The 113,692-nt window shown below is 74.3% G+C and carries 106 protein-coding genes, 1 other RNA gene, 2 pseudogenes and 2 riboswitches (1 of these 111 cut by a window edge); of the genes and pseudogenes, 76 read left to right on the top strand and 33 right to left on the bottom strand.

The annotated features are described in order from the left end of the window. Positions 1-1,278, top strand: partial view of a PhoX family protein gene (locus SH587_RS09635; protein ID WP_320670384.1) — the 3' portion only. Its footprint begins 1,023 nt before the window's first position; only the last 1,278 of its 2,301 coding nucleotides appear in the window; its start codon lies beyond the left edge, outside the window; the stop codon is at positions 1,276-1,278. A gap of 74 nt (positions 1,279-1,352) precedes the next feature. Here SH587_RS09635 and SH587_RS09630 read toward each other — a convergent pair whose 3' ends face one another. After that, positions 1,353-2,912 carry a M17 family metallopeptidase gene (locus SH587_RS09630; RefSeq protein ID WP_320670383.1) on the bottom strand — a complete coding sequence of 520 codons (1,560 nt, stop codon included), beginning with the start codon at positions 2,910-2,912 and terminating at the stop codon, positions 1,353-1,355. A gap of 80 nt (positions 2,913-2,992) precedes the next feature. On the opposite strand from SH587_RS09630, the gene SH587_RS09625 reads away from it, so the two are divergent. The 7 genes from SH587_RS09625 (at position 2,993) to SH587_RS09595 (ending at position 9,787) form a co-directional block, all read left to right on the top strand. Further along, positions 2,993-4,168 (top strand): thiolase family protein, encoded by a 1,176-nt coding sequence (locus SH587_RS09625; protein ID WP_320670382.1) that lies wholly within the window; start codon positions 2,993-2,995, stop codon positions 4,166-4,168. 96 nt (positions 4,169-4,264) lie between these two features. Beyond that, a complete protein-coding gene (locus tag SH587_RS09620; protein WP_320670381.1) occupies positions 4,265-5,044 on the top strand; it encodes an HAD family hydrolase in 780 nt (259 codons plus the stop codon). Between the two features lie 51 nt (positions 5,045-5,095). Continuing rightward, a riboswitch (cyclic di-AMP (ydaO/yuaA leader) is annotated at positions 5,096-5,255 on the top strand. A 10-nt stretch (positions 5,256-5,265) separates the two neighbouring features. After that, positions 5,266-5,940: a transglycosylase family protein gene (locus SH587_RS09615; protein ID WP_320670380.1), complete on the top strand. Its 675-nt coding sequence runs from the start codon at positions 5,266-5,268 to the stop codon at positions 5,938-5,940. A gap of 192 nt (positions 5,941-6,132) precedes the next feature. Beyond that, complete coding sequence (locus SH587_RS09610) at positions 6,133-6,639, top strand: MarR family winged helix-turn-helix transcriptional regulator (protein WP_320670379.1); 507 nt, start codon at positions 6,133-6,135, stop codon at positions 6,637-6,639. A gap of 135 nt (positions 6,640-6,774) precedes the next feature. Beyond that, complete coding sequence (locus SH587_RS09605) at positions 6,775-8,484, top strand: acyl-CoA mutase large subunit family protein (protein ID WP_320670378.1); 1,710 nt, start codon at positions 6,775-6,777, stop codon at positions 8,482-8,484. Positions 8,485-8,513: 29 nt separating this feature from the next. Then, the gene (locus tag SH587_RS09600; protein ID WP_320670377.1) at positions 8,514-8,966 is read left to right on the top strand and encodes a cobalamin B12-binding domain-containing protein; all 453 of its coding nucleotides are present in this window, start codon (positions 8,514-8,516) and stop codon (positions 8,964-8,966) included. A gap of 209 nt (positions 8,967-9,175) precedes the next feature. Then, positions 9,176-9,787, top strand: a complete 612-nt coding sequence (locus SH587_RS09595; protein ID WP_320670376.1) for a biotin transporter BioY — start codon at positions 9,176-9,178, stop codon at positions 9,785-9,787. On the opposite strand, the gene SH587_RS09590 is transcribed toward SH587_RS09595, so the two are convergent. Continuing rightward, entirely contained in the window at positions 9,784-10,977 is a 1,194-nt protein-coding gene (locus SH587_RS09590) for a PucR family transcriptional regulator (protein ID WP_320670375.1), read from the bottom strand. The genes SH587_RS09595 and SH587_RS09590 overlap by 4 nt on opposite strands. A gap of 92 nt (positions 10,978-11,069) precedes the next feature. On the opposite strand from SH587_RS09590, the gene SH587_RS09585 reads away from it, so the two are divergent. Beyond that, complete coding sequence (locus SH587_RS09585) at positions 11,070-12,680, top strand: GMC family oxidoreductase (protein WP_320670374.1); 1,611 nt, start codon at positions 11,070-11,072, stop codon at positions 12,678-12,680. A gap of 23 nt (positions 12,681-12,703) precedes the next feature. On the opposite strand, the gene SH587_RS09580 is transcribed toward SH587_RS09585, so the two are convergent. After that, the gene (locus SH587_RS09580; RefSeq protein WP_320670373.1) at positions 12,704-14,404 is read right to left on the bottom strand and encodes a glycoside hydrolase 5 family protein; all 1,701 of its coding nucleotides are present in this window, start codon (positions 14,402-14,404) and stop codon (positions 12,704-12,706) included. A gap of 104 nt (positions 14,405-14,508) precedes the next feature. Here SH587_RS09580 and SH587_RS09575 point away from each other — a divergent pair, with 104 nt between their 5' ends. The 13 genes from SH587_RS09575 (at position 14,509) to SH587_RS09515 (ending at position 27,395) form a co-directional block, all read left to right on the top strand. Next, positions 14,509-14,928, top strand: coding sequence for a cobalamin B12-binding domain-containing protein (locus SH587_RS09575; RefSeq protein WP_320670372.1), 420 nt, complete (start codon positions 14,509-14,511; stop codon positions 14,926-14,928). Between the two features lie 157 nt (positions 14,929-15,085). Then, the gene (locus tag SH587_RS09570) at positions 15,086-15,859 is read left to right on the top strand and encodes an electron transfer flavoprotein subunit beta/FixA family protein (protein ID WP_320670371.1); all 774 of its coding nucleotides are present in this window, start codon (positions 15,086-15,088) and stop codon (positions 15,857-15,859) included. A gap of 2 nt (positions 15,860-15,861) precedes the next feature. Next, positions 15,862-16,833 (top strand): electron transfer flavoprotein subunit alpha/FixB family protein, encoded by a 972-nt coding sequence (locus tag SH587_RS09565; RefSeq protein ID WP_320670370.1) that lies wholly within the window; start codon positions 15,862-15,864, stop codon positions 16,831-16,833. 5 nt (positions 16,834-16,838) lie between these two features. After that, entirely contained in the window at positions 16,839-18,566 is a 1,728-nt protein-coding gene (locus SH587_RS09560; protein ID WP_320670369.1) for an electron transfer flavoprotein-ubiquinone oxidoreductase, read from the top strand. Between the two features lie 157 nt (positions 18,567-18,723). Further along, the gene (locus tag SH587_RS09555; protein WP_320670368.1) at positions 18,724-19,539 is read left to right on the top strand and encodes a hypothetical protein; all 816 of its coding nucleotides are present in this window, start codon (positions 18,724-18,726) and stop codon (positions 19,537-19,539) included. A gap of 64 nt (positions 19,540-19,603) precedes the next feature. Further along, the gene (locus SH587_RS09550) at positions 19,604-19,861 is read left to right on the top strand and encodes a type B 50S ribosomal protein L31 (protein WP_320670367.1); all 258 of its coding nucleotides are present in this window, start codon (positions 19,604-19,606) and stop codon (positions 19,859-19,861) included. A gap of 30 nt (positions 19,862-19,891) precedes the next feature. Further along, on the top strand, positions 19,892-20,932 hold the full coding sequence (locus SH587_RS09545; RefSeq protein WP_320670366.1) for a DUF1385 domain-containing protein: 1,041 nt from the start codon (positions 19,892-19,894) through the stop codon (positions 20,930-20,932). A 73-nt stretch (positions 20,933-21,005) separates the two neighbouring features. After that, entirely contained in the window at positions 21,006-21,467 is a 462-nt protein-coding gene (locus tag SH587_RS09540) for a carboxymuconolactone decarboxylase family protein (protein WP_320670365.1), read from the top strand. 63 nt (positions 21,468-21,530) lie between these two features. After that, a complete protein-coding gene (gene prfA / locus SH587_RS09535; RefSeq protein WP_320670364.1) occupies positions 21,531-22,586 on the top strand; it encodes a peptide chain release factor 1 in 1,056 nt (351 codons plus the stop codon). Continuing rightward, positions 22,583-24,097, top strand: a complete 1,515-nt coding sequence (gene prmC, locus SH587_RS09530; RefSeq protein ID WP_320670363.1) for a peptide chain release factor N(5)-glutamine methyltransferase — start codon at positions 22,583-22,585, stop codon at positions 24,095-24,097. The genes prfA and prmC overlap by 4 nt, the downstream gene beginning before the upstream one ends. Before the next feature lie 47 nt (positions 24,098-24,144). Then, complete coding sequence (gene rpiB, locus SH587_RS09525) at positions 24,145-24,612, top strand: ribose 5-phosphate isomerase B (RefSeq protein ID WP_320670362.1); 468 nt, start codon at positions 24,145-24,147, stop codon at positions 24,610-24,612. A 47-nt stretch (positions 24,613-24,659) separates the two neighbouring features. After that, positions 24,660-24,759: riboswitch (ZMP/ZTP riboswitch) on the top strand. A gap of 22 nt (positions 24,760-24,781) precedes the next feature. Further along, positions 24,782-26,065 (top strand): serine hydroxymethyltransferase, encoded by a 1,284-nt coding sequence (glyA, locus tag SH587_RS09520; protein ID WP_320670361.1) that lies wholly within the window; start codon positions 24,782-24,784, stop codon positions 26,063-26,065. A 49-nt stretch (positions 26,066-26,114) separates the two neighbouring features. After that, positions 26,115-27,395: a glycosyltransferase family 4 protein gene (locus SH587_RS09515; RefSeq protein WP_320670360.1), complete on the top strand. Its 1,281-nt coding sequence runs from the start codon at positions 26,115-26,117 to the stop codon at positions 27,393-27,395. On the opposite strand, the gene SH587_RS09510 is transcribed toward SH587_RS09515, so the two are convergent. Further along, positions 27,392-28,033 (bottom strand): TetR/AcrR family transcriptional regulator, encoded by a 642-nt coding sequence (locus tag SH587_RS09510; RefSeq protein ID WP_320670359.1) that lies wholly within the window; start codon positions 28,031-28,033, stop codon positions 27,392-27,394. The two genes, SH587_RS09515 and SH587_RS09510, sit on opposite strands and share 4 nt — an antisense overlap. Positions 28,034-28,109: 76 nt before the next feature. On the opposite strand from SH587_RS09510, the gene SH587_RS09505 reads away from it, so the two are divergent. After that, on the top strand, positions 28,110-29,888 hold the full coding sequence (locus SH587_RS09505) for a potassium/proton antiporter (protein WP_320670358.1): 1,779 nt from the start codon (positions 28,110-28,112) through the stop codon (positions 29,886-29,888). Here SH587_RS09505 and SH587_RS09500 read toward each other — a convergent pair. Further along, the gene (locus SH587_RS09500) at positions 29,885-31,111 is read right to left on the bottom strand and encodes a cation:proton antiporter (RefSeq protein ID WP_320670357.1); all 1,227 of its coding nucleotides are present in this window, start codon (positions 31,109-31,111) and stop codon (positions 29,885-29,887) included. The genes SH587_RS09505 and SH587_RS09500 overlap by 4 nt on opposite strands. Before the next feature lie 382 nt (positions 31,112-31,493). Between SH587_RS09500 and SH587_RS09495 the strand changes: the two genes are divergently transcribed. The 10 genes from SH587_RS09495 (at position 31,494) to atpC (ending at position 38,855) form a co-directional block, all read left to right on the top strand. Next, on the top strand, positions 31,494-31,646 hold the full coding sequence (locus SH587_RS09495) for a hypothetical protein (protein ID WP_320670356.1): 153 nt from the start codon (positions 31,494-31,496) through the stop codon (positions 31,644-31,646). A gap of 13 nt (positions 31,647-31,659) precedes the next feature. Next, positions 31,660-32,058 (top strand): hypothetical protein, encoded by a 399-nt coding sequence (locus SH587_RS09490; protein WP_320670355.1) that lies wholly within the window; start codon positions 31,660-31,662, stop codon positions 32,056-32,058. Next, positions 32,055-32,945 carry a F0F1 ATP synthase subunit A gene (atpB, locus tag SH587_RS09485; RefSeq protein ID WP_320670354.1) on the top strand — a complete coding sequence of 297 codons (891 nt, stop codon included), beginning with the start codon at positions 32,055-32,057 and terminating at the stop codon, positions 32,943-32,945. The genes SH587_RS09490 and atpB overlap by 4 nt, the downstream gene beginning before the upstream one ends. Before the next feature lie 22 nt (positions 32,946-32,967). Then, positions 32,968-33,243: an ATP synthase F0 subunit C gene (atpE, locus tag SH587_RS09480; protein ID WP_007573308.1), complete on the top strand. Its 276-nt coding sequence runs from the start codon at positions 32,968-32,970 to the stop codon at positions 33,241-33,243. Positions 33,244-33,286: 43 nt separating this feature from the next. Beyond that, entirely contained in the window at positions 33,287-33,868 is a 582-nt protein-coding gene (gene atpF, locus SH587_RS09475) for a F0F1 ATP synthase subunit B (protein WP_320670353.1), read from the top strand. Positions 33,869-33,872: 4 nt separating this feature from the next. Further along, the gene (gene atpH / locus SH587_RS09470; protein WP_320670352.1) at positions 33,873-34,403 is read left to right on the top strand and encodes an ATP synthase F1 subunit delta; all 531 of its coding nucleotides are present in this window, start codon (positions 33,873-33,875) and stop codon (positions 34,401-34,403) included. 45 nt (positions 34,404-34,448) lie between these two features. Next, positions 34,449-36,005: a F0F1 ATP synthase subunit alpha gene (gene atpA / locus SH587_RS09465; protein ID WP_320670351.1), complete on the top strand. Its 1,557-nt coding sequence runs from the start codon at positions 34,449-34,451 to the stop codon at positions 36,003-36,005. Positions 36,006-36,028: 23 nt separating this feature from the next. Further along, a complete protein-coding gene (gene atpG, locus SH587_RS09460; protein WP_320670350.1) occupies positions 36,029-36,940 on the top strand; it encodes an ATP synthase F1 subunit gamma in 912 nt (303 codons plus the stop codon). A gap of 83 nt (positions 36,941-37,023) precedes the next feature. Next, a complete protein-coding gene (atpD, locus tag SH587_RS09455) occupies positions 37,024-38,433 on the top strand; it encodes a F0F1 ATP synthase subunit beta (RefSeq protein WP_320670349.1) in 1,410 nt (469 codons plus the stop codon). 5 nt (positions 38,434-38,438) lie between these two features. Continuing rightward, complete coding sequence (gene atpC / locus SH587_RS09450) at positions 38,439-38,855, top strand: ATP synthase F1 subunit epsilon (protein WP_320670348.1); 417 nt, start codon at positions 38,439-38,441, stop codon at positions 38,853-38,855. 188 nt (positions 38,856-39,043) lie between these two features. Here atpC and SH587_RS09445 read toward each other — a convergent pair whose 3' ends face one another. Further along, complete coding sequence (locus tag SH587_RS09445; RefSeq protein ID WP_320670347.1) at positions 39,044-39,178, bottom strand: hypothetical protein; 135 nt, start codon at positions 39,176-39,178, stop codon at positions 39,044-39,046. A 182-nt stretch (positions 39,179-39,360) separates the two neighbouring features. On the opposite strand from SH587_RS09445, the pseudogene SH587_RS24625 reads away from it, so the two are divergent. From SH587_RS24625 to SH587_RS09405, 9 genes and pseudogenes are all read left to right on the top strand, one after another. After that, positions 39,361-39,480: pseudogene (locus SH587_RS24625) on the top strand (type IV toxin-antitoxin system AbiEi family antitoxin domain-containing protein); the annotation flags it as partial. A gap of 33 nt (positions 39,481-39,513) precedes the next feature. Next, positions 39,514-39,738 (top strand): hypothetical protein, encoded by a 225-nt coding sequence (locus tag SH587_RS09440; RefSeq protein WP_320670346.1) that lies wholly within the window; start codon positions 39,514-39,516, stop codon positions 39,736-39,738. Positions 39,739-39,773: 35 nt separating this feature from the next. Further along, positions 39,774-40,265: an endonuclease domain-containing protein gene (locus SH587_RS09435; protein WP_320670345.1), complete on the top strand. Its 492-nt coding sequence runs from the start codon at positions 39,774-39,776 to the stop codon at positions 40,263-40,265. Between the two features lie 77 nt (positions 40,266-40,342). Beyond that, positions 40,343-41,563: a M20 family metallopeptidase gene (locus tag SH587_RS09430; RefSeq protein ID WP_320670344.1), complete on the top strand. Its 1,221-nt coding sequence runs from the start codon at positions 40,343-40,345 to the stop codon at positions 41,561-41,563. Then, positions 41,560-43,071: an LCP family protein gene (locus SH587_RS09425; protein WP_320670343.1), complete on the top strand. Its 1,512-nt coding sequence runs from the start codon at positions 41,560-41,562 to the stop codon at positions 43,069-43,071. The genes SH587_RS09430 and SH587_RS09425 overlap by 4 nt, the downstream gene beginning before the upstream one ends. A gap of 51 nt (positions 43,072-43,122) precedes the next feature. Continuing rightward, positions 43,123-44,472: a UDP-glucose dehydrogenase family protein gene (locus SH587_RS09420; RefSeq protein ID WP_320670342.1), complete on the top strand. Its 1,350-nt coding sequence runs from the start codon at positions 43,123-43,125 to the stop codon at positions 44,470-44,472. Between the two features lie 14 nt (positions 44,473-44,486). Beyond that, complete coding sequence (locus SH587_RS09415; RefSeq protein ID WP_320670341.1) at positions 44,487-45,590, top strand: sugar phosphate nucleotidyltransferase; 1,104 nt, start codon at positions 44,487-44,489, stop codon at positions 45,588-45,590. 29 nt (positions 45,591-45,619) lie between these two features. Beyond that, positions 45,620-46,696, top strand: a complete 1,077-nt coding sequence (locus SH587_RS09410) for a bifunctional phosphoglucose/phosphomannose isomerase (protein WP_320670340.1) — start codon at positions 45,620-45,622, stop codon at positions 46,694-46,696. 89 nt (positions 46,697-46,785) lie between these two features. Continuing rightward, positions 46,786-47,799: a nucleotidyltransferase family protein gene (locus tag SH587_RS09405; protein WP_320670339.1), complete on the top strand. Its 1,014-nt coding sequence runs from the start codon at positions 46,786-46,788 to the stop codon at positions 47,797-47,799. An 18-nt stretch (positions 47,800-47,817) separates the two neighbouring features. Here SH587_RS09405 and SH587_RS09400 read toward each other — a convergent pair whose 3' ends face one another. Further along, positions 47,818-48,726 (bottom strand): cytochrome c oxidase assembly protein, encoded by a 909-nt coding sequence (locus SH587_RS09400; RefSeq protein WP_320670338.1) that lies wholly within the window; start codon positions 48,724-48,726, stop codon positions 47,818-47,820. 62 nt (positions 48,727-48,788) lie between these two features. On the opposite strand from SH587_RS09400, the gene SH587_RS09395 reads away from it, so the two are divergent. The 5 genes from SH587_RS09395 (at position 48,789) to SH587_RS09375 (ending at position 54,100) form a co-directional block, all read left to right on the top strand. Next, on the top strand, positions 48,789-49,469 hold the full coding sequence (locus SH587_RS09395) for a ComF family protein (RefSeq protein WP_320670337.1): 681 nt from the start codon (positions 48,789-48,791) through the stop codon (positions 49,467-49,469). A 102-nt stretch (positions 49,470-49,571) separates the two neighbouring features. Continuing rightward, entirely contained in the window at positions 49,572-49,895 is a 324-nt protein-coding gene (locus SH587_RS09390; protein WP_320670336.1) for a co-chaperone GroES, read from the top strand. Positions 49,896-50,053: 158 nt separating this feature from the next. Continuing rightward, positions 50,054-50,419 (top strand): ribosome hibernation-promoting factor, HPF/YfiA family, encoded by a 366-nt coding sequence (gene hpf, locus SH587_RS09385; RefSeq protein ID WP_320670335.1) that lies wholly within the window; start codon positions 50,054-50,056, stop codon positions 50,417-50,419. Between the two features lie 195 nt (positions 50,420-50,614). After that, positions 50,615-53,464 (top strand): preprotein translocase subunit SecA, encoded by a 2,850-nt coding sequence (secA, locus tag SH587_RS09380; RefSeq protein WP_320670334.1) that lies wholly within the window; start codon positions 50,615-50,617, stop codon positions 53,462-53,464. Positions 53,465-53,479: 15 nt separating this feature from the next. Then, the gene (locus tag SH587_RS09375; RefSeq protein ID WP_320670333.1) at positions 53,480-54,100 is read left to right on the top strand and encodes a GNAT family N-acetyltransferase; all 621 of its coding nucleotides are present in this window, start codon (positions 53,480-53,482) and stop codon (positions 54,098-54,100) included. On the opposite strand, the gene SH587_RS09370 is transcribed toward SH587_RS09375, so the two are convergent. Continuing rightward, positions 54,097-54,690: a hypothetical protein gene (locus SH587_RS09370; protein WP_320670332.1), complete on the bottom strand. Its 594-nt coding sequence runs from the start codon at positions 54,688-54,690 to the stop codon at positions 54,097-54,099. The two genes, SH587_RS09375 and SH587_RS09370, sit on opposite strands and share 4 nt — an antisense overlap. Positions 54,691-54,763: 73 nt before the next feature. On the opposite strand from SH587_RS09370, the gene prfB reads away from it, so the two are divergent. The 7 genes from prfB (at position 54,764) to nadA (ending at position 61,391) form a co-directional block, all read left to right on the top strand. Further along, positions 54,764-55,891, top strand: coding sequence for a peptide chain release factor 2 (gene prfB, locus SH587_RS09365; protein ID WP_320670331.1), 1,128 nt, complete (start codon positions 54,764-54,766; stop codon positions 55,889-55,891). 9 nt (positions 55,892-55,900) lie between these two features. Next, the gene (locus SH587_RS09360) at positions 55,901-56,569 is read left to right on the top strand and encodes a hypothetical protein (protein ID WP_320670330.1); all 669 of its coding nucleotides are present in this window, start codon (positions 55,901-55,903) and stop codon (positions 56,567-56,569) included. Positions 56,570-56,701: 132 nt separating this feature from the next. Further along, positions 56,702-57,865: an acyl-CoA dehydrogenase family protein gene (locus SH587_RS09355; protein WP_320670329.1), complete on the top strand. Its 1,164-nt coding sequence runs from the start codon at positions 56,702-56,704 to the stop codon at positions 57,863-57,865. 118 nt (positions 57,866-57,983) lie between these two features. Beyond that, complete coding sequence (locus tag SH587_RS09350; RefSeq protein WP_320670328.1) at positions 57,984-58,673, top strand: hypothetical protein; 690 nt, start codon at positions 57,984-57,986, stop codon at positions 58,671-58,673. Then, positions 58,664-59,371, top strand: a complete 708-nt coding sequence (locus tag SH587_RS09345; protein WP_320670327.1) for an HAD family hydrolase — start codon at positions 58,664-58,666, stop codon at positions 59,369-59,371. Before SH587_RS09350 ends, SH587_RS09345 begins: the two co-directional genes overlap by 10 nt. 50 nt (positions 59,372-59,421) lie before the next feature. Beyond that, positions 59,422-60,288 carry a carboxylating nicotinate-nucleotide diphosphorylase gene (gene nadC, locus SH587_RS09340; RefSeq protein WP_320670326.1) on the top strand — a complete coding sequence of 289 codons (867 nt, stop codon included), beginning with the start codon at positions 59,422-59,424 and terminating at the stop codon, positions 60,286-60,288. A 14-nt stretch (positions 60,289-60,302) separates the two neighbouring features. Continuing rightward, positions 60,303-61,391, top strand: coding sequence for a quinolinate synthase NadA (gene nadA / locus SH587_RS09335; RefSeq protein WP_375341748.1), 1,089 nt, complete (start codon positions 60,303-60,305; stop codon positions 61,389-61,391). Positions 61,392-61,400: 9 nt separating this feature from the next. On the opposite strand, the gene SH587_RS09330 is transcribed toward nadA, so the two are convergent. Next, the gene (locus SH587_RS09330) at positions 61,401-61,763 is read right to left on the bottom strand and encodes a hypothetical protein (protein WP_320670324.1); all 363 of its coding nucleotides are present in this window, start codon (positions 61,761-61,763) and stop codon (positions 61,401-61,403) included. A 181-nt stretch (positions 61,764-61,944) separates the two neighbouring features. Between SH587_RS09330 and SH587_RS09325 the strand changes: the two genes are divergently transcribed. Then, a complete protein-coding gene (locus SH587_RS09325; RefSeq protein ID WP_320670323.1) occupies positions 61,945-63,762 on the top strand; it encodes an acyltransferase family protein in 1,818 nt (605 codons plus the stop codon). Between the two features lie 531 nt (positions 63,763-64,293). Here the strand turns inward: SH587_RS09325 and SH587_RS09320 are convergent. Continuing rightward, positions 64,294-65,556 carry a M16 family metallopeptidase gene (locus tag SH587_RS09320; RefSeq protein ID WP_320670322.1) on the bottom strand — a complete coding sequence of 421 codons (1,263 nt, stop codon included), beginning with the start codon at positions 65,554-65,556 and terminating at the stop codon, positions 64,294-64,296. A gap of 85 nt (positions 65,557-65,641) precedes the next feature. Here SH587_RS09320 and SH587_RS09315 point away from each other — a divergent pair, with 85 nt between their 5' ends. Continuing rightward, entirely contained in the window at positions 65,642-66,553 is a 912-nt protein-coding gene (locus tag SH587_RS09315; RefSeq protein ID WP_320670321.1) for an oxygenase MpaB family protein, read from the top strand. Here the strand turns inward: SH587_RS09315 and SH587_RS09310 are convergent. Together SH587_RS09310 and SH587_RS09305 are read right to left on the bottom strand one after the other, a co-directional pair. After that, on the bottom strand, positions 66,550-67,785 hold the full coding sequence (locus tag SH587_RS09310; RefSeq protein ID WP_320670320.1) for a sensor histidine kinase: 1,236 nt from the start codon (positions 67,783-67,785) through the stop codon (positions 66,550-66,552). The genes SH587_RS09315 and SH587_RS09310 overlap by 4 nt on opposite strands. Continuing rightward, positions 67,782-68,537, bottom strand: a complete 756-nt coding sequence (locus tag SH587_RS09305) for a response regulator transcription factor (RefSeq protein ID WP_320670319.1) — start codon at positions 68,535-68,537, stop codon at positions 67,782-67,784. The genes SH587_RS09310 and SH587_RS09305 overlap by 4 nt, the downstream gene beginning before the upstream one ends. A 91-nt stretch (positions 68,538-68,628) precedes the next feature. On the opposite strand from SH587_RS09305, the gene SH587_RS09300 reads away from it, so the two are divergent. Beyond that, positions 68,629-70,374 (top strand): cytochrome c biogenesis protein DipZ, encoded by a 1,746-nt coding sequence (locus SH587_RS09300; protein ID WP_320670318.1) that lies wholly within the window; start codon positions 68,629-68,631, stop codon positions 70,372-70,374. Positions 70,375-70,378: 4 nt separating this feature from the next. On the opposite strand, the gene SH587_RS09295 is transcribed toward SH587_RS09300, so the two are convergent. After that, positions 70,379-71,728 (bottom strand): hypothetical protein, encoded by a 1,350-nt coding sequence (locus tag SH587_RS09295; RefSeq protein WP_320670317.1) that lies wholly within the window; start codon positions 71,726-71,728, stop codon positions 70,379-70,381. Here SH587_RS09295 and SH587_RS09290 point away from each other — a divergent pair. Further along, a complete protein-coding gene (locus SH587_RS09290; RefSeq protein WP_320670316.1) occupies positions 71,710-72,714 on the top strand; it encodes a hypothetical protein in 1,005 nt (334 codons plus the stop codon). The two genes, SH587_RS09295 and SH587_RS09290, sit on opposite strands and share 19 nt — an antisense overlap. A gap of 498 nt (positions 72,715-73,212) precedes the next feature. Here SH587_RS09290 and SH587_RS09285 read toward each other — a convergent pair whose 3' ends face one another. Genes SH587_RS09285 through SH587_RS09270 form a run of 4 tightly spaced genes read right to left on the bottom strand, consistent with a single transcriptional unit; the run spans position 73,213 to position 76,445 of the window. Further along, a complete protein-coding gene (locus tag SH587_RS09285; RefSeq protein ID WP_320670315.1) occupies positions 73,213-74,493 on the bottom strand; it encodes a molybdopterin-dependent oxidoreductase in 1,281 nt (426 codons plus the stop codon). 4 nt (positions 74,494-74,497) lie between these two features. Beyond that, on the bottom strand, positions 74,498-75,142 hold the full coding sequence (locus SH587_RS09280) for a methyltransferase domain-containing protein (RefSeq protein WP_320670314.1): 645 nt from the start codon (positions 75,140-75,142) through the stop codon (positions 74,498-74,500). Then, positions 75,136-75,804, bottom strand: coding sequence for a TIGR04282 family arsenosugar biosynthesis glycosyltransferase (locus SH587_RS09275; RefSeq protein WP_320670313.1), 669 nt, complete (start codon positions 75,802-75,804; stop codon positions 75,136-75,138). The genes SH587_RS09280 and SH587_RS09275 overlap by 7 nt, the downstream gene beginning before the upstream one ends. Then, positions 75,801-76,445, bottom strand: coding sequence for a glycosyltransferase family 2 protein (locus tag SH587_RS09270; protein WP_320670312.1), 645 nt, complete (start codon positions 76,443-76,445; stop codon positions 75,801-75,803). Before SH587_RS09270 ends, SH587_RS09275 begins: the two co-directional genes overlap by 4 nt. 92 nt (positions 76,446-76,537) lie before the next feature. Between SH587_RS09270 and SH587_RS09265 the strand changes: the two genes are divergently transcribed. The 6 genes and pseudogenes from SH587_RS09265 (at position 76,538) to SH587_RS09240 (ending at position 83,524) form a co-directional block, all read left to right on the top strand. Further along, complete coding sequence (locus SH587_RS09265) at positions 76,538-77,617, top strand: NAD-dependent epimerase/dehydratase family protein (RefSeq protein ID WP_320670311.1); 1,080 nt, start codon at positions 76,538-76,540, stop codon at positions 77,615-77,617. Positions 77,618-77,830: 213 nt separating this feature from the next. Further along, positions 77,831-78,502 (top strand): annotated as a pseudogene (ftsE, locus tag SH587_RS09260) (cell division ATP-binding protein FtsE); the annotation flags it as partial. 177 nt (positions 78,503-78,679) lie between these two features. Continuing rightward, entirely contained in the window at positions 78,680-79,579 is a 900-nt protein-coding gene (ftsX, locus tag SH587_RS09255; RefSeq protein WP_320670309.1) for a permease-like cell division protein FtsX, read from the top strand. 220 nt (positions 79,580-79,799) lie between these two features. Then, positions 79,800-81,029, top strand: a complete 1,230-nt coding sequence (locus SH587_RS09250; protein ID WP_320670308.1) for a S41 family peptidase — start codon at positions 79,800-79,802, stop codon at positions 81,027-81,029. 245 nt (positions 81,030-81,274) lie between these two features. Beyond that, the gene (locus SH587_RS09245) at positions 81,275-83,137 is read left to right on the top strand and encodes an RNB domain-containing ribonuclease (protein ID WP_320670307.1); all 1,863 of its coding nucleotides are present in this window, start codon (positions 81,275-81,277) and stop codon (positions 83,135-83,137) included. A 129-nt stretch (positions 83,138-83,266) separates the two neighbouring features. Then, entirely contained in the window at positions 83,267-83,524 is a 258-nt protein-coding gene (locus tag SH587_RS09240; protein ID WP_320670306.1) for a GlsB/YeaQ/YmgE family stress response membrane protein, read from the top strand. Positions 83,525-83,569: 45 nt separating this feature from the next. Here SH587_RS09240 and SH587_RS09235 read toward each other — a convergent pair whose 3' ends face one another. After that, positions 83,570-84,256: a hypothetical protein gene (locus SH587_RS09235; protein WP_320670305.1), complete on the bottom strand. Its 687-nt coding sequence runs from the start codon at positions 84,254-84,256 to the stop codon at positions 83,570-83,572. 100 nt (positions 84,257-84,356) lie between these two features. Between SH587_RS09235 and smpB the strand changes: the two genes are divergently transcribed. From smpB to SH587_RS09215, 4 genes are all read left to right on the top strand, one after another. Next, on the top strand, positions 84,357-84,833 hold the full coding sequence (gene smpB / locus SH587_RS09230) for an SsrA-binding protein SmpB (RefSeq protein WP_320670304.1): 477 nt from the start codon (positions 84,357-84,359) through the stop codon (positions 84,831-84,833). A 44-nt stretch (positions 84,834-84,877) separates the two neighbouring features. Continuing rightward, positions 84,878-86,698 carry a M3 family oligoendopeptidase gene (locus tag SH587_RS09225; protein WP_320670303.1) on the top strand — a complete coding sequence of 607 codons (1,821 nt, stop codon included), beginning with the start codon at positions 84,878-84,880 and terminating at the stop codon, positions 86,696-86,698. Between the two features lie 65 nt (positions 86,699-86,763). Continuing rightward, positions 86,764-87,366: a GNAT family N-acetyltransferase gene (locus SH587_RS09220; RefSeq protein ID WP_320670302.1), complete on the top strand. Its 603-nt coding sequence runs from the start codon at positions 86,764-86,766 to the stop codon at positions 87,364-87,366. 10 nt (positions 87,367-87,376) lie between these two features. Then, positions 87,377-88,510 carry an AI-2E family transporter gene (locus tag SH587_RS09215; RefSeq protein WP_320670301.1) on the top strand — a complete coding sequence of 378 codons (1,134 nt, stop codon included), beginning with the start codon at positions 87,377-87,379 and terminating at the stop codon, positions 88,508-88,510. A 7-nt stretch (positions 88,511-88,517) separates the two neighbouring features. Here SH587_RS09215 and SH587_RS09210 read toward each other — a convergent pair whose 3' ends face one another. Both SH587_RS09210 and SH587_RS09205 read right to left on the bottom strand, forming a co-directional pair. Beyond that, the gene (locus SH587_RS09210) at positions 88,518-89,222 is read right to left on the bottom strand and encodes a TetR/AcrR family transcriptional regulator (RefSeq protein ID WP_320670300.1); all 705 of its coding nucleotides are present in this window, start codon (positions 89,220-89,222) and stop codon (positions 88,518-88,520) included. Positions 89,223-89,255: 33 nt separating this feature from the next. Beyond that, positions 89,256-90,698 carry an MFS transporter gene (locus tag SH587_RS09205; RefSeq protein WP_320670299.1) on the bottom strand — a complete coding sequence of 481 codons (1,443 nt, stop codon included), beginning with the start codon at positions 90,696-90,698 and terminating at the stop codon, positions 89,256-89,258. Positions 90,699-90,896: 198 nt separating this feature from the next. Here SH587_RS09205 and SH587_RS09200 point away from each other — a divergent pair, with 198 nt between their 5' ends. Then, on the top strand, positions 90,897-92,711 hold the full coding sequence (locus SH587_RS09200; protein WP_320670298.1) for a hypothetical protein: 1,815 nt from the start codon (positions 90,897-90,899) through the stop codon (positions 92,709-92,711). Between the two features lie 46 nt (positions 92,712-92,757). Then, positions 92,758-93,122: a transfer-messenger RNA gene (gene ssrA / locus SH587_RS09195) on the top strand. A 74-nt stretch (positions 93,123-93,196) separates the two neighbouring features. Here the strand turns inward: ssrA and SH587_RS09190 are convergent. The 4 genes from SH587_RS09190 to SH587_RS09175 all read right to left on the bottom strand — a co-directional run bounded on the left by SH587_RS09190 (position 93,197) and on the right by SH587_RS09175 (position 96,544). After that, positions 93,197-93,640, bottom strand: a complete 444-nt coding sequence (locus SH587_RS09190; RefSeq protein ID WP_320670297.1) for a hypothetical protein — start codon at positions 93,638-93,640, stop codon at positions 93,197-93,199. A 121-nt stretch (positions 93,641-93,761) separates the two neighbouring features. Beyond that, the gene (locus SH587_RS09185; RefSeq protein ID WP_320670296.1) at positions 93,762-95,474 is read right to left on the bottom strand and encodes an NACHT domain-containing protein; all 1,713 of its coding nucleotides are present in this window, start codon (positions 95,472-95,474) and stop codon (positions 93,762-93,764) included. 42 nt (positions 95,475-95,516) lie between these two features. Then, positions 95,517-95,834: a hypothetical protein gene (locus tag SH587_RS09180; RefSeq protein ID WP_320670295.1), complete on the bottom strand. Its 318-nt coding sequence runs from the start codon at positions 95,832-95,834 to the stop codon at positions 95,517-95,519. Between the two features lie 137 nt (positions 95,835-95,971). Continuing rightward, positions 95,972-96,544, bottom strand: a complete 573-nt coding sequence (locus SH587_RS09175; RefSeq protein ID WP_320670294.1) for a hypothetical protein — start codon at positions 96,542-96,544, stop codon at positions 95,972-95,974. A gap of 208 nt (positions 96,545-96,752) precedes the next feature. Here SH587_RS09175 and SH587_RS09170 point away from each other — a divergent pair, with 208 nt between their 5' ends. The 3 genes from SH587_RS09170 (at position 96,753) to SH587_RS09160 (ending at position 99,128) form a co-directional block, all read left to right on the top strand. Further along, complete coding sequence (locus SH587_RS09170; RefSeq protein WP_320670293.1) at positions 96,753-97,055, top strand: helix-turn-helix domain-containing protein; 303 nt, start codon at positions 96,753-96,755, stop codon at positions 97,053-97,055. Between the two features lie 105 nt (positions 97,056-97,160). After that, complete coding sequence (locus SH587_RS09165) at positions 97,161-98,183, top strand: hypothetical protein (protein WP_320670292.1); 1,023 nt, start codon at positions 97,161-97,163, stop codon at positions 98,181-98,183. A 60-nt stretch (positions 98,184-98,243) separates the two neighbouring features. Then, on the top strand, positions 98,244-99,128 hold the full coding sequence (locus SH587_RS09160; protein ID WP_320670291.1) for an alpha/beta hydrolase: 885 nt from the start codon (positions 98,244-98,246) through the stop codon (positions 99,126-99,128). A 21-nt stretch (positions 99,129-99,149) separates the two neighbouring features. On the opposite strand, the gene SH587_RS09155 is transcribed toward SH587_RS09160, so the two are convergent. Then, entirely contained in the window at positions 99,150-100,298 is a 1,149-nt protein-coding gene (locus SH587_RS09155) for an acyl-CoA dehydrogenase family protein (RefSeq protein WP_320670290.1), read from the bottom strand. Between the two features lie 111 nt (positions 100,299-100,409). On the opposite strand from SH587_RS09155, the gene SH587_RS09150 reads away from it, so the two are divergent. Next, entirely contained in the window at positions 100,410-102,110 is a 1,701-nt protein-coding gene (locus tag SH587_RS09150) for a hypothetical protein (RefSeq protein ID WP_320670289.1), read from the top strand. Positions 102,111-103,143: 1,033 nt separating this feature from the next. Further along, positions 103,144-103,818: a hypothetical protein gene (locus SH587_RS09145; RefSeq protein WP_320670288.1), complete on the top strand. Its 675-nt coding sequence runs from the start codon at positions 103,144-103,146 to the stop codon at positions 103,816-103,818. Between the two features lie 107 nt (positions 103,819-103,925). Here the strand turns inward: SH587_RS09145 and SH587_RS09140 are convergent, their stop codons facing one another. The 6 genes from SH587_RS09140 to SH587_RS09115 are packed head-to-tail and all read right to left on the bottom strand — an operon-like array spanning position 103,926 to position 110,167. Beyond that, positions 103,926-105,416, bottom strand: a complete 1,491-nt coding sequence (locus SH587_RS09140) for an acetyl-CoA acetyltransferase (RefSeq protein ID WP_320670287.1) — start codon at positions 105,414-105,416, stop codon at positions 103,926-103,928. A gap of 35 nt (positions 105,417-105,451) precedes the next feature. Continuing rightward, the gene (locus SH587_RS09135) at positions 105,452-106,348 is read right to left on the bottom strand and encodes an alpha/beta hydrolase (protein ID WP_320670286.1); all 897 of its coding nucleotides are present in this window, start codon (positions 106,346-106,348) and stop codon (positions 105,452-105,454) included. Further along, on the bottom strand, positions 106,345-107,784 hold the full coding sequence (locus SH587_RS09130; protein ID WP_320670285.1) for a sensor histidine kinase: 1,440 nt from the start codon (positions 107,782-107,784) through the stop codon (positions 106,345-106,347). The genes SH587_RS09135 and SH587_RS09130 overlap by 4 nt, the downstream gene beginning before the upstream one ends. Positions 107,785-107,787: 3 nt before the next feature. Next, the gene (locus SH587_RS09125; protein ID WP_320670284.1) at positions 107,788-108,486 is read right to left on the bottom strand and encodes a response regulator; all 699 of its coding nucleotides are present in this window, start codon (positions 108,484-108,486) and stop codon (positions 107,788-107,790) included. A 5-nt stretch (positions 108,487-108,491) separates the two neighbouring features. Next, positions 108,492-109,385: a hypothetical protein gene (locus SH587_RS09120; protein ID WP_320670283.1), complete on the bottom strand. Its 894-nt coding sequence runs from the start codon at positions 109,383-109,385 to the stop codon at positions 108,492-108,494. Further along, positions 109,382-110,167: an alpha/beta hydrolase gene (locus SH587_RS09115; RefSeq protein ID WP_320670282.1), complete on the bottom strand. Its 786-nt coding sequence runs from the start codon at positions 110,165-110,167 to the stop codon at positions 109,382-109,384. Before SH587_RS09115 ends, SH587_RS09120 begins: the two co-directional genes overlap by 4 nt. 48 nt (positions 110,168-110,215) lie before the next feature. Between SH587_RS09115 and SH587_RS09110 the strand changes: the two genes are divergently transcribed. Beyond that, on the top strand, positions 110,216-110,746 hold the full coding sequence (locus SH587_RS09110; protein WP_320670281.1) for a hypothetical protein: 531 nt from the start codon (positions 110,216-110,218) through the stop codon (positions 110,744-110,746). Here the strand turns inward: SH587_RS09110 and SH587_RS09105 are convergent. Both SH587_RS09105 and SH587_RS09100 read right to left on the bottom strand, forming a co-directional pair. Further along, a complete protein-coding gene (locus SH587_RS09105) occupies positions 110,682-111,815 on the bottom strand; it encodes a phosphatidylglycerol lysyltransferase domain-containing protein (protein WP_320670280.1) in 1,134 nt (377 codons plus the stop codon). The two genes, SH587_RS09110 and SH587_RS09105, sit on opposite strands and share 65 nt — an antisense overlap. 66 nt (positions 111,816-111,881) lie before the next feature. After that, positions 111,882-113,495, bottom strand: a complete 1,614-nt coding sequence (locus tag SH587_RS09100) for a Na+/H+ antiporter (RefSeq protein WP_320670279.1) — start codon at positions 113,493-113,495, stop codon at positions 111,882-111,884. Positions 113,496-113,692 lie beyond the last annotated feature (197 nt).

Below are 113,692 nucleotides of genomic sequence, written 5' to 3'. Positions count from 1 at the left end.
GAGTTCCTGCCCGGCCGCCGCAGCCACAACCTGCGGATCCTGGAGCAGGGCACGCTCTACATCGCCAAGTGGTCGCCCGAGGGCCGCCGCCGCTTCGCCAGCCAGGACGCCGGCAAGGCGGGCGGCGCGCTCGTCACCCCCGAGTCGGGCAGCGGCGAGTGGGTGAAGGTCGAGCAGAACGAGCTGGTCGACACCGCGGCGCTGCTGCGGGCCCGGATCGGCAGCGCCCAGTACGACCTCCACTTCGCCACCAACCGGCCCGAGGACGTCGAGGTCGACGCCGACGGCACCGTCTACGTGTCGTTCACCAACAACACCGGCAGCAACGTCTGGGACTACCACGGCTCGATCCGCAAGCTGGTCGAGGCCGGCAACGACCCGACGGCGTTGACCTTCACCTGGCAGGACTACGCCGACGGCGGGCCGACCGGGCGCGCCGGCGCGGGCGAGCAGGGCTTCTCCTCCTGCGACAACCTGGTCTTCGACTCGGCGAACAACCTCTGGGTGGTGACCGACATCTCGTCCAGCTCGCTGAACAAGCCGTCGGCCGCCCACTACCAGTACCACCAGAACAACGCGGTCTTCATGATCCCGCGCTCCGGCCCCAACGCCGGCGTCGCGTTCCGGTTCGCGAACATGCCGGTCGAGGCCGAGGGCACCGGGCCCTACTTCGACGCCGACGAGTCGACGCTGTTCGTCAACGTCCAGCACCCGGGCGAGGAGACCCCGGCCAGCGGCGGCGTCTACGGCGACCCGGCCACCTACTCCAGCTGGTGGCCGGCCGGCAACAAGACCGCCGGCGTCAACCCGTCGCTGCCCCGCCCGGCGACGGTCGCGATCACCCGCGTCAAGAAGGGCGACGACCCGGGGGACACGACGATCCCGCCCGGTCCCGGCCCGGGCCCCGACCCGAAGCCCGGCCAGCCGTCCGGCAAGACCGCGGTCGACGTCCCGGAGAAGGTGTCGCTGGCGACGCTGCTCTCCAAGGGCGTGAAGGCGAAGTACCGCGTCCGCGAGGCGGCCCGGATCGAGGTGATCCTCTACGTGCGGCTGCCGAAGGTCGGACGGCTGAAGTCGCGGCTGCTGACCGTCGCCCGCGTCCGCAAGACGGTCCAGGCGGGCAGCGGCAGCGTCACCCTGCGGCCCGGCACCGTCGCCCGCGCCGCGCTGCGGACCCGCCGCGGCCGGACGCTGCGGGGTCAGGCGCGGCTGATCGTGAAGCCGGTCGACGGCACGCCGAAGGTCGTCCGCCGCTCGGACGCCTTCACGATCCGCTGACCCCCTGCCCCGGCCCTGGCTCGCGTGGCGGATCAGCCCCACCCCTCGGGGCCGATCCGCCACGCGAGCCGCGGTCAGCCGGCGACGGCCCGGGCGGTCTCGACCAGCAGCCGCACGCCCCAGCCGCTGGGGCCCTTGCGCAGGTAGGACCGCGGCAGGTCGGACGACATCGCCGCCATGTCGACGTGGGCCCACGGCACCCCGCCCGCGAACCGCTCCAGGAAGGCGGCGCCCTGGCTGGCGTGGGCGGGTCGGCCGCCGCTGTTGACCATGTCGGCGCTGGTGCTCTTCAGCAGGTCGCGGTGCTCGTCCTCCAGCGGCAGCGGCCAGACCCGCTCGCCGGTCCGCTCGCCGGCGCCGCGGACGGTGTCGAGCCAGCCTTCGTCGTGCCCGAGCAGGCCGGCGTGGGAGTTGCCCAGCGCGACGGTCACGCCGCCGGTCAGCGTCGCGACGTCGATCAGCCGCTCGGCGCCCAGGGCCAGCGCGTGGGTCATCGCGTCGGCCAGCACCAGCCGGCCCTCGGCGTCGGTGTTGACGACCTCGACCGCGGTCCCGTTGGCGGCCACGAAGACGTCGCCGGGCTTCATCGCCGCCGGCCCGACCAGGTTCTCGGTCGCGCCGATCACCGCCACCACCCGCACCGGCAGCCGCAGCCGGGCGATCGCCGCGACCGCCTGCAGGACCGCCGCCCCGCCCGACATGTCGAGCTTCATCTTCGTCATCCCGGCCGGCGTCTTCAGCGAGTAGCCGCCGCTGTCGTAGGTGACCGCCTTGCCGATCAGGCCCAGCAGCGGGCCGGCCGCGGCGGCCGGCTCGTAGCGGGCGACGATCAGCGCCGGCGGCTCGACGCTGCCCATCCCGACCGCGGCGAAGAGCCCCATCCCGCGGGCGCGGAGGGCGGCCTCGCCCAGCTCGACGTCGACCTGCAGCCCGTCGATCTCGTCGCCGAGCGTCAGCGCCTCGACCGCCAGCGCCCGCGGCGTCAGCCGGTTGGCCGGCAGCTGCTGCAGTCGCCGGGCCTCGTTCTGGGCCGCCGCCACGACCGCCGCCGCCGCGATCGCCGCGCTCGCCGACGGGCCGGGGACGGCGCCGCCCGGACCGGCGATCCGGACGCCCTCGGCCGGCGGCGCGGCGGCGGCCGGCTGCTCCGCCTCGGCGTCGGCGGCGCGGGTCGGCACCACCGCCTGGGCGCGGTCGGGGAGGGCGGCGCTCGGGCGGCCGTCGACCTTCGCCGGCCGGTGGGCGACGAGCACCGCCGCCTCGGCGACCGCGGCGGCGCCGTCCTCGTCGTCGACCACCACCGTCACCGCGCGCGCCCGCAGGTCGGCCGCCCGCCGCAGCGCCGCGCCGGTCGCCACCCGCCGGTCCTCGTCGTGGCGGAGACCGTCCTCGCCGACCCCGACCAGGATCCAGCGGACCCCGTCGCCGTCGCGCAGGTGAGCCACGTGGCCGAGCGCGGGACGGGCCTCGCCGTCCTCCAGCAGCGCCTCGATCAGCGCCCGCGGCGCGGCGTCCGGCGCGGCCACCGGACCGGCGCCGGAGACGCCCACCACGACGGCGTCCGCGGCCGGGTCGTCGGCCCGCAGCGCGCGGACGTCGGGGGTGGCGGAACGGGCGGGTGCGGGGCTGGACACCGGTCCAGCCTACGGGCGCGTCGGGTCGGCGGCCGGCCCCGCGTATGCTTCCACCCCTCCGAGCAAGGGAAGCACTGATCATGGCCAAGACCGTCATCCTGAGTTCCGCCCGCACGCCCGTTGGCAAGCTGGGCGGAGGCCTCTCCACCGTCAAGCCCGTCGAGCTGGGCGGGATCGCGATCACGGGGGCGCTCGAGCGCGCCGGCGTCGCGCCCGAGCAGATCGAGCACGTGGTGATGGGCCACGTGATCCAGGCCGGTCAGGGTCAGATCACCGCCCGCCAGGCGCAGATCGCCGCCGGGATCCCGGATCACGTCAGCTCGGAGACGATCAACAAGGTCTGTACGTCGAGCATCCGCTCGGCCGCGATCATCGACCTGCTGGTCCGCGCGGGCGAGCTGGGCGTCGGCGTCGCCGGCGGCATGGAGTCGATGTCGCTCGCGCCCTACCTGCTGACCAACGCCCGCTTCGGCTACCGGATGGGCGACGGCAAGACGGTCGACTCGATGGTCCTGGACGGGCTGACGAACTCGTTCACCCACCGCCAGATGTTCGACGAGACGACCGAGGTCGCCGACGCCCACGGCTGGTCGCGCGAGGAGCTCGACCGCTGGGCGCTGCGCTCGCACGAGAAGGCGCTCGACGCGATCGACGGCGGCCGCCTCGGCGAGGAGATCGTCCCGGTCACGATCAAGGGCCGCAAGGGCGACACCGTCGTCGACACCGACGAGGGTCCGCGCCGCGGCTCGACGATCGAGGCGCTGGCGAAGCTGCCGGGCCTGGTCAAGGGCGGCACCCACACGGCCGGCAACTCGCCGGGCGTCAACGACGGCGCCGGCGCGCTGGTGCTCGCCTCCGACGAGTGGGCCGCGGCCAACGGCAAGGAGGTCCTCGGCGAGATCGTGGCCTTCGGCCAGGCGGCCGGCGAGTTCCCGAACCTGCTGACGACGCCGGGCAAGGCGTCGCACAAGGCGCTCGAGAAGGCTGGCCTGAAGCCGTCCGACGTCGACGTCTGGGAGATCAACGAGGCCTTCGCCTCGGTCGCCCTCAACTCGATCAAGGATCTCGGCATCGACGAGGACCGGGTCAACGTCAACGGTGGCGCGATCGCCCTCGGCCACCCGCTCGGCGCCTCGGGCGCCCGGATCATCGGCTCGGCCCTGCTCGAGCTGCGCCGCCGCGGCGGCGGCATCGGCGTCGCGACCGCGTGCTCCGGCACCGGCCAGGGCGACGCCGTCGTCATCAAGGTCGGCTGAGGCCGACCCCCGCCGCCTCGCGTGGCGGTCGGCCCCCGGCAGCTGGGGGCCGACCGCCACGCGAGCGACGGCCGAGGCCTCGCTAACCTCCGCGGCGTGCCCCGCGCCGCCGCGTTCTTCGACCTCGACAAGACGCTGGTCGCCGGCTCGTCCGGGTTCTACTGGGCGCGGGCGGCGGCGGCCCACGGGCTGATCTCGCGCCGGCGGCTGGCCGCGGACGGCTGGGAGAACCTGAAGTTCCGGATCCGCGGCTCGACCGACGAGTCGACCCGCAAGGTCTGGGAGCGGGTGGGGGAGTTCCTCGCCGGCCAGCGGGTGCGCGACTTCGAGCGGCTGTCGCCGCGGGTCCTGGCCGGCGTGCTGCCGCGGCTCTACCCCGAGATGCTGGCGATCGCCTGGGAGCACCAGGACGAGGGCCGGCCGGTCTACGTGGTGACCGCGTCGAGCCAGGAGACCGCCTCGATGATCGCCGGGGTGCTGTTCTTCGACGGCGCCCTCGGCGCGCCGCTCGAGGCGGTCGACGGCCGCTACACCGGGCGGCTGTCGGGCCCGATGACCTACCGCGAGGGCAAGGTCGAGGCGATGCGGCGGCTGGCCGAGCGCGACGGGCTCGACCTGTCCGCCTCGTGGGCCTACTCCGACAGCGAGTCCGACCTGCCGATGCTGCGGGCGGTCGGCCATCCGGTGGCCGTCAACCCCGACCGCGAGCTGGCCCGGGTGGCGCGCGAGGAGGGCTGGGAGGTGATCCGGCTGGAGCGGCTGGCGACCCACCTGAAGACCGCCGCGGCGCTGGTCGCGGTCGGGGCCCTGGGCGGCCTGGGACGGGCCGCCTCCGCCGGCCGGCCGCTCGGCGGGACCGGGCGCCGCCGCGGCTGATTGGCGCGCCGGCGTCCCGATCCGTCGGACGCTGCGCTAGCATCCTGCGCTCCATAACCCATGCCGAGTCCCGGTCGCACAGCGGTCGGGAGCGGGGGACCCAGTGATCGCCAAGTGGCGATCGGGGGCGAATCGCCGGAGGACTCCGGCGTAGCGCACGTCTTGAGCGCGAGCCCGTCAGCTAACCCCGTAGGCGATGAGACGAAGGGACGGAACCCCCCATGAGTCACGATCGCGACCTCGCGTCCACGCTGCCGTGGGCGCGCAGCCTGCGGGCCTCGCGCAAGCGCCGCGACGCCGCTGCGTCGAAGCGCCGCTGGAGCACCCGCCGGCGCGCCACGGCGACCGCGATGACCGTCGCCGTGCTCGGCCTCGGCGGCGTCGCGGCCGCCCAGACCGGTTCTGCCGGCGGCAGCGCGAAGAGCCAGGCGGGCGGCGCGTCGATCGCCGCCGTCCAGGGCAAGCTCGGGATCGCTGCCGACGGCGTCGTCGGTCCCCAGACCCGGGCCGCGGTCAAGCGCTTCCAGCGCCAGGCCGGGATCGCCGTCGACGGCGTGATCGGACCCCAGACCCTGGCCGCGCTCGGGCTCCGCGGCGGCGCGACCGCCAGCGCCCGCAGCAGCCGCACGACCAGCGGCAGCGCCGGCAGCGGCAGCGGCAGCGGGACGACCAACGCCACCCTCCGCAAGATCGCCCAGTGCGAGTCGGGCGGCGACCCGACCGCGATCTCGGCCAACGGGACCTACCGGGGCAAGTACCAGTTCGACCGCCAGACCTGGCGCGCCAACGGCGGCAGCGGCGATCCGGCCGCCGCCTCCGAGGCCGAGCAGGACCGGATCGCGGCCAAGCTGCTCGCCGCCCGCGGCACGCAGCCCTGGCCGGTCTGCGGCCGCTAGGCCCGGCCCACCGCGGCCCGCGCGAACTGGCGTCAACTCCCACCTCCGCTCCCGAACTGGCGTCAATCCACTCCGCTATCCGGGGCGGAATGACGCCAGTTCGACGGGGGAGGGGTGGGATGACGCCGGTTCGCCCCGACCTTGCGCGCGGTCGCAGGCGCTCCCATCGGTGCCGTGTGCGAGCCTTGGGGCGTGTCATCGTCACTGCGGATCGATCCGATCGCCGAGGCGCGCCGCCATTGGACGGCGCGCTGGGGTGCGGAGCCGGCGCGTCCGATGGCCGCGGTCACCTCGATCATGCGGGTCCAGCAGATCCTGCTGGCGCGGCTCAACGAGCTGCTGCGCGAGGACGCGCTGACCTTCCCCCGCTACGAGGCGCTGATGCTGCTCTCGTTCACCCGCACCGGCGCGCTGCCGCTGGGCAAGATCGGCGAGCGGCTGCAGGTCCACCGCACCAGCGTCACCAACATCGTCGACAAGCTCGAGCAGGACGGCCTGGTCCGGCGGGTCCCGCACGAGTACGACCGCCGCGCGACCCTCGCCGAGATCACCGACGCCGGGCGCGAGGTCGCCGCCCGCGCCACCGAGCGGCTGAACGCGGCCAGCTTCGCCCTCGACGCGCTGGGCGCCGGCGCCCAGGACCAGCTGACCGAGCTGCTCGGCGACCTGCGCCGGGCGGAGGGGGACTTCGTCGGCTGAGCACCCCCGACGGCCGGGGGTGATCGTCGCGGTCCGCGCCCCCGGGCTGGACGTTCCGGCGCCGGCCGCGTACGATCAAGGACGAGATATGCGGGCTTCCGACTATCTCACTTCCACGGACAAGACGGACTGACGATGCCCACGCCTCCCGAGACCGCCGCCACCGCCCTGCCCACCACCCACGAGCAGTGGCAGGCCGCCTACGGCCTGTCGCCCGAGCGCGACGCGGACTTCACGACGCTCGGCGGGATCCCGATCGAGCCGCTCTACACCGCCGCCGACCGGCCGACCGAGCAAGCCGACGGCACGCCCGACCCGTCGATCGGGCTGCCGGGGCAGTACCCCTTCACCCGCGGCGTCTACCCGTCGATGTACCGCGGCCGCCTCTGGACGATGCGCCAGTTCGCCGGCTTCGGCACCGCCGAGGAGACGAACGAGCGCTTCCGCTACCTGCTCGACCACGGCCAGACCGGCCTCTCGACGGCCTTCGACATGCCGTCGCTGATGGGCCACGACTCCGACCACGCGCTCTCGCTCGGCGAGGTCGGCCGCGAGGGCGTGGCGATCGACACCGTCGACGACATGCAGACGCTGTTCCGGGGGATCGACCTCGGCGCGGTCTCGGTCTCGATGACGATCAACGCCCCCGCGGCGATCATGCTGGCCTTCTACGCGGTCGCGGCCGAGCGCCAGGACGGCGGCACGCAGGAGAACCCGGGCGTCCCGCTCGATCGGCTCAACGGCACGATCCAGGCCGACATCCTCAAGGAGTACATCGCCCAGAAGGAGTGGTGCTTCCCGGTCGACCCGGCGATGCGCGTGCTGGGCGACATGATCGAGTTCTCGGCCCGCAACATGCCGCGCTGGAACTCGGTCTCGATCTCCGGGTACCACATCCGCGAGGCCGGGGCGACCGCCGCCCAGGAGCTGGCCTTCACGCTCAAGGACGGCCTGACCTACGTCGAGCAGGCGATCGAGCGCGGGCTCGACGTCGACGACTTCGCTCCGCGGCTGAGCTTCTTCTTCAACGCCCAGATCGACTTCTTCGAGGAGATCGCCAAGTACCGCGCGGCCCGCCGGATCTGGGCCCGCGAGCTGAAGGAGACCTTCGGCGCGAAGAACCCGAAGTCGTGGCTGATGCGGACCCACACCCAGACCGCCGGCGTCTCGCTGACGGCCCAGCAGCCGTACAACAACATCGCCCGCACGGCGATCGAGGCGCTGGCCGGCGTGCTCGGGGGGACCCAGTCGCTGCACACCAACTCGCACGACGAGGCGCTGGCGCTGCCGACCGAGGAAGCGGTCCGGATCGCGCTGCGGACGCAGCAGATCATCGCCCACGAGACCGGCGTCGCGAACACGATCGACCCGCTCGGCGGCAGCTGGTTCGTCGAGTCGCTGACCGACGAGCTGGAGCGCCAGGCCTACGAGTACTTCCGCAAGATCGACGAGCTCGGCGGGATGGTCGAGGCCGTCAAGCAGAGCTACCCGCAGCGCGAGATCGCCGAGGCCGCCTTCGAGCTGCAGACGGCGATCGAGGACGAGCGGCGGATCGTGGTCGGCGTCAACGCCTTCACCGAGGGCGACGACGGCGAGCACCCGATCCTCAAGGTCGACCCGGCGCTCGAGCGCAAGCAGGTCGACCGGCTGGCCGCGGTCAAGGCCGCCCGCGACTCGGCGGCCGTCGAGCGCAGCCTGGCGACGCTGAAGGAGACCGCCGCCAAGCCGGACGCGAACCTGATGCCGCCGCTGCTCGACGCCGCCCGCGCGCACGTCACGGAGGGCGAGATCATCCACGCGCTCCAGGACGTCTTCGGCAGCTACACCGAGACCCCCGTCTTCTGATCCCCGACACCCCGCAAGGAGCCCGCGAGATGAGCGCCACCACCGCGACCCCCGTCAGCGACGCCCCGGCCGGCCCCGTCGGCAAGATCCGCGTGGTCGTGGCGAAGCCCGGCTTGGATGGTCACGATCGTGGGGCGAAGATCATCGCCCGGGCGTTGCGTGACGCCGGGATGGAGGTGATCTACACCGGTCTGCACCAGACGCCGGAGCAGATCGTGGCGACGGTGATCCAGGAGGACGCCGACGCGGTCGGGGTGTCGATCCTGTCCGGCGCGCACATGACGCTCGTTCCGCGGATCGTGGAGCTGCTGGAGGCCGAGGGGATCGACGACGTGCTGGTGACCGTCGGCGGGACGATCCCGGTCGACGACATCGCGCCGTTGAAGGAGCAGGGCGTCGCGGAGGTCTTCACCCCCGGCACCCCGACCCAGGCGATCATCGACTTCATCCGCCGCGGGGTCGCCGCCCGCGAGCGCGACTGACGATCCGCGTTCTCGCGCCACCCCGGGCGCCGACTCCGCGTTTCGACGTCCCGGCGACGTCGAAGTGCGGACTCGCGCCGGGGGGCGGGGCGAGACCGCGATCGGACTGAGGACCCTCTACACCCCCGGCCGTCCGGATCGTTCGATCCGCACCGCACGAATCCCGCGACCTGCGACACCATGGGTCGCCCCACGTCGAAGGAGCCATCTTGGCCACGCTCTCCAGCGCCGCCGTCGCGGCGCCACGCCCCGTCCTCGCCGACCTGCTGCCCGGCGTCCGCGCCCGCAGCGCGGTGCTGGTGGTCGCCGGCGCGCTCTTCACCGCGCTCTGCGCCCAGATCGCGATCCAGGTGCCGCCCTCGCCGGTCCCCGTCACCGGCCAGACGCTGGCCGTCGTGCTGGTCGGCGCCACGCTCGGTGCCCGCCGCGGCGCCGCCGCCCTGGCGCTCTACCTGCTGCTGGGCCTGCTGCTGCCGGTCTACGCCGACGGCAGCTCCGGCTGGCACGTCGTCTGGGGCCCGACCGGCGGCTACCTGATCGGCTTCATCGTCGCCGCCGGCGTGATCGGCGCGCTCGCCGAGCGTGGCGCCGACCGCCGGATCCCGACCGCCTTCGCGATCTTCGCCCTCGGGCAGCTGATCGTCTTCGGCTTCGGCGTCCCCGGCCTGATGCTGGCCACCGGCCAGGACCTCGGCTGGTCGATCCACAACGGCTTCACGCTGTTCATCGTCGGCGGCCTGATGAAGGCGGCCGTGGCCGGCCTGGTGCTGCCCTCCGCCTGGCGGCTGGTCCGCAAGGTCGACGGCGAGGGCGACCGCTAGTCCCCGTCCTCCGGCCGGTCGCCCGCGGGGCGGCCGGCCGCCCCGCCGGGACCGAAGCGGGCGATCGCGACCGCGGCCCGCAGCCGCAGCGACCCCGGGTCCGGCTCGCCGGTCAGGGCCAGCGCCCGCCGCACCCGGTAGCCGACCGTGTTCGGGTGGACGGCCAGCCGCTGGGCGACCGCGGCGACGCTCATCCCGGCGTCGTGCAGCGCGCCGAGCGTGGCCACGATCTCGTCGCTGAGCGGGGCGAGCACGCGCTCGGCGAAGGCCCGCGCGCCGGCGCCGTCGTGCTGCAGCAGCACCACCACCTCGACGTCCTCGTAGGCGATCACCCGTGGCCGGTCGCTGCCCGCCGCCCGCGCCACCTCGAGCGCCCGGCGGGCCTCGGCGTGGCTGCTGCGGAAGCCGGCCAGCCCACGCGCCGGCCGCCCGGTCGCGGCGACGATCCCGGGACGGGCCACGATCTCGGGCGCTGCCTCGCTCACCACCCAGGCGTAGAGGACGTCGCCCGGGCCTGGCGCCACCAGCCGCGGGGCGGGCAGCCGCGCGGCCGCGGCCTCCAGCCGGGTCACCCGCGCCGCCGCCGTCTCGGTCGGCAGCGCCCACAGCGCCACCGCGACGTGGCGGCGGTCGACGTCGTAGCGCAGCCGGGCGCTGGCGGCGGGGACGTCGGGCGCGGCGGCGGTCAGCAGGTCGCGGATCGTCTCCGCCCGCATCGTCTCGATCCGTGCGCTCAGCCGCGCCCGTTCCTCGGCCTGGTGGTCGACGAGCGGCTGCAGGACCGCGTCGACGTAGGCGAAGAGGAAGGCCGAGGTCGCGGTCGTCGCCTCGTCGAGCACCCCCGGCTGCGGGCAGTTGCGGCGCAGGATCCGCAGCCAGCCGGCCCAGACCTCGGCGTGGCCCAGGCGGTAAGCCCGCAGCAGGTCGGTCGGCGAGCGGCCCTCGGCGACCAGGTCGGTGGCCCAGCGGACGGTCTCCGGCGGCGGCACCGCCGAGGCCGGGTCGGCGCCGGCCCCGAGCATCCCCGCGATCAGCGTCACGTGGGCCAGCGTCGACGCGGCGAGGCTGGCCCGCAGCGCCTCGCCCTCCAGCCCCAGCCGCTCGCAGATCACGCGGTCGGCGGCGGCCGCCACCTGCTCGGCGTCGCGCATGGTCTCGCGGGCGGCGGCCCGGATCGCGGCCCGCGCCATGGGGGAGATCGTGTGGTCAGCCACAGCATCCGCGATCAAAACCTGTGGCGATCGTGAATGCAAGCGCCGCCGCCCCGGCCGAGACTCGGCCCATGGAGGACACCTACGACGTGATCGTGTGCGGGGCCGGCGCCGCGGGATGCGTGATCGCCGCGCGGCTCAGCGAGGACCCAGGCCGCTCGGTGCTGCTGATCGAGGCCGGGCCGCACAACAAGCGGCTGACGGTCAAGGCCCCGGCCGCCTTCCCCAACCAGTTCGGCAGCAAGCTCGACTGGGAGTACTGGACCGAGCCGGAGGAGAACCTCTTCGGCCGCCGGCTGCACGAGCCGCGGGGCAAGCTGATGGGCGGCTGCTCGTCGATGAACGCGATGATGTACGTGCGCGGCAACCGCTACGACTACGACTCGTGGGCGGCCGAGGGCGCGAGCGGCTGGAGCGCCGAGGAGTGCCTGCCGTTCTTCGTCCGCAGCGAGGACAACGCCGACCTGCACGACCGCTACCACGGCCACGGCGGCCCGATGCACGTGCGGACCAACGACCCCGACCCGGTCACGCGCCGGATCGTCGACGCCTGCGTCGAGGCCGGCTTCGAGCGGCTCGACGACCTCAACGGCGCCCACCAGGAGGGCGTCGCCCTGACCCAGGTCAACGTCCGCGGCGGCGTCCGCCAGGACACGGCGACGGCGTTCCTCGGCGGAACCGCGCGGCGGCCGAACCTGACGGTGGTCAAGGGCGCGCTCGTCCACCGGGTCGTGGTCCGCGACGGGCGGGCGGTCGCCGTCGAGCTGTCGACCGGCCGGGAGGTGAAGAGCGTCCACGCCCGCGACGAGGTGGTGCTCAGCGCCGGCGCCTTCGGCACGCCGGAGATCCTCCAGCGGTCCGGGATCGGGCCCGCCGACCACCTGCGCGCGGTCGGGGTGACGCCGCTGCTCGACCTGCCGGCGGTCGGCCGCAACCTGATGGAGCACCCCTTCCAGTTCGTCAACTGGGAGCTGGCCGGCGGCCACGTCGGCCTCTCCGACGCCGCCCACCCGAAGCATCTGGCGCAGTGGCTCGCCCGCCGCAGCGGCAAGCTCACGAGCAACATCGGCGAGGCGCTGGCCTTCTTCCGCACCGACCCGTCGCTGCCGGCGCCGGACATGGAGATCGTCGTTGCGCCGCTCTTCTTCTGGGAGCACGGCAAGCGCGAGCACCCGCGGCCGGCGTTCAGCATGGGCCTCTCCTACGTCGCCCCGACCAGCCGCGGCTCGGTGATGATCGCCTCGCCCGACCCGCGCCGGAAGGCCCAGGTGCGGCTGAACATGCTCAGCCGCGAGGAGGAGGTCCAGGCGATCGTGCGCGGCGTCCACCGGGTGCGCGAGATCGCCGCGATGCCGGCGCTGCGCGAGCTGCGCGGGCCGGAGATCAACCCCGGGGTCTGGGTCGACGACGACCACGCGCTCGGGCAGTGGATCCGGAGCACGGTCGAGCATACCTACCACCCGGCCTGCACGGCCCGGATCGGCGGCCCGGAGGACGGCGTCTGCGATCCCCAGCTGCGGGTCCACGGGATCCCCAACCTGCGGATCGGCGACGCCTCGGCGATGCCGACGATCACCCGCGGCAACACCCACGCGCCGACGATCATGATCGGCGAGCGCTGCGCGGCGTTCGTCCGCGGCGAGGCGCCGGTCGCCGCCCCGCCGGCCGCCGCCCTCGCCTGAGCCTGAGCCGGTCCCGGTCCCGGTCAGCCGCCGGCGTCGGCCGCGAGCGCCGGCACCGGCGGCCCGGCCGTCCAGCCGCCGTCGGGCCGCCGCCAGAGCGCCCGGTAGGGCCCGCGGCCGAGCGCCGGCCCGGTCCGCACGGCGACCCCGAGCGGATCGGTCCGCTCGTCGCTGCCCCAGCGGACCGGCAACGGGCCGCGGCCGCCGCCGACCAGCGGCTCGCCGGTGGCGGGGCCGCCGCAGCCGGGCCGCGCCGGTCCGCACGGCCACAGCAGCACCGGCCGCCAGCGCTGGTCGTCGCCGTCCCAGCGCTCGATCGCGAAGGTCCGGGCGCCGGCACCGGGCCGCACCTGGAGGAACAGCCACAGCCGCCGGTCGGGTCCGCGGCCGACGATCCGCGGCCAGAACGGCAGTGCGGTGGCGGCGGCGCCCGGCTTCGGCCGACCGCGGTGGTCGTAGACCCCGCTCTGCCAGTCGCGGTAGCGGCGGCGGTCGCCGACCGGCAGCCCGCTCTCGGCCGGGTCGATGTCGCGGAGCAGGAACTGGGCGCTGCTGACGACGCCGGGCGTGCGCCACGCCAGATAGGTGCTCCAGCCGGCGAACCGCGCCTGGTCGGCGCGGGTGAACGGCTGGTAGGGGTCGTCCTCGCGGGTCTCGTAGCCGTACTCGGTCAGCCAGATCGGGGCGCCCGGCCCGAGCCGCAGGCGGCCCTCGGCGACCAGCCGCCGCAGCAGCCCGTGGAGCGCGTCGAGGTCGGCCAGCGCGGCCCGGTCGCGGCCGCTGGCCGGCGTCCCGGGATCGGCGTAGCGGGTGTAGGGGTGGTAGGCCAGGCCGTCGGCGACCGGCGGCCGGAAGTCGGCGCAGTCGCCGTCGCCGCGGGGCCGCAGCGCGTCGTCGACGCAGGCCAGCTCGCGCAGGAACCGCAGCGGCGGCACCCCGTCGACCCCGGCCGGGCCGCCGATCGCCGCCAGGTTGCCGAGCAGGATCGCGGCCCCGGGCGAGGCGTCGCGGATCGCCCGCGCGGCCGCCTCGTGCATCCGCCGGTAGACCGCGGGCGAGGCCGGCTGCGGCGCGCCGTCGGGGCCGGGCCGCCACTGGGGCGCGAGGAAGGCCGGGTGGTTCGGCTCGTTCCAGGTCGCGAACCGCGTCACGCGCGGCAGCGGGGCGTCGGCGCCGGCCGGCCGGAAGCGGCCGTCGTAGCGGACGGCGACGGCGCGGGCGAAGGCGGCGAAGGCCTCGGGGTCGGGCGCGTCGCGGGGACGGCCGGGGTTGCTGCTGGCCCGGGCCACCGCCCACCGCGGGGCCCAGAAGGCGACGTCGATCAGGACCGGCAGCCCGGCGCGGGCGGCCTCGCGCACGGCCAGGTCCAGGTGGTCCCAGGCGCCGGGCGCGTAGGTCGCCGGGTCGGCGGGCCGGAACGGCGGCCCCGGCCGGCGGACGGCCTGCGGGTCGGGGGCGATCCGCGACCAGCTGGCGGTCAGCCGCACCAGTCCGACGCCCAGGTCGCGGGCCCGGCGCAGGTCCTCGCGGACCCGCGCGGGCGGGCGGTTCAGCAGCTCGGCGTCGTCCTGCAGGACCAGCGGCAGCGGCAGCGCGGGGTCGGCGCGGGCCGCCGTCGGGGCGCCGCCGGCGACCGCCGCGAGCAGCGCCAGCGCGGCCGGCGGGACCCGGCGCGCGGGGCACCGACTGGCTGCCTGGCCAGGGCTCGGGGTCGGACGCGGCACCTTCCCAGCATCGCCGACCCGTGACCGCGTCGCGTCACCACGCGCGCGCGGGATAGGATCGCGCGGTCCGCCCTTCCCTCGAGGGCGCTCCGGGAGACCTCAGCGTGCCGAGCACTCCGCAGAACAAGATCCGCGTGGTCGTGGCGAAGCCCGGCTTGGACGGTCATGACCGCGGGGCGAAGATCATCGCCCGGGCGCTGCGCGACGCCGGGATGGAGGTCATCTACACCGGTCTCCACCAGACGCCGGAGCAGATCGTGGCGACGGTGATCCAGGAGGACGCCGACGCCGTGGGGGTGTCGATCCTCTCGGGCGCGCACATGACGTTGGTTCCGCGGATCGTGGAGCTGCTGGAGGCGGAGGGGATCGACGACGTGCTGGTGACGGTCGGCGGGACGATCCCGGTCGACGACATCGCGCCGTTGAAGGAGCGGGGGGTGGCCGAGGTCTTCACGCCCGGAACGCCGACCTCGCGGATCATCGATTTCATCCAGGAGGGCGTCGCGGCCCGCGAACGCGACTGACCCGTCCCGGCGGGCGCTCACGGCGCCCGACCATCAGAACCTACCCGCGGTCGCAAGTTCCGGCGACCGCCGACTGACTCGTCAGTCAACCGCGCTACACTGCCGAACGCCCGTTGCCCCCGAAGGAGGCTCTCAAGTGACAAAGATCGTCGTCTTGGTGAAAGAGGTCCCGGACGCCGCCGTCCAGAAGAAGGTCGACCCGTCGACCGGTCGTCTGGACCGCAGCGGCGAGAAGACCCTGAACCCGTTCGACACGCACGCGATCGAGGCCGCGCTGCAGCTCAAGGAGAGCGGCGCGCTGCCGGTCGAGGAGGTCGTCGCGATCACCGTCGGTCCGGCCGGCGCCGAGAAGGCGCTGCACAAGGCCGTCTCGCTGGGTGCCGATCGCTCGATCCACCTGGCCGACGACGGCCTGGCCGGCTCGGACGTGGTCGCCACCGGTTTCGCCCTGGCCGAGCTGGTCAAGCGCGAGAACCCGGACCTGGTCCTGCTGGGCCAGCAGTCGGACGACGGGCAGTCCTACGCGGTCGGCGCGGTCGTCGCCGAGAACCTCGGGTGGCCGGGCCTGACCCAGGTCATCAAGCTCGACGTCGCGGGCACGGAGCTCACCTGCGAGCGCCAGGCCGAGTACGGCTACGACACGGTCAAGGTCCAGCTGCCGGCCGTGATCTCGGTCGGCGACGCGATCAACGAGCCGCGCTACCCGTCGCTGAAGGCGATCATGGGCGCGAAGAAGAAGCCGCTGGAGAAGCTGTCGCTGGGCGACGCCGGCATCGACGCCTCGAAGGTCGGTGCCGACGGGTCGAAGGCCAAGTGGCAGTCGGCCAAGGAGCCGCCCGCCAAGGCCGCCGGCACCATCATCGAGGACGACGACACGGCCAAGACGGTCGAGCAGATCGTCGCCTGGCTCGACGAGCGGAAGCTGATCTGAACATGAGCAACATCCTGGTCTACGCGCTCCACCACGAGGGCGCGATCAACAAGAACTCGCTCGGCGCCATCTCCGCGGCGTCGAAGCTGGCCGGTGAGCTCGGGGGCGAGGCGCACGTCGTGCTCGTCGGCGAGGACATCAGCGACGACGTCGCTGGCTCGGTCGGCTCCTACGGCGCCGCCAAGGCCTTCCGCGTCAACGCCCCGGCGGGCGTCGCCCAGCCGGTCGTCGACGCGCTCGACAAGGTCGCCGCCGGCGGCGACTACGCCTACGCGATCTTCGGCGGCGGCCTGCTCGGCTTCGAGGCCGGCGCCGGCCTCGCCGCCCGTCGCGGCGGCGGCATCGCGGTCGAGATCACCGACGTGCGCGTCGACGGCGGCCAGCTGGTCGCCGAGCGCCCGATCCTCGGCGACAGCCAGATCTCGGAGATCACGTTCGACGGCTTCGGCGTGGTCGTCGGCCGCCTGAACGCCTTCGAGGCCGTCCAGTCGGGCTCGCCCGTCGGCGTCGAGGACGTCGCGGTCGACCTCTCGGACGCCTCCGGCAAGGTCACGGTCGTGACCCGCGGCGAGCAGCGCGGCGCCGACGTCAACATCGAGGACGCCAACGTCCTGATCACCGGCGGTCGCGGTCTCGGCAAGCCCGAGAACTTCTCGCTCGCCGACGACCTGGCCAAGGCCTTCGGCGGCAACAGCGCCGTCGCCGCCACCCGGGCCGCGGTCGACGCCGGCTGGTACCCCTACGCCGGGCAGATCGGCCAGACGGGCAAGACCGTCGCGCCGAAGCTGTACCTGGGCCTGGGCGTCTCCGGCGCGATCCAGCACAAGGTCGGCATGCAGAGCGCCGAGAACATCGTCGCCATCAACAAGGACTCCAACGCGCCGATCTTCGAGTTCGCGGATCTCGGCGTCGTCGGTGACCTCCACGCGATCACCCCGGCCCTGACCGAGGCGATCAAGGCCAAGAAGGGCTGAGGACCATGGCCGCCACTGCGAAGAACGGCGCGATCGCGCCCGCACAGTTCCCGCCCCCGGTCGACGCGGTGGCGGAGTTCGTCGCCGCCCCGGAGGCGGGCGAGGACGAGCGGATCGAGGTCGGCGTCGCCATCGTCGGTGGCGGCCCCGGTGGCCTCGCCGCGGCCAACCGGCTGCTGCAGCTGCTGGCCGAGGACCCCGAGCTGCTCGAGCAGCTCGGGGAGGTCCCCGTCGCGATCGTCGAGAAGGGCAAGGTCTGCGGCGCGCACAACCTGTCCGGCTCGGTGATGAAGCCGGGGCCGCTCGAGGAGCTGTTCCCCGACTTCGACCCCAAGGCGAACCCGGCCGTCTACACCGAGGTCGAGGACGACGCCGGCGTCTGGCTGCGCAACGACAAGAAGTCGCTGACGCTGAAGCCGACGCCCCCGAACTTCGCCAACAAGGGCAACTGGGTGATCTCGATCTCCCAGCTCTGCCGCTGGATGGCCGAGCAGGCGGAGGAGGCCGGGGCCTACGTCCTGACCGAGACCGCCGCCCAGAAGCTGCTGGTCGACGGCGAGCAGGTCGTCGGCATCGTCACCGGCGACAAGGGCCGCGGCAAGGACGGCGAGGAGCTGGGGACCTTCGAGCCCGGGATGGAGGTCCACGCCAAGGCGACGGTCCTCGCCGAGGGCAACTGGGGCCACCTGACCGGCGCCGCCGTCAAGCGCTTCAACCTGGCCGAGGGCAAGCAGCCCCCGACCTGGGAGATCGGCGCCAAGGAGGTCTGGAAGGTCAAGAAGCCGTTCGGCAAGGTCGTCCACACCTTCGGCTGGCCCGCCAGCCCGAAGAAGAAGGACGCGATGGCCGGCGGCGGCTGGATCTACCCGATGGGGGAGGACCAGGTCTCGATCGGCTACGTCGTGCCGCTGCACACGCCCGACGCGACCGTCTCCGTCCACGACCTGCTGCAGACCTTCAAGTCGCACCCGTACGTCAAGGACGTGCTGGAGGGCGGCGAGCGCGTCGCCTGGGGCGCGAAGGCGATCCAGGCCGGCGGCCTGCTGTCGCAGCCGAAGCTGTCGGTCCCCGGCGCGGTGATCGTCGGCGAGGGTGCCGGCATGGTCGACATGGCGCGGCTGAAGGGCGTCCACCTGGCGATCGCCGCCGGCAAGATCGCCGGCGAGCAGATCTACCAGCAGCTGAAGGCCGGCTCGAACGACTTCTCCGGCTACGAGCGGGCGATCGAGGACTCGGTCGTCGGCAAGACGCTGCGCGAGGTCCAGTCCAACCGCGGTCTGCTCGACGCGCACGGCCTCAAGGTCGGCGCGGCGCTCTCCGGTCTCGACTTCGTGACCAAGGGCAAGCTGCCGCCGGGCAAGCCGACGCTGCACCTCGACAAGGAGGTCGCGGTCGCCGTCCCGGACAAGCCGATCAAGGACATCTACCCGCAGCCGGACGGGAAGTACTACTTCGACAAGCTGAGCTCGGTGTTCATCACCGGCAACGCGACCCGCGACGACGCGCCGAACCACATCCGGATCGAGAAGCGGGTCCCGCGGCAGGTCGCGGAGACGTGGAAGTGGATGTGCCCGGCCGGGGTCTACGAGATCGAGGACGACCAGCCGTCCGAGGGCTTCGTCGACGTCACGGTCAACTACACCAACTGCGTGCAGTGCGGGGCGATCACCGCCCGCGGCGGTCGCCTGACCCCGCCCGAGGGCGGCGACGGCCCCGCCTACCAGGTGGTCTGAACCGGCGCCGGCCCGCGCCGGCACCGCCAGCGGACGACCGTCCGATCCGTCCGAGGGGCGCGCAACTTGCGCGCCCCTCGGCGGTTGGAACAGGGGAATCCGGTCGTCGGGCATGATCCGAGGACCGTCCTCCCGCCGCCCCCTCCCGCCGTTCGCCATGGTCGCTCGTTCGTTCCCGCTCCCTCGCCTACGCCGCTCCGCCGCCGTCGCGGCGATCGCCGGCGGCGCGCTCGCCCTGCCGGCGGCCGCCGACGCCGCGCGCGGCTCGGGCGTGCCGGCGAACGCGCTCCGGATCGAGCGGCCGCTCTGCACGAACTCGGGCAGCGACCCGCTGCAGCGGACGGCGAGCTTCGAGGTCCGGCTCCGCGACCTGTCGCCGGCGTCGCGGTCGTTCGGCTTCGCGGCGCTGTTGCAGGAGCGGGCGATGCCCGGCGGCAAGTGGACGACGCTGAGGGGCGCGCGATCGCCCGCCGGCTTCGGCCGCTACCAGTACGCCCGGGCCGGCAGCACGCAGATGGTCCGCAAGATCTCGATCGCCGACCTGCGGCCGGGCTACCGCTACCGGATGCAGGTCCGCGGCCGCTGGAACCGCGGCACCGGCGGACGCGGGACGACCGTCCTCAGCCGCAGCTGCGCGATCGCCGACCTGCGGCCCGACGTCGGGCTCGCCGGCGGCCCGATCGCCTGGACCCCGGGGACCTCGGCCAACCAGGTCGTCTACCGGGTGCCGGTCACCGCCAGTCGCCTCGCGGCCCTCGGCGACCGTCCGGTGACCGTCGAGCTGCGGCAGGCCGGGGTCGTCCTGACCTCGACCAGCTACGTGCCGAGCGCCGCCAGCGAGGTGCTGCTGGTCGCCGGCCGTCGCTGCGCCGCCGACCGCCGGCTGACCGTCGTCGTCGACCCGGCCGGCGAGATCGACGAGCGCGACGAGACGAACAACGTCCGCACCGTCCCCTGCGCGCCGGCGTCGTGAGCCGCGTTCGCGCCTGGACACGTGACCGAGGCGCTCCGCGGTCGACTGCTACCCTGCTTCGACGATGAAGGCCGAGATCCATCCCGAGTACGCGCCCGTGGTCTTCCGTGACGTCTCCGCGGGCGTCACCTACCTGACCCGCTCGACGCTGAAGAGCGAGAACACGATCGAGCTGGACGGCACCACGTACCCGGTGGTCGACGTCGAGATCTCTTCCGCCTCGCACCCGTTCTACACGGGCAAGCAGAAGATCGTCGACACCGCTGGCCGCGTCGAGCGCTTCCGCCGTCGCGCGGCCAAGCGCGCCGAGACGCAGTCCTAGCGGGTCCCGGGGCCTCGGCGGGCAACGCTCGTGGCCGCCACCCGCCCACCGGCTCGGGCGCCGTACGACCAGCAGGCCGCGGCGCCCACCGACACCTCCTACGCCGCGCAGCAGGACGCCCCCGTCGGCGGCCAGGCCGTCATCGAGGGCGTGATGATGCGCGGCGTCAAGACCTGGGCGGTCGCGGTCCGCAAGCCGCTCCCGGAGCAGCTGGTCGACGGCGCGATGCCCGCCGGCGTCGCCGCCGAGGGCGAGATCGAGATCCAGACCTTCCCCTTCCGCTCGGTCCTGGCCCGACGGAAGCTGCTGCGGACCCCGGTCCTGCGCGGGGTGGTGGCGCTGGTCGAGTCGCTGCGGATCGGCTTCCGCGCGCTGCGGATCGCCGCCAACGCCCAGAGCGGCGAGGACGAGCCGGAGATCGGCGCCGGCAGCTGGATCATCGCCGTCCTCGGCGGGCTCGGGCTGGCCGTCGGCCTCTTCTTCCTGGCCCCGGTCGGCCTCACCAGCCTGATCAAGGACCAGCTCGGCTCGGGCTGGCTGTTCTGGATGGTCGAGGGCGTCGTCCGGACCGCGATCTTCATCGGCTACCTGGTGCTGGTCACGCGATTGGCCGACCTGCGCCGGGTCTTCGAGTACCACGGCGCCGAGCACAAGACGATCGCCTGCTACGAGGCGGGGCTGCCGCTGACGCCCCGGAACGCCGAGCAGTTCAGCCGCCTGCACCCGCGCTGCGGGACCAGCTTCATGCTGATCGTGATGATCGTGGCGATCTTCGTCTTCGCCCCGGTCGGGCTGCCCGAGTGGTACTGGCTGTTCGCGACCCGGATCCTCGGGATCCCGCTGATCATCGGCCTCTCCTTCGAGGCGATCAAGTTCGCCGGTCGCCACCGCGCCAACCGGGTGGTGGCGAAGTTGATGTGGCCGGGCCTGCAGCTGCAGCGGCTGACCACCAAGGAGCCCGACCACGACCAGCTGTCGGTCGCGATCGCCGCGCTCCAGGCCGTGCTCGACCGCGAGGACCCGCGCGCCGCCCGCGGGCGCGACCTCGTCGGCATCGAGGTCGCGGCGTAGCCGCCGATTGGTCCGGCCCGTGGACGGGCTTCCGGTTCTGGAACCGGCGGGCGGCTGGGCCTAGGCTCGCGGGGTGTCCATCACCACCGTTCCCACCCCCCGGATCTCGCTCAAGTCGCTGGCCCCCGAGAGCTACCGCGCGATGGCCGCGCTCGGCCGCAGCGTCACTCTCGACCCGCAGCTGCGGGGGCTGGTGAACGTCCGCGCCTCGCAGATCAACGGCTGCGCCTACTGCGTCGACACCGACGGCAGCGAGGCGATCGCCCACGGCGAGGACCCGCGCCGGCTGGCGGCGCTGGCCGCCTGGCACGACTCGCCCTTCTTCACCCCGCGCGAACGGGCGGCGCTGGCCGTCACCGACGCGGTCACCCGGCTGCCCGACGCCGGCCTGCCCGACGACGTCTACGCCGCCGCCCGCGAGCACTTCGACGACGAGGAGCTGGCCCAGCTGCTCTTCGCCGTGCTCGTGATCAACGCCTGGAACCGGATCGGCGTGCCGACCCGGATGGCGCCCCCGCGGCTGGCCGGCGCCTGATCGACGGGCCCGCCGGCCACCGCGGCCCGCACGCGAGCCGGCCCGCGAATACCATCGGTCGCTGTGATCGAAGCGCTCGTGGACCAGATCGAGGCCCGGTTCGCCGAGCTGGAGCGGCAGATCGTCGATCCCGAGGTGATCGGCGATCGCCAGCGCTACGCTGAGGTCGGGCGCGAGTACCGGCGGATGCAGGACGCCGACAAGCTGGCCAAGGACTGGCGGCGGGCGACCGACGACGCCGCCGGCGCCCGCGAGCTGCTGGAGGAGGCCGAGGACGCCGAGGTCCGGGCGCTGCTGGAGAGCGCCCGCGAGCGGATCGCCGAGGTCGAGGAGGAGATCCGGCTGGCGATGGTCGATCCGGATCCCTACGACGACCGCGACGTGATCGTCGAGATCCAGGGCGGGGCCGGGGGCGAGGAGGCCGGGCTGTGGGCCGGCGACGTCTACCGGATGCTCAGCAAGTACGCCGAGCGGCGTGGCTTCAAGAGCGAGCCGATGCAGGTCGCCGACGGCAAGTACACCTTCGCGGTCAGCGGCGACGGCGCCTACTCGGTCTTCAAGTGGGAGGGCGGCACCCACCGCGTCCAGCGGGTGCCCGCGACCGAGTCGCAGGGTCGGATCCACACCTCGACCTGCACCGTCGCGGTGCTGCCGGAGGCCGAGGACGTCGACATCCAGATCGACCAGAACGACCTCCAGATCGACGTCTACCGCTCGTCCGGGCCCGGCGGGCAGTCGGTCAACACCACCGACTCGGCGGTCCGGATCACCCACAAGCCGTCCGGCGTCGTGGTCTCGATGCAGGACGAGAAGTCACAGCTCCAGAACCGCGAGAAGGCGCTGCGCGTGCTCCGCGCCCGCCTCTACGAGCACGCGGTCGCCGAGCAGCGGGCCGAGCAGGCCGCGGCCCGCAGCGCCCAGGTCGGCAGCGGCGACCGGGCGGAGAAGATCCGCACCTACAACTACGGCGAGCGGCGGGTCACCGACCACCGGGTCAAGCTCACCCTCTACTCGCTGGAGGCGATCCTCGAGGGCGAGCTGGACGAGTTCACCGCCGCGCTGCAGGCCGACGAGAAGCGGCGGCTGCTCGAGCTGCAGGCGGCCGACAGCCAGCCGTGAGCGCCGCCGAGCCGCCGGAGACGGTCGCGGCGGCGGTCCGGCGGCTGGCCGCGCGCTTCGCCGCGGCGGGGATCGACACGCCGCGGCTCGACGCCGAGCTACTGGTCGCGCACGTGATCGGCGGCGACCGCGCGCGGCTCTTCCTCTCGCCCGAGCGGCCGCTGGACGGCGACCAGGCGGCGGCGCTGGCGGAGCTGGAGCGGCGGCGGGCGGAGGACCGCGAGCCGGTCGCCCACCTGCTCGGGACCCGCGGCTTCCGCTACCTGGAGCTGGACGTCGACCGGCGGGTGCTGGTGCCGCGTCCGGAGACCGAGCTGCTGGTCGAGGTCGGGCTGGAGCTGCCGGCGGGCACGGCGGTGGTCGACGTCGGCACCGGCAGCGGCGCGATCGCGCTGGCGCTGGCCGACGAGCGGCCCGACCTGCTGATCCACGCCACCGACCGCTCGCCCGAGGCGCTGGCCGTGGCGCGCGCGAACCGCGACCGGCTGGGCCTGGAGGTGCGCTTCCACGAGGGCGACCTGCTGGCCGATGCGGTGGCGGCGATCGGGCCCGGGGCGCGGCCGCTGGCGGTCCTCTCCAACCCGCCCTACGTGCCCGACGGCGACCGCCCCGGCCTGGCGCCCGAGGTCCGCGAGCACGACCCCGCGCTGGCGCTCTTCGGCGGCCCCGACGGGCTCGACGTGATCCGCCGGCTGCTGCCGGCCGCGGCCGACGCCGGCGCGGCGCTGGCGGCGGTCGAGCTGGGCGCGGGGCAGGCGCCGGCGGTCGCGGCGCTGGCGCGGGCGGCCGGGTTCGCCGAGACCGAGATCCGCGACGACCTGGCCGGGATCGGCCGCGTGGTGGTCGCGCGCGCCGCGGCGGGAGAGGGCACGCCGCCCGCCGACCCGGGCCGGCTGCCGCTCGGGCGGGCGGCGATCGAGCGGCTGACCGCGGTCACCGGCGCCGGCGGCGTCGCCTGCTTCCCGGCCGAGACGGTCTACGGGCTGGCCGTCGACCCCGACGACGGCGACGCCGTGCGGCGGATGGCGGCGCTCAAGCGGCGCGATCCGGGCAAGCCGAACGCGGTCATGTTCTGGTCGGTGGAGGCGGCGCTCGAGGCGCTGGGCCCGCTGCCCGGCGCGCTGGCCGAGGCGATCGCCGCGCTGCTGCCGGGACCGCTCGGGCTGCTGGTGCCGAACCCGCGCCGGCGGTTCGCCGCGGTCACGGGCGAGGATCCGGAGAGCCTGGGGATCCGGGTGCCGGACCTGGCCGAGCCGGTCGACGCGCCACCGATCGCCCAGACCAGCGCCAACCACGCCGGCGGACCCGACCCGGCGACCCTCGACGCGGTCCCCGACGACGTCCTCGACGGCTGCCGGCTGGTGGTCGACCGCGGTCCGCGGCCCGGCACCGCGTCGACGATCGTCGACCTGCGCGGCGACGGCTGGCGGATCGTCCGCGAGGGCGTCGTCCCCACCGCGACGGTCGCCGCCCGGCTCGCGGGGCGGATCGGCCCCGAACGTCGGGGCTGAGCCGCCACGCGACGACGACGAGGGCGGCCGGCCCGTACGATCAGCGCATGCGGATCGTCGTCGCCTCGGACCACGCCGGCTTCGCGCTCAAGGAGCACGTCAAGGCCCGCCTCGACGCGGGCGGCCACGAGGTCACCGACGTCGGCACCAGCTCCGACGCCTCGACCGACTATCCCTCGTTCGCCGCCGCGGCGGCGCGGGCGGTGGCCGCCGGCCAGGCCGATCGCGCGGTCGTCGTCTGCGGCTCGGGCAACGGCGTGACGATCACCGCCAACAAGATCGACGGGATCCGCGCGGTCAACGCCCACGACGCCGACGAGGCGTCGATGGCGCGGCTGCACAACGGGATCAACGTGCTCGGCCTGTCGCAGGCGCGGATCACGCCCGAGGCGTCGGAGCCGATCGTCGAGGCCTTCCTGACGACGGCCTTCGAGGGCGGCCGCCACGAGCGCCGGATCGACGAGATCGCCGACGTCGAGCGCGGCGGCGAGGGCCTGCCGCCCGCCGCGGCCTGACGGACGTCGCGCGGCGGTCGGCGAGGGACCGCCGGCCTCGCTAGCATCGATCGGGTCGCGACTGGCGCCGCGAGCCCCGTGCGGGCTCAGGGTGGAACCGACCACCGGGGAGCGACACCTTCATCGCCGCGCGCCTGGGCACCCGCCAGCCACCTCCGAGGAGACGCCCGTGTCCACCCTGCCTGCGAATTTCTTCAACGCGTCGGTTGTCGATGTCGATCCCGAGGTCGCGGAGGCGTTGGGGTTGGAGTTGCGGCGGCAGCAGGAGACGTTGGAGATGATCGCGTCGGAGAACTTCGTTCCGCGTGCGGTCCTGGAGTGCCAGGGCAGCGTGTTGACGAACAAGTACGCCGAGGGCTATCCGGGGCGTCGCTACTACGGTGGTTGTGAGCATGTCGATGTGATCGAGCAGTTGGCGATCGATCGCGCGAAGGCGTTGTTCGGGGCCGAGCACGCCAACGTCCAGCCGCACGCGGGCGCGCAGGCCAACAACGCCGTCTACCACGCGTTGCTGCAGCCCGGTGATCGGATCATGGGCCTCTCCCTCGCTCACGGCGGTCACTTGTCGCACGGGATGAAGCTCAACGTCTCGGGGCGGTTGTACGAGATCGTGGCCTACGAGGTCGATCGCGAGTCCTCCCGGATCGATATGGACGAGGTCGCGCGGATCGCCCGCGAGACCCGGCCGAAGTTGATCGTCGCCGGCTGGTCGGCCTACCCGCGCCAGCTCGATTTCCCGCGCTTTCGGGAGATCGCGGACGAGGTGGGGGCGTTGTTGTTCGTCGACATGGCCCACTTCGCCGGCCTCGTCGCCGCCGGCCTGCACCCCTCGCCGGTCCCCTACGCCGATGTCGTGTCCACGACGGTGCACAAGACGTTGGGTGGGCCGCGGTCGGGGATCATCCTCTGTCGGGAGGAGCACGCGAAGAAGATCAACAGCGCGGTCTTCCCCGGCCAGCAGGGCGGCCCGTTGGAGCACGTGATCGCGGCCAAGGCCGTCGCGTTGAAGATCGCGGCTTCCGACGAGTTTCGGGAGCGGCAGCAGCGCACCATCGACGGCGCGCGCGTCCTGGCCGAGCAGCTGCTGGCGGCCGGCAACGGGATCACCGTGCTGACCGGCGGCACCGACGTCCACCTCGTCCTCGTCGATCTGCGCGAGACCGCGTTGGACGGTCAGCAGGCGGAGGATCGGTTGCACGAGGTCGGGATCACGGTCAACCGCAACGCGGTCCCGTTCGACCCGCGCCCGCCGATGGTCACCTCGGGTCTGCGGATCGGCACCCCCGCCCTGGCGACCCGTGGCCTCGGGGTGGAGGACTTCCGGCAGGTCGGGTCGATCATCGCCCAGGCACTGGCCGCCGACGAGCAGGCCTTCGCCGCCCAGCAGGCCGATCTCGCCGGCCAGGTCGCCACGATCGCCCAGCGCTTCCCCCTCTACGCCGACCTCGCCTGACCCGCCCGCGGCCACGACGGGCCGACCGGCGCCGTAGGCTCTGCTGCTGATGACCTGGCGCGATCCCTTCGTGGCGCTGCTGGTCGCCTTCGCCGTCGCCGCGGCGGTCACGCCGCTGGTCGCCCGCCTGGCCCGGCTGCTGGGGGCCGTCGACCGACCGCGGGGTCGCGGCCTGGCCGTCGGCGGCACCCCGCTGCTCGGCGGCCTGGCGATCGCCGCCGGGGTCGGGGTGGCGATCGCGATCAGCATCGGCGACTTCCCGTCGACGCCGGTCTGGGAGGGACGCAGCGACAACCTCCACCACATCCTCCTCGGCGGGCTGGCGATCACCGTCGTCGGCGTGCTCGACGACCGCTTCGACCTCCACCCGCTGGCCAAGCTGGCGGGGCAGGCGGCGGCGGCGTGGATCCCCGTCTCGCAGGGGGTCGAGGTCGGCAACATCACCCTGCCCTTCCTCGGCGCGCTCGACTTCGGCAGCTTCGGCGTGCCGCTGACCGTCGCGGGCTTCGTGGTGATCATGAACGTCGTCAACCTCTCCGACGGCGTCGACGGGCTCGCCGCCGGGGTCTGCGCGATCGCCGCGATCGCGCTCGGGATCGTGGCCTGGGACCTGCAGAAGGAGCACGCCAGCCTGCTCGCCGGGGCCACCTGCGGCGCCGCGCTCGGCTTCCTGGTCCACAACTTCCACCCGGCGCGGGTCTTCATGGGCGACACCGGCGCCAACCTGCTCGGCTTCCTGCTCGCGGCCGTCGCCGTCGAGGGCTCGGTCAAGACCGGCGCCGTGCTGGCGCTGGTGGTGCCGCTGATCGTGCTCGCGGTGCCGTTCCTCGACACGACCTTCGTGGTCCTCAAGCGGCTGAAGGCGCGGCGGCCGATCTACAGCGCCGATCAGAACCACTTCCACCACCGGCTCAGCCGGCTCGGGTTCAGCCAGCGGCGGGTGGTGCTCTACCTCTACGCCTGGGCCGGCGCGCTGGCCGGGGTGGCGATCGCCCTGCGGTTCGTCCCCTACAACGACGACCACGACCACTACGACCCGCTCTGGACCTCGGTGATCGTGGCGATCGTGCTGCTGGTCCTGGCCTTCAGCGTCTACCTGGTCTACCTGCTGGAGATCGTCAAGCTGCGGCGGCTCGACGCGCTGCGGCTGCGGCGGCTGCGGCCCGACGTCAGCGAGCAGGACATCGACGCCGACGTCACCCGCGCGCTGGAGACCGGCGAGATCGACGCGATCACCGGCGAGCACCGGGCGGTCGCCGACCACGACGATGACCGCGACCGCGGCCGCGGCACCACCGGCGAGACGCCGACGGTCGGCCCCCGCGGCTAGGGCGCCTCGGGCGCCAGCTCGGCGTCGGGGCGGCCGTAGATCGCCCGCAGCCAGGAGCCAGCCAGCGCCTCGACGATCTCGTCCATCGAGAACTCGGAGTCGCGGGCGATCTGCTGGTAGAGCGTCCGCTCGACGCCCCAGACCAGCGCGAACGCGGTCGAGCGGGCGGGGAACGCGGGCGCGTTGCCGGCGGCCTGCTCGGCCACGATCCGCTGCTCGGTGGCGTCGATGAAGCGGCCGATCAGCGCCCGCCAGTGGTCGGAGACCTCGCGCTCGTAGGTCGAGACCTCGACGATCGCCCGCAGCAGCGGCCCGTGCTGGACGAAGATGTTGGCGATCTCGGCGATCGCGCTCCGCAGCACGTCGCTGCGGATCCCCTCGCCGGAGAACCACGCGTCGGCCTCGATGTAGAGCTGCTCGGCGACGGTGCTCGTCAGCCGCTCCAGCACCTCGCGCTTGTCGCGGAAGTAGAAGTAGAACGCGGTCCGCGAGATCCCGGCCCGCCCGGCCAGCCGCTCGACGTTCAGATCGGCGTAGGTCTCGCCCTCGCCGAGCAGGTCCTCCATCGCCCGCAGGACGTCCTCCTGGACCTGGGCGCGCTTGCTGGTGGTGTCGGCGCGGCGGGGGCTCGGTGGCACGCCGCCGAGCGTATCGGCCGGACCTGACGGGGTGTCGGGTCGCGGGGGGCCTTTACCGGCCCTATAGGATTCGCGAGTGCTCGACGAGCTGCTGCTGCTCGCCGGAGCCCTGCTCGTGGCGGGGTTGTCCGCCTCGCTCTTCGCCGGACGGCTACGCGTGCCCGCGCTGGTCGTGTTCCTGCTGCTGGGGATGCTGGCCGGTCCCGACGGCACCGACATCGTCCACCAGCGCGACGCCGAGCTGATCCGCGACATCGGGCTCGTCGCCCTGGTCCTGATCCTCTTCGAGGGCGGCCTGGCAGCCGGCTTCAAGGAGATCCGGCCGGTGCTCGGGCCGGTGATCTCGATGGCCACCGGCGGCGTCCTGATCACGACCGCGGTCGTCGGCACCGTCACCTACTTCGCGCTCGACGTCTCGTTCGAGGAGGGGCTGCTGCTGGGGGCGATCGTCGCCTCGACCGACGGCGCCGCGATCTTCGCCCTGCTCCGCGGGTCGACGCTGCGACGGCGGCTGGCGCGGACGCTCGAGGGCGAGGCGGGGATGAACGACCCGGTCACCGCGCTGCTGGTGATCGGGCTGGTCAACCTGCAGACGAAGAGCGACTACGGGGTCCTCGACATCGTCACCACGATGGTTGGCGAGCTGGCGATCGACGCGGTCGTCGGCACGATCATCGGCCTGCTCGCGGTGCAGGCGTTCCAGCGCGCGAAGCTGGCCAGCGAGGGTCTCTACCCGGTCGCCTCGCTGGCGACGGCGATCCTCGCCTACGCGGTCGCCACCAACCTCCACGGCTCCGGGCTGCTGTCGGCCTACGTCGCGGGCCTGATCCTCGGCTCGTACCCGATCCACGGCAAGCGCTCGATCACCGCCTTCCACGACGGGATCGCCTGGGTCGCCCAGCTCGGCATGTTCCTGGCGCTGGGGCTGCTGGTCTCGCCCCACGCGCTCGGCGACGTCTGGGGCGAGGCGCTGGTGATCACCGCCGCCCTGCTGCTGCTCGGCCGGCCGCTGGCGGTGCTGCTGCTGCTCGGACCGCAGGGCTTCTCGCAGCCGGAGCGGCTGGCGCTCTCGTGGGCCGGCCTGCGCGGGGCGGTGCCGATCGTCTTCGCGACCTTCCCGGTGATCGCCGGCCTGCCGCGGGCGACCGAGTTCCTCTCGATCGTCTTCTTCGTGGTGCTGCTGACGACCGTCCTCCAGGGGGTCACCTTCGAGGCGCTGGCCGCCCGCCTGAAGGTGACGACCACCGAGTCGGCCGTCGACCAGCCGCTGGTCGAGGTCTCGACGATCCGCCAGCTCGGCGCCGAGGTGGTCGAGGTCCGCGTGGGGGAGGGCGACGCGATGGTCGGCGCGCGCGTGAAGGAGCTCGACCTGCCGCGCGACGCGCTGGTCAGCGTGCTGGTCCGCGGCGACGAGGCGCTGCTGCCGCGCGGGTCGACGCGGTTGGAGGCCGGCGACCGGCTGCACGTGCTGGCCCGCCGCGAGGTCGCCGGCGACCTGCCGCGGCTGGTCGAGCGGTGGCGGGTCGGCCCGGTCGGCCCGGCCGTCCGCCCGGCGCGCCGCTACGTGGCGATCGCGCCGATCTTCCGGACCGGTCCCTGGGACGCGCGCGACGGCGACCCGGGCGAGCCGCAGACCGTCGGCGGGATCGAGATCGTCGAGCGGCTGCGGCTGCGGCGCGACCGGCCGGGGGCGCTGGTCGTGCTCGGCGACGGCCGCTACGCCGTCTCCGGCAACGTCGTCCTGGTCGGCTCGCGGCAGGCGGTCCAGCAGCAGGCCCGCCGGCGGCTCGACCGCGCCGGCGACGACGCCGAGGCCGGCTGGTGGCAGGAGGTCATCGGGGCCTGCGCGGCCTAAGCCGCGGTCGCCGCCGCGGCGGGCTCCGGCTCGGGCTCCGGGGGGTCCGGGTCCGGCGTCAGCCGTCGCAGCAGCGGCGGCACCAGCAGCGTGGTCAGGATCGACATCCCGACCACGACGGTGAACTGGTCGCCGTCGATCACCCCGGCCGAGGCCCCGAGGCTGGCGACGATGATCCCGACCTCGCCGCGCGGGATCATCCCGACGCCGACGAACGCCGCCTCGCGCGGGCGCGGACGCATCGTCAGCCGCGCGCCGAGCCAGGCGCCGGCGAACTTCGTCACCACCGCCAGCACGACGACCACCGCCAGCAGCGCCAGCACGTCGCCGTCGAGGAACGCCCCGGGGTCGACCTGGAGCCCGATCGCGGCGAAGAAGAAGGGCGGGAAGAACGCGTAGAGCGGCGCGATCTCCTCCTCGACGTCGTTGTGGTCCTTGGTCTCGGCGACCGCCATCCCGGCCAGGAAGGCGCCGATGATCGCGGCCAGGCCGATCTCGGCCGCGACCGCCGCCAGCCCCAGGCACAGCAGCACCGCCGGCATCAGCGGCGACTCGGCGAACCGCGGCCGCTCCAGCAGGTCGGGCACCCGCGCCAGCAGCCGGGTGCCGCCGAGCGCGACGAAGCCGAGGAAGGCCGTCGTCACCGCCAGCACGACCGCGATCCCGCCGACGTCGACGTTGCCCTGCTCGGCGATCCCGGTCGCCACCGCCAGCAGCACCATCGCCAGGATGTCGTCGACGATCGCCGCGCCCAGGATCACGCGCGAGACCCGCCGGCTCAGCAGTCCCAGGTCGACCAGCACCGCCGAGGTGATCCCGACCGAGGTCGCGACCAGCGCCGCGCCGAGGAACATCGAGGTCGCGGTGCCCTCGCCGAGCGCCGCCCCGAGGATGCTGCCGGCGGCGAACGGCAGCACCACCCCGAGCACGCCGACGGTGACCGCGCTGGTGCCGACCGCCCGCAGGTCGGAGAGCCGCGTCTCCAACCCGACCCAGAAGAGCAGGAAGATCACGCCCAGCTCGGCGAAGACCTCGATCGTCCCCTGCGGGTGCACGAGCCCCAGCACCGACGGGCCGACGATCACGCCGGCGAGGATCTCGCCGATCAGGCTCGGCTGGCCGAGCCGCTTGAACAGCTCGTCGCCGAGCTTCGCCGCGAGCAGCAGGACGAAGAGGTCGACCAGGATCGCGGTCGTCGTGGAGGCGGCGGCGAGCGGGGGCAAGCGGACGGGCGACGTTACGGACCCGCCGGCTCGCCGTCGATCGAACATTCCGCCAGGTCCGGTTGCGACCGTGGCGCCCTCGGCCCAGGCCAGCGGCAACGCGCCAAGCTGGTGCGGACGGTCACGAGCGCTTGCGACGGGTCGCACATGCGCTGGTGCCGCGGCGCACGATCCTCGGTCATCACTGGGGATTCCGGGCCCTACCGCATGGCGTGCGCGCGCTCGGTCCTATATCGTGGCGGCCGCCGCCGTGGGAACTCCGGTCGTTCCGGAGCCCCGCCGCATCGCCGCTGCACGACGATGTCGACCTCTCCGTTCGCATTCGGTCCCCCGACCAACGATGAGCCCATCCGGCCAGACGCCGAGTCCCGCGACCGCGGGGATGCTCGTCCTGTCGGGCCTGGTGCTGGGCGTGCTGCTCGGGGTCGCCGTGGGGTCGTTGCTGGATGCGATGGGGCCCGCGCTCGTGTTCGGCGTCCTCGCCGGGCTGATCGGCGGGGTGGCTGCGGTCGTCGTGCGCTTCCGGGATCTCTGAGCTGAGCGCCGCGATGCCCGTCCTGCGCTTCCTCGACGTCGTCCTGGTCCTGTTGACCCTCCCGGTCGCGCTGCTGCTCGGCGCGCCGGCCGGCGGCTGCCTGATCGGCGCCGGCGTCTGGGTCGCCCAGCGCGCGATCGCCGAGGCGGTCGTCCGCAAGGCCCAGGCCTCGGGCGACGTCCGGACCGCGGTCAAGCTCAACGTGGGGGCGCTGCTCGGCCGCGCCTGGCTCGTGACCCTCGGGGTCATCGCCGCCGGCGTCGGGATCGGCGACGATCACGGTGCCGCCGCCGCCCTCACCGTCTTGGCCGCCTTCACCGTCTACCTCGTCCTCTCGCTCCTCAGCCGCGCCGCTGCCGATCCGGCCGCCGGCGCGAAGCACACGCACCCCGGAGGGTCCGCGCACTCATGAGCACCCGCGCCAAGGTCTTCACCGGTCTCGGGATCTACGTCGCCCTGATCGTCGCCGTCGCCGTGGGCTTCGGTTGGACCCGGGACGACAACAAGGCCTTCCAGCCGCAGAACGAGTTCAAGCTCGACGACTGGATCGACCTCGGGGTCTTCTCGGTCAACAAGGCGGTCATGTACGTCGTGATCGCCGGTCTCCTGACCGTCGTCACGATGGTCTGGATCGCCAACCGGATGCAGGCGCGGCCGAACCGCGTGCAGACCCTGGTCGAGATGCTCTTCTCGCTGATGCGGGACAACATCACGCGCGGGAACATGGACGACAAGATGGCCGCGAAGTGGTTCCCGTTCATCGGGACGATCTTCCTGTTCATCTGGTTCTCGAACATGATCGGCTACATCCCGCTGCCGACCAACACGCACGAGAAGTTCGACCTCTTCGGGCTCCAGATCCCGAGCTTCGCCCTCTACGCGGCGACCGCGAACCTCTCGATCCCGCTGGTGCTCGCGCTGGTCGTCTGGATCTCCTACAACGTCGAGGGGATCCGCGCCAAGGGCTTCGTCGGCTACCTCAAGAGCCTGATCCCGCAGGGGGTCCAGGGTCCGATGGCCGGCTTCATCTTCGTGTTGGAGTTCTTCTCCAACGTGATGCGACTGATGTCGCTCTCCGTGCGTCTCTTCGCCAACATCCTGGCGGGCCACCTGATCATCCTGTTCATGGGTGGCGCGCTGGTGGTCCTGCTCGGGATCGAGGCGCTCGGTGTCATCACCCTGCCGATGGGCGTCGTGCTCTTCCTCTTCGAGGTCGGGCTGGTCGCCACCCTGCAGGCATTCATCTTCGCCACCCTCACCGCCATCTACCTCGGCAGCGCCGTTGCCGAGGAGCACTGAGAGACCCAGAAGGAGTCAACTCGTGGACCTCTCCATCATCACGCAGCTCGCGCAGGCCGACGTCGCTGGTGCCGGTTCTGACGCCGGCAAGGCGATCGCCCTCGGCCTCGGTGGCGGTCTCGGTGCCGCCGGCGCCGGCGTCGGCATCGGCTACATCTTCGGCAAGATGATCGAGTCCGTCGCCCGCCAGCCCGAGCTTCGCAACGAGCTCACCGGCATCCAGTGGCTCGGATTCGCGCTGACCGAGGCGTGCGTGTTCTACGGCCTCGTGGCCGGCCTGCTCGCGTTCTTCCTGTAGGGAATGACCGCGTCCGTGACCACCCCGACCGTCTGAGGAGCCGATGAGCGTCATCGCCAATCTCCCGACGATCCTCGCGTCCGCCGAGGGCGGCGAGGACACGGGTGGCAGCTTCCTGGTGCAGCCGGGCATCGGCCTGATGGTGTGGACCCTCCTGGTCTTCGTCATCGCGATGTTCCTGCTCTCGAAGCTCGCCTTCCCGAAGATCGCCGAGGCGCTCGACGAGCGCCAGCGCAAGATCACCGAGTCGATCGACGCGGCCGAGCGTGGTCGCAAGGAGGCCGAGGAGCTGGCCGCGGAGTACCGCGAGCAGCTGCAGAAGGCCCGCGCCGAGAGCGAGGAGATCATCTCCCGCGCGCGGCGCTCCGCCGACCTGCACGAGTCCGAGTCGAAGGACGCGGCCAAGAAGCAGCGCGAGGAGATCCTCGAGCAGGCCAAGCGCGACAGCGAGGCGGAGGCCCGTCGGGTCGTCGGCGAGCTGCGCAGTGACGTCGCGTCGCTGATCGTCGACGCGACCGCCAAGGTCACGCGCAAGACGCTGACCGCCGACGAGCAGAACCGCCTGCTCGACGACGCGCTGGGCGAGATCGACTTCTCGAAGCTCTCCACCGAGGGCGGCAGGTAGTCCGATGGAGGAGATCGCCCGCGTCTACGCTCGCTCGCTGTTCGAGGTCGCCCGTGAGAAGGGCAACCTCGACACGGTCGCCGAGCAGCTCGGCCAGATCGACGACGCGTTCACCGAGTCGCGCGACCTGCGTGTGTTCTTCTTCTCGCCGTACTTCGGTACGAAGGAGAAGCGCGAGGCGCTGGGCAAGGTGATCACGGACGCCGAGCCGATCGTCGTCAACCTGCTCGACGTGCTCGTCGAGAACCACCGGCTGCCGGCGCTGCCGCGGCTGCGGCGCGCGTTCGATGCGCTCTGGCGCGAGGAGCGCCAGCTGCTGCCGGTGCAGATCACCAGCGCCGTGGCGCTCGACGACGCCGCCGCCCAGCGGATCGGCGACGAGATCGGTCGCCGGACCGGGCGCACGATCGAGCTGACCACCGCGGTCGATCCCGACCTGGTCGGCGGCCTCACCCTGCGCGTCGGCAACCAGATCCTCGACGCCTCCATCCGCAACCGCCTCGAGTCGCTCCGCCGCCAGGTCGCGGCCGGCTGAGTCGCGCCCGAACTTCCGAAGCTCTTTCCAAGGACCGCAAGCTCCATGCAGATCAAGCCCGACGAGATCACCAGCATCCTCCGAAGCCGCATCGAGGGCCTCGACGCCGGCAAGGCCGAGCTGAACGAGGTCGGCACGGTGCTGTCGGTGTCCGACGGCATCGCGCGCATCCACGGCCTCGACAACGCCGTGTCGTTCGAGCAGCTCGAGCTGCCGCACGGCGTCACCGGCCTGGCCCTGAACCTCGACGCCGACAACGTCGGTGCCGTGCTGTTCGGCGACTGGGACAAGATCGTCGAGGGCGACACGGTCAAGCGGACCGGCACGCAGCTCGAGATCCCCGTCGGCGACGCGCTGCTGGGCCGGATCGTCAGCCCGCTCGGCGTGCCGCTCGACGGCAAGGGCCCGATCGAGACGACCGAGACGCGTCCGCTCGAGGTCAAGGCCCCGGGCATCATCGAGCGTCAGCCGGTCGAGGAGCCGCTGCAGACCGGCATCAAGGCGATCGACGCCATGATCCCGATCGGCCGTGGCCAGCGCGAGCTGATCATCGGCGACCGCCAGACCGGCAAGACGTCGATCGCGGTCGACACGATCATCAACAACAAGGACGCGGGCGTCATCAGCGTCTACGTCGCGATCGGCCAGCGGATGGCGACGGTCGTCAACCTGGCCCAGGTGCTGGCCGAGAACGGCGCCCTCGACTCGGCGATCATCGTCGCCGCCGGCGCCGACGAGGCCGCCCCGATCAAGTACATCGCCCCGTACGCCGGTGCCGCGATGGCCGAGCACTTCGTCTACAACGGCGGCCACACGCTGGCCGTCTACGACGACCTCACGAAGCACGCCTTCGCCTACCGCCAGATGTCGCTGCTGCTGCGCCGCCCGCCGGGCCGCGAGGCGTACCCGGGCGACGTCTTCTACCTGCACTCGCGGCTGCTGGAGCGGGCCGTGAAGCTGTCGGACGCCCTCGGCGGCGGTTCGATGACGGCGCTGCCGATCATCGAGACGCAGGCCGGCGACGTCTCGGCCTACATCCCGACCAACGTGATCTCGATCACCGACGGTCAGATCTTCCTCGAGCCGAAGCTGTTCTACTCGGGCGTCCGCCCGGCGATCAACGTCGGCATCTCGGTCTCCCGCGTCGGCTCGTCGGCGCAGGTCAAGCCGATGAAGAAGGTCGCCGGTCGGATCAAGACCGAGCTGTCGCAGTTCCGCGACCTCGAGGCGTTCGCGCAGTTCGGCTCGGACCTCGATGCCGACACGCGCCGCACGCTGGCCCGTGGCGAGCGGCTGGTGAAGACCCTGAACCAGGGCGAGCGCTCGCCGGTCCCGGTCCAGGACCAGGTGATCCAGATCTACGCCGCCACCAACGGCTACATCGACCGGATCTCGACCGACCGCGTCGAGGAGTTCCACCTCCGCCTGACCGAGACCGCCCACAGCGAGATCCCGCAGGTGCGCGAGAAGATCGCCGCCGGCGACTGGTCGGACGAGACGGTGGCCGCGGTCGACGCGTTCGTCAAGAAGTTCGCCGAGGAGGACTTCGGCTACGACCTCGACGAGGACGGGGAGCCGCTCGAGCAGGCCGTCACGGCCTGATCCGCGAGCTCGTCTGACTGCTCATGGCACAGCGCGACGTCAAGAACCGGATCGCCTCGGTCCAGAACATCCGCAAGATCACCCGCGCGATGGAGATGGTCTCCGCCGCGCGGCTGCGCAAGGCGGAGGAGCGCGCCGCGTCGCTGCGGCCGTACGCCGACGCGCTGCGCAAGATGACCCGCCAGGCGGCCCAGGCCGCCGGCAGCGGTGAGCTGCAGGCCCAGCCGGTGCTCCAGACCCACGAGCAGGAGCGGACCGTCGGCCTGCTCCTGGTCACCGCCGACCGCGGCCTCGCGGGCGCCTTCAACTCGCAGATCCTGCGGGCCGGGCTCCAGCGCGCGGAGGAGCTGCAGGCGGAGGGCAAGGCCGTCCGCTGGTACGTCACCGGTCGCCGCGGCCTGTCGTCGCTGACCTTCCGCAACTACGACGTCGCCGCGTCGTACACGGGCTTCACCGATGCGCCGACCGGGGTCCACGCCCAGGAGATCGCGGAGGAGCTGGTCGGGGGCTTCGTCGATCAGCAGATCGACCGGGTCGAGATCATCTTCAACCACTACGTCTCGCCCCTGGTCCAGGAGGTCAGCCGCCAGACGCTGCTGCCGCTGAGCCAGGCCGAGGTCGAGGTCGAGGGCGAGCCGTCGGCCGACGAGGCCCCCGAGGCGACCGGCGGGGCCAAGGCCCTGGTCGAGTACGAGCCCGATCCGGCCGAGATCCTGGCCCAGCTGGTGCCGGAGTTCGTCGAGGTCTCGCTGCTGCGGGCGCTGCTGGAGTCGGCCGCGTCCGAGCACGGCGCCCGCATGACCGCCATGCGCAGCGCCTCGGAGAACGCCGGCGAGGTGATCGACAGCCTGACGCTGGCGATGAACCGCGCCCGCCAGGCCGAGATCACGCAGGAGATCATGGAAGTCGTTGCCGGTGCGGAGGCGCTGAACTAGATGCGCGCCACCCGCACCCCGTCCTTCGCCGCGGCCGGCGCAGCCACCCGCCGCCGCCCCGAGAACCGCAAGAAGAGGAACTGATGGAAGCCGCAACCGCCACCAACACGGGCCGGATCGAGTCGATCCAGGGCGTCGTCGTCGAGGCCGCGTTCCCCAGCGGCCAGCTGCCCGAGATCAACAACGCGATCGAGACCACGCTGCCCGACGGCAGCCGCCTGGTGCTCGAGGTCCAGCAGCACCTCGGCGACGACCGCGTGCGCGCGGTCGCCATGGACTCGACCGACGGCCTGGCCCGCGGCATCGAGGTCCGGGACCTCGGCGGCCCGATCAGCGTCCCGGTCGGCGAGATCACCCTCGGCCGGATCTTCAACGTCCTCGGCGACACGATCGACGGCAAGGACCAGATCGCCCCGGACGCCGAGCGGTGGGGCATCCACCGTCCGGCCCCGAAGGTCGAGGACCTGACCCCGACGACCGAGATGTTCGAGACGGGCATCAAGGTCATCGACCTGCTCGCCCCGTACTCGAAGGGCGGCAAGGTCGGCCTCTTCGGCGGCGCCGGCGTCGGCAAGACCGTCCTGATCCAGGAGCTGATCAACAACCTGGCCAAGGAGCACGGCGGTCTGTCCGCGTTCTGCGGGGTCGGCGAGCGCTCCCGCGAGGGCACCGACCTCTACCTGGAGATGCAGGAGTCGGGCGTCATCGACAAGACGATGCTCGTCTTCGGCCAGATGAACGAGCCCCCCGGAGCCCGCATGCGCGTGGCGCTGACGGGCCTCACGATGGCCGAGTACTTCCGTGAGCAGGGCGGCCAGGACGTGCTGCTCTTCGTCGACAACATCTTCCGCTTCGTCCAGGCCGGCTCCGAGGTCTCGGCGCTGCTGGGCCGGATGCCGTCGCAGGTCGGCTACCAGCCGACGCTGGAGTCGGAGATGGGCCAGCTGCAGGAGCGGATCACCTCGACCCGCCAGGGCTCGGTCACCTCGGTCCAGGCCATCTACGTCCCGGCCGACGACCTCACCGACCCGGCGCCGGCGTCGGTGTTCTCCCACCTGAACGCCCAGACCGTGCTGTCGCGGGCGATCTCGGAGAAGGGCATCTACCCGGCCGTCGACCCGCTCGACTCGACGTCGACGATCCTCAAGCCCGAGGTCGTCGGCCAGGAGCACTACGACGTCGCGAACCGCGTCAAGGAGATCCTGCAGCGCTACAAGGAGCTGCAGGACATCATCGCGATCCTCGGCATCGACGAGCTCTCCGAGGAGGACAAGATCACCGTGCAGCGCGCGCGGAAGGTCGAGCGCTTCCTCTCGCAGCCGTTCCACGTCGCGACCCAGTTCACCGGCCTCGACGGCGCCTACGTGCCGATCGCCGAGACCGTCCGCTCCTTCAAGGAGCTGATCGAGGGCCAGCACGACGACCTGCCCGAGTCGGCGTTCCTGCTCAAGGGCTCGATCGACGACGTCGTCGCCGCCGCCAAGAAGGGCTGATCGCCGTGGCCCACACCCCGTTTCGCGTCGATGTCCTGACCCCGACGGGCGAGCTGTTCGGCGGCGAGGTCGAGCAGGTCTCGACCCGTACGGTGGCGGGCGAGATCGGCATCCTCGCGGGCCACGCGCCCCTGCTCGGCCGGTTGGAGCCGGCCGAGCTGAAGCTCCACGTGAGCGACGGCGACGTCAAGCGCTACGTCCAGATCGGCGGCTACGTCCAGGTCGCGCAGGAGGGCAACGTCCTGCTGCTCGTGGACGAGGCGTTCCCGGTCGAGGAGTACTCGCTGGAGGACGCCAAGAAGCGCCAGGAGAAGGCCGAGAGCCGCCTGGCCGCCGCCGAGGAGGGCACCGAGGCCCACCGGCTGGCGCTGGCCGCCAAGCACCGCGCCGACGCGCTGGTGCGGCTCAACGAGCGCCTCTAGGTCCTCGAAGCCCCCTGGAACGCGAAAGGGCCCCGAGAGGGGCCCTTCGTCGTTCCCGCACCGGGAGGGTGGATGCGAGGTGCGCGTAGACCAAGCAGGTCGGGTTGGGCGGCGCGAGAGCTGTACGTGGTACTGCCGAGCGCCGACCGGCCCGAGATGCGCCGGTATACGCGCGCCTCGAGCCGCCCTCAGAAGCCGCCGTTGTGGTTGTAGATCAGGATCAGGAACATCCCGACCAGCGAGAGGATGCTCATGAGGCTGAACGCCACCACGGTGGTGGTGACCGTGACCGTCTCGGGCTCGTGCTGCTCGTGCTCGCTCATCGCCGCCGATCCTACTGGGAACGCGCCATTTGTGACGGTGGCGGGAGCAAGCGGCGCGCGCTCGCGGGGGGCGCGGGGACGGTGCGGAGTTGGTGCGGGATCGGCACGGTTCGGGGGTGGAGTCGTGACGGTCCCGGCGGCGACGATCGGGCGGTGGATTCCGCCGACCGTCGGTCGCGACGCTGACCGGCCGGCAGGCCGGCGCGATCGCGGCCAGCCAGCTGCTCGCGTGCGGCCTGACCCGGCGCGCGATCGTCACCCGCGTCCAGGCCGGGCGGCTCTTCCGCGTCCACCGCGGCGTCTACGCCCTGACCCCGCAGCTCGACGAATGGGGGATGCGGCTCGCCGCCGTCCTGCGGGCGACCGGTGGACGTCCCGACGCCGAGGGTGCGCTCAGCGGGTGGTCGGCGGCCGCGGCGTTGGAGCTGACGACGCGGCGGCCGCCGATCGAGCAGGTCACCACCGTCGGCGGCAGCGGCCGGTCCGCGCCCGGCGTGGTGCTGCGCGTGACCAGGGGGTTCGCCGCCGGCGACCTGACCACGGTCCGCGGCTGCCGGTGACCTCGGCGGCGCGGACCGTGCTCGACGTCGCGGCCATGCCTCGATCCAGCCACCGGCAGGTCGAGCGGCTGCTGCGCGAGGCCGTCTACCGCCGGCTGCTCGATCCGGCGGGCCTGCGGCGGGCGGTCGAGGCCCATCCGCGGCGGCGGGGCCGGCGCGTCGTGCGCGAGGTCGCCGGCTGGATCGACGACCAGCCGGCGACCGAGAGCCCGCTGGAGGCGCGGCTGGTGCGGCGGCTCGCGCGGCTGCCGCTGCCGCCGTGGTCGACGCAGGTCGCGGTGGTCGGCGCCAGCGGGCGCCGCTACCGGGCCGACGTCGCGCTCCCGTCGGTGCGGCTGATCGTCGAGGGCGACGGCCGCGACGGCCACGCGACGCCGGAGGGGTTCGAGCGCGACCGGCGGCGGGACGCGGACCTGGCCGCCGCCGGCTGGCAGACGATCCGGGTGACCGGAGCCCAGCTGCGGCGGTCGGCCCGCGACGTCGACGGCTGGATCCTGGCCGCCGTCCGCGCCCGCTCCCCGACCTGACCCCCGAGCGCGCGCCGTTCGTGACCGTGGAGGTGCCAAGGAGCGCGCCGCCGGAGGGGGGCCGTATCCTTCCGCGGATGGACGAACGGCTGCTCGCCGAGCGGCTGGTCGGGTACGACACCTCGCGTCCGGACGGCCTGCGGGCCGCCGGCGGGTTCGTCAAGGGCTGGCTCGAGTCACACGGGATCGACGCGCACGAGCGCGATCACGACGGGCTGCCCGTGCTCCTGGCCAGCGTCGGCCCTGCCGACGGCCCGACGGTGATCTTCCACGGCCACCTCGACGTCGTCCCCGGCCACGCCGAGCAGTTCGTGCCCCGGATCGAGGGCCAGCGGCTGTACGGCCGCGGCACCTACGACATGAAGGGCGGCCTGGCGGCGATGCTCTGCGCGCTGCGGGACTGCGCCGGCGTCGTCCACGCGCGCGACGGCGCCGGGCCGCGCGTCCAGCTGGTCGTGGTGCCCGACGAGGAGAGCGAGCAGGTCGACCGCCGCTCGACCGACACGCTGGTCCGCGAGGGCGTGCTGCAGGGCGACTTCGCGATCACCGGCGAGCCGACCGAGCTGCAGATCGGCGTCCAGGCCAAGGGCGTGCTGGCCGTCCGCGCCGCCGTCCACGGCACCAGCGCCCACGGGTCGACGCCGTGGGCGGGCGACAACGCGATCCTGAAGGCCTTCGACGCCTTCCGCCGAATCGAGACCCTGCCCTTCAGTCGCCAGAGCAGCGACCTCTACGACCGCCCGTCGATCAACCTCTCCCGGATCAGCGGGGGAGAGGCGTTCAACATGGTGCCCGACCGCTGCGAGATCACGATCGACATCCGCTACGTCCCCGGCCAGGATCCCGAGCAGATCCTCGGCCAGATCCGGGCGATCCCGGACGTCGAGGTGCTGCGGGTGCTGGAGCGCGGCCCGGCGATCGTCTCGCGCTCGAACCCGTTCGTGGTCGCGCTCCGCGACGCGGTCGGGCGCACCGGCCACGGCGCTGGCCTGACCGTCGGCCGCGACGGGGCCTCCGACGCCTTCGCCTTCCTGGAGGCCGGGATCCCGGCGGTCGAGTTCGGCCCCGAGGGCCACGGCCACCACGGTCCCGAGGAGTGGGTCTCGATCCCCTCCCTGGCGCGCTACCGGCGCTCGCTGGTGGAGTTCGTCCGCGCCGTTCCGGCCGCGGTCGCCCGCAACGGCGGCGGCGAGCCCACGGCGGCGGCCGACCCGCCGAGCGACCCGCCGGCCGCGACCGACACCGACACCGCACAGGCCGCCGCGCAAGCGGGCCCGGCCGGGGAGCCCGACCGATGAGCACGCCCGCCGCCGACCGTCCGCCGCGCCCCGGGGTCGCCTTCGCGCTCCGCTTCCTGCTGGCCGGCATCATCGTGCTCGTCGTCGCCGGCGCCGCGGTCGCCACGACGATCGAGAACGAGGCCCAGAAGTCGATCGACGCGCTCGGCCCGGAGACCAAGCTGCCCGGCCTGGAGGGCGTCCTCTCCGACGTCCAGCCCGGCAAGCCGCAGACGATCATGCTGGTCGGCGACGACCGCCGGCTGGACGACCCGAAGGGCACCACCACCCGCTCGGACACGATGATCCTCGTCCGGCTGGACCCGGAGGCGAACGCGACCACGATGCTGTCGCTGCCCCGCGACCTGCTGGTCGACCTGCCCGGACAGGGCCGGACGAAGCTGAACAACGCCTACGCCGGCGGCCCCAAGCGGCTGATCGAGACGATCCAGACGATGCTCTCGACGCCCGACGAGCCGTTCCTGGTCCACCACTTCGTGTCGATCCGGTTCGGGGCCTTCTCCCGCGCGGTCAACTTCTTCGGCTGCTTCTACGCCGACATCGACCGCAAGTACTTCAACCCGCCGGGCACCGGCTGGGCGGCGATCGACGTCGACTCCGGCTACCAGCGGATCTGCGGCGAGAAGTCGCTCGACTACGTCCGCTTCCGCCACCTCGACAGCGACCTGGTCCGCGAGGCCCGCCAGACCAACTACCTGGCCGAGGCGCGGGCCCAGATCGCCAACTCCGAGATCCTCGACAAGCGCAACGACCTGCTGCGGGCGATCCGCCGCTACGTCAAGACCGACATCGGCTCGGCCAAGGGCTTGCTGGGCGTGATCCGGCTGGCCGTCGACGTCGCCGGCAAGCCGACCCAGCGGGTCACCCTGCGGGTCGGCGACGCGGGCGACAAGGTCAGCGTCGTGACCACGCCCGACGCGCTGGCGACCGCCGCCCGCCAGTTCCTCCACCCGGGCACCATCCCGGGCGAGAAGAGCCGGGCCGCCCGCGACGCCGCCGCCAGGACGGGCGAGCAGCCGGCCAAGACCACCGTCCGCAAGCGCAAGGCGCGGACGCCGGGGACGCTGTTCGCCAACCCCGACGCGGCCCGCCAGACGATCTCGGCCTCGATCGCGTCGAAGATCCGGATGCCGATCTACTACCCGAAGCTGATGCGCACCTCCGGTCGCTACCGGGCCGAGGACTCGCGCGGCTACGACATCCAGTCCGAGAACGGCAAGACCTTCCCCTGGCAGGCGTACCGGATCGTGGTCGCCGAGGGCGGCGTCGGCCAGTACTACGGCATCCAGGGGACGACCTGGAAGGACCCGCCGATCCTGAAGCTCGCCGACGACGAGGAGCGGATCGGCGGCCGCAAGTGGCGGGTCCAGTACGACGGCAAGAAGATCCGGCGGCTGATGTGGAGCAGCGGCCGCGGCACCTACTGGATCAACAACACGCTCTCGAACGAGCTCTCCAACCCCGAGATGCGCTCGCTGGCGCGGTCGCTGACGCGCTACTCCGGCTAGGCCGGGGCACGGACTCGCCGGCCCCGGACCTCCGGTAGCCTCCTCCGTCTCATGTCCGCTGCACGAGAGCCCATCGGCGTCATCGGGACCGGCTATGTCGGGCTCGTCACGGCGGCCGGATTCGCCGAGCTCGGGAGCGACGTCGTCTGCGTCGACATCGACGCCGACAAGGTCGCGCGCCTCAACCGGGGCGAGATCCCGATCTACGAGCCGGGCCTGGCCGAGCTGGTGGCGAAGAACCGCGAGCGCCTGACCTTCACCACCGACATCGCGCCGGCCCTGGAGCGGGCGCGGCTGCTGTTCGTGGCGGTCGGCACACCGCCCACCTACTCGGGCGACGCCGACCTCTCGGCGGTCAACGCGGTGATCGGCGCGATGCCGGCCTCCGACCGCCACGCGCTGGTGATGAAGTCGACCGTCCCCGTCGGCACCGGCGCGAACACCAAGCGCGTCTTCGCCGAGCAGGGCAAGTCGGGCTTCCGCTACGTCTCCTGCCCCGAGTTCCTCAAGGAGGGCACGGCGGTCGGCGACTTCCTGGCTCCCGACCGGGTCGTGGTCGGCGACGACGGCGACTGGGCCGGCGACGCGGTCGTCGACCTCTACCGCCCGCTGCTGGTGCCCGACGAGGGCGGCAACGGCCCCGGCCAGCTGGTCCGGACCGACATCGCCTCGGCCGAGATGGTCAAGCTGGCCTCGAACGCCTTCCTGGCCACCAAGATCTCGTTCATCAACGAGATCGCCAACGTCTGCGAGGAGACCGGCGCCGACGTCGTCGAGGTCGCCCGCGGGATGGGGCTGGACGAGCGGATCGGCCCCAAGTTCCTCAACGCCGGGATCGGCTTCGGCGGCTCCTGCTTCCCGAAGGACGTCACCGCCCTCAAGCAGCTGGCCGGCAACTCCGGCTACCACTTCCAGCTGCTGAACTCGGTGATCGAGGTCAACGAGCTGCAGAAGCGGCGCGTGATCGGCAAGCTCGAGAAGCACCTCGGCGGGCTCGTCGGCAAGAAGATCGCGCTGCTCGGGCTGGCCTTCAAGCCGAACACCGACGACATGCGCGAGGCCAGCTCGCTGGTCCTGGCCGCGCGGCTGCAGGCCGCCGGCGCCGACGTCGTCGCCCACGACCCGATCGCGGCCGAGATCGCCAAGCCGCTGCTGCGCGGGGTCGAGCTGGCGCCCGATCCGCTGGCCGCCGCCGCCGACGCCGACGCGGTCGTCCTGGTCACCGAGTGGCAGGAGTTCCGCGACCTCGACCTGGCCGAGCTGCGCGGGGCGATGCGCGGCGACGTGCTGATCGACGGCCGCAACGCGCTCGACGGCGACGCCGCCGTCGCCGCCGGCTTCCGCTACGAGGGCATCGGCCGGGCTGCGCGCTCGGCGGCCCCCGCCGGGGCCGGCGTCTGACGGGCGGTCCGCACGTGCAGGCAGTGATCCTCGTCGGCGGTCAGGGCACCCGCCTGCGGCCGCTGACGACCAACCGGCCGAAGCCGCTGGTGCCGCTGGTCGACCGCCCGTTCATGGCCTACATGCTCGAGTGGGTGGCCTCGCACGGCATCACCGACGTGATCATGTGCTGCGGCTTCCTGGCCGACGCGATGGTCGAGGAGCTGGGCGACGGGTCGCGCTTCGGCGTCCGCCTGACCTGGGTCGAGGAGCCGGAGCCGCGCGGCACCGCCGGGGCGCTGAAGTTCGCGCAGGAGCACCTCGGCGAGCGCTTCGTGATGCTCAACGGCGACGTCCTCACCGACCTCGACCTGTCGGCCCAGATCGCCCACCACGAGCAGGCCGGCGCGACCGGGACGCTGGCGCTGGTGCCCGTCGAGGACCCGACCTCGTACGGGCTGGTGCGGCTGAACGGCGACAGCTCGGTCGAGGGCTTCCTGGAGAAGCCGAACCCGGACGAGATCGACACCGACCTGATCTCGGCCGGCGCCTACGTCCTGGAGCGCTCGGTGCTCGACCTGATCCCCGAGGGGCGGATGGTCTCGATCGAGCGCGAGGTCTGGCCGCGGCTGGTCGGCGACGGCCTCTACGGCTGCGTCCACCGCGGCGCCTACTGGATGGACATCGGCACGCCCCACCGCTACCTGGAGGGCACCGCCGACATCCTCGCCGGCCGCGTCCGGACCCGGGTCGCCGAGCGGCTGAAGGACGGGCCGGTCGATCCCAGCGCCACCGTCGCCCCCGGCGTGATCGTCGACCGCGCCTCGCTGGTCGACCGCGGCGCGGTGCTCGGGCCGCGGGTCACCGTCGGCGAGGGCAGCGTCGTCGGCGCCGGCGTCCGGATCGACGAGGACGTGATCCTCGACAACGCCGTCCTGCTCGACGGGGCGACCGTGGCCTCCGGCTGCCGCCTGCGCGACTGCGTGGTCGGGGCCGGCGCGCGGATCGACCGCGGCACGCACCTGTCCGACGCTGCGATGATCGGCGACGGCGCCACCATCGGCGCCAACAACGTCCTGGCCCGCGGGATCCGGATCGCGCCTGGCGCGAGCCTCCCCGCCGGGTCGATCCGGTTCTGACCGACGGCCGCAGCCGCGCAGGAGACGCCATGAACCCCCCGACCGCCACCACCGACGCCCCCCTCGATCCCGCCGCCGTCTCCGCGGTCGACGTCAGCGACCAGTTCGCCGACACGCTGGCGATCGGCGATCACCTGCGGGACGCGATGTGGAAGGCCGAGTCGGCCGGGCTCGGGACGTGGGACAGCCGCGGCGGCCTGGTCGTCGCCGGGATGGGCGGCTCGGCCGTCGGCGGGATCCTGGCCCGCGCCGCGCTGGCCGACCAGGCCGGCCGGCCGATCCTCTCGGCCAAGGGCTACGAGCTGCCGCCATGGACGACCGACGACACGACGGTCCTCTGCGCCAGCTACAGCGGCAACACCGAGGAGACCCTGGCCTGCTTCGAGGCGGCCGGCGTGATCGGCGCCCGGCGGGTGGTCGTCACCTCCGGCGGCGAGCTGGGCCGCGTCGCCCGCGAGGAGGGCGTGCCGGTGATCCCGGTCGCCGGCGGGCTGCAGCCGCGCGCGGCGGTCGGTTACATGGTCGTGGCGGTGCTCGAGGCGGCCGCGGCCTGCGGCGCCGGCCCGTCGCTGCGGACCGAGCTCGACGTCGCCGCCGACGCGCTCGACGAGCTGGCCCGCGAGTGGGGTCCGTCGGGGGCCGAGGACGGCGAGGCGAAGGCGCTCGCGCGGGCGCTGCACGGCACCGTCCCGGTGATCACCGGCACCGGCCTGACCACCCCGGTCGCCTACCGCTGGAAGTGCCAGATCAACGAGAACGCCGAGCGGCCGGCGTTCTGGGGCGAGCTGCCCGAGGTCGACCACAACGAGATCGTCGGCTGGGGCGGCGCGGCCAGCGTCGGCAAGCTCTCGGCGGTGCTGCTGGAGGACTGCGACGCGCACCCGCGGCTGGTCCGCCGGGCCGAGCTGACGGCCGAGCTGATCGCGGCCCAGGCCGCCGGCGTCCACCGGGTCCGCTCGCGCGGCGAGACGGCGGTCGAGCGGGTCCTCTCGCTGGTCCTGCTCGGCGACCTGGTCTCGCTCTACATGGCCGTGCTGGCCGGCGTCGATCCGGCCCCGGTGGCCGTGATCGAGCAGCTGAAGGCGCGGCTCGCCGAGGACGCCTGAACCACCCCGGAACGGCGTCCCGCCGCCCGTCCGCGAGCGCCGCGAGGGCAACACGGCGGGATGCGGGCGTGCGGTAGCGTTGCCCCCTCATGCTGTCCGCCATGGTCCTCGCCGCCGGCCTCGGTACCCGCCTGCGGCCCCTCACGTTCGAGCTGCCGAAGCCGATGGTGCCGCTGCTGGACCGGCCGGCGATGGCGCACACCGTCGACCTGCTGCACCGGCACGGGATCGACCGGATCGTGGCGAACCTGCACTACTTCCCGGACACGATCCGCGACTACTTCGGCGACGAGCTGGAGTACTCGTTCGAGGACGAGCTGCTCGGCACCGCCGGCGGCGTCCGCCAGGCCCGCGAGTTCTTCGGCGACGACCCGTTCCTGGTCATCTCCGGCGACGCGCTGACCGACCTCGACGTGACCCGGCTGCTGGAGCGCCACCGCAGCGCCGGCGGCGTCGCCACCCTCTGCGTGACGAAGGTGACCGACACCAGCGAGTACGGGGTCGTGATCCACGACGCCGACGGCCGGATCCAGGGCTTCCAGGAGAAGCCGCACCCGGACGAGGCGCTGTCGAACCTGGCCAACTGCGGCATGTACCTGTTCTCGCCGGAGATCTTCGACTACTTCCCCGACACGCCGTTCGTCGACTTCGCCCACGACGTCTTTCCGCGGCTGCTGGAGGGCGACGTCCCGTTCCACATCCACGAGCTGGACGAGTACTGGAACGACGTCGGATCGCTCGACGAGCTGCGCAACGGCACCTTCGACGCGCTCCGCGGCGCGCTGCACCTGGAGGCGCTGCCCGGGGCCGGTCCGGAGGCGATCGTCGTCGGCGAGGGCTCGTCGCTCGACGCGGCCGAGCTGGTCGAGGGCCCGGTCTGGGTCGGCAAGGACGTCACCGTCGGCGCCGGTGTCCGCCTGCAGGGCCCGCTGGTGCTCGGCGACGGCGCTGTGATCGGCGAGGGCTCGGCGCTCAAGCGCTCGATCGTCCTGCCCGGCACGACGGTCCAGCCGAACACGATCCTGATCGAGGCGATCACCGGCCAGACCGGGATCGTCAGCGCGATGCGCCCGCGGGCCGAGACCCGCGTCGGCGCCGCCTGAGCGGCGGCGCCCCGGGGACTACTCGCCCTCGGCCGGCGCGCCGGTCCGCAGGGCCAAACCGTCGGCGGCCGGCGGCTCGCTCGGCTCCGGCGCGATCCGGCCTTCGCGCTCGGCGGCCTCGCGGCGGTCCATCAGCCGCTCCTCGCGCTGGGCCCGCAGCTCGGCCTCGCGGAGGCCGCGGATGAAGAGCGCGCCGAAGGCGACGCCCATGATCAGCACCTGCTCGGTGGCCATCAGGGCGCCGGCCATCGCCTGGTCGGCGACGGGGGAGAGGCCCCACCACTCCTGGTTGTTGTCGTAGAAGCCGTAGATCGCGCTGGGGGCGAAGGTCAGCAGCGCGCCGAGCAGGCCGACGGTGATCTTCGTGATCCCCATGTAGGCGACCGGGCCCATCGCGGTCATCCGCTCGCGGGTCGGGATCGGCCGCAGCAGGTGCCACCAGTAGAGGAAGCCGACCGCGGTGAAGGTCATGTGCTCCAGCAGGTGGACGGTCTCGCTGCGGGCGGCGGCGTCGTAGAAGGTCGGGACGTGCCAGAACCACATCCCGAGCGTGTAGGCGACGAGCCCGAACCACGGCTTGGCGAGGAAGCCGACCCGCTGCTCCAGCCACTGCACGCGGCGGGTGATCGGGCGCATGATCACGCGGTTGAGGCCGAACAGCAGCAGCAGCGGCATCAGGTCCAGCAGCATCAGGTGCTGGACCATGTGCATCACCAGCAGGTAGTCCCCGAGCTTGTCGATCGGGTTGCCCTGGGCGACGACCAGCGTCAGCGCGCCGGCGATCCACGAGCAGAGCCGCCAGACCGGGGCCTCGGCGCGGTCGGCCGAGCGCCGGACCCGGACCCACCGGGGCACGTAGGCCGCGAGCAGCAGCAGCGCCATCAGCGTCGGCGCGATCTCGGGACTCCACGTGATCGGAGGAGACACGGAACTAGTGTGGCGCAGTTCCTCCCTTTCGGCGGTGCGGGCCGGCGGGCCACGATCGAGGGATGCCCCGCCTCGCCGACCTGCTCGCCGCCCTGATCGCGCCCGACCGCTGCCTCCACTGCCGGGGGCCGGCCCGCGGCGGCGCGCTGCTCTGCGACGGCTGCCGCGGCGCGCTGCCGTGGCTGCCGGTCGATGGCTGCCCGCGCTGCGCGCTGCCCCAGCCGTGCCCGCCGCGTCGCTGCCCGGCGCGGGCGGCCCCGTTCGCCGCCGCCTGGGCGCCGCTGGCCTACGAGGGTCCGGCCCGCAGCCTGGCGCTGGCGGCGAAGGAGCGGGCGGCCGAGCGGACCTGCCGCTGGCTGGGCGCGGCGATCGTGGCCCGGCTGCCGGAGTCGCTGGCCGCCGGGGCGCCGACGGTGGTGCCGGTGGCGGCCGATCCCGCCCGCCGGCGACGGCGCGGGGTCGATCACGCGCGGCTGATCGCGGCGGCGGTCGCGGCCGGCCTCGACGCGCCGCTGCTGCCGCTGCTGGAGCGCGAGCGGGCGGCGGTCGCCCAGCACCACCGCGACCGCGGCGACCGCCTGCGGCTGCCGCCGCCGCGGGTCCGTGGTCCGGTCCCGCCGACCGTCCTCCTGGTCGACGACGTCCACACCACCGGCGCCACCCTCCGCGGGGCCGCGGCCGCCCTCCGTGACGCGGGCGCGGAGCGGGTGGTGGCGGCCACCGCCTTCCGCACGCTGCCCTGACCGCTCCCTCCCTCCGCTCGCGTGGCGGATCGCCCCCGAGAGGTGGGGGCGATCCGCCACGCGAGGCCCGGGGTGGGCCGGCTCGCTACCGTTCCGGGACCGATGAGGCAGATGCTGCGCCCGCTCTTCGACCGCGTGGTCATCAAGGAGCTCGAGCCGGACCGCGTCCGCCGCTCGGGCCTGGTGGTCCCGCCCGGGTCGCACGAGCCGCCGCCGCAGCACGGGATCGTGCTGCGGGTCGGCCCCGGCCTCGACTGGTGGCAGCAGGCCGGGGTCGAGATGCCGGTCCGCCCCGGCGACCACGTCGTCTTCCCCGCCTCCGCCGGCACCTGGGTCGACGTCGAGGAGGAGCGGCTGCTGGTCTGCCGCGTCGGCGAGCTGCTGGGGGCGCTGGAGCCCGCGGAGGACGGTCCCAGCTCGAGCTGAGCAGGGCCCTCCGGGACTACCACGGAACGGCCGTCGAGGGAAGGGCCCGGCGGCATATAGCAGGTCTCCACCAGAGATGTCGCCCGGCCCTTGCCAGACGACCGGCCGCGCTGTTACGGTCGCGTTACCGCTGGAGTCCACCGGACGAAAGGAGATCCATGCGGATCGAGGTGAAGGGCCGCAACGTCCCGATCACGACGGAGGTGCGCGAGTGCGTCGAGCGCCGCTTCCGAAAGGTCGATGCGCAGGTGTCCGAACTCGCGGAGCTCGAGATCGAGCTCATCGAGGCCACGAATCCCGCCGTCGCCGAACCGTTCCGGGCCGAGGCGACGCTCCGCCTCAAGGGGGTCACGCTCCGGGCGCACGACGTCAGCCGTGACCTGAAGCACGCCATCCATCTCGTCGAGGAGGAACTCACCCGTCAGGTCAAGCGCAACCGCGTGCAGCGGCGCCATCGCCGCGATGCGCGCCGGTTCTCGCAGGCCCAGAAGGCCCGGGCCGACGGGGCGGCGCCGGCCGCGTAGGGCGCCCCGCCCGGGGCACCCCCGGCAGCATCGAACTCGATTTCGTCTCCGTACCCCGCCGGCTGCACGGCCGGCCGGGACGGAGCCTCGCACGGGGGCCGCGGCGACCGCCGCGGCCCTCGGTCGTCGCGGCCGGCCGCGAACCGCCGTCCAGGGGGCGCGGGAGGACCCGTATCCCGCTGGTACTCTCGGGTCATGGGCCTCCTTTCCCGCGCGCTGAGCATCGGCGAGGGCAAACAGCTCCGCGACTACGAGAAGCGGGTTGAGCAGATCAATCGCTTCGAGCCGGAGCTGGAGCTCGCCAGCGACGACGAGCTGCGCGAGCGGTTCACCGAGCTGCGCGAGGCGGCCCAGGGCGGCACCAGCCTCGACGACCTGCTGCCCGAGACGTTCGCGATCACGCGCGAGATGTCCAAGCGCGTGCTGGGGATGCGCCACTTCGACGTCCAGCTGGTCGGCGCCCAGGTGCTCCACGGCGGCGACATCGCCGAGATGAAGACCGGCGAGGGCAAGACGCTGACCGCGACCCTGGCGGTCGTCCTCAACGCGCTGCCCGGCCACGGCGTCCACGTCGTCACGGTCAACGACTACCTGGCCCAGCGCGACGCCGAGTGGATGGGCCGGCTGTACCGGGCGCTCGGCCTGTCGGTCGGGATCCTGCAGAACATGCAGCCGCACGAGGTCAAGCGGGCGGCCTACGCGGCGGACATCACCTACGGCACCAACTCGGAGTTCGGCTTCGACTACCTGCGCGACAACATGGCGCAGACGCTGGAGGAGAAGGTCCAGCACGGCGGCCGGATCGGCGACGACGGCCGCCCGGTCGCGATGCACAACTTCGCGATCGTCGACGAGGTCGACAACATCCTGATCGACGAGGCGCGGACCCCGCTGATCATCTCCGGCGCGCCGGAGCAGGCGGCCGACCTCTACGTCACCTTCTCGAAGCTGGCGCGGACGATGGTCTCGGGCAAGAAGCCCGAGGGCATGGACCCGCGGACGAAGAAGGAGTTCGTCGCCGACTTCGACTTCGAGTTCGACGAGAAGCACAAGACCGTCGCGGTCACCGAGCGCGGGGTCGAGAAGGCCGAGCGGTTCCTCGGCATCGACCACCTGTACCGGGCCGAGAACGGCCACCTCGTCAACCACCTGCACCAGTCGCTGAAGGCCGAGTCGCTCTACAAGCGCGACGTCGACTACGCCGTGGTCAACGGCGAGGTGGCGATCATCGACGAGCACACCGGGCGGATCCTCGAGGGGCGCCGCTGGTCGGAGGGCCTGCACCAGGCGATCGAGGCGAAGGAGGGCGTGGCGATCCAGGAGGAGAACCAGACCCTCGCCACGGTCACGCTGCAGAACTTCTTCCGCATGTACAAGAAGCTCGCGGGCATGACCGGCACGGCCCTCACCGAGGCCACCGAGTTCATGAAGATCTACAAGCTCGGCGTGGTCCCGGTCCCGACCAACCAGCCGGTCGCGCGCGTCGACAACAACGACGACGTCTTCAAGACCAAGGACGGCAAGTGGGCCGCCGTCACCCGCGAGGTCGTCGAGCGCCACGCCCGCCAGCAGCCGGTGCTGGTCGGCACTGTCTCGGTCGAGGTCTCCGAGCTGCTGGGCGGCATGTTCCGCAAGGCCGGGATCCCGCACACCGTCCTCAACGCGAAGCCCGAGCACGCCGCGATCGAGGGCGAGACGGTCGCCGAGGCCGGTCGCCCCGGCGCGGTCACCATCGCCACCAACATGGCCGGCCGCGGCGTCGACATCAAGCTCGGCGGCGACCCCGAGCACCTGCTGCGCAAGGAGCTGCGGCAGGAGGGCCTGAACCCCGGGGACGAGGGCTACGACGAGGCGTTCGCCGAGCGGCTGCCCGCGATCAAGGAGCGCTGTGCCGCCGACCGCGAGATCGTCGTCGCCGCCGGCGGACTCTTCATCGCCGGCACCGAGCGCCACGAGTCGCGCCGGATCGACAACCAGCTGCGCGGTCGCGCCGGCCGTCAGGGCGATCCCGGCGAGTCGCGGTTCTTCCTCTCGGCCCAGGACGACCTGGTCCGGATCTTCGCCGGCGACCGGATCTACAAGATCCTCGACCGCTTCCCGTCGACCGACGACGACGGCAACGAGCTGCCGATCTCGGCCGGGATGCTGACGAAGCAGATCGAGAAGGCCCAGCGCACCGTCGAGGAGCGCAACTTCCTGATCCGCAAGCGCGTGCTCGAGTACGACGACGTCCAGAACGAGCAGCGCCGCGTCGTCTACGCCTACCGCGACCAGATCCTCGAGGGTCGCGACATGTCCGACGACGCCAAGGACGAGGTCGGCGGCGTGATCACGCGCGCGCTCGACGAGTACCTGCCGTCGGAGGACTTCGAGTCCTGGGACATGGACGGCCTCTTCGGCGCGCTCGAGGAGATCTGGCCGGTCACGATCGACCGCGACGAGCTCGACCCCGACACCGTCGACCGCGAGGACCTGCAGAACCGCCTGCACGCCGACGCGATCGCGGCCTACGACCTGCGCGAGAAGCAGCTCGGCCCCGACCTGATGCGCCAGGTCGAGCGCTACCTGCTGCTGAACATCATCGATCAGCGCTGGCGCGAGCACCTCTACGACATGGACTACCTGCGCGAGGGCATCCACCTCCGCGGCTACGCCCAGATCGAGCCGATCGTCGCCTACAAGAACGAGGCCTACGACCTCTTCCAGGACCTGATGGCCACGATCTGGAGCGACTTCGCGAAGCTCGTCTTCCACGTCGAGGTCGAGGTCGAGCAGCCGGACGCCGGGCTCCAGCAGGCGCCGTCGGCGGCGGCGACCGACTACCAGTACACGAGCGGGGCCGACGCGGCGCCCTCGGCGCTGGCCGTCGCCCAGGACGACGTCGACGGGGCCGCGCTGGCCGCCTACGACAACGGCGAGGCGGCCGATCCCGACGCGCCGCCGCCGGTCCAGCAGCGGGTGCTGGCCTCGAACGAGCAGCTGGGGCGCAACGACCTCTGCTGGTGCGGCTCGGGCCGCAAGTACAAGCGCTGCCACGGCGCCTGAGCGGAGCGGCGCGCGGTGCCGTCGCTGCGCACGCCGAGCCCGCCGCTCAGCCACGACGGCGTGATGCTGCGGGCGTTGCGGGGGCAGGACGTCCCCGCGATCACCGCCGCCTGCCAGGACCCGGACATCCAGCGCTGGACCCGGGTCCCGGTGCCGTACCGCGAGGGCGACGCCCGCGGCTGGATCGCGGCGATGCGCGCGCGGGAGAAGGGCGGCGAGGCGCTGGAGTTGGCGATCGCCGACAGCCGCGCCGGGCTGCTGATCGGCGCGATCGGCGTCGTCGACCTGAACTGGCGCCACCGGGTGGGGGAGATCGGCTACTGGGTCGCCCCCGACGCCCGCGGCCGCGGCGTCGCCACCACCGCCCTGCGGCTGCTCTCGCGCTGGGCGCTGGGACCGCTCGGGCTGGAGCGGGTCGAGCTGCGGATCTGGGACGAGAACGCCGGCTCGCGGCGGGTCGCCGAGCACGCCGGCTTCCGCGACGAGGGGACGCTGCGCGGGTCGGTGATCGACCGGCTGGCCCAGGGCGTCCGCCGCGACGTCGCCGTCTACGGCCTGCTGCGCTCCGACGTCGCCGCCGAGCGGGCGCCGGAGCGGCGGGCCGAGCTGGGCGGCGGCCGCGTGTCGACCGGCTAGGACTGGGCGTCGCCGCCGCCGGTGCCGCGGCGGACCGCCCGCGCGCCGGGGATCCGGTCGGCGACCCGGCCGAGCTGCTCGACGGTGCCGGCCAGCGGGCCCATCATCGCGATCAGCTGCTCGACCGCCTGGCGGACGCCGGCGATCTCGGCCGCCTGGGCGGTCGCCTCGCCGGCCCGGTCGGCCATCTGGACCGCCTGCGAGCTGAGCTTCTCGCCGACGTCGATGATCTGGCTGCTGCGCTCGTCGATCCGCTGGCCGAGGATCGCCAGCTGCTCGCCGGTCGCGGCCACCTGCTCGGCGAAGCCGACCAGCCCCTCGCCGATCGCGGCGATCCGGTTGCCGAGCTCGAGCGCCGCCTCCAGGTGCTGGTCGAGCCGGTCCAGCCGCTCGCCCAGGCGGGCGGCCGCGTCGGGGGCGCCGGCGGCCGCCTCGGCCAGCCGCCGGATGTCGTCGGCGGCGTCGCCGGCCAGCCGTCCGGTGTCGCTGACGAGCTTGCCGGGCGTCTCGGCCGCCAGCCGGGTCGTGTCGGCCGCCAGCCGGCCGGCGTCGGCGGCGATCCGGCTCGGGTCGGGAACGCGCGGGCTCACGGCTCGACCCTATCCGGCCCGGGGGCGCCCGGAGGGTCGATCACGCCGGGCGGCTGCTAGCGTCGCTGGTTCGATGGCCGTCCCCGAGTCCGCACCCCAGCGCATCGCCGACGCCCGCGAGCGGTTCGTCGACCTGCAGCCCCATCTGCGCCCCGACGAGCTGCGCGATCGCGTGGCCGAGCTCGAGCAGGCGATGGGGGCGGGCGACTTCTGGGACGACCAGGAGCGGGCGGCGAAGGTCAGCGGCGAGCACGCCCGCGCGACCCGCAAGCTCCAGGTCCACGACGGCCTGGCCTCCGACCTCGACGACCTCGAGGGCCTGCTGGAGCTGGCCGAGGAGGACGAGGAGCTGGCCGGCGAGCTGGTCGAGCAGCTGGACTCGGTCGAGCGCCGGCTGGCCGAGCTGGAGGAGGAGCGGCTCTTCAGCGGCCCCTACGACAGCGGCGACGCGCTGATCACCGTCAACGCCGGCGCCGGCGGCACCGACGCCCAGGACTGGGCGGAGATGGTGCTGCGGATGGAGATGCGCTGGGCCGAGCGGCGCGGCTTCAAGGTCGACCTGCTCGAGGCCTCCGCCGGCGAGCAGGCGGGGATCAAGTCGGCCACCTTCCGGGTCGAGGGCGACCACGCCTACGGCCTCTACGGCGCCGAGCGCGGCGTCCACCGGCTGGTCCGGATCAGCCCCTTCGACTCGCAGGGCCGCCGCCAGACGGCGTTCGCGGGCCTCGAGGTGGCGCCGGTCGTCGAGGAGGTCGGCGACATCGAGATCAAGGACGAGGACCTGCGCGTCGACACCTACCGCGCGTCCGGCGCCGGTGGCCAGCACGTCAACAAGACCGACTCGGCCGTCCGCCTGACCCACGTGCCGACCGGGATCGTCGTCGCCTGCCAGCAGGAGCGCTCGCAGTCGGCGAACAAGATGACCGCGATGAAGATGCTCTACGCCAAGCTGATCGAGCGGGCGGAGCGCGAGCGCGCGGAGGAGATCGCCAAGGAGAAGGGCGAGTCCCAGGACGTCGGCTGGGGGTCGCAGATCCGCTCCTACGTCCTCAACCCGTACACGATGGTCAAGGACCTGCGCACGAACGTCGAGACCGGCAACGTCCAGCAGGTGCTCGACGGCGATCTCGACGCGTTCGTCCGCGCCTGGCTGCTGCAGCAGGCGGGCCAGGGCGAGGACGCCGCGGCCGCCGGCGCCTAGGGGACGACGGTGCGGCGCGCGCGCTTCCTGCTGGTCGCGGCGGCGCTGGCGCTGCCGGCGGCGGTCGCCGGCTGCGGCGACGACGGCGGAACGGCCTCCGGCCCGGCGCCGCTGACCACCACCACGTCGACCACGGGCTCGACCACGACCACCACCGCCGAGCGGCCGCGGCGGCGGGTCGTGACCCCGGCCGGCCCGGCCCGGCTGCGCGACGGCGCCGTCCGCGGCCGCGGGTTCCGCTTCCGGGTCGACGCCGGGGTCGAGAACAGCACCACCCGCTTCCGGCGGGTGATCGCGCCGCCCCAGAAGCTGCTGGTCGGGCTGGCCCGGTCGTCGGGCGACGTCGGCTTGATCGGGGTCTCGACCAAGCCGATCGGCGACCTGGTCGACATCGGCGACCGCGAGTCGATGCGGACCGAGGCGGTCGAGGGCCTGCGCGGCCTCGGCGGCAAGCGGGTCAAGGGGCTGGCCGACGGCCGGCTCGGCGGCCTGCGCGCCTACCGGGCCGAGGCGACCGGCCGCTTCGAGGGGCTGAAGGTGCTGGTCTTGCGCTACCTGGTGGCGCGCGGCGACAAGCTGCTGACGATCGACGGCCTGGTGCCGAGCCGGTCACGCTCGGCCGCCGAATCGCTGCTGCGGACGGTGGTCCGCAGCTGGCGCTGGACCGACCGCCGCTGACGGTCGGAGCGGCCGGCGGCGGGCGCTCGTCGCCGCACGACCTTTCCCGGTTGGCCAGCCAGCCAGTAGCATGCGCCGTGACGCGCCGCGGGCACGGAGGACCCACGGCGCCCACTGGACCGGAGACCCCCGATGGCGATCGACTTCACCTTCAGCGACGAGCAGCAGGCCTACCGCGACGCCCTGCGCGACCTCTTCCAGCGCGAGGTCGGCAGCGCCGAGCAGCTCGAGCGGCTGACCGACGGCCACCGCAGCCACCACAGCGACGAGCTGAGCCGCAAGCTCGGCGAGGCCGGGCTGCTGGGCCCGAGCATCCCCGAGCAGTACGGCGGCGCCGGCGGCGGGATCGTCGAGGAGATGATCCTGCTCGAGGAGATGATGCGGGCCGGGGCGCCGATCGGCGCCTACGCGGTCTCGCTGATCGTCGCCGGGGCGGTGATGAAGTTCGCCACCGAGGAGCAGAAGCAGCTGGTGCTCGGCAACGTCGCCGCCGGCGGGGTCGAGGCGATCGCGATGTCCGAGCCGGAGTCCGGCTCCGACGTCGCCTCGCTGACCACCAAGGCCGAGCGGGTCGACGGCGGCTGGAAGCTGAACGGCGTCAAGGTCTGGATCTCGAACGCCCACATCGCCGACCGGATCCTGATCGTCTGCCGCGACTCGTCGAAGTCCGATCCCTCCCACCCCAAGCACGAGGGCCTGGGGATGATCTGGGTCGAGCCGGACGCCGAGGGCGTGCGGGTCGAGCGGATCAAGACGATGGGCGGCGTCGACGAGGTCAACTACGTCTACCTGGACGACGTCGTGGTCGGCGACGACGCGGTCCTCGGCGAGGTCGGCAACGGTTGGCTGCAGCTGACCTCGGGCCTCAACGTCGAGCGGCTGATCATCGGCGCGCTGGCCCTGGGGCAGGCGACGAAGGCGTTCGAGGACGCCCTCCAGTACGCCAAGGAGCGGGTCCAGTTCGGCAAGCCGATCGGCCGCTTCCAGGTCCAGCAGCACCGGCTGGCCGACATGGCGACCGAGGTCGAGCTGGCCCGGCTGCTCGTCTACAAGGTCGCCGGCGACGTGGCCCGCAACCCGACGGCGCTGTTCCCGAAGGAGGCGTCGATGGCGAAGGTCTACGCCACCGAGGTCGCCGAGCGGACGGTCAACCGCGCGTTCAAGATCCACGGCGGCTACGGCTACGCGGTCGAGTACGACATCGCCCGCCAGGTCCCGTACTCGCTGGTCGCCACTACCTTCGGCGGCACCAACGACATCCAGCGCAACATCATCGCCAAGACCCTCGGGCTCTAGCGAGTGGTCCGGGGCCCCCGGGCGGGGGACGAACGCGCGCGGCGGCCGCAGTAGCCTGCGGACGACGCGAGCGCGCCCTCCCGCCCGCGGTCCCGAACCCGAGACTGGAGAACCCGAGATGCGATGGCGTGCAGCCGGCCTGACGCTGGCCTCCGCCGCGGCCCTGGCCGTGAGCGGCTGCGGTGGCGACGACGGCGGCAAGACCGTGACGTCGACCGTCACCACCGCGGCCTCGACCCCGACCACCACCACGGGGACGACGACCAGCCCGACCACGACCACCGACACCACGGCCACGACTGCCACCACCGGCACCGACGGCCGGGTCGACCTGGACGCGGCCTCGTTCGCCGTCCCCAGCGGCTGGGAGCACTCGCCGGCGGCGCTCCGCAAGGCGCTGGCCAAGAGCACCCCCGGGGGCGGCCTGAAGCCGGTCGCGATGCTCGTCGCCAAGGGTTCCGGCGGCAGCCCGGCCAAGGGCCTGATCGTCGTCATGACCCTCAACGCGCCCGGCGCCGCCGCCCAGGCGGACAGCGACTGGACGCGGTTCAAGCGGACGGTGATCTCCAGCATCCGCAGCGGCGAGCTGCGCAACCTGCGGATCGGCCGCGACACCGAGGTCGACGGCCGGCGGGCGCTGGTGGTCGACCTCCAGCAGCGGGCCCGGACCTACCTCGAGAACCGCCAGATCGTGACGGTCAAGGGCGACACCGCCTACTACCTGCAGGTGACGATCCCGGCCGGCGACGACCTCGACGCCCCGCGCCAGGCGCTCGACGAGCTGCGCGGCTCCTGGCAGTGGAAGTGACGGCGGCGCCGCTGGCCTGCCTCGACCTGGACGGCACCCTCGTCGACTCGCGGGGGCCGTTCGCGACGGCGATGCGCGGCGCGCTGGCCGAGTGCGGCCTGCCCGACCGCGCGCCGGCCACGCTCCACCGCTTCCTCGGCCCGCCGCTGGAGGAGACCGCCGAGGCGCTGACCGCCGAGGCGGTCGCCGCCGGCACCGTCGTCGCGGCCGAGGCGGCGGCGACGGCCGACGCGCTGCTCCACGCCTACCGCCGGCGCTACGTCGCCGAGGGGATCCCGGCGACCGTCCCGGTGCCGGGGGTGCCGGAGGCGCTCGACCGGCTGCGCGACGACGGCTGGCGGCTGGTGCTGGTGACCTCGAAGATCCGCCCGGCCGCGCTCGCCGTGCTGGCGACGACCGGGCTCGACGCGCGGATCGCCGCCGTCCACGCGCCGGGGCCGGAGGAGCGGCACGTGCCGAAGGCACGCTCGCTGCGGGCGGCGCTGGCCGAGCACGGCGACCCGGACGGGGCGCGGGCGGCGATGGTGGGGGACCGCCACCACGACGTCGACGCCGCGCGGGCCTGCGCGGTGCCGGCGGTCGGGGTCACCTGGGCCGGCGGCCGCGAGCCGGAGCTGACCGCGGCCGGCGCCACCGTGCTGGTCGCCGCCCCGGCCGCGCTGCCGGCGGCGCTCGCGCGCTGCCTGGCCGGCGCCTGATCGCCCGTTCGGCAGCCGCTGGCGGCGGGCGTTGCCTATCCTCGTTCGCGATGCCGTCCGTGCCCGACGACCTGCTCGACGACCTGATCGCCCGCGCCCTCGCCGAGGACCTCGGCGACGGCGACGCCACCAGCCTGGCCACGGTGCCGGAGGGGCTGCGGGCGACGGCGACGGTGACCCAGAAGGCGCCGGGCGTGGTCGCCGGGCTCGACGTCGCCCGGCGGGTGCTGCTGGCGGTCGACGGCGACCTGCGGGTGACGGCGCTGACCGACGAGGGCGTCTGGCGCGAGCAGGGCCCGGTGCTGCGGGCCGAGGGCTCGGCGCGGTCGCTGCTGGCCGGCGAGCGGACGGCGCTCAACTTCCTCGGCCGGCTCTCGGGCGTGGCGACGCTGACCCGCCGCTACGTCGACGCGGTGGCCGGCACCAAGGCGGTCGTCATCGACACCCGCAAGACGACGCCGGGCCTGCGGCTGTTGGAGAAGCAGGCGGTGGCGACGGGCGGCGGCGGCAACCACCGGATCGGGCTCTACGACCAGATCCTGATCAAGGAGAACCACGCCGCGATGGCCGGCGGCGTCGGCGCGGCGGTGCGGGCGGCGCACGCCCACCGGCCCGACCTGCCGATCGAGTCCGAGTGCCGCGACCTGGACGAGGTCCGCGAGGCGCTGGCCGCCGCCGAGGAGGTCGGCCTGCCCGCCGACCGCTACCGGATCCTGCTCGACAACATGACCAACGAGGAGCTGCGTGAGGCGGTCGCGCTGGTCGCCGGCCGGGTGCCGCTCGAGGCGTCGGGGAACGTCGACCTGACCACCGTCGGGGGCATCGCGGCGACCGGCGTAGACTTCATCTCGTCCGGTGCGTTGACGCACTCGGCCCCGGTGCTCGACCTCTCCCTGATCCTGGAGCCCCTGTCGTGACGACCCCCCTCCCGATGGCCCCCGACCCGGTCCGCGCGGGCGTTCCCGCCCTCGCCGAGGACGAGCTGCGGGCCCTGCAGGCCGAGGTCCGCCAGCTCGCGCGCGAGAAGAACGCGGTGATCCTGGCGCACAACTACCAGCTGCCGGAGATCCAGGACGTGGCCGACGTCGTCGGCGACTCGCTCGGGCTCTCGATCGAGGCGGCGAAGACCGACGCGCAGACGATCGTCTTCTGCGGCGTCCACTTCATGGCCGAGTCGGCCTCGGTCCTGAGCCCCGAGAAGACCGTCCTGATCCCCGACGTCGACGCCGGCTGCTCGCTGGCCGACTCGATCACCGCCGACCAGCTGCGCGAGTGGCAGGCCAAGCACCCCGGCGCGATCACGGTGATGTACGTCAACACGACGGCCGAGGTCAAGGCGCTGACCGACTACTGCGTCACCTCGTCGAACGCCGTCCCGGTGGTCGAGGCGCTCTACCGCGAGCACGGCGAGGACACCGAGGTCCTGTTCGGGCCCGACATGTTCCTCGGCTCCTACGTGCAGAAGCGGATCGCCGCCGACCGCGCCGCCGCCGGCAAGCCGCCGCTGACCGGCTTCCACGTCTGGGACGGCGAGTGCCACGTCCACGCCGGGATCCGCCCCAGCGACATCGACCGCGTGCGCGCCGAGCACCCCGGGGCCGACTTCCTGATCCACCCCGAGTGCGGCTGCTCGACCCAGGTGATGGAGTACGTCGCGGCCGGCGACGTGGCCAGCGAGGGCGTCCACATGCTCTCGACCGGCGGGATGCTCGACTTCGCCGTCGAGCAGGAGAAGGCCGCCGGCGGCGCGGCGAAGCGGCCGACGACGATCGTCGCGACCGAGACGGGGATGCTGCATCCGCTGCGGATGGCCGCCCCCGACGTCGACTTCGTGGCCGCCAACGAGCAGGCCTCGTGCCGCTACATGAAGATGATCACGCTGCCGAAGCTGCGCGACACGCTGCGCGACGGCACCGGCCTGGTCAAGGTGCCGGACGAGATCGCCCGCCGGGCCAAGCTGCCGATCGAGCGGATGGTCGCGATCGGCCGCGACGCCAACGCGCCGCTCGGCGGCGAGTAGCGCTCAGCCTCAGCCGACCGGGGCGAGCACGTCGACCGTGTGCTCCAGGGCCCGCCGCAGCCGCGGCAGGGTCGTGGAGCGGCGCTCGAACTCGGTCGGCGTGTAGCAGTGGACGTCGGGGTCGTCGCCCATCTCGCTGCGGTCCCAGAGGCTGGCGGCGGTGTGGACGCGCTCCAGCCACGGGACGCCGTCGAAGGCCTCGGAGACGAGGATCACGACGAACTCGGGCCCCCGCTCGCGCTGGGGGCCGACGCCCTGCTGGTCGGCGACGCGGGCGCCGCCGAGCAGGGCCCGCTCGAGCGGCCAGCGGTCGTCGACCCGCCGCACGTAGCGCCGCAGCTCCACCTGGTTGACCGCGCCGGTCGCACTCACCGAGCCGATTGTGGCGCTCCGGGCCCGAACGCTCAAGGTGACCCGATCACAGAAGGTGCTCGGCGCACGGCCCTGGTTGGACCCCGCTCGACCGATGTAGACTCGCGCCCCGATGGGCAAGGGTCGGGGGACACGGATGACGGGACCGGCCGCGGGGGCGCCGCCGGTCCAGACGGTGCGCTTGCGCGAGTTCTGGAGCGGCGACTCGATGCGGGCCTACGGCTCGCTCGCCGTGTACACCTGGCACGCGTTCGCGGTCGGGTTGCTCCTGACCGCGGCGTTCACGCCGAAGGCGTACGCGACGCTCGACCTGCGCGACCAGCTGGGCGACGTGCCCGGCCTGGTGCTGCGGGCCTTCGGCGGCATCCTGCTGCTGTTCTTCGTGCTGTCGGCGTACCTGATCGCGCGGCCGTTCCTGGCCTCGGTGCTGCACGGACGGCGCTGGCCGAACTCGTTCCGCTACGTCCTGCGCCGGATCCTGCGCGTGCACCCGCTGTTCCTGACGGTGCTGGTGCTGTCGCTGCTGATCTGGGGCTGGGGTCGCCACGGCGTCACGCCGAAGCACTTCCTGGCGGTCGGCAGCCTGCTGGTCAGCGACGACGGATCGACCGGTGGCGGCTGGAAGCACGTCGGCCACGCCTGGTCGCTGCACGTGGAGTTCATCATCTACCTGCTGCTGCCGGCGGGCCTCTGGGTGCTGCTGAAGGCGATGAACGCGATCCGCGCCGGCTCGGTCAACCTGCGGGCGTGGGTGATCATCGCCTTCGCCAGCCTATTGACGGTGATCTCGGTCTACGCGGGGCGGAACTCGAACCTGCCGCAGACGGTGCCGACCGCGTTCGCCGCGTTCATGCCGGGCGTGATCATCGCCACGGCCGAGGTGGCGGGCTGGCTGCCGGCGTTCGCGCAGCGGATGCGCCGCTGGGTGCCGGCGGCCCTGCTGGGCGTGGCGCTGGTGCTGGCGATCGTCGCGATGCCGGTCGGCACCGCGGTCGGGGCCGACAGCTGGGGACCGGGCGTGGCGATCTACGGCACCGTGCTGGCGATGTCGGTCCTGATGCTCGGGATCCTGCTCCACGAGCTGGCCGATCGCGAGCCGCCGGCCTTCATGCGCTGGCGCTGGGTCCTGTGGTTCGGTCCCATGACGTACCCGGTCTACGTCGTCCACGTGCCGATCATGTTCGCGATCGTCCCCTGGGTCCACGACCACGTCACCACCGACCCGCTCGGGACCGGTGCGGTGACGTGGTTCCTGGCCGTGATCCCGACCATGGCGATCTCCTACCTGCTGCACAAGTTCGTCGAGCTGCCCGCGATGGCCGTCGGCGCCCGCCTGGGCAGCACTCGCAAGTCGGTCCAGGACCGCTTCGCCGACCAGGCTCACCCGACGACGCCCCCCTCGACCGCGATGCCGGGCGCCGGCGACACGGTCGTGGCGGGGAGCGACGGCCCGGTGGCCGTGCCCGCCGGCGATGGCGGGGCTGCTGCCGCGGCCTCCGGCGGCGTTCTGGCGGGGGCGGACGCGGGGGCGGGGGCCGCGGTCTCGGGGACTCCGGCCTCGTCGCCGCCGGCCGCTGGGGCGGCCCCGGCGTCCGCGGCCGCTCCGACGGCGGCTGCGGCCGAGGCTCCGGCCGTGCCCGCGGCCCCGGCGCCCACCCCGGCGCCCGCGTCCGCGAGCCCGGCGACGTCGTCGTCCGCCACGCCCGCCGCGTCGGCCAGCCCCGCTGCGTCGACCCCGACCCCGACCCCGCTGCCGGTCGAACCGGGCACCCAGCGCTCGCCGCAGCCCGAGGTCGAGGCGGAGGCCGCGCCGGCCCAGGCGCAGGCCGCTCCGGTCCAGCCGACTCCGGCGCAGGCCGTCCCGGGCCCGGCCACCCCGGCTCAGGCCGCTCCGGCTCCGGCGGCCGCCGCTCCGGCGCCCCAGGCCGAGGCGCCGAGCCCGGCCCGGGTCCGGCGCCCGATCGAGCCGGGCAGCCGCGACGGCGGCCGCGGCCGCTGAGCTCCGGCCAACGTCACATACCCCGGCGGCTCCGGCGGCCATGTCACGTTGACCGCCGCCGACGGCGGCCAACGTCACACGCCCCGGCCGGCCCCCGAGCCGAGCAACGTTCGCCCCTCCGGCCGGCGCTCCACGAGCATCACACGCGCCACCCCGGAACCCCGAGGCCGTGGCGCACCCCAGGCGCGCCCCACGAGCACCAAGCGCGACGCCCGGGAACCCCGAGGCCGTGGCGCACCCCAGGCCCGCCCCACGAGCACCACGCGCGACACGCCCGTGCCAGCCCGAGGTGGGGCGGAACACGCCGGCGCGCGCCGCTCGCCCTCGGCACCCCGTCCGCCGAGGCAGGCCGCCGGCCCCGCTCCCCTCAGTGCCTCGCTGGCCCACCACCGACGTCAGCCGGGGCCGACGCCGTCCCACCCACCGACCCGGTGCGGCGGCCCGTCACCGACCAGGGACCCGCAACGCTCAGCCGCCCCGGCCCGCCGACCAGCCGCGCCGCTCCGGCCGCGCCGCGACGGCCGCGCCGCCCTAGCCCTCCCACCCGAAATCGCCCGCCCCCTGCGGCCCGACGCAGGCGACCGCGGCCTGGGCCGGATCGATCCGGCGGGCGACCTCGCGGACGTCGTCGATCGTGACGGCGTCGAGGGCGGTGATCGCGCGGTCGGGGTCCAGCTCCTCGCCGTGGACGATGGCCTGGGTGGCGGCGTGGCGGGCGACCGCGCCGGAGTTCTCGAAGGCGAGCACCAGCCGGCCGGCGGCGTAGGCGCGGGCGCGGGAGACCTCCTCCTCGGTCGGGCCGTCGGCGTGCAGCTCGGCGACGATCTCGCGCATCCGGGCGTAGGCCTCGAGGCACTTCTCGGAGTCGAGTCCGGCCGACAGCTGGAGCTGGGTCGCGTCGCCGAGCGACCAAGCCGACGCCGACACCGAGTAGGCCAGGCCCCGCTGCTCGCGGATCTCGTCGAACAGCCGCGAGCCCATCGAGCCGCCGAGCAGCGTGCCGTAGATCGTCAGCGCCGCCCGCACCGCCGGGTCGCCGGCGTCCAGCTCGGGCCGGTAGGTGATCCGCAGGTGCGACTGGTTCGTGTCGCGCTCGCGCACGACGACGTCGGTCCGCGGCGCCGGCACCGCGTCGGCGGGACCGTCGGGGCCGAGGTCGGGGAAGCGGGCGAACAGCTCGTGCAGCCGCTCGTCCTCCGGCAGGTGGCTGACGTCGCCGACCAGGAACGCCCCGCCGCTGCGGCCCGACCAGCGACGGTCGCGGAACGCCACCACCTGGTCACGGGTGAAGGTGCGCAGGTGCTCCTCCGGCCCCAGCACCGGCCGCCCGAGCGGGTGGTCGCCGAAGGTCGCCTCGTCGATCAGCATCTCGGCCAGCGCCGCCGGCTGGTCGTTGTAGCGGGCGATCTCCTGGATCACCACGCCGCGCTCCTTGTCCAGCTCCTCGGCGTCGATCCGCGGCCGTCCGGCGAAGTCCGTCAGCAGATCGAGCGCCGGCTCCGCGGATTCGGCACGAACCGTGATGTGGAACGCCACCATCGAGTGCGAGGTGTAGGCGTTCAGCACGCCGCCCATCCGCTCGGCCGTCTCGTTGACCTTGCGGTAGTCGTCGTAGGTCTCGCCGCCCTTGAACACCAGGTGCTCGAGGAAGTGGGCGATGCCGTTCTCCTCCGGCCGCTCGGTGCGGGCCCCGGCGTGGAAGGCGACCAGCGCGGTCAGGGTCCGGGTGCCGGGCAGCGCGATCCGGTGGACGGGCAGGCCGTTGGGGGCGACGGTGGAGCTGATCTGGGGCATCAGCGACGACGGTACCGCCTCGCGCACGCCGCCCCGCGCCGTTCGGGTCGCATCGTCGTGGGCCGGTGGTACAGTTTGAATCAAGATGTCTCACAGCCTCGATCAGGTGACGCCCGCAGCCCCGTCCGAGACGGGAACGCGGTTGGCCCCGCCCGAGCGGCGGCCGGCTACGCCCCGTCAAGGGCTGCTCGGGCCACAGGCGATCGTCTGGCGCCAGACGCAGGAGTGGCGGATGCTCGCCGGCGGCGGCACCGCGCTGCTGCTCCAGGTCGCCCATCCGGCGGTCGGCGCGGCGGTGGGGGAGTTCTCCACCTACCGCGAGCGGCCGTGGCACCGGCTGCACAAGACGATGGAGCTGGTCTTCGGCGGGATCGTCTTCGACATCGGCGACCGCCACGAGCAGGGCTACCGGATCCACGCCCTCCACAACAAGCTCGAGGGCGTCGACATGCGCGGCCGCCGCTACCACGCCCAGGAGCCGGACGGCTTCTTCTGGGTGCTGGCGACGCTGATCCAGGTCGGGCACGACATGGCGCAGCTCGTCGGTCCGCCGATCCGCCCCCAGGAGCGGCCGCGGCTCTACGACGAGTGGCGCGAGGTCGGCCGGATCCTGGGCCTGGAGGACCGCCACATGCCGCCCGACCACGTCGCCTTCGGCCGCTACTGGACGGAGATGCTGGCCGACGGCCTCGACCGCAACAGCACCGTCGACGAGGTGCTGGAGACGGTCGCCCGTCCGGCCGCGCCGCCCGGGCTGCCGGTGCCCGAGCTGCTCTGGCGGCTGACCGCCGGCGCGGTCGGCGGCCGGGCCCTGGGCACGCTGAGCCTGGGCCTGCTGCCGACCGAGATCCGCGACCGCTGGCAGCTGCCGTGGTCGCGGGCCCGCGAGCTGGAGCTGCAGGCGATCGGCCGCTCGGTCCGGACCGTCTTCCCGCTGCTGCCGCGGCGGCTGCGCGTCCACCAGTGGGCGGCGCCGGCGGTCCTCGGCCGCGGCTAGGACGCCAGCGGGAGGGTGAACCGGATCGCCGCGCCGCCGTCGGCCGCGGCGCCCGGTGCGCCGTCGGCGAGCCAGATCCGGCCGCCGTGGGCCTCGACGATCGCGCGGGCGATCGCCAGGCCGAGCCCCGATCCGGCGTCGGTCCGGGCGGCGACGCTGCCGCCGCGGTAGAACGGCTCGAAGATCCGCGCGCGGTCGTGGTCGGCGATCCCCTCGCCGCTGTCCCGGACCTCGATCTCCAGCCGGTCGCGGCGCGGCTCGGCCAGCACCACCACGCTGCCGTCGCTCGGGGTGTGGCGGATCGCGTTCTGGAGCAGGTTCAGCAGCACCCGTTGCAGCTTCGCCGGATTTCCGCGGGCCGGAGTCAGATCGGCGGGGATCCGGCCGACGATCCGCACGCCCTTGGCGTCGGCCTGCGGCAGGATCGCGGCGACCGTCTCGTCGACCAGGTCGGCGAGCCGCACCTGCTCGATGCTCCACTCGATCACGCCGGCGTCGAGTCGCGACAGCTCGAAGAGGTCGTCGATCAGCCCCCCGAGGGCATCGACGTGCGTACGCAGGGTGCGCAGGTAGGTGCGGGCGGCCTCGGGGTCGAGCACGTCGTCGTCGATCGCCTCGACGATCAGCCGCAGCGCCGTCAACGGCGTCCGCAGGTCGTGGCTGACGGCGGCGACGAGGTCGCGACGGGCCTGCTCGCTGGCGGCGCGGGCGGTCTCGCCGGCGTTCAGCGCGGCGATCATCCGGTTGCCGGCTCGGGCGAGGGCCGCCAGCTCGTCGTCCGCGCCGGTCCGCAGCACGACGTCGCGCTCGCCGGCGGCGACGCGGTCGAGCCCGGCCCGCAGCGCCGCGACGTCCTCCTGGGGGCCGCGCGCCAGCACCTGGACGGCCCGGAAGCCGACCGCCGCGGCCAGCGCGACGGCGGCGATCGCGATCGTCGCGTCGTGGGTCGAGAGGAACATCGCGACGACGGCGATCACCAGCGTCAGCAGCACCAGCGCCAGGGCCAGGCCGACGCCGATCGCGAACCGCCGCCCGAGCGCCCGACCGTGGCCGCGGCGGGCGTCGGCGACGTGGGCCAGCGCCAGCCCGAGCCCACCCAGCGGGGCCAGCATCAGCACGGTCAGACCGGCGCCGCGGGCATCGAGCACCAGCCCGACGGCGAGCGCGACCGCCGCCAGGGCGAGGGCGAGGACGGCGGCCGAGAGCAGCCGCGAGCGGCCGGCGGCGCTCATGGCTGGAACCGGTAGCCGATGCCCCAGACCGTCTGCACGAAGCGCGGCCGCGTCGGGTCGGGCTCGATCTTCGCCCGCAGCCGCCGGACGTGGACGGTGACGGTCGAGGTGTCGGTGTAGAAGCCGTAGCCCCAGACGCTCTCCATCAGCTGGTCGCGCGAGAAGGCCTGGCCCGGGTGGCGGGCGAGGAACAGCAGCAGGTCGAGCTCGCGCTGGGTGACGGCGACCTCGGCGCCGTCGAGCAGCACGCGGCGGCCGGCGCCGTCGATCGTCAGCGGCCCATGGACGAGCGGCGGTGCCGCGGTCGCCGCCGGGTCGCGTCGCCGCAGGACCGCTTCGACCCGCGCCACCAGCTCGCCGGGCGAGAACGGCTTGACCACGTAGTCGTCGGCCCCGCGGCGGAGGCCGGTGATCCGGTCGGGCTCCTCGCCGCGGGCGGTCAGCAGGATCACCGCCGGCGGGTCGGGCCGCCGCTCGGCGACCCGCGCCAGCACCTCCAGGCCCCCGATCCCGGGCAGCATCACGTCGAGCACCAGCAGGTCGGGCGGGCGCTCGGCCACGAGCGCCAGGGCGGTCTCGCCGTCGTGGGCGACGCGGGTCCGGAAGCCGGCCCGGGCGAGGTAGCGCGCGACGAGGTCGGCGACGGTCGGCTCGTCGTCGACGACCAGCACGTCCGCCCGTCCGGCGGCCGCGGCCGGATCGGGGCCGGAGCGCTCCACGGTCCGATCATCCCAGCAGGCGGAGGTGGCCATCACTCCACCGTAGGCGCTGGCGATTACCGATCGGTGAACGCGACCGCGCCGCGTTCACGTTCTCGCAAGATCCGGGTGGGAGGCTGGGAACGTGCTGCTGCTGGTGCTGTTCGCGTTCGTCGCCGGGGCCGCGACCGCGCTCTCGCCCTGCGTGCTGTCGGTGCTGCCGATCGTGCTGGCCGGCGGGGCGACCGGCGGACGGCGGCGGCCGCTCGGGATCGTCACCGGGCTGACGGCGGCGTTCACCTTCGCGGTCGTCGCGCTGGTCTACGTGATCAGCGCCCTCGGGCTGCCGGATGGGCTGCTGCGGGCGCTGGCGATCGCCGTCCTGATCGGCTTCGGCGTGGTGCTGGCGGTGCCGGCCGCGGCGGCCCGGGTCGAGGCGGCGCTGAGCCGGATCGCCGGCGGCCCGCGCCGTCGCCAGGCCGGCGGCTTCTGGTCGGGGACGCTGCTCGGCGCCGGGCTCGGGCTGGTCTACGCGCCCTGCGCGGGACCGATCCTGGCCGCGGTCATCACCACCTCGGCCGCGCAGTCGTTCAGCGCCGGGCGGCTGGCGGTGGCGCTCGCCTACGGCCTCGGCACGGCGGTGGTGCTCTACCTGCTGATGCTCGGCGGACGGCGGCTGGCGCGGCCGCTCGCCCGCCGCAGCGGCCGCTTCCAGGTGACGATGGGCGTGGTGATGGTGGTGCTGGGGATCGCGATGGCCGCCGACCTGGACCAGCGCTTCCAGACCGCGATCGCCGCCGACCTGCCGTCGTTCCTCGTCACCCCGACCGGCCGGCTGGAGGACGGCGACGCGCTCCGCGGGGCGCTGCGCGACCTGCGCCAGGCCAAGCGGCCGGGCGACGCGCGAGCCCCGATCGCCGAGGCCCGTCCGACCGCCGACGCCGGCGGCGGCCTGCCCGACCTGGGCCGGGCGCCGGAGTTCGTCGGCACCCAGCGCTGGTTCAACGTGCCCGGGGGCCGGCCCCTGACCCTGGCGGGGCTGCGCGGGTGGGTGGTCCTGATCGACTTCTGGACCTACACCTGCATCAACTGCCTGCGGACGCTGCCCGCGCTGAAGGCGCTCGACGCCCGCTACCGCCCCGCCGGGCTGACGATCGTCGGCGTCCACTCGCCCGAGTTCCCCTTCGAGCGCTCGGCGGCCAACGTCCAGGCGGCGATCCGCCGGACCGGGATCCGCTACCCGGTCGCGCAGGACAACGACCTGGCCACCTGGGACGCCTGGGGCAACCAGTACTGGCCGGCCAGCTACCTGATCGACGCCACCGGCCACGTCCGCTGGACCCACTTCGGCGAGGGGGCGGAGGAGGAGAAGGAGCGCGCGGTCCGGCAGCTGCTGGAGGCGGCGGGACGGCGGCTGCCGCGGCCGGTCGGGCGCTTCCGGGTGCCGCGGGCCGCGTCGGGCGTGACGACGCCGGAGACCTACCTCGGCAGCGCCCGGATCCGGACGGTCGAGGACGCGACCAACCCCGGCGTCCACGAGTACGGCCCGCTGCCGGCGGGCCTGCCGGCCGACGCGATGGCGCTCGGCGGCCGCTGGCGGCTGGAGGACGACCGCGCCACCGCGCTGGTCGGGGCCCGGATCGGGCTCCGGTTCCGTGCTCGCCGGGTCTACCTGGTGCTCAGCAGCGAGCGGCCGGGGGCCCGGGTCGGCGTGCGGCTCGACGGACGGCCGATCGCCGCGGCCGACGCCGGTCCCGACGTCCACGGCGGGGCCGTCGCCGTCGGGCCGCAGCGGCTGTACGAGCTGGTCGACCGGCCGTCGGTGGCCGACGGCCGGCTGGAGCTGGAGCTGCCGCCGGGCGTCTCCGGCTACGCGTTCACCTTCGGCTAGCGGCTCACCAGACGGTGTTGGCCAGCGCCTGGATCGCGAGCGCCTGCGCGGCCAGCAGCAGCAGCACTGGGCGCAGACGGCGGTCGGGGATCGCCTCCGCCGCGGCGACGCAGGCCAGCGGCACGAAGATCAGCCAGATCCGCTCGGTCTCGGCCTTGGTGAAGCCCGCGATGGCCGCGAACGCGACCACCGCCACGATCGCCCGCCCGGCGGCGGAGCCGCGCAGCGCCGACCGGACGAGTGCCGCGGCGACCGCCGGTCCCAGCATCAGCGCCCAGGCGACCGGCGAGCCGAACAGCCAGAACCAGTAGGGGCGGATCCGGGCGAGGCTGTTGCGGTAGACGCCCTCGGTGGCGCGGAGGGTGCCGATCGGGTCGTAGCCCCACGCCAGCGCCAGCAGCCCGTTGACGGCGAGCCAGGCGATCGCGCAGAGGGCCGCGACCGCCGCCGCCACCCGCCAGCCGTCGCGCCGCCAGCGCAGCACCGCGACCGCCGCGCCGATCCCGAGCAGCGCCCACGAGAACAGCGTCGCGAGCGCCAGCAGCAGCGCGCCGACGGCCGCCACCGCGCGCCGTCGCGACAGCAGCGGGATCGCCGCGGCGGCGCCGAACGCGGCGTAGACCGCGTCGAACGAGGTCACGCCGTCGAGCAGGACGATCGGGGTCAGCGCGGCCAGCAGGCCGGCGGTCCGGGCCGTCCGCTCGCGGTCGGCGGCGGGCCCGCGTGCGGCCCGGGCGAGCAGGTAGGTCAGCGGGGCGCAGGCGGCCGCCGCGCCGATGCAGAGCGCGGCCAGCCCGCCCGGGCCGTCGATCCCGAGCGCCCGCATCAGCAGCAGCGGGCCGGGGGGATGGCCGGCGACGTTGACCGGCTGCGACGGCACGGTCTCGGCGAACCGGTCGAGGTAGGGCCCGACGCCCCACTGGAGCGTCGGCAGACCGGGCAGGTACTCGTTGGCGGCCTCGAACGAGCCCCCCGGGCCGAGGTCGAAGACGTGCGACCAGCCGGCGGGACCGAGCCGCATCGCCCCGACCGCGAGCCCGGCGGCGAGCGCCAGGCCGAGCAGCGCGAGCGCCACCGCCGCCGGTCGCAGCCGCCGGTCGCGCAGGCCCGGGGCCGACCAGGCGACGACCGGCACCAGGCCGAGGGCGACGACGGCGGCGGGCGCCAGCTGCGGCAGCCAGCCGGCGACGAAGGGCGGCGTCGCGGTGCCCAGCTCACGGCCCGTGGCGGCGTGCCAGACGCCGATCGCGACCGTGGCCGCCGCGACGAGCGCCAGCCCCGCCAGGCTCGTCTGTTCGCGTTTCGCAAGATCCGCCTGCGAAGCTGCTCGCGGTCGTGTCGATCGTCCGCTCATCGTGCCTGCTGGTCCCGCTGCTGGCGGTGCTCGGCGGCTGCGGCTCGGCGTCGCCCGAGCGGCTGCCGCCGGCGGCCGAGCCGCCCCGCTCGCCGGCCGCGAGCGTCCCGCCGAGCGGCCGGGTGCTGGCGCTCGGCGGGCGCCCGTCGGCGCTGGCGGTCGACCCGGCGACCGGCCTGACCGCGGTCGCCCTCGATCGTCCCGCGCGGCTGCTGCTGCTCGCTCGCGACGGCGCGGTCGTGCGCCGCGTCGCCCTGCCGGGGCGGGTGCGCCAGCTGGCCGCCGAGCCGGGGGGCGGCTCGCTGCTGGTCGCGCTGGAGGCGCCGTCGCGACTGCTGCGGCTGAGCCTGCCGGGCGGGCGCCGGCGGGCGTCGGTCCGCCTGCCCGGGCCGCCGCGGGCGATCGTGCCGCTGGCGGCACGACGGGTGGCCGTCGCGACCACCGACGGCCAGCTCGCCGTCGTCCGCGGCGACCGCGTCGTCGCCCGCGCCCCGGGCCCGCGCGAGCCCGGTGGGATCGCCGCCCTCGATAGCGGACGGACGCTGGCCGTGGTCGCCGCTCGCGAGCGCCGGCTCGAGCTGTGGGACGTCCGGACCCTGCGCCGGACGGCGTCGGCGCCGGCCGGGGTCGGCCCGACCGACGTCGCCTGCCGCGACGATGCCGCGGGCGGCGTCTGCTGGGTGGTCGACACGGCCGGCGACGCGCTGCTGCTGTTCGGGCGAGCGGACGGCCGGCTCGAGCCGACGCGCCGCCAGTACCTGCCCGGGGGACCGTTCGCGATCGCCGTCGACGGGCGCCGCCGGCGGCTGTGGGTCGCCGTCCCGGGACGCAACCAGCTGGCGCGGCTGCCGGCCGCTCACGGCACCCGGCTCCTGGCCCGCGCGGCCACGGTCCGCCAGCCGCAGGCGGTCGCGGTCGATCCGGTCTCGGGCGACGTGCTCGTCATCGGGACCGCCGCCGGCGTCCTGCAGCGCGTCCGGCCCTGAGCGCGAGCGACCCGCGCGCCGTAGACCACCGCCGACGCGGCGGCCAGCCCGGCGGCGAGCAGCAGCCAGCGGCCGGCGAAGTCCGGCGGCGGATGGCCGGTCGTCAGCAGCCTCCCGCGGGGCGCCTCGCCGAGCACCGACGGCAGGTGCACGAGCAGCACGGCGCCGGCGATCGCCGCCGGGATCCGCACGTGCCCGCGCAGCGGCACGCCCGCCGGTGGGCCGCCCGCCGGTCGCAGCGCCGCCGCCAGCCGTCGCAGCGCGCCGTCGGCCGCCACGTAGGCCGGCAGCAGCACGAGGTCGTGGACCACGGCCCCGCCGAGCAGCCAGAGCAGCAGCCGGCCGGCGCTCGGGACCGCGCGCGGATCGAGCGCCTGGGCGAGCGCGAACGCCGCGGCGCCGATCCCGGCGGCGTGCAGCAGCAGGTGCACCGGCGAGGCCCCGTAGCGGAGCCGCCAGCGGTCGCGACGGGTGGGCGTTGGGGCGGCGTCGGACACGTCAGCTCCTGGCGAAAGTCAGCCCGGAGACCCACTTGGTGCAGTGGACTCCGGGCAGTCCGGGACCGATGATCCGGGCCGGGAAGCCGTGGTCGAGCGAGAGGTCGGCACCGTTGACGCGCAGCGCCAGCAGCGCACCGTCGGCCGCGACCTGGTGGGCGCCCAGCGTCGTCTGGCGGAAGGCGCCCCGCGGCTGCAGCGAGGCGACGTGCAGCACGTCGTCGGGGTCGGCGCCGGCGAGCGCGGCCAACGCGGCCAGCGGAACGCCGGTCCAGCGCTGGATCGTCGACCAGCCCTCGACGCAGGCGATCGGCAGCTCGTGGCTGGCCAGCTCCATCGCCAGCAGCTCGTCGCGGCTGAGCGAGAGCCGCTCCGCGCCCCGCAGGTCGAGCCGCCAGGCCGCGCCGGCCATCTCGGCGCTGACCCGGGCGACCAGCGCGGTCTTGTTGACCGGGAAGCCGTTGGGACCGGGCGAGACCGCGCCCGCGCCGCGCGGGGCGAAGAGGGCGATCTTCCGCAGGGGCCCGCCGACGCTCTGCCCGACCGTCAGCAGCAGCAGCGATCCGGAGGCCGCCCCGGCCAGCCCGATCGCGCCGCGGCGGCTGATCGTCGGCGCGGCCGGGTTCGGCGTGACGAGGCCTCCGGGCTCGAACGGCTCGGGGCGGGTCCGGGCCAGGTCGTCGAGCAGCGGCCGGAGCGCCTGGCGGGTCCGCCACGCGCGGCGCACCGTCGGCAGCTTGACCGCCAGGTGCAGGACCAGCGAGGCGACGAAGACCCACGCCCCGTAGTAGTGCGCGACGACGAAGCCGAAGCCCCACGGGTACCAGAGCTGGACGTTGGTGATCCCGGTGACGAACTGGAAGAGCGCGCTGGCGACGAGCAGCAGGGTCGCCAGCCGCTCGAGCGCCTGGGCCGGGGTCGCCGCCGGGGGCCACGCGAACAGCCGCGGGATCACCGACCACAGCTTCAGCAGCAGCAGCGGGACGAGGGCGATGCCGAGCGTCATGTGGGTGCCCTGCGTCGCGGCGTAGAGCCAGCTCGGCGAGGTCGGCCAGGCGAACGTCAGCGGCTGCAGCGGCAGGTCGCGGGGGACGACGGCGTTCTGGCCCAGCTGCGGCTGGTAGACCGCGTGCGACAGCAGCCCGGTCGCGAACAGGATCGCCAGGCCGGGGAGCAGCAGCAGGCCGACGAACGAGGTCAGCCAGGGACCGCGGATCGGGCTCCGCCAGAAGCCCGGGCGGGCCGGGCCGGGCGGGGGAGCGGTCGGCAGGCGCGGGCGCACGTCGTCAGCTCCGCGTCAGGACGCAGAACCGCCGCCCCTCGTCCTGCCACCGTTCCGCCACCCGCAGCCCGGCCGCCGCGGCGGGGGTGGCGATCGCTCCCGGGCCGACCCGCGCCCACGGGAACCACTCGCTGACGCCGTCGCCCTGCTCGAGCCTGATCGCCCGGCCGCGACCGTCGCCGGCCCGGTCGTCGGGGTCGAGCTCGACCAGCACCGCGCCGTCCGGGCGCAGCAGCTCGGCAAGCCGTCCCAGCAGCCGGGCGGGGTCGCCGCCGATCCCGACGTTGCCGTCGAGCAGCAGCGCCGTGCGCCAGCGGCCGGCGAGCGGGAGCGGGCCGAAGACCGAGCCCTCGACCACCGGCGTGCCGCGCCGACGGGCGTGCTGGACGGCGGCGGGCGCCACGTCGACGCCGAGCACGACGACCGCCCGCCGGGCCAGCGCCCGCACGTGGCGCCCCGGCCCGCAGCCGACGTCGAGCACCGGTCCGCGGGCGCGGTCGAGCACCCGCTCGTCGACCGCGGTGACGCCGCCGAGCCAGACCGCGAGCGGCAGCGGCCACGCGCTCCCGCAGCGCTCGCGGACCAGTACGGGAGGAGCGGCCGGGGCCGCGGCGAGCGCTTCGCCGTAGGCGATCTCGGGGCTCAGCACGGTCCCGCCACCGCGCTCGTGGCCGCCGGGCGCCGGTCGAGCTCGTGCACGGCGCGGGCGAAGCGGCCGCCGGGCGCGAGCGCCGCGACCGCCCGCGCGTCGGCGAACCGGTCGACGTCGCGCAGGGTCGGCAGCTCGGCGACCGTCAGGCCGGCCTCGGCCAGCCGCCGGCGCTGCGCGGCTCCGGTCTCGGGGACGCTCATCGGCACGCCTTCGAGCAGGGCGCGATCCGCTCGTCGCAGCCCGAGGGCCCAGTAGCCGCCGTCGTCGGCCGGGCCGAGCACCGCGTCGACCGCCGGCTCGGTCAGCCGCCGGAGCGCGGCCGAGAGCAGCGCCGGGCGCACCTGCGGCGTGTCCATGCCGATCACCAGCGCCGGCCCGGCGACGTCCTCGAACGCCGCCGCCAGCCGCTCGTCGAGTCCGTCGCCGCGCTGCGGGATGACGGTCATGGCCGGGGAGCACCACGGGCCGGGCTCGCCGTCGAGCACGAGCACCCGGGCGCCGGCGGGCGTGGCCGCGACCGTGGCCAGCGTGTCGGCCAGCGCCGCCGCGGCCAGCCGCGCCGCCTGGACCGGCGTGCAGGGCGGGCAGAGTCGGGTCTTGCTGCGACCGGCGACCGGCGCCTTCGCGATCACGGCCAGCGCCGGCAGCGGGCGGCTCATGCGGCGAGCACCCGGCGCATGTCGCGCAGCGCGCCGACGGTCCCGCGGACGCTGCCGGTGACCTTCGACCGGCCGCCGGTCCGGGGGCGGTAGGGGACGGGGACCTCGGCGATCGGCCAGCCGGCCGCCGCCGCGGCGACGACCATCTCGAGCGGCCAGCCCGAGCGGCGGTCGCGCAGCGCCAGCTCCAGCAGCGCCGTCCGGCGCGCGATCCGCATCGGTCCGAGGTCGCGCAGCTCGGCCACGCCGCGACGGCGCAGCTCGGCGGCCAGCGCGCGGTTGGCCAGCCGCGCGTGCCACGGCCAGGCGCCGGGCTCCGCCACCCGCCGGCCGAGGACCAGGCCCGCACCGTGCTCGATCGCGGGCAGCAGCCGCCGGAGGTCGGCCGGGTCGAGCGACCCGTCGGCGTCCATGAAGGCGACCAGCTCGGCGTCGGCCGCCCGCAGCCCGGCCGCGCAGGCGGCGCCGAAGCCGCGACGGGGCTCGTGGACGACGGTCGCACCGCCGGCGGCGGCAACGGCCGCGGACCCGTCGGTGGAGCCGTTGTCGACCACGATCGGCCGCCAACCCGGCGGGATCCGCGACAGGACCCCGGGCAGCGCGACCGCCTCGTCGAGGACGGGCAGGACGACGTCGAGCACGTCGACCACGCTAGGAGCGCCCCGGCCGCCCGTCGATTACAGGTCGATGAACGCTGGCCGCGGCGGCGCCGATCGGGCGTACGGTCCTGGTCATGCTGCTCGTCACCGGAGGCGCGGGCTTCGTCGGCGCCCAGATCGTCACCGCCCTGCTCGACCGTGGTCACGCCGTGCGGGTGCTCGACGCGCTGCTGCCCGCCGCGCACGGCCCGGACCGGCCGGCGGCGGAGGCGGCGATCGACCCGCGAGCGGAGCTGGTGGTCGGGGACGTCGCCGATCCCGCGACGGTGGCGGCGGCGCTCGACGGCGTCACGGCGGTCTGCCACCAGGCGGCGATGGTCGGCCTCGGGCAGGGCTTCGACGACGCGCCCGACTACGTGCGGCACAACGACCTCGGCACCGCCGTGCTGCTGCGGGCGCTGGCGCGGCGGGGCGGCGTCGAGCGACTGGTGCTCGCGTCGAGCATGGTGGTCTACGGCGAGGGTCGCTATCGCTGCCCGGCGCACGGCACGGTGCGGCCCGCGCCGCGGCGACGCGAGGATCTCGACGGCGGGCGCTTCGATCCGCGCTGCCCGACCTGCGGGGCGACGCTGGAGCCGCAGGCGGTCCGCGAGGACGCGCCGCTCGACCCGCGCAACGTCTACGCCGCCACCAAGCTCCACCAGGAGCACCTGGCGGCCGCCTGGTCGCGCGAGACCGGCGTGCCCGTGACCGCGCTGCGGTACCACAACGTCTACGGCCCGCGGATGCCCCGCGACACGCCCTACGCCGGGGTCGCGGCGATCTTCCGCAGCGCCATCGAGGCGGGGCGGGCTCCGCGCGTCTTCGAGGACGGCGGGCAGCTGCGCGACTTCGTGCACGTGCGCGACGTGGCGCGGGCGAACCTGCTGGCCCTGACCGGCGAGCGCCCGGTGGCCGGGGCCTTCAACGTCTGCTCGGGCACGCCGCGATCGGTGGGGCAGATGGCGACCGCGCTGGCCGCCGCGGCGGGCGGCGGCGGCCGGCAGCCGGTGGTCACGGGCGAGTACCGGCTGGGCGACGTCCGACACGTCTTCGCGGCACCCGAGCGGGCGGCGGAGGTGCTGGGGTTCGTCGCCCGCGAGCCGTTCGCGGCCGGGATCGCCGAGTTCGCCGCCGCACCGCTGCGCGCCGTCGCGCCGATCGCCGCCGGATGAGCGCAAGCCGCGTTGCACTGCACGGCGGCGTGCAGGAATCGTGGGGGTTCGGTGCCAATCTGCGATTCGGATATGGCCGTCTCGCGCTCCACCACCGACCGCCAGCGCGCTGCCGCTGCCCGCCAGGCAGCCGCCGCCGCTCGCACGACCGGCACGCACCCCGTCGCGGGAGGCGCCCCCACGAGCGGGGGCCGCCCGTCGCACCCGAACGCGGTGATCGAGTTCCGGGGGGTGACGAAGGCGTACGACAACACCCACGCGGGCGTGCACGACGCGTCCTTCACCGTCCACCGCGGGGAGTTCCTGTTCCTCGTCGGGCAGACCGGCGCCGGCAAGTCGACGCTGATGAAGCTGCTCCTGAAGGAGATGGAGCCCGATTCCGGCGTGATCCGCGTCGCCGGGCGCGATCTGTCCGAGATCACGCGCAAGAAGGTGCCGTACTACCGCCGCAACCTCGGCGTGGTCTTCCAGGACTTCAAGCTGCTGCCGAACCGGACGGTCTACGACAACGTCGCCTACGCGCTGCAGGTGACCGGGGCCAACCGCAAGCAGATCCGCCGCCAGGTGCCGGACATCCTGCGCCTGACCGGCCTCTCGACCAAGCTCCACAACTACCCGCACCAGCTGTCGGGCGGCGAGCAGCAGCGCGTCTCGGTGGCGCGCGCGTTCGTCAACCACCCGCCGCTGCTGCTGGCCGACGAGCCGACCGGCAACCTCGATCCCGACACCACGATCGGGATCATGCAGCTGCTGTACCGCATCAACAAGGCCGGTACCACGGTGCTGGTGGCCACCCACGACGAGGGGATGGTCAACCGGATGCGGCGCCGCGTGATCGAGTTGCAGGGCGGCGAGATCGTGCGCGACGAGGTCGCCGGTGGCTACGGCCGCGACAGCGAGTCGACCGCCGAGTTCGGCGCCCTCATGCGCGGCGAGCCGGCGCCCGCGCCGCAGCGCCTGCGCCAGCCGTCCGAGGCCGACCTGTTCGACGACGCGTTCGCGGACTAGGACCCGTTCCGCCCGCCTCCCCGCGCCCCGACGCCCCGACTTGCGAAAGACCTCATGAATCGCGTCACGTTCTTCTTCAAGGAAGCGCTCCGCTCGATCGGCCGCAACCCGATCCCGAGCTTCGCCGCGCTGATGGCCGTCCTGATCACCGTCCTGGTGCTGGGCGTCTTCATCCCCGCCGTCCAGCTGGCCAACGGCGCCGCCGACGACGTCCGCAGCCGCGTCCAGGTGTCGGTCTTCATGGACAAGAAGACGACGAAGGCCGACCTGGCCCGCGTCGAGCAGCGCCTGAAGAGCACGGAGCACGTCAAGAACGTGAAGTTCGTGTCGAAGGAGCAGGCGCTCGCGGAGCAGAAGAAGCAGAACCCCGAGGCCTACGCGCTGCTGGGCAAGATGAACCCGCTTCCCGACACGTTCCGGATCACTCCCGACAGCGCCGGCAACACCAACGCGCTGCTGGCGTCGCTGCAGCCGAAGGGCACCAGCGGCAAGCCGGCCCCGTTCGACGCCCGGATCGGCGAGATCAAGGCGTCGAAGTCGGAGACGAACAAGATCGTGAAGATCACCGGCGCGGTGAAGCTCTCGATCGGCGCGCTCGCGCTGCTGCTGATCGTCGCCTCGGTGCTGCTGATCTCGAACACCATCCGCCTGTCGCTCTTCTCGCGCCGGCGCGAGGTCGAGGTGATGAAGCTCGTCGGTGCCACCGACTCGTTCATCCGCTGGCCGTTCGTGATCGAGGGCCTGATCCTCGGCGCGATCGGCGGCGCGGTGGCGATCGCGATGCTGGCGCTGGCGAAGGTCACCATCCTCAGCCAGCTCGAGGGGATCGCGACGCTGATCTCGCGGCCGGACATGATCGCCTTCGGTCCGCTGATCGGCCTGCTGGTGCTGGCCAGCATCGCGGTCTCGGCCGCCGGCTCCGGCCTCTCGCTGCGGCGCTTCCTGCGCGTCTGATCCCGTCCCGCGCCCGCTCTCCGATCCCGGCGCCCGCGTGCCACGGCGCCGGGACCGGCGGGTGGCGTGAGGCGCGCGTAGACGCGTCGGATCTCGCCACCTGGTGCGCTCGGCAGTACGGAGTACTGCTCTCGCTTCCCGGCGGCGACCTCCTCGGTCTACGCGCGTCTCACATCCACCCGCTGGACCACCGATCCCGCGAGGGCGGCATGCTGTGTCGGTGAGCTTCTGGACCCGAGCCCTGCGGGCGGCGCTGGCCGTCGCCGCGCTCTTCGCCGTCGTGGTGCTGATCTTCAGCGCCGGGGCCTACGTCGGCGCCCGCGACCCCGAGTCGCTGCCGGGCGTCATCCGCGACCGCGTCGTCGACCCGCACGGCGCCGGCGCGATCAACGAGGCGCTCGGCACGATCCGCGACGTCTACTACCGCGATCCCGGCGAGCGGCGGCTGGTCGACGACGCGATCGGGGGGATGGTCACCAAGCTCGACGACCGCTTCTCGAACTACCTCGACCCGAAGACCTACAAGAGCTTCCAGCAGGCCCAGGACAACCGCTTCGACGGGATCGGCGTGGTCGTCCAGCAGGATCCGCTCGGCCTGCGGATCACCCAGGTCTACGCGGGCTCGCCGGCGAAGGCCGCGGGGCTTCGGATCGACGACCTGATCGTCCGCGCCGGCAAGACGTCGCTGAAGGGGCTGAAGGCGAACGAGGCGTCGAACCACGTCCGCGGGCCGGCCGGTACCAGCGTCTCGCTGCGGATCCGGCGGCGGGTCGACGGCAAGGTCCGGACGCTGGCGATCACCTCGAAGCGGGCCCCGGTCGAGGTGCCGATCGTCGACTCGAAGCTGTTCCGGCGCGACGGCCGCAAGGTCGGCGTGGTGCGGCTGGCGCAGTTCAACAACGGCGCCACCGCCCAGGTCGGCGCCGCGCTCGAGCGGATGCGCAAGCGCGGGGCCGACCGATTCGTGCTCGATCTGCGCTCGAACCCCGGCGGATTGGTGACGCAGGCGCAGGGTGTGGCGAGTCTGTTCCTGAAGGGCGGCACGGTCGTGACGCTGAAGGGCCGGACCGTGCGCGAACAGCGCTACGAGGCCGGCGACGCCCCGCCGTTCGCCCGCCAGCCGCTGGTGGTGGTCGTCGATCGCGGCTCGGCCTCGGCGTCGGAGATCGTGACCGGGGCGCTGCAGGACCGCGGTCGCGCGCAGGTCGTCGGCACGCGGACCTACGGCAAGGGCGTCTTCCAGCGGGTCGAGCCGCTGAGCAACGGCGGCGCGCTCGACATCACCGCCGGCCAGTACTTCACCCCCAAGGGCCGCAACCTGGGCGGCAAGGGCACCGCGCGCGGCACCGGCCTGCGGCCCGACGTGCCGGTGGCGACCGATCCCAAGGCCCCGAACGCCAGCCTCGAGCGGGCGATCGACCTGGTCGCGAAGGAGCGCCGCGGGCGGTGAGCGGGCGCCGCCGCGGAGGGCCGCCCGGCCGGGGCGGCAAGGGCCGGCCCGGGTCGCGGCCCGGTCCCTCGCGCCCGGCGGCGAAGCGGTCGAAGCGGCCGGGACCGAAGGGCAAGGGCGGCGGGCGCGGTCGTGGGCCGCGGGACGGGCGGGACGCGTCGGGGGGTCCGGCGGGGTCTGCGGGGCGGGACGGTCCGGGTGGTCGTGGTGGAGCGCGCGGCGACCGCAACCGCAACCGCCCGGCCGTGAGCTCCGGCACCGCCGCGCTCCCCCGCGACGTCTGGCGCGACAGCGGCCACGGACCGCCGCCGACCGTCGGCGTCGTCCGCCGGCGCGGGCGGTTCCTCGTCGCCGAGCCGCTCTTCGACCGCGGTGCGCCGGTGGTCGTCGACCGCTCGGCCGAGATCCGCGAGGGGCGGATCGGGCTGTTCGCGCCGCCGGGCGGACGGCGCGGGCGCGGGTCCGGGGGCAAGCGGGGCCGCGACGCGCGGTTGCTGCGCGACGTCGGCACGCCCGACGTCGCCCGCGACGTGCTCGAGGCGCTGCTGCTGCACCACGGCCTCCCGCGGCGCATACCGCGGTCGGTGGCGACCGAGGCCGAGGCGGTCGCCGCCGGCGGGCCGACCGGCGAGGAGCGGATCGTCCGCCGCGACCTGCGCGGGCTGCCGACCTTCACGATCGACCCGGTCACCGCCCGCGACTTCGACGACGCGATCAGTGCCGAGGAGATCGACGCCGCGGCCGAGCGCTTCCGGGTCGTCGTCCACATCGCCGACGTCGCCGCCCACGTCCGGCCCGGCGGCGCGCTCGACGCCGACGCCCGCTGGCGCGGCACCAGCGTCTACGTCCCCGGCACTGTCGAGCCGATGCTGCCGCCGGCGCTCTCCAACGACGCCTGCTCGCTGGTGCCCGGCGTCGACCGGCTGGCCGTCAGCGTCGAGCTGGAGCTGCGGGCCGGCGAGGTCGTCGCCGCCCGCGTCGACCGCACGCTGATCCACTCCGACGCTCGCCTCGACTACGACCAGGTCGACCGGATCTTCGCCGGGCGGGAGCAGGCCGAGGACCCCTGGGCCGCCCCGCTGGCGATCGCCCGGCGGGTGGCGGCAGCCCTCCAACGGCGGCGCGAGCAGACCACCACCGCGCTCGAGCTGGACACCGGCGAGCCGCAGTTCCGCTTCGACGGCGGCGGCCACGTGGACGCGATCGCCGTCGAGCGCCAGACCGAGGCCCACCGGCTGATCGAGCACCTGATGATCGCCGCCAACGAGCAGGTCGCGCGGCTGCTCGACGAGGCCCGCGTCCCGGCCCTCCACCGGGTCCACGACCGGCCCGACCCGGCCGCGGTGCGGCGACTGGCCGACCAACTCGCCGTGCTGGGGGTGGCGCTGCCGCCGCTGGGCGGCCGTGACGGCGACCGCGACGCGCCGCTGGGCCCCGAGCAGGCCGCCGCCGCGGTGGCCGAGATCTCGCGCCGGGTCGACGAGCACGTCCGCCGCCAGGGACACGGGCGCGCGGGCCTCTCGTACCTGGTCCTCCGCGCCCTGCAACAGGCGCGTTACGACCCGCGCGGAACCGGTCACGCCGGGCTCGGACTGCGCCACTACTGCCACTTCACGTCACCGATCCGGCGCTATCCGGACCTGGTCTGTCACCGGGCGATCCTGTCCCTGATCGGCGCGGGGGAGGACGCCCCGAGCCCCGACGGGCTCGGCGAGCTGGCGACCTGGTGCTCGGCGACCGAGCGCGACGCGATGGAGGTCGAGCGGACGGCCGACCGGATCGCGCGCGCGTTCCTGCTCGAGCGGCTGCTGTTCGCCCACGGCTTCGATCACCGCTTCGCCGGCGAGGTGACCGGCGTCGCCGCGGCGGGCGCGTTCGTCCGCTTCGGGGCCGAGCAGCTGGGCGCCGGCGGCAGCGACGCCGAGGCCTTCGAGGGCCTGCTGCCGGTCCGCCTGATGGCCCAGGACTGGTGGGAGCTGGACGAGCTGGGGGTGATGCTGGTCGGCACCCGCTCCGGCGCCACGCTGCGGATCGGCGACCCGGTCACCGTCGCCGTCGACCGGGTCGAGCCGGTGCGCGGACGCGTCACGCTCGTGCCGGCGCGCTGACGCAGCTTCGTGACGAAACGCACGACCTCGTGCAACGCCGGGACCTCTCGCGTGTACGGCGAAGTACCAGAGAGCGCCGCGGCGCCAACGTCCGCGGATCCCTTCCCCCACCAAGGAGCGCGCACACCCATGATCGGCGCCATCATCCTCGGCCTCGTCGCCGGCTTCATCGGCAAGGCCATCATGCCCGGCGAGGACCCGGGCGGGTTCTTCGTCACGATCCTGATCGGCCTCGCCGGCGCCATCGTCGGCTGGCTGATCTTCACCGCCCTGCTCGGGATCGGCGACACGGACATCTTCGACCTCGGCGGCCTGCTGAGCGCGATCATCGGGGTCCTGATCGTGCTCGGCGGCTACCGGGTGCTCGTCGCCAACCGGCAGGGGTAGCGCTGCCGGCGTCCGCCCGGAGCCTGGTCTCCGGGCGGACGCCGGTCAGGCGGGGTAGCGCTCGCGCGCCTGGCGCTTGCAGCGCTTGCGGGCGCCGGCCTGGCGGACCGTGCCGCAGCGCTTCAGCGCGCGGGCCTGGCGGCGGCGGTTCTCGGCCGTCGCCCGCCGCCCGAGCGGGAACGCCGGCGAGCGGTCGGCGGTCCTCTCCGTCGCCCCGTCGGCGACGTCGACCCAGCCGCAGTCCCAGCCGCGACCGGCGAACGGCGACAGCGTCGCCACCAGTCGCGCGGTCGCACCGGTCGCCGCGTACGCCACCCCGTCGCCGCCGAGCGGCACGCCGTCGTAGCTGGCCAGCCGGGTCGCGGGCGGCAGCGTCCCCGCGGGATCGCGGACCGGCGGGAAGCCGAACGTGTCGACCGCGCCGCCCACCACGCCGAAGCGGTCGCGCGTGGTCTGACGGCAACGGCGCTGACGGTCGTAGACGCCCGCCACGAACGTCACGAAGACGTTGCGATCTCGCAGCTGTCCCGCCGTCCGCACGGTGCCGGACAGCATGCCCTTCGTGTCGTAGACGATCTGGGTCCGCTCGATCCGCAGGTCGGGGTTGCGCGGTTGCAGCGTGCTGACGGCCGAGGAGCCGCCGCGGACCTCGGCGGCGGCGGGGGCGGCGAGGCCCGCGGTCAGCGCGGCGGTCGCGAGCAGGGGGACGAGGCGGGACGGGGGGATCCACATGCCGGGGGTATAGCGCAGGGGATCGAACCGTTCGCAGGCATCGCGGCCGGCGGCGGTCGGCCGGCCGCCGCCGCGGTCCCGGCGCTACGCTCGCTGGTTCATGGCCAAGGGCAAGAAGAAGCCGTCCGGCGGCGACTACGGCTACAACCGCCAGGCGCGGTTCCGCTACGAGCTGCTCGACAAGCTGGAGTGCGGGGTCCAGCTGCTGGGGACCGAGGTCAAGGCGCTGCGCACGGTCGGGGCGCAGATGGGGGACAGCTACGTCGACGTCCGCCGCGGCGAGCTGTGGCTGCGCAACCTGCGGATCGACCCCTACGCGCCGGCGGCGATGAACAACCACCAGCCCGACCGGCCGCGCAAGCTGCTCGCCCACCGGCGCGAGATCGACAAGCTGCTGGGCGAGGTCCAGCAGTCGGGCCTGACGATGGTCGCGACCCGGATCTACCCCAAGGGCCAGCAGATCAAGGTCGAGATCGCCCTCGCCCGCGGCAAGAACGTGGCCGACAAGCGCCACGACATCAAGAAGCGCGACCAGCAGCGCGAGATGCAGCGCGCGCTCCGCGAACGCAACCGCTAGCCGCCCCGCCGGGCCGCCCGCGGGGGTCGCGTAGGCTTCGGCCCATGAGCACCGCCGTGGAGCACACCGACGTCGCCTGGGACCTGGAAACGCTGGTCACGGAGGGGACGCCCGCGGGCACGCCGGCGGGCGCGGAGGGCGTCGAGGCGCTGCTCGAGGACGCCCAGGAGCGGGCCGATCGCTTCGCCGCCGCCCACCAGGGCAAGGTCGCGGAGCTCGATGGCGCCGGGCTGGCGGCGGCGGTCGCCGAGCTGGCCGACCTCTCCGACCTGATCGGCCGCGCCGCCTCCTACGCGTCGCTCAAGTTCGCCGAGGACACGACCAAGCCCGAGCACGGCGCGCTGCTGGCGAAGGTCGAGGAGCGGGCGACCGCGGTCCAGACGAAGCTGCTCTTCTTCGAGCTGGAGTGGACCGCGCTCGACGACGACGCGGCCGAGGCGCTGCTCGGCGCCGAGGGGCTGGAGACCGCCCGCCACTACCTGCGGACCGTCCGCCGCTACAAGCCCCACCAGCTGAGCGAGCCGGAGGAGCGGATCCTGGCCGAGAAGCAGACCTCGAGCCGCGGCGCCTGGGACCGGCTGTTCGACGAGCTGACGTCGGTGATCGAGGTCGACCTCGAGGGTCAGGAGGGGCCGGTCGCGCTCGACGTCGCCCTCGCGCAGCTGACCAACCCCGACCGCGCCGTCCGCCAGAAGGTCGCCGAGGCGGTCACGAAGGCGCTGGCCCCGGGCCTGCGGACGCGGGCGTTCATCTTCAACACCCTGCTCCAGGACAAGGCGGTCGAGGACCGGCTGCGGACCTACCCGTCGTGGATCGCGTCGCGCAACCTGGCCAACGAGGCCAGCGACGAGTCGGTCCAGGCGCTGGTCGACGCGGTCCAGGAGGCCTACGACGTGCCGCAGCGGTGGTACCGGCTGAAGGCGAAGATCCTCGGGATCGACCGGCTGGCCGACTACGACCGGATGGCCTCGATCACCCAGGCCGACGAGGAGCAGTTCTCGTGGGGCCGGGCGACCGACCTGGTCTTCACCAGCTTCGACGCCTTCGCGGGCGAGATGGGCGACGTGGCCCGGCGGTTCGTCGGCGAGGGCTGGATCGACGCGCCGCCGCGCAACGGCAAGCGCGGCGGGGCGTTCTGCGCCTACACCGTGCCGACCCACCACCCGTACGTGCTGCTGAACTGGACCAGCCGCCGCCGAGACGTGCTGACGCTGGCCCACGAGCTGGGTCACGGGATCCACGCCTACCTGGCCCGCGATCGCGGCCCGTTCGAGCAGCACACCCCGTTGACGCTGGCCGAGACGGCCTCGGTCTTCGGCGAGACGCTGGTCTTCGACCGGCTGCTGACCGAGACCACCGACCCGCAGGCGCGGCTGGGCCTGCTGGCCGAGCAGATCGAGGGCTCGATCGCCACGATCTTCCGCCAGACCGCGATGAACCGCTTCGAGCACGCGGTCCACACGGCCCGCCGCGAGGAGGGCGAGCTGTCGGTCGACCGCTTCGGCGAGCTGTGGCACGACAGCCAGCACGCGATGCTCGGCGACGCGGTCGAGATCACCGACGGCTACCGCTCGTGGTGGTCGTACGTGCCGCACTTCATCGGCACCCCGGGCTACGTCTACGCCTACGCCTACGGCCAGCTGATGGCGCTCTCCGTCTACGGTCGCTACCGCCAGGACGGCGCCCCGTTCGCGCCCAAGTACCTGGAGCTGCTGGCCGCCGGCGGCTCGCGCTCGCCCGAGGACCTGGTGGCGATCGCCGGCCTCGACCTGACCGATCCCGGCTTCTGGCGCAGCGGGCTGGCGCTCGTCCGCGAGCAGCTGGAGCAGGCCGAGGCGGCGGCGGAGGCGGCCGGGGCGGTCTGAGCGGGGCGCCCGCTGCGACGTTCCGGTCGCCCGGCGACCGGAACGTGCGGCTACCGTTGCCCCTCGTGCCCGAGCGCGCCCCCGACGAGCTGCCGACCGCGCGGCTGCTGCTGCGCCGCTGGCGGGCCGACGACCACGCCCCGCTGGCCGCGATCAACGGCGATCCCGAGGTGATGCGGTACATCGGCTCGGGCGCGCTGTCGCGGGCGGCCAGCGACGAGCTGGTCGGGCGGCTGGAGGACGAGTGGCGGCGGTGCGGCCACGGGCTGTGGGCGATCGAGCGGCGCGCCGACGGGCGGCTGCTGGGCTTCTGCGGGCTGGCGGTGCCGCTCTTCCTCTCGCAGGTGCTGCCGGCGGTCGAGGTCGGTTGGCGGCTGGCTCGCGACGCCTGGGGCCACGGCTACGCGACCGAGGCGGCGCAGGCGGCCGTCGCCGCCGGCTGGGCGATCGGGCTGCGGCAGCTGATCGCGATCGTCCACCCCGACAACGAGCGCTCGCTGGCCGTCGCCGAGCGGCTGGGGATGCGGGTGACCGGCCGCACGCGCCACGCCGCGAGCGGCTGGGAGGTGCTCGTGCTGCGGCTCGACCGGCCACCGGCGCCCGACGACGGCGAGCGACACCGAACGTTCACCGGGGGCGGCGGAGGGCGACCGCGCGCGATGCGATGATGGCCCACGCATGGCGTCGTCCCCGCCTCCGCAGCGCGTCGCGCTCGACCAGCTGAGCGTCCTCGCCCTGCGGCTCGGCCTGATCGGCCTGGTCGGCTACGGGCTGCTGCTCGTCTGGGGCAAGCTGCAGTTCGTGCTGCTGCCGTTCGCGGTCGCCGTGCTGCTCTCGGCGCTGCTGGAGCCGGTGGCCCGAACCCTGCACGAGAAGGTCCGGCTGCCGCGCTGGATCGCCGCGGTCCTGACCGTGCTCGGGACGATCGTGCTGGTGGCCGGGATCCTGACCTGGATCGCGCCCGACATCTTCAGCAAGGCCGAGCAGCTGGTCGAGCAGGTCGAGGACGGGATCCGGCAGCTGCCCAACGTGCTCCACGACCTGGGCATCAAGGACTCCGACATCCAGCGCTTCACCGAGCAGCTGACGAAGAAGCTGGAGGAGTCGCTGGGCTCGATCGGCGGGCAGCTGAGCACCGGCGTGGTCTCGGTCGCCCAGGGCGTCGCGAGCGTCGCGGCCAGCATCTTCCTGGCGCTGATGATGCTGATCTACCTGCTGATCGACGGCGGCGGCTTCTGGCGCGGTGCGCTGCGGTTCGTCCCCCGCGAGCGCCGTCCGGCCTGGCACCGGGCCGGCCAGCGGTCGTGGCGAGCGGTCACGCTCTACGTCCGCAGCCAGGTGCTGGTGGCGGCGATCGATGGGGTCGGGATCGGCGTCGGCCTCTGGATCCTGGGGATCGACCTGGCGCTGCCGCTCGGCGTCTTCACCTTCATCGTCGCCTTCCTGCCCTACGTCGGCGCGATCCTGGCCGGGATCGCGGCGGCGCTGGTGGCGCTCTCGACCGACGGCGTCGACGGGATGCTCGGGGCGATCGTGGTGACGGTGATCGTCCAGCAGGTCGAGGGCAACATCCTCTACCCGCTGCTGATCGGCCGTTCGCTGCGGCTGCACCCGATGACGGTCCTGCTCGGCGTCGGCGCCGGCGGGGCGCTGCTGGGGATCGCCGGCGCCTTCCTCGCCACCCCGCTGATCGCCGCGGTCGCGGCCGGCGCCGGCTGGCTCGACGAGGAGGAGCACCCCGACGGGCTCGGCCACGAACCGCCGCCGTCACCGCCGCCCGACGACGGCAGCGCGCCCGCCGGCGGCTGGTGAGCCGGGCTCAGCCGCCGCGGCGACCGCGCAGCCGCCGGGCCGAGCGCAGCGCCAGCCGCATCTCGTCGTCGTCGGCGAAGCCGGGCGGCAGCGCGCTGCCACCGGGCCGCAGGCTGTCGAAGGCCAGCAGCGCGTAGCGCTCCCACAGCTCGGGCCGGCCGCCGTGGTTCAGCGGCGGCAGGCTGCGGGCGACGCCCATGATCAGCACGGTGACGTCGGCGGGGGAGACGTCGTCGCGGATCGCGCCCACCCGCTGCGCGTCGCGGACGACGCCGGCGACCGTCTCCGACAGCCGCCGCTGCAGCTCCAGCACCTGCGGATCGTCGGCGACGACATCGACCGCCTCGCCGAGCGCGCAGTCCTGGGAGAGGTGCGCGGCGACCGCCACCAGCATCCCGCGGAGGGTGGCGAGCGGCTCGCCGCGCTCGGCGATCACGTCGGCCAGGCGCACCTCGAACTGCTCCAGCCGCGCGATCGCGACCGCCGCGGCCAGGTGCTCCTTGGTCGGGAAGTTGCGGTAGACGGTGCCCTTGCCGACCCCGGCCAGGCGGGCGATCTCCGGCACCGGCGCGTCCAGTCCCTGCTCGGCGAAGACCAGCGTCGCGGCCTCGATCACCCGCGCGCGGTTGCGGACCGCGTCGCTGCGGCGCGGGCGGGCGTCGTCGCCGTCGGCGGCCGGACGCAGGAGGGGAGAGGCGGAGTCGTGGGGCATGGGCCGCGCTCCCGATCCTACGCGGGCCGGCCGTCAGCTCCGGCCGGCCGCCGCCAGCTCGGTCGCGGCCGCGGTCCGGCGGGCGGCCAGCCGCGGGATCAGGGCCGCGATCCCGCCGGCCAGCAGCGAGCCGATCGCCATCACGACGAAGGCGGTGGTGAAGCCGTCGTCGGTCGGCAGCGGGCTGCCGGCGACGACGCTGGCGGTCAGGATCGTGGCCGCGATCTGGGACCCGACCGAGGAGCCGACCGAGCGCATCACGGTGTTGAAGCCGGTCGCCTCGCCGGTCCGCTCGGCGGCGACCGCGTCGACGATCAGGTTCGGCATCGCGGCGAAGGCCAGGCCGATCCCGACCGCGGTCACGGCGTAGCCGAGCACGATCAGCGCGATCGTCGAGTGCAGCTCGGCCAGCATCAGCAGGCCGGCCGCGGCCAGCACGCCGCCGATCGCCAGCGGGACGTGGCTGCCGAGGCGGCCGCTCATCCGGCCCGAGATCGGCGCCGCGACCATCGCCACCAGCGCGCCGGGCACCATCACCAGGCCCGACTGGGTGGCGTCGAGCGCGAAGCCGTAGCCGGTCGCCTCGGGCGACTGCAGCATCTGCGGGATCAGGACGAAGGCGCCGAACATCCCGAAGCCGACCAGCACCGTGGCCAGGTTGGTCAGCAGCACCCGCGGCTGGCGGAGGGTCGGGATGTGGGCGATCGGCTCGGCCGTCCGCCGCTGGAGCGCGACCCAGCCGGCGAGGATCGCGACCCCGGCGGCGATCATCCCCAGCACCCGCGCGCTGCCCCAGCCCCAGTCGTTGGCGTTCGAGATCGCCAGCAGCGGCAGCACGATCCCGACGCCGAAGACGAGCGCGCCGGCGTAGTCGACCTTGCCCGGGATCCGGACCGGCGACTCGGGCACGCCGAGGTAGGAGCCGGCCGCGCCGACGACGCCGAGGCCGGCGCCGACCCAGAAGATCCAGTGGTAGCTGGCGTGGTCGAGCAGCAGGCCGCCGGTGACCAGGCCGAGCGCGCCGCCGATCGCCAGCACGGCCGAGATCATCCCGATCCCGACGGCGACCTTCTCCTGCGGCAGCTCGTCGCGGATGATCGCGAAGCAGAGCGGGAAGATGCCGCCGCCGACGCCCTGCAGGACGCGGCCGGCGATCACCACGCCGACGCTGCTGCCGAGCGCCGAGACGACCGAGCCGAGGGTGAAGAAGGCGAGCGCGACGATCAGCAGCCGCCGCTTGCCGAACATGTCGCCGAGCCGGCCGACGACCGGCGTCGCGACCGCGGCGGCCAGCAGGTAGGCGGTGACCGTCCAGGTGGCGCCGCTGGCGGTCGTGTGCAGCTCCTCCTGGAGGGTGCCGAGGGCCGGGACGACCATCGTCTGGCTGAGCGAGAAAGCGAGCGCGGCCAGGCCGAGGATCGCGATCACGCGGGTCGGGTGCATCGGCGCGCGTGGCGCGGGGGGAGCGGCGGGCATGGCGGGGGTCCAGTCGGGGAGAAGCGAGAGGGCGAGTCGGGGAACGGCGCCCGAGATGAAGCGGACCCATGGGTCCATTTCGTTCGTCCGTCGATCCTAGGACGATGCAAGTGGACCGTCAAGTCCGCTTCCTCGTCGTGTGCCCGGTCGCACGGGACGGGGTACACTCGCGCTCCCCCCGGAGATTGGAGCGTGTCCGTGTCTCGTCCCTCGTGGTCCGGCGCCGCGGTCGCGGTCGCCCTGCTGGCCCTGCTCGGACCAGCGGCGGCCCCCGCCGACGCCACTGCCGCGTCCGCCAAGCGGGCGACCGTCGAGCTGCGGATCAGCGGGCTCCCGAAGGGCGAGCGGCCGCGCGGGCGGCTGACCGGGCCCGGCGTCCGCCGCGCGGTCCGATCGAACCGGCTGACGCTGCGGCGGGTCCGGGCCGGCCGTTACCGGCTGACGCTCTCGCCGGTCACCCTCCGCAAGGCCCGGCGGGGGATGCGCCGCGGGGCCCGCGCGCTGCCGGCGACGCGGACGGTCGCGGTCCGCGTGAAGGCGGGCAAGCGGGCGCGGATCGCGGGTCGCTACGGCACGGTCGTCAGCGCCAACGTCGTCGCCGCGCCGGCGCGGGTCCAGCGGATCGTCGGCGACCCGCGCAACCCGTCGGAGCTGGTGCTGCCGCGCTCGTCGCGCTACCGGGTCGGCGGCTACCTGACCTCGGGGCCGACGGCGGCGCTGCCGGCGGGGCTGATCTCGCGGATCACCACGGTCCGTCGCAGCGCGCGCAGCGTCCGGGTCGGCGTGACCCGGGTGCTGGTGACCGAGGTGATCCCGCAGCACAGCGGCGGCGTGCGGCTGTCGCCGACCCAGCCGGACGTGGCGAAGAGCCGGGCGGCGCTCGGCGGCCACGCGCGCCGGATCGAGGGGATCGACCTCTCGACCAGCGGCAACGCGGTCGCCCGCGACACGGCGGCGGTGATGGACCAGCTGCCCTGCCGGTTCGACACGGCGCTCAACGGCTCGCCGCTGTCGATCCCGGTCCTGAAGCCGTTCTTCGACGGGCCGACGATCGCCTCGTGGGACTGGAGCGCCTTCTCCGGCGCGGTTCAGGTCCGCGGGTCGCTCGGCCGGCTGGGCATGGAGTGGCACGTGCCCGAGGGCCTGACCGGCTCCTGCTCGGAGTCGGAGGGCTTCGCGCGGACCTTCGTCGTGCTGGTGGCGGGGGTGCCGCTGCCGATGTTCGTCGGGATGCGGGCCGAGGCCGGGCTCGGGGTCAGCTCGGCCGACGGCCCCTCGACCGGCCAGATCGGCGGACGGATCGACTACGACTTCGACAGCTCGCGGGCGAGCGACAAGCTGCGGCTGACGGCGTCGCCGCTGGAGCGGCCGGACAACAGCCTCAAGCTCAACGCCAACGCCACGGCCGGCGTCTACCTGGAGTTCGGGATCGGCTTTCCCGACGTGGCCAACCTGCGGGTCGAGATCGGGCCCGAGGTCAAGGTCGTCTCGCGCACCAACGACTACACGAAGCCGGGACCGGAGCTGTGCGAGCTGACGGTCGAGCGATCGGCGCGGCTGGTGGCCGAGATGTTCGTCAAGACCTACACGCTGGACGCGAAGCTGGAGCCGTTCTTCGGGCCCTACGAGCTGTCGGCGTGCAGCACCACCGAGCCGATCATCGGCGAGTGGAAGTCGGACGAGAACGAGGGCACGGTGCGGATCGAGGCGGCCGGCGAGGGCCAGTTCCGGATGGTGGCGCTGGAGGACCTCGACACCGACGGCCTCGGCAAGTGCATCTGGCTGCGGGAGGGGCAGAGCCGGGCGATCACCGGTGGCTGGGGCAGCTACACGGCGTCGTTCGAGTGGGTCGACACTGCGAAGGACTGCCAGCAGGTCGACGTCGACCCGAACGGCACGATGACGATCAGCCCCTACGGCCGCAACAGCCTGCGCTGGTGCGGGAAGACCCCGCGGCGCTCGTCCTGCGAGAGCTGGACCAGGATCCGGCCGCCGGTGACGCCGACGCCGTGAGCGGGCGCGCTACGATGGGGAGACCCCAGCGATTGGGGTCACCCGAGGGGACGACAGGCTTCGACGCGGTCGTTCGCGGGGGTGATTGCGAGTCGAGGTACCGGAGGCCTCGTAAAACCCCGGCAAAAACCATACGTGCGGACTCCCACGAGTTCGCCCTCGCGGCCTAGCAACAACTAGTCCCTGAGGTCTCGGGCCCTGCTCGCCGGCGGCGGGGGTCCCCGGGATCATTCAGCCGGATCACCCGGGTTCGACGCCCTCGCGGACTCGGGGACATCACAGGAGGGCTGGCATCCCGGACGTGGGTCGGCGAGACCGACGGGGTGCGAGATCCAGACCAGCCGACTACGCTCGTAGACGTCGCCCTTTGCGCGGTCGTGGACGCGGGTTCGACTCCCGCCGTCTCCACCTCGAAGGAGCAAGCCGGCGCCCCGGATCGGGGCGCCGGTTCGCGTTTCGGGGGCGGTCTCGCGCCGCCCGAGCCCTCAGCCGTCCAGCTCCAGCTGCTCGATCGGCTCGGCGACCGGCTCGAGGAAGCGGAGCACGCTGCGGGTGTCGGCGTCGAGGTCGACCAGCTCGAGCGGGACCCAGCCGGCGGCGAGCTGGGCCATCGCGTCGTCGATCGCGTCGTCCTCGATCCGGGCGCCGCGGAGGGCGTGGACGTCGGCGGCGCGGGTCAGCAGGCAGTAGCGCTCGCCGTCCCAGTGGCGGTCCTCGACGGCGACGCCGTGGTGGTCGGCCAGCCGCCGGAGGGCGGCGGCGCGGACCGGCAGGCGGTCGTCGAGCGGGAGGAAGCGGCGGCGGTCGAAGGCGGTCGCGGCCCGTCCGGGGGCGTCGAACGGCAACGCCTCGTCGGGGTCGAGGCCGGCGGCGAGCAGGTGCGCGGCGACGATGGTGACGGCCGACGCGGTAGCGTCCGGGATTGTCATGGGAGTCCGACCCTCCTGTGGCCTGCCCCCGGACCGTTCCTGCGGTGCCGGGGGCGCTGTGGTTTGGTGGGGAGATGGACCATAGGGTGGGGGGCGGACGACTGGGGCGGGGCGGGACGGGTCAGCGGCCGAGGGCGATCTGGAGCCGCCCGCGGCGGTCGCTGCGGACGGCGTAGTCGACCGCCTGCAGGTCGCGGTCGGTGGGGGAGCTGCGGGGCGGTTCGGGCGCCAGGCGGACGGTCAGCGGACCGCTGGCGCGCAGGCGGCCGCTCGGCCAGGCCAGGCTGTGGCGGTCGGCGGTCCGCGGCGCCGGCAGGTAGAGCCGCCCGCGTACGACCGCTCCCGGCCGGGTCCGCAGGCGCAGCAGCAGCCGGCGCCGCCGGCGGTCGACGGCGATCGTCAGACGGGCGCCGCGGCAGCGGAGGGCGGTCGCGCCGATCGCCCGCCAGCGGCAGCCGTCGGGGGTCGGCCAGAGCCCGCGCGCGGGACCGGTCTTCGGCCGCGCCGGCAGCAGCGCGTGCCAGCGGCCCCCGCGGTCGCGGACCTGGACCGCCTGCAGGCCCGGCTGGTAGCGCAGGTCGAGGTGGCTAGGGCGCAGCGTCGCCGCCCACCAGACGTCGCCGCGGCGGCCGGTCACCGCGCCCGAGCCGCGGCGGTCGTCCGTCTCGCCCTCGCCCGTCGCCGACGGCGGACCGCCGCGGAGGGCCGGCTGGCCGTCGAGCGCGTCGGCGGCGTCGTTCAGCAGCGCCACGGTCAGGCCGCCGTAGATCACCGTGTTCGCGTAGCGGTCGATGCCGCTGGCGTCGTCGCCGATCCGCAGCACCGGTGCGATCGCCAGGTAGCCGTCGGGCCGCACCCCGTGGGCCCGCAGCAGCCGCCGCCAGGCGGCGTGGGTCAGGCCACGACCGGCCCCGTCGCGACGGTCGGCGCCGACCACCATCGCCGCCGCCAGCGTCCAGCTCAGCTCGGCCGAGCGGCCGCTCCAGGCGACGGTGCCGTCGGGGGCCGCCATCGCCAGCAGGTAGCGCCCGACCGCGGCCCGCAGCCGTCGCAGCGCGGGCGGTCCGCCGGCGGGCGCGGCACGGCCGACGTCGCGCAGCATCACCGCCGACAGGGCCGAGTAGGCGAGCGGGTTCGAGGGTGGGTCGGAGAGCGCCCGCGCCGACCCGGCAGTCCAGCGGCCGCGAGCCGCCGGCGCCGCGGCGCGGGCGACCAGCCGCTCGATCGTGGCCTGCCGCCGGCGGCGGGCTGGCGTGGCGGGGAAGCGGCCGGCGCGCTGGGCGATCGCGCGCGCGGCCAGCTCGACGAGCTTCCAGTTGTTGTAGCGGCCGGGGTCGATCCAGGCCGGCGACGGTCGCTGGTCGGGCGCGGTCAGCGGCGGGTCGTCGAGGTAGCCGGCGAGCGCCGGCGCGGTCGCCCGCCAGGCCGGGTCGTCGGCCAGCCGCGCGCTGCCCCAGGCGTAGGCCTTCGCCACCAGCCACTGGTCGAAGGGCGTCGCGTGGCGGCGGTCGGCCGACAGCCGCAGCGCGTGGAGGGCGCGGTCGAGCAGCTCGCGGTCGCCGCGGCGGACCGCCGCGCGGAGCCCGGCGTAGCCGAACGCGGCCGGCCCGTAGTAGCCGATGTGGTTGCCGCCGAGCGGGTCGCGCGGGCGGCCGTCGGCGTCGATCGTGGCCAGGGCGGTGGCGGTGAGCTGGTCGGCCAGGGCCCGGATCTCGCCGGGCCGGACGCCGCCCCCGGGCGGGCCGGGTGCCGCCGTCGAGGCACCCGGCAGGAGGACGCCCACCGCGACGGCGACGGCCGTCGCACGGGCCACGAGGGCCAGGAGCGTGCGCATTCGCTCGCGAGCGTCCGATCGGTCAGCGGCCGGGCCGGGACCTCACGAGCACTGCAGGACGTAGCGGGGGATGTACCCGTCGGTCGGGAACGACGTCGACGCGTGGCCGTAGGCCCAGTCGACGCTCCAGTTCCACTCGCGGTCCCGATGCATCCGGAACTGGGTGCCCGGCGAGAGCAGCAGGAAGCCGGGGTTGTAGGGGCTGGGCGTGGTCCGCATCCAGTGGTCCCAGCCGTCGCCGGGCTTGACGATGCAGAGCGGGCCGTCGCTGCCGCCGGCCTGGGCCGAACCGGCACCGACCCCGCCGGCCAGCACGGCGGCGGTGACGAGGGTGAGCAGGGTGTTGCGCGTGCGACGCACGAAGGGTCCTCCTGGGTTCAGGTCTCCGGACAGGGGTGATCGCCCGCTCCGGTCCGGACGCCGCGAGCGGGGTGTGGGGCAGTCGGTGGGCGCGGCTCAGCGAGCGCGCGCGGGGACCGGGGCGGCCGGCGGGCGGGTCAGCCGCCCCGGTCCCGGTACTCGTCGCGCAGCCATTGGCGGCGGCCCGGGGCACGGCGGTAGCCGCGCGACGAGAACCACCGCTCGGGCCGGTGCTCGCGGGCCTGGACCCGGGCGCGCCGCGCGTGCTTCAGCTCGCGGCTATAGGGGCTGTCGAGGCCGTTGCGGGTGACGACGGTGGTCACCAGCCAGTGGTCGCGCCGCGGGTGGTGGGGCCGTCCGCGGATCAGCAGCAGCGCGACGTCGTCGCCGATCACGAGGAAGGCGTCGTGGCGGCGGTCGCGGTCGGGGGCGGGACGCAGCCAGGGCGGCGGCTCGGTGGTGAAGCGGCCGTGGCGGGCGATCTCGACCAGGTAGGCACGGGCGTCGTCGATCGCGCCGCGGATCTCGGCGGGGATCGCGTCGTCGGGGATCGAGGGCACCGGCGAGCGCGGCGACCAGGCCAGCGCGCGGGGGTCCTGGCGCAGGCGGCGGGCGCACTGGATCGCCGCGTGGGCCGACACCTGGCGCGGTGCGATCCCGCTGAACGGCAGGCCGTGGGCTCCGTCCTCGGTGTTGGTCGAGACGCTCACGGAAGCGATCATCAGCGAGAACAGGGATGCAGTCAAGTTCGAGCGTCACAGCACCGGAACCGTGATCGTGTCGGGAACTCACTGGCGTTCCTCCGCTCGCTCCCGCCACACCGCGAGCGATCGTCACGAACGTGTCTCGTGATCGCCGACGACGATCGGCCGCGACCGGGGTTCCCTCCGGCGGCCCGATCGCGGAAACTGCCCGGTGATGGCGTCGTCCCGCACTCCCTTCACGGCAGCCCTCGTCCGCGCCCGCGAGGCCGTGGACCTGACCCAGGAGCAGGTCGCCGCCTGGATCGGCGTCTCGGGCGTCACCTACCGCCGCTGGGAGAACGGCCAGGGCGAGCCCGGCGCCAGCCAGGTGGTGACGCTGGCGATCGCGCTCGGCACGACCCCGGGCGACCTGCTGGCCGGGATCCCGCCGGCCGCCGGCGCCGGGCTGCTGCAGCGGCTGCTCGACCTCGAGGCCGAGGTCGCCGCGCTCCGCCAGCGGCTCGACGGCGACGGCTGAGCAGCGCTCGCCGTCGCCCGATTTGCCGCCGTGGCGACGCTCCCGTAGGCTCGCCCTCGGGTGATGGGCGACGGGTTGGGGGGAGGACGGCAGCGGCGCACGCGCGTGCGCTCGCGCGGACCACTGGTCGGCGCGCTGGTCGCCGCCCTCGCCCTCGGCGGCCTCGGCGGCGCGACCGCCCGATCAGCCGCCGCGCCGTCGCCGCGCGCGCTGCTGGAGGCGGTCCCGCGCGACCCGCTCCACGTCCGCTACGGGGCCAAGGACACGGGCCGCCGGCAGCTGGCCGGGCTCGACGTCGTCGCCGACCCGATCGGCGTCGGCTACCTGGGCGTCTACTTCTGGCCGCACGGACCGGGGGCGACCGACTACACGGTCAGCGTCGGCGCCTCGACCGACCTGATCAACTGGCGCCGGATCACCGATCTCGACGTCGACGGCGGCAACATGCCGACGATCCGCAGCCTCCCCGGCGGCGGCTTCCTGGTCGCCTACGAGGACTACACCGCGCTCGAGCGGGGCAGCGGCAAGAGCCAGATCCGCGTCCGCTACTACCCGGGCCGCGAGCAGCTGCTGCGCAACCGCTGGGCGATGGAGCAGCTGCTGCCGCGGACGCTCTCGCCGACCAACGAGGGCACGCCGAGCATCGAGGGGATCGCCTGGAGCGGGCGGCCGGAGACCTCGGTGCTGCGGATCGGCTTCCACTACAACGCCGGTGCCCGCGGCGTCGACCGCCAGGCCGAGGGCTACCTGCGCGGCTTCCGCGACTGGCGGGCGACGAGCGACGCCGCGACCGGCCGGCGGCTGCGGCAGGCCGGGTTCCTGGCCAGCCACGGCAAGCGCTCGCACCTGGAGCTGGCCGGCGGTCGCTGGGACGTGGTCGAGGCGCAGCGGCTGCCCGGCAGCTTCGGCGCCTGGTCGCTGGCGCTCGAGGACCTGACGACCGGGACCACCGAGGGCATGACGCTGAACGGCTGGTTCGGGCCGCTGACCTCGGTCGGGGTGCCGACGGTCAAGGTCCTGCCCGGGCCGCTGCGGCTCGGCCGGGTGCTGTTCGTCTCCGCCTACGTCTTCAGCGGCAAGCTGGTCGGGCCGCTCGTCTACTACCGCTCGCTGCCCGCCGGCTGGTGAGCGGCGCGCTCACGGGTTCCGCCAGCGACCGCCGGCGGGGGCGGCTATAGGCTGCGGGCCATGCCCGAGCGCAGCGAGGTCACGTTCCCCTCCGGCGGCGCCCAGTGCGCGGCCTACCTGTACCGGCCGGACGGCGACGGCCCGCACCCCGCGGTGGTGATGGCGCACGGCTTCAGCGCCACCCGCGAGGAGCGGCTGCCGGCCTACGCCGAGCGCTTCGCCGCCGCCGGCTTCGTGGTCCTGGCCTTCGACTACCGCCACTTCGGCGCCAGCGAGGGCGAGCCGCGGCAGCTGCTCGACATCGGCAAGCAGCACGACGACTACCGGGCGGCGCTCGCCTACGTGCGCGGGCTCGACGGGGTCGACCGCGAGCGGATCGCGCTCTGGGGCAGCTCGTTCAGCGGCGGCCACGTGGTGGCGGTGGCGGCCGGCGACCCGGCGATCGCGGCGGTCGTCTCGCAGGCGCCCTACGCCGACTCGATCCCGACCCTCCGAGAGGTGCCGCTGCGCAACCTGCTGGGCCTGACCGTCGCCGGGCTCCGCGACCAGGCCGGGGCGCTGCTCGGCCGCGACGCCCACCGGATCCCGGCCGTCGGCGCGCCGGGCACCTTCGCGGTGATGACCGCGCCCGAGGCCGAGCCGGGCTTCCAGGCGATCCAGGGGGAGGGGACCCGCTGGCAGAACGCGGTCGCCGGCCGGATCGCGCTGACGATGCCGCTCTACCGGCCGATCCGGCGGGCGCCGAAGGTCCAGGCGCCGCTGCTGGTCTGCATCTGCGACGAGGACCAGACGACCCCGCCCGGCGCGGCCGCCAAGATGGCCGCGGCCGCCCCCCGCGGCGAGGCGATCCACTACCCGATCGGCCACTTCGACATCTACGTCGGCGATGCCTTCGAGCGGGTCGTCGCCGACCAGCTGGCCTTCCTCCAGCGCCACCTGGGGTAGCGCCCGCCGGCCTGCCCGCCCTCAGGCGAGCACCGCCCGGCCGATGATCTCCTTCATCACCTCGTTGGCGCCGGCGTAGATCCGGGTCACCCGGCCGTCGGCCCAGGCGCGCGCGATCGGGGTCTCGACCATGTAGCCGTAGCCGCCGTGCAGCTGGACGCAGCGGTCGAGCACCCGGGTCTGCATCTCGGTCGTCCACAGCTTCACCTGGGCGGCCTCCTCGACGGTCAGCTCGCCGTCGTTGAGGGCCACGGTGCAGCGGTCGAGGAAGGTCCGCGCGACGTCGACCTCGGTCCGGCAGTCGGCCAGCGCGTGGCGGGTGGTCTGGAAGTCGGCGATCGTCTGGCCGAAGGCCTCGCGCTGCTTGACGTACTCGATCGTCCAGTCGAGCCCGGCGCTGGCCGACGACCACGCGTCCCAGGCCACCGACAGCCGCTCCTGGGCGAGGCTGGCGACCAGGTAGCCGAAGCCCTTGCCCTCCTCGCCGAGCAGGTTCTCGACCGGCACCAGGGCGTCGCTGAAGAACAGCTCGGCGGTGTCCTGCCCGTGGAGGCCGACCTTCTCCAGGTTGCGGCCGCGCTCGAAGCCGGGCGTGTCGCGCTCGATCCCGATCAGGCTGATCCCGCGGTGGCGCTGGGTCGGGTCGGTCTTGACGGCGGTCATCACCAGGTCGGCGTTGATGCCGTTGGTGATGAAGGTCTTGGCGCCGTTGACCACGTAGTGCTCGCCGTCGCGGCGGGCGGTGGTGGCCAGCCGACCGAGGTCGGAGCCGATCCCCGGCTCGGTCATCCCGATCGCCGTCACGATCCGGCCGCTGACCATCCCCGGCAGCCAGCGCTGCTTCTGCTCCTCATTCGTGTAGTGCAGGAAGTAGGGCAGGCAGACGTCGTTGTGGAGCATCACGCCGATCCCGAACCCGGTCAGCCCGAGCCGCATCAGCTCCTCGTGCTGGACCGCGTTGAAGCGGAAGTCGTCGACCCCGGCGCCGCCGTACTCCTCCGGCACCGACATGCAGAGGAAGCCGTTCTCGCCGGCCGCCTCGTAGATCTCGTGGGGGACGATCCCGGCCGCGTCCCACTCGCGGTCGTGGGGCGCGACCTCGCGCTCGAGGAAGGTCCGGAAGCTGTGCCGGAACTCCTCGTGCTCGTCCTCGAACAGGGTCCTCTTCATCGTCGTGCGCTCCTCCGGTGGCGGCGCCGCGAGTGTGACAGGCCACGGCCCCGGCTGGCCAGCCGACCAAGCCGGCCCGGAGCCGGCCGCGGTCGGGTACCGTGCCGGGGCATGGGGGCGTCGGGCGGGCGATCACGGATCGGCGGAGGCGCACGCCTGCGGGCGGCGCTGGTCGCGCTGCTCGCGGCGGCGATCGGCGGGCTGCCGGTCGCGACCGCCGAGGCCCAGCAACCGGCCCCGGTCCCGGAACCGCGGGCGACCCTCGGCGGCGTCGACTACGGGGTCAACACGCTCGAGCTGGTCCACGCGATCCAGCAGCGGGACATCACCGAGAGCGAGCGGATGATGGACCGGATCCGCGACATGCGGCTGACCACCGCCCGCGTCACGCTCAGCTGGGCGGCGACCGAGCCGCGGCGCGGCCAGCACGACCCCGGCCTGCTCGACACGCTCGTCGGCGGCCTCGCCAAGCGCGGGGTCCGGGTCCAGTTCGTGCTCGACTCGTGGCCGCCGTGGGCCGGCCCGCCCGGCTGCCGCCACGGCGACGTCAGCTACGGCCAACCCGACCTCGGCGCGCTGCGCTCGTTCGTGCGCTGGGTCGCCGATCGCTACGCCGCCGGCGGCAGCTTCTGGCGCGCCCACGGCAAGCTCGACCAGGGGCTGGCCCCGCAGTGGCTCGAGGTCGGCAACGAGACCAACGACCCCTCGCGCTGGTGCGGCCCGGTCGACGCGGCCGCCTACGCGCGGATGCTCGACGCCGCCCTCGACGCGCTCCACGGCCGCACGCCGTCGCTGCGGGTCGCCTTCGCCGGGCCGTCGAACCACTGGCTCGACCGCGAGACCGATCCGCGGCGGGTGCTGGCGATCCAGCACTTCCTGCGGGCGGTCGCGGCGGCCGACCGGACGGTCCTCGGCCGGCTCGACGGCTTCGGGCTCCATCCCTACGGCGGCCACGGCGTGGCCGGCTCGGGCGAGGCGGTGCTCGGCGACGTCGTCGCCTACCGCCAGTTGCTGCTGGCGCTCGGGATCCCGCCGTGGGTGCCGATCCTGGCCACCGAGACCGGGGTCACGACGCCGCCCGGGTTCATCGACGGGGTCTTCCGCGACCACGGCTCGCAGGAGTCGGCGCGGGCCGCGATGGTCCGTCGCGGCGCCGAGCTGGGCAGCCGCAACGACTGCAACGTGCCGGTCTGGCAGGTCCACACGCTCTACACCTCGAACGCGGTGCCGCCGCGCGACCTGACGGTGCCGGAGGACGCCTACCAGCGGCTGGTGCGGGAGGAGTTCTACGGCCTGCTGTGGGGACCGGAGACCGCCTTCGCCCTCAAGCCGACCGCGGTCGCCTACCGCGACTTCGTGGTCCGCGCCAGCACGGTCGCGCGGCAGCCGCACTGCCTGGCCGCGCTGCGTCGCGACGGCAGCGCCGCGACGCTTCGGGCCGCGCACCCCGACTGGTTCCGCGCCGACGGCTCGCTGCAGACCGAGGAGCCGGCGGCGGCCGTCGTCCGGAGCGCCGAGGAGGAGGCCCAGGCCGTCGCCCGGATCCGCTCGCGGACGCTGCGGCTGCCGCGCCGCTCGTCGTCGATCCGGCTCTCGGTCCGCTGCCTCGGCCGCTGCCGGGCGACGATCCGCGACGCCCGCCGCAAGCGGATCGCGACCCGCGTCGGCACCTGCGGGGCGCTCCGCTGCCGGATCAGCGTGCGGCTCTCGGCGCGGGCCGAGCGGCGGTTGCGTGGCGCCGCCCGCACGCGGGTCTCGGTGCGGGTCGCCGACGGCCCCTGGCTGCGGGCCCAGGTCCGTCCGCAGCGCTAGCCGTAAGGGCTAGGGAGGTTGTTTCGGTCAGGTGCCGGGGTCGCGTCGAGGCCCGGCAGGGCCGGAGGTCGACCGTTCAGCGCGGCGTGGGGTCGTCGGCGGTCGTAGGAAGCAGCTACCCCGGGAGCGCGGGAACGCTCACTCAAGGAGCCGTAGATCGGCCCGTGGGCCCAGCCGTTGAGCCTCGTGCGGATGAAACCGTGTTGGTCTGCGGGTGATACGCCGGGCGAGCGGCTGCAACGGCAAGCTCTTGCGGAGCCTCGCCCGAGTTCGAATGCGCAGTGTTCCTGCTGCACCACGAGCGCAAGGGATACGTGTACGTCGAGAATCTCGACGCGGGAACGCTGGGGGGTCCGCTATTCGCTGTGGAAGGCCACCCGAGAGGGTCGAAACAGGCTCCGAACCACTTGCCAGGCCGTCCGTCTGGCGAAAGATTCGAACGGATGTCGGACACGTATCGCTATGTGGTCGTCCTTCTGGACTGCTCTTTGGAGCGGTCGCCACTGGAGCGACCTGAAGATTCGGCGGCCACCAGACGCCCACTTCGACTCTTGGCCGTTTCCGGTCTGTTTCTTGAATCCGTGTGCAGGTCGTCTGGAACCGGACGGGCGTTGCTAGTCTGCGGCCATGAATACCAGGAACAGGCGCGTAGCTGTTCTCGCGTCAGCTCTGGCGCTGACCGTGTCGATCCCTGCCGTCGCTGGGGCGGCGACGTACGTGTACTGGCCTCCTGGGGGCAGCGACACGTCCGGAGCGTTTCTCTACGCAGGGCGCGAGGAGCAAGGGCCCAGGCGCAGCCTCAGGAAGAACTCGGCCCGCTCGCTCGACGGGTACACCGTGTGCATCGAGACGTACGTGAACAAGACCGGAGCACCGATTCAGAACCGGTGCAGCAGCACGCTTGCGTACCGCGACGATCTCTGCGGCTGCCGGCTGTACGACCCAGCTGTTCGCGCCCCCGGTTCCGGCGGCGGAGTCGTCGCCCGAGCCCGCGAAGACTGGTAGCCGACTGAACGTGACGAGGACTGATCGCATGAAGTTCAAGATTCGGCGCTCTGTCGCCATCCCGACCGCCGCGGCGGTCATCACGGCAGCAGTCGTGGGTACGGCCGGTGTGATCGGCAACGACGACGCTCCCGATCGCGGCCCGGCTGCTGTGGCGCTGTCGGCAGGCGCTCCGGCCTCGGCCGACCAGATCCAGCGGTTGCGCGCGGTTCCCGAGAGCGTCGCCTACAAGCCGACGTTCGACGACGCGCGGAGCGTTCCGAACCCGACCGGAAAGGGTGCTGACTGGGTCGTCGTCCCGGCTGGGGATGGCGGGGCCTGCTTGGCGGCGCCTGAGGGAATCACCTGCGGCGATGGCCACGACATCAAGACCGGCCGCTTCGGCTTCACGGCGACGGATGTCGGCGACCTGACGGCCGACCAACTCGCCGCCAACCGGGAGGCGCTCGCAGACGAGAAGCCGGTGCCGTTCAACGCGGGCACCATCGGCGGTCTGACCGAGAAGTTTGGCCTTGCTCCCGACGGCGTGACAGAGGTCGTGTCGATCGACGCCGGCGGCGGCGAGACCGGCCGTGCGAAGGTCCAGAACGGGGTCTACAAGATCTCTGTGGGCAAGGTCGATGGCCGCTCCGGTGCCCGCAAGCTCCGTCTGCTGACCTCGACCGGCGAGGTCGCCGCCGAGGTCGAGTTGCAGGTTCTCTAGCTACCGTGGAGGTTCATTCGGGTGTCCCTTCGTGGACTGAGTGCTTCGCAACTCTCAGCCTCTACGAACGGGACACCCGGATGAAACAACCTCCGTGGGAACTACAGCTAGAGCGCGAAGCCCGGCTCGCCGCCCAGCTCGACCGGGCGGCCGATCGGGTCGTCGCCGAGCAGGGTCGCGATCGTGGCCGCGTCGCCGGTCTTGGCGAACGCCCGCCGCTCGCCGTCGCGGGCGACGACGGTGCCGAAGTTCGGCTGGCCCTCGCGGTCGTAGCTGGCGGTGAAGCTCTCGACCGTCCAGCGGCCGCTGGGGTCCTCGACGATCGACCGCCGCGGCCCGGCGTCGACCGTCGCCTGGACGTCGTGGTGGGCGTAGGGGCGGGCCGGCGGCCGGGCCGAGAGCAGCGCCAGCCCGTGCTTGGTCATGTACCAGCCGACGGCGCTGGCCAGCGCCAGCGCGTCGGGCTGCTCGCGCGCGCGGTCGACCAGCGTGGCCAGCGAGTGGGTCACGTAGTTGTTGGCCGGCCCGCCGAAGAAGACCAGCCCGCCGGTGACGGTCAGCGGCCGGGCCGGGTCGTCGACCGCGAAGCCCAGCTCGCGGGCGCCGATCTGGACCGCGCACGGGAAGCAGGAGTAGAGGTCGACCAGCGCGACGTCGTCGGCGTCGATCCCGGCGTGGCCGAAGACCGCCGCGCCGTTGGCGGCGATCGCCGGCGAGCGGTGCAGCTGGTCGCGCTCGCCGACCAGCCAGTGGTCGGCGGCGCCGGCCGTGGCGTGGACGAAGACCCAGCGGTCGCGGGGGATCCCCGCCGCCTCGGCCGCGCCGGCGCTGGTCAGCAGCAGCGCCGCCGACTGGTCGACGGTGATGTTGGCCACCATGCACTTCAGGTACGGGTCGCTGATCGGGCGGTTGCCGGCCTCGGGCGAGGCGACCTGCTCGGCGCTCATCGGCGTCGTCGACCAGGCGTTCGGGTGGCCGGCGGCGACCTCGCTGTAGCGCGACCACCAGGAGCCGATCCAGGCCTGCTGCTCGGCGGTCGTGCGGCCGGCCTCGTGGCGCAGTGCGTGCTCGAAGACCGGGTAGTAGTTGGCCGGCACGACCAGCCCGGCGGCCAGCTCGGCCGGGTGCGACGGCGGCGCGTCGTGGCCGACGACGCGGGTCGGGGCGGTGCCGTCGGGCTGGGTCGGCCAGCCGGTCTGGCCGCCGCTGGCCATCGCGCTGCGGAAGACGCTGACCACCTCGCCACCGACCAGCAGCGCGCGGTCGAGCTGGCCGTCGGCGATCCGCGAGGCCAGGTCGCCGAGCAGCGCGATCGGCCCGTTGCCGCCGATCACCGAGCGGACGGTCTCGCGCGGGGAGAGCCCCAGCTCGGTCGCCACCAGCGTGCCCGGGTCGGGGATCGGCCACGAGAAGACGTCGACCACGGCCACGCTCTCGACCCCGGCCAGCAGCGCGTCGCCGCCCGGGCCGGCGTCGGCGGCGGCCCGGCGCGCGGCCTCGACCATCAGGTCGAGCGGCGACGTCGGGTCCGCGCCGGGCCGGTGGGTGACCTGGCCGGTGCCGACGAGGACGGGGGTGCGCGGGTCGACGGTGCTCACGGCGCGGATCATGCCAGAGTGAGAGGTGGCACCTCCTACTTCTGGTTGGCCGTGCGCGGGGCCGGCGCCCTCGCCGGCAGCAGGCCGCGGACGGCCCGCCCGACCCACGTCTGCTGCTGGGCGTTCCAGAGCCGCGAGGAGTGGCCGCCGGGGTAGACCGCGAACCGGTGCGGCACCTCCAGCCGCCGCAGGTCGTCGGCGAAGCGGCGGTTCTCGCGCAGCAGCGCCCGGTCGCGGTCGCCGATGTAGAACTCGAGCGTCACCCGCCCGTCGCGCCGGATCTCGGCCGGCAGGTCGGCCAGCAGGGTGTGGGCGTCGGCCCGGCGGTCGGCGCTGGCGCTGCCCAGGTGGATCCGCCGGCCGCGCTCGTCGGTCGGGAAGAAGTAGCCGCTCCAGGCCTGGATCACCGAGAACAGCTGCGGGTTGTGGAGCCCGATCAGGGTCGCGCCGTAGCCGCCGGCCGAGAGGCCCATGATCGCCCGCGCGCGGCGGTCGGCGATCGTCCGGAAGCGGTGGTCGATCAGCGGCACCAGCTCGTCGGCGACCGCCGACTCCCAGTCGCGGCCCGGCCCGTGGTCGAGCCACTCCGGGTCGCGCTCGCCGGCCCGCGCGCCCTGGGCTCCGACGACGATCGCCGGCCGGCCGGCGCGGACCGCCGCGCGGCCGATCAGCCCGACCCGCTGGTTGCGGTACGAGCGGGCCGTCGCCGGCAGCCCGTGGAGGAAGTAGACGACCGGGTAGCGGCGGCGGCCGTGGGCGTAGCCGGGCGGCAGGAAGACGCGGTAGCGGACGCTGCCGCGGAGCGCCGTCGAGCGGTAGCTGCCGTCGACGATCGTGCCGGGCGCCGCCGCCGTCGCGCTGCGGGCGCCGGCGGTCCCGCAGCCGGCGAGGGTCAGCGCGAGCGCGACGAGGACCAGCGGGCGAACGGTCATCCGGGGGCTCCTTCGGGGAGGGTGAGCACGAACCGCGCGCCGGGCGCGTCGCCGTCGAGGGTCAGCTCGCCGCCGATCGACCGGGCCAGCTCGCGGGCGATCGCGAGCCCCAGGCCGAAGCCCTCGCCGGCCTCGCGACCGCGCGCGAAGCGGACGAAGATCGCCTCGCGCTGGTCGGCCGGGACGCCGGGGCCGTCGTCGGCGACGGCCAGCGCGGGGGAGGACGGGGTGGCACCGACGGTGACCCGGATCGCGGCCCCGGGCGCGTGGCGGAGGGCGTTGTCGAGCAGGATCCGGACGATCTGGGCGACGGCCCCGGGATCGCCCTCGACCCACCGCTCGCCGCCGATCGTCAGCACCAGCTCGCGGCCGGCGTCGGCCACCCGGGCGTCGAACTCGGCCACCACCGAGCGCACGACCTCGTCGACCTGGACCGGCTCGCGGCGCGGCGGCAGGCCGGCGTCGACCCGGCTCAGCTGCAGCAGCTGGTCGGCCAGGGTCGACAGCCGCTCGGTCTGGGTCTCGGCCCGCTGCGCCTGCTCGCGGGCGTCGGCCAGCGCCGGCGGCTCGGCGTCGAGGTCGCCGCGCAGCATGTCGAGCATCAGCCGCAGCGACGAGAGCGGGGTCCGCAGCTCGTGCGAGGCGGTGGCGACGAACGCCTTCCGCGCCTCCTCCTGCTCGCGCAGCCGCTGCTGCATCGCCGCGAACGCGCGCCCGAGGTCGGCGACCTCGTCGCTGCCGCCGACCTCGGGCATCTCGGCCGCCGGCCCGTCGCGCGCGACCCGCAGCGCGGTCGCCCGCAGCCGCCGCAGCCGGCGGACGATCCGGCCGGCCAGCAGCGTGCCGACCAGCAGCGCCCCGACCAGCCCGGCGATTCCGGCCAGCACCACCGCCCGGCCGACGACCGCGGCCGCGTTGTCGATGCTGCGCAGCGACTGGGTGGCCTGGACGACGACCACGTGGCCGTCGCGGAGCCGGACGGCGAGCGCGGCCAGCGCCTCGGGCGGGTGGCGGTCCTGGCGGGTGCGGGTGCGGACGCCGGGCGAGCGGAGCGCGGCGGCGATCAGGTCGCGGTCGGCGTCCTCCGCGCCCTCGCCGACCGCCAGCGGCCGGCCGCGCTCGTCGAAGAGCGCGATCTCGGCCAGCGTCCGCCGCCGCAGCGAGCGGATCGCCCGCCGCAGCGGCTGCTCGCGCGGGGGCCGGACCGCGGTCTCGCCCACCCGTCCGGCGGCCGGGGCGGGCGGTCGCAGGTCGGCCGCCCGCAGCGGGGCCAGCGCCCCGCGGCCGTCGCGCAGCTCGTGCGAGAGCGTCCGGACCGCGTCGGCCCGCAGCCGTGCGTCGAGCGGCGACAGCAGCGTGACCGCGGCGACGGCGAGGGTCAGCGCGGCGACGCCGACCAGGACCGCGACGAACCGCCCCCGCAGCCCCAGCCGCATCGGTCAGACCTCGCCGACCCGGTAGCCGACGCCGCGCACGGTCAGGATCAGCCGCGGCGCGCTCGGGGTCTGCTCCAGCTTCTCGCGCAGGTGGCGGACGTGGACGTCGATCGCGCGCGGGTCCCGGTAGGCCGAGTCGCCCCAGATCATCCGCAGCAGCTCCTGGCGGCCGTGGACCCGCTGGCGGTCGGCGACCAGCGCGTGGAGGACGGAGAACTCGGAGAAGGTCAGCGTCACCGGCTGGCCGTCGCGGCGGACCTCGCGGCGGCCGACGTCGATCGTCACCGGTCCCAGCTCCAGCAGCGGCTCCTCGCGGGCCGGCACCGCCCGCCGCAGCAGCGCCCGGATCCGGCTCCGCAGCTCGGCCGGGCGGAACGGCTTGATCACGTAGTCGTCGGCGCCCGCCTCCAGCCCCTGGACCGCGTCGGCCTCGCTGTCGAGCGCCGTCAGCATGATCACCGGGGTGTCGTCGCGCTGGTCGCGGAGCCGCCGGCAGACCTCGTAGCCGCTCGGGCTGCGGGGGCCGAGGGCGACGTCGAGCAGGACCACGTCGTAGCGCTGCTCGGCGAGCCGCCGCAGCGCCTCGTCGCCGTCCGCGACCGCCGCCACCCGGTGGCCCTCGCGCTCGAACGACTGCCGCAGCGCCTCGCGCAGCGCGGCCTCGTCGTCGCAGACCAGGATCTCGAGCGTCTCTCCGGCCATCGCGCTCACGGTAGCGCCGGTCCCTGCCCGGCCAGCTCGCGGGCGGCCGGCAGCAGTCGCGACGGGGCCGGCGCGAGCACCCAGCCGGCGACCGCGACCGTCACCAGGCCGACGATCCGCAGCGCGGCCAGCAGCGGCGTCTGGCCCAGCGGCTCGGCGAACGCGGCCAGCCCGCCGACCACCGCGACGAGGCTGGTGGCGGTCGCCATCAGCGCGATCACCGGCAGCGGCCGGCCGCTCTGGAGCCCGCGCTGGAAGCAGAAGAAGGCGGCCGCGGTCAGCGCCACCAGCGCCGCCGCCCAGGGGGAGACCAGCGCCGGCAGCAGCCCGTCGTGGGCGGCCGCCCCGCAGACCGCCTTGGTGGCGGCGTCGGCGGCACCGTAGAAGACCCCGGCGGCGACCCCGAGCAGCTGCGGCCGGCGGCCGCCGGCGGGCAGCGCCAGCAGCGCGCCGGCGGCCAGCGAGGCGCCGACCAGCAGCGGCAGCAGCTGCTCGTGGTCGGCCGTCCGCGCCCCCGGATCGCGGGTGCCGACGGCCAGCAGCGCCAGCCCGACGGCGATCGCCGGCACCGCCGCCCGTTCGCGCGCGGCCAGCGGCCGGCCGGTCACCCGGGCGGCCAGCGGCACCACCAGCGCCAGGCCGCCGCCGGCGAACGCCTGGGCGACCGAGAGCGGCGCCAGCGCCAGCGCGGCGACGAACAGCGCCCAGCCGAGGGTGCCGGTCGCCGTCCCCAGCAGCCAGACCCGCGACCGCAGCAGCCCGGCCAACGTCCGCAGCGGCCGCCGGACGTCGACCGGCGGCGCGTCGCGGCCGCCGCGGTGCTGGATCAGGTAGCCGGCGTTGAGGGCCAGCGAGGCCAGCAGCGCCAGCAGCGCGCCGGGGACGATCGCGCCGCTCATCGGCCCGCCATCCGCTCGCTCGCCCAGCGCAGCATCGTCGGCACCATCGGCCGCCAGACCGCCCAGTCGTGGCGGCCGGGGACGATCCGGACCGTGGTCGCGATCCCGGCCCGCCGCAGGCTCCGCACGAAGCGCGGGATCTGGGCGCTGTCGGGGTCGACGTCGCCGCCGTAGACGTAGGCCCGCAGTGGCAGCCGCGGCCGCGCGCCGACCGGGGCCGCGGCCAGCTCGTCGACCGGGCTGGCGGCGCGGAGGGTGGCGGCGTCGGCGCCGGCGAAGCTGTACTGCCGCTGCTGCCGGAAGTACCCCGACCACGACTCGAACGCGCCGAAGATCCGCGGGTGGGCGAGCGTCAGCTGGATCGCCCCGTAGGCGCCCATCGAGTAGCCGCCGATCACCCGGTGGGCGCGGTTCGCGATCGTCGGGAAGCGGCGGTCGACGTCGTGGACCACGTCGAGCACCAGCGACCCGTAGCGGCCGTGCGGGGTGTCGGCCCACTCGGTGTCGTCGCGCCAGGTGCCGTCGCGGCCGTCGGGCACGACGATCAGCAGCGGCCGGATCCGGTGGTGGGCGAGGGCCACGTCGGCGTCGACCCCGACCCGGCCGGCGTTGAAGTACAGCTCCGGGTTGCCGGGGTTGCCGTGCAGCAGGTAGAGGACGCCGAACCGCATCCCGCGGGCCACGTCGCGCCGGTAGCCGGCGGGCAGGTAGACGTCGTAGGAGCGCCGCTTCCCGAGCGCCGCCGAGCGGAAGCCGACCCGCAGCAGCCGGCCCGCGGGCACGCCGGCGGGGTCCTTCGGGGGCGGGAAGCCGCGGTACTGTGCGTAGCCTTGGCCGTACCGGAACACGCCGAGCGCTCCGAGCGCGATCCACAGCACGACCGTCCCGCGGACGAGCCGCCGGTTCATCGCCTCGGCTCCGGTCGGCGGGCGGCCGGCGCGCTGGCCGCGCTCGCGGTCGTCGCCGCCGGCGTCGGCTGGCTGTATCTGATCCGCGAGAGCGGGCTGCTGGCCCTCGGCCCGCGGGTGCGCGGGGCGCTGCCGCTCCAGCAGCTGGCCCACGACGACGCCCAGCCGCTCGCGCGGCTGCTGCTCGCGTGGCTGCCGGCGGGGCTCGCGGGCGCGCTGGTGGTCGCGGCCCGGACCCGGGTCGCGGCGGCGCTGCAGCTGGCGGCGATCGCCTGGCTGCTGCTGTTCGTCAGCGGCGCGCTCTCGGACGCGATCGCCGACAGCACCCCGGTCGCCGACCACCTCGGCGACCAGCTGACGCGGCCCGGCACGCTGGTCGCGGTCGGCCTCATCGCGGCAGCAGCGCTGCTCGTGCCGCCCGCGGCGCGCCGCGGTGGCGCGGGGCGGGGCTGAGCGCGCGGGTCGCCTCGGCGCCCGGCAGGTGCTGCTCGGCCTGCAGCACCCGCAGGCCGGCCAGCGCCGGCGAGGCGTGGCGCGGCAGCACCAGGTGGCGCGGCTCCCAGGTCGGGCCGAACTTGTCGCAGAAGGTCACCAGCCGGTCGAGCTGGAAGCGGTCGCCGGTCCGCCGCAGCGCCGCCCGCGCCAGCCGCGCGCGGGGGCCGCGGGCGCGGGTCGGGTCGAGCAGCTGCGAGAAGCCGGCGAAATTCAGCGAGACGCGGGCGATCCCCTGCTCGGCGGCGAACAGCAGGACGGTGGCGATCATCGCGTCGGTGAGCCCGTTCGGGCTCGGGCCGATCCGCCGCTGGACGTCGAGCGAGAGCCCGTCGTGGAAGGGCGCCATCCGCAGCGCGGCCCGCAGCTCGCCTGCCGGGTCGCGGGCCAGGACGAAGGTCGCGCGGGCGTCGTCGAGCGTCCCGTGCAGCCGCCCGCTGGTCATCGCGAAGCCGCAGATCCGCGGCTGCTCGGCCCGCCACGCCTGCTCCAGCCGGTGCAGCTCGGCCGCCGCCGGGCCGAGCGCGGCGCCGGCGACGCAGTCGAGCGACCAGCCGTGGCGGCGCTGGCGCGAGAGCGCGTGGCGGACGGCCTTCATCCGCTGGCCGCGGAGGCCGAAGGAGCGGCTGTCGACGACCGCCTCCTCGCCGACGCAGATCGTCCGCAGCCCCTGCTCCCGGTAGCCGTCGAGGTGGCGGTCGGCGGCGCCGTGGACGACGGTCCGCAGCCGCTGCTCGCGGGCCCGCTCGGCGAAGTCGGCCAGCAGCTCCGGGGCCCGCCCGCCGGCGGCCACCGGGTCGCCGCCGACGACCGCCGTGCGGCCGGCGATCCGGTAGGCGAGGACCCCGTCGGCGGCCACGTGCAGCGCCCGCCGCTCGCCGAGCACGAAGGGGGCGAGCGCGTCGTCGCCGTGGGCCGCGACCAGCGCGGCGGCGCGGCGGCGGTCGCTGACGGCGGCGCGGCCGGCGCGGTGCTCGGCGCCGTCCTCGGGGGCCTCGACGGGGCGGCCCGGCAGCAGGATCGTGGACATGCCGCGAGCTTGTCCCGCCGCCGGTTGCGCCCGGGCAGGCGCCGGATTGGGATCGCGTTAAGCGCCTCAGCCGGTCAGCCGCTCCTGCTCCAGGTCGAGGTCGCGCTGAATCCGGTGCATCACCGCGTCGCTGATGCAGCCGGTCGTGCGCAGCTCCAGCAGCGCCCGCCGCTCGAGGTCGAGCAGGTCGCTGCGGAAGGCGACGAAGCGCGCGTTGCCGGCCTCCAGCCGCTCGTTCGCCTCGCCCCGCCGCTGGGCGTCGTGGCGCTCCTGGCGGAAGCGGTACTGGGTCCGGAAGCGGTTGGCCAGCGGCTCGGGCACCGCGTAGTCGGCGACCACGTCGTCGAAGCGGTCGAGCACCGCGTCGGCCATCGCGGCGCGGGCCATCGCCTCCTCGTCGGCGTCGCCGTCGTCGCTGTCGCGCAGGCCCAGCCGGGTCAGCAGCCGCGGCAGCGTCAGGCCCTGGAGCAGCAGCGTGGTGAGGATCGCGACGTAGGCGATGAGGACGATCCGGTCGCGGTCGTGGAAGGGGCTGCCGTCGTCGAGCGCCACCGGCACCGCCAGCGCGGTCGCCAGCGAGACCGCGCCGCGCATCCCGGTCCAGGCGATCACCACCGCCTCGCGGCCGCTGCCGACCGGGCGCAGCTCGCGCAGCCGCGGCAGCAGCCGCTCGATCAGCTCGCCGAGCCCGATCCAGGCGATCCGCACCAGCATCACCACGCCCGCGACCAGCAGCCCCTGGAGGACCAGCTCGACGGTCGGCTCGTCCGCCTCCCGCAGCTGGTCGACGACCGTCGGCAGCTGCATCCCGATCAGGGCGAAGAGCGCGGCGTTGGCCATGAACTGCAGCACCTCCCAGACCGCGAACGCCTGCAGCCGGTAGGTGGGGGTGACGAGCCACGGCGAGCGCCAGCCGAGCCAGATCCCCGAGGTGACCGCGGCGACGACGGCCGAGACCCCGGCCGCCTCGGCCGGCAGGTAGGCCAGGTAGGGGGTCAGCAGCGAGATCGCGATCTCGGTCGTGGTGTCGTGGATCCGCCGCCGGACCGCCACGATCGCGGCGCCGACCGCGATCCCGATCGCCAGCCCGCCGGCGACGCCGACGACGAAGCTGAGGCCGGCCTCCCAGATCGAGAACGTGCCCGAGGTGACCGCCAGGACGGCGAACTTGTAGATGATCAGCGCGCTCGAGTCGTTGATCAGCGATTCGCCCTCGACGATCGTCACCACCCGCCGCGGCGCGCCGAGCCGCTGGGCGATCGCCGTCGCCGCGACCGGGTCGGTGGGGGAGAGGACCGCGCCGAGCACGAACGCCGCCGCCCACGGCAGCCCGATCGCCACGTGCGCGACCACCGCCACGGCGACGGCGCTGACCAGCACCAGCCCGATCGCCAGCGTCGCGATCGGCTTCGCCTGCGCCCGCAGGTCGCGCAGCGAGCTGAAGAACGCCGCCGCGTAGAGCAGGATCGGCAGGAAGACGATCAGCACCAGCTCGGGGCTCATCTCGACCCGCGGCGCGCCCGGGATCAGCGCCAGCAGCCCGCCGCCGACGACCAGCAGCAGCGGGTAGGGGATCCGGCCGGCCTGGGCGAGCACCAGCAGCGCGCCGATCGCCAGCAGCACCGCCGCGAGCTGCAGGTGCTCCGCGGACGCGCCGCCGCTGGCCAGGAGGGTCGCCATCGGCGGTCCAATCTACGCGGCCGGGGGTGGCGGGCCGGTGATGGTGGGGTGGGGGCGGAGACGGGGGCGAACGTCACACGCCAGCGCGGCCCGACCCGCCGTGCGACGTTGACCACCGCCAGCGGCTGGCTTCGTCGCATGGCCGGCGCGGGGGTTCCGGGTGTGTGACGTTCGCCCCCGCCGCCCGCCGCCCGCCG

It is taken from the genome of Patulibacter defluvii, assembly GCF_034096925.1.
Taxonomy (GTDB): domain Bacteria; phylum Actinomycetota; class Thermoleophilia; order Solirubrobacterales; family Solirubrobacteraceae; genus Patulibacter; species Patulibacter defluvii.
The sequence above is the reverse complement of the archived record's forward strand: the minus strand, read 5'-3'. Positions and strand labels throughout refer to the sequence as shown.

Bases quoted from the DNA above. Each gene is read 5' to 3' on its own strand.
- SH587_RS09625 (WP_320670382.1), top strand. From the start codon at position 2,993: ATGGCCAAGACCGTCATCCTGAGTTCCGCCCGCACGCCCGTTGGCAAG.
- SH587_RS09615 (WP_320670380.1), top strand. From the start codon at position 5,266: ATGAGTCACGATCGCGACCTCGCGTCCACGCTGCCGTGGGCGCGCAGC.
- SH587_RS09605 (WP_320670378.1), top strand. From the start codon at position 6,775: ATGCCCACGCCTCCCGAGACCGCCGCCACCGCCCTGCCCACCACCCAC.
- SH587_RS09600 (WP_320670377.1), top strand. From the start codon at position 8,514: ATGAGCGCCACCACCGCGACCCCCGTCAGCGACGCCCCGGCCGGCCCC.
- SH587_RS09590 (WP_320670375.1), bottom strand. From the start codon at position 10,977: ATGGCGCGGGCCGCGATCCGGGCCGCCGCCCGCGAGACCATGCGCGAC.
- SH587_RS09585 (WP_320670374.1), top strand. From the start codon at position 11,070: ATGGAGGACACCTACGACGTGATCGTGTGCGGGGCCGGCGCCGCGGGA.
- SH587_RS09565 (WP_320670370.1), top strand. From the start codon at position 15,862: ATGAGCAACATCCTGGTCTACGCGCTCCACCACGAGGGCGCGATCAAC.
- SH587_RS09560 (WP_320670369.1), top strand. From the start codon at position 16,839: ATGGCCGCCACTGCGAAGAACGGCGCGATCGCGCCCGCACAGTTCCCG.
- SH587_RS09555 (WP_320670368.1), top strand. From the start codon at position 18,724: ATGGTCGCTCGTTCGTTCCCGCTCCCTCGCCTACGCCGCTCCGCCGCC.
- SH587_RS09550 (WP_320670367.1), top strand. From the start codon at position 19,604: ATGAAGGCCGAGATCCATCCCGAGTACGCGCCCGTGGTCTTCCGTGAC.
- rpiB (WP_320670362.1), top strand. From the start codon at position 24,145: ATGCGGATCGTCGTCGCCTCGGACCACGCCGGCTTCGCGCTCAAGGAG.
- SH587_RS09515 (WP_320670360.1), top strand. From the start codon at position 26,115: ATGACCTGGCGCGATCCCTTCGTGGCGCTGCTGGTCGCCTTCGCCGTC.
- SH587_RS09495 (WP_320670356.1), top strand. From the start codon at position 31,494: ATGCTCGTCCTGTCGGGCCTGGTGCTGGGCGTGCTGCTCGGGGTCGCC.
- SH587_RS09490 (WP_320670355.1), top strand. From the start codon at position 31,660: ATGCCCGTCCTGCGCTTCCTCGACGTCGTCCTGGTCCTGTTGACCCTC.
- atpB (WP_320670354.1), top strand. From the start codon at position 32,055: ATGAGCACCCGCGCCAAGGTCTTCACCGGTCTCGGGATCTACGTCGCC.
- atpF (WP_320670353.1), top strand. From the start codon at position 33,287: ATGAGCGTCATCGCCAATCTCCCGACGATCCTCGCGTCCGCCGAGGGC.
- atpH (WP_320670352.1), top strand. From the start codon at position 33,873: ATGGAGGAGATCGCCCGCGTCTACGCTCGCTCGCTGTTCGAGGTCGCC.
- atpA (WP_320670351.1), top strand. From the start codon at position 34,449: ATGCAGATCAAGCCCGACGAGATCACCAGCATCCTCCGAAGCCGCATC.
- atpG (WP_320670350.1), top strand. From the start codon at position 36,029: ATGGCACAGCGCGACGTCAAGAACCGGATCGCCTCGGTCCAGAACATC.
- atpD (WP_320670349.1), top strand. From the start codon at position 37,024: ATGGAAGCCGCAACCGCCACCAACACGGGCCGGATCGAGTCGATCCAG.
- SH587_RS09445 (WP_320670347.1), bottom strand. From the start codon at position 39,178: ATGAGCGAGCACGAGCAGCACGAGCCCGAGACGGTCACGGTCACCACC.
- SH587_RS09440 (WP_320670346.1), top strand. From the start codon at position 39,514: ATGCGGCTCGCCGCCGTCCTGCGGGCGACCGGTGGACGTCCCGACGCC.
- SH587_RS09435 (WP_320670345.1), top strand. From the start codon at position 39,774: ATGCCTCGATCCAGCCACCGGCAGGTCGAGCGGCTGCTGCGCGAGGCC.
- SH587_RS09430 (WP_320670344.1), top strand. From the start codon at position 40,343: ATGGACGAACGGCTGCTCGCCGAGCGGCTGGTCGGGTACGACACCTCG.
- SH587_RS09425 (WP_320670343.1), top strand. From the start codon at position 41,560: ATGAGCACGCCCGCCGCCGACCGTCCGCCGCGCCCCGGGGTCGCCTTC.
- SH587_RS09420 (WP_320670342.1), top strand. From the start codon at position 43,123: ATGTCCGCTGCACGAGAGCCCATCGGCGTCATCGGGACCGGCTATGTC.
- SH587_RS09410 (WP_320670340.1), top strand. From the start codon at position 45,620: ATGAACCCCCCGACCGCCACCACCGACGCCCCCCTCGATCCCGCCGCC.
- SH587_RS09405 (WP_320670339.1), top strand. From the start codon at position 46,786: ATGCTGTCCGCCATGGTCCTCGCCGCCGGCCTCGGTACCCGCCTGCGG.
- SH587_RS09395 (WP_320670337.1), top strand. From the start codon at position 48,789: ATGCCCCGCCTCGCCGACCTGCTCGCCGCCCTGATCGCGCCCGACCGC.
- SH587_RS09390 (WP_320670336.1), top strand. From the start codon at position 49,572: ATGAGGCAGATGCTGCGCCCGCTCTTCGACCGCGTGGTCATCAAGGAG.
- hpf (WP_320670335.1), top strand. From the start codon at position 50,054: ATGCGGATCGAGGTGAAGGGCCGCAACGTCCCGATCACGACGGAGGTG.
- secA (WP_320670334.1), top strand. From the start codon at position 50,615: ATGGGCCTCCTTTCCCGCGCGCTGAGCATCGGCGAGGGCAAACAGCTC.
- prfB (WP_320670331.1), top strand. From the start codon at position 54,764: ATGGCCGTCCCCGAGTCCGCACCCCAGCGCATCGCCGACGCCCGCGAG.
- SH587_RS09355 (WP_320670329.1), top strand. From the start codon at position 56,702: ATGGCGATCGACTTCACCTTCAGCGACGAGCAGCAGGCCTACCGCGAC.
- SH587_RS09350 (WP_320670328.1), top strand. From the start codon at position 57,984: ATGCGATGGCGTGCAGCCGGCCTGACGCTGGCCTCCGCCGCGGCCCTG.
- nadC (WP_320670326.1), top strand. From the start codon at position 59,422: ATGCCGTCCGTGCCCGACGACCTGCTCGACGACCTGATCGCCCGCGCC.
- nadA (WP_375341748.1), top strand. From the start codon at position 60,303: ATGGCCCCCGACCCGGTCCGCGCGGGCGTTCCCGCCCTCGCCGAGGAC.
- SH587_RS09320 (WP_320670322.1), bottom strand. From the start codon at position 65,556: ATGCCCCAGATCAGCTCCACCGTCGCCCCCAACGGCCTGCCCGTCCAC.
- SH587_RS09315 (WP_320670321.1), top strand. From the start codon at position 65,642: ATGTCTCACAGCCTCGATCAGGTGACGCCCGCAGCCCCGTCCGAGACG.
- SH587_RS09310 (WP_320670320.1), bottom strand. From the start codon at position 67,785: ATGAGCGCCGCCGGCCGCTCGCGGCTGCTCTCGGCCGCCGTCCTCGCC.
- SH587_RS09305 (WP_320670319.1), bottom strand. From the start codon at position 68,537: ATGGCCACCTCCGCCTGCTGGGATGATCGGACCGTGGAGCGCTCCGGC.
- SH587_RS09295 (WP_320670317.1), bottom strand. From the start codon at position 71,728: ATGAGCGGACGATCGACACGACCGCGAGCAGCTTCGCAGGCGGATCTT.
- SH587_RS09275 (WP_320670313.1), bottom strand. From the start codon at position 75,804: ATGAGCCGCCCGCTGCCGGCGCTGGCCGTGATCGCGAAGGCGCCGGTC.
- SH587_RS09265 (WP_320670311.1), top strand. From the start codon at position 76,538: ATGCTGCTCGTCACCGGAGGCGCGGGCTTCGTCGGCGCCCAGATCGTC.
- ftsX (WP_320670309.1), top strand. From the start codon at position 78,680: ATGAATCGCGTCACGTTCTTCTTCAAGGAAGCGCTCCGCTCGATCGGC.
- SH587_RS09240 (WP_320670306.1), top strand. From the start codon at position 83,267: ATGATCGGCGCCATCATCCTCGGCCTCGTCGCCGGCTTCATCGGCAAG.
- SH587_RS09235 (WP_320670305.1), bottom strand. From the start codon at position 84,256: ATGTGGATCCCCCCGTCCCGCCTCGTCCCCCTGCTCGCGACCGCCGCG.
- smpB (WP_320670304.1), top strand. From the start codon at position 84,357: ATGGCCAAGGGCAAGAAGAAGCCGTCCGGCGGCGACTACGGCTACAAC.
- SH587_RS09225 (WP_320670303.1), top strand. From the start codon at position 84,878: ATGAGCACCGCCGTGGAGCACACCGACGTCGCCTGGGACCTGGAAACG.
- SH587_RS09215 (WP_320670301.1), top strand. From the start codon at position 87,377: ATGGCGTCGTCCCCGCCTCCGCAGCGCGTCGCGCTCGACCAGCTGAGC.
- SH587_RS09210 (WP_320670300.1), bottom strand. From the start codon at position 89,222: ATGCCCCACGACTCCGCCTCTCCCCTCCTGCGTCCGGCCGCCGACGGC.
- SH587_RS09205 (WP_320670299.1), bottom strand. From the start codon at position 90,698: ATGCCCGCCGCTCCCCCCGCGCCACGCGCGCCGATGCACCCGACCCGC.
- SH587_RS09190 (WP_320670297.1), bottom strand. From the start codon at position 93,640: ATGACAATCCCGGACGCTACCGCGTCGGCCGTCACCATCGTCGCCGCG.
- SH587_RS09185 (WP_320670296.1), bottom strand. From the start codon at position 95,474: ATGCGCACGCTCCTGGCCCTCGTGGCCCGTGCGACGGCCGTCGCCGTC.
- SH587_RS09170 (WP_320670293.1), top strand. From the start codon at position 96,753: ATGGCGTCGTCCCGCACTCCCTTCACGGCAGCCCTCGTCCGCGCCCGC.
- SH587_RS09160 (WP_320670291.1), top strand. From the start codon at position 98,244: ATGCCCGAGCGCAGCGAGGTCACGTTCCCCTCCGGCGGCGCCCAGTGC.
- SH587_RS09155 (WP_320670290.1), bottom strand. From the start codon at position 100,298: ATGAAGAGGACCCTGTTCGAGGACGAGCACGAGGAGTTCCGGCACAGC.
- SH587_RS09150 (WP_320670289.1), top strand. From the start codon at position 100,410: ATGGGGGCGTCGGGCGGGCGATCACGGATCGGCGGAGGCGCACGCCTG.
- SH587_RS09145 (WP_320670288.1), top strand. From the start codon at position 103,144: ATGAAGTTCAAGATTCGGCGCTCTGTCGCCATCCCGACCGCCGCGGCG.
- SH587_RS09135 (WP_320670286.1), bottom strand. From the start codon at position 106,348: ATGACCGTTCGCCCGCTGGTCCTCGTCGCGCTCGCGCTGACCCTCGCC.
- SH587_RS09130 (WP_320670285.1), bottom strand. From the start codon at position 107,784: ATGCGGCTGGGGCTGCGGGGGCGGTTCGTCGCGGTCCTGGTCGGCGTC.
- SH587_RS09125 (WP_320670284.1), bottom strand. From the start codon at position 108,486: ATGGCCGGAGAGACGCTCGAGATCCTGGTCTGCGACGACGAGGCCGCG.
- SH587_RS09120 (WP_320670283.1), bottom strand. From the start codon at position 109,385: ATGAGCGGCGCGATCGTCCCCGGCGCGCTGCTGGCGCTGCTGGCCTCG.
- SH587_RS09105 (WP_320670280.1), bottom strand. From the start codon at position 111,815: ATGTCCACGATCCTGCTGCCGGGCCGCCCCGTCGAGGCCCCCGAGGAC.
- SH587_RS09100 (WP_320670279.1), bottom strand. From the start codon at position 113,495: ATGGCGACCCTCCTGGCCAGCGGCGGCGCGTCCGCGGAGCACCTGCAG.